We start from the raw sequence: 109,679 nt of genomic DNA, 5'->3' as shown, positions 1-109,679 counted from the left end.
CCTGCCAAAAGGGAGCTCTCGCTTGCCCTCGTTCTGATCCGCCGCATGGCGATGAAGGGGCCGGAGGATTCGCGCGCGGCCATGCTCGCGCTCGACGTCTCAGGCCGGGGCTTCCGCCGACTTCTTGCCCTGGTGCGCTGCTTCATGGTCGAGCTCGCCCACACGTCGCGCCGGACGATCTGCCTCGCGCCATGCTGTGCGCTCGGCATGACGCGGGACGAGGCGCTGATTATGGACCTGCTGAGCAAGGCCGATCTGGCGACCTACGCCGCCCTCACCGATGACAGCGCGTGCCACCGCGCATGCTCCGCCGCGCAGGCGCTCGGCCAGGAGCTGGCCGACCTCGCCCTGCGCAAGGGCTGGCGCAGCTAGAGCCCGGCCGCCGCCAGGGCGCGGTCGAGGTCCTCCTTCAGGTCCTCGACATCCTCAAGCCCGACATTGATCCGCAAGAGGCCCTCGGTCACGCCCATCTCGGCGCGCGCCTCTTCGCCCATATTGGCGTGGGTGGTGCTGGCCGGGTGGCACATCAGGCTGCGCGCATCGCCGATATTGTTCGATACGTCGATCAACGCGAGCGCGTCGAGGATTGCGAAGGCCGTCGCCCGGTCGCCCACATCGAAGGCGAAGATCGGGCCGGTGGCGACCATCTGCTTCGTCGCAAGATCATGCCTCGGATGGCTCGGCAGCCCGGGGTGGAGCATCTTCGGGACGCGGCTTTCGATCGCCCTGCCGAGTTCGACGGCATTTTCGCTCTGCCGCCGCGCGCGCAGGTCGAGCGTTTCCAGCCCCTTGTGCACCACCCAGGCATTGAACGGCGCGATATTGGGACCGGTGTTGCGCTGAAAGGGCAGCAGCACCTCCTCGATCCATTCCTGCGATCCGCAGACCGCGCCGGCCAGCACCCTGCCCTGCCCGTCCATCAGCTTGGTCGCGCTATAGGCGACCACGTCCGCGCCGAATTCCATCGGTTTCTGCAGCGCGCTGGTGGCAAAGGCATTGTCGACCACGCTGGTGATGCCATGCGCTCTCGCGACGCCGCAGACATGCGCCAGATCGACCACGTCCAGCGTCGGATTTGCGGGCGTCTCGAAGAAGAAAGCCTTGGTATTCGGCCGGATCGCGGCCTCCCACGCATCGTCGTCGGCACTGTCGATGACGCTGGTCTCGATCCCGAAGCGCGGCAATAGGTGGTCGAGCAGCCAGCGGCACGAGCCGAAAGCGGCGCGCGCGCCGACCACGTGATCGCCTGCGGAGAGCTGGCACAGCAGCGCGGTGGTCATCGCGGCCATCCCGCTCGCCTGAGCGCGGCACGCCTCGGCGCCTTCCATCAGCGCGATACGCTCCTCCAGCATGGCCACGGTCGGGTTCTGGAGGCGCGAATAGGTCATGCCCTGCGCTTCGCCCGCGAAACGGTCGGCCACGGTCTGCGCATCGTCATAGGTATAGCCGCTGGTGAGGAACAGTGCCTCGCTGGTCTCGCCATGCTCGCTGCGCCAGGTGCCACCCCGTACGGCCTGCGTCGCGGGGCGCCATTGCGAGGTGATCGAACGGTCCATGCCGGTGGTCTTCTTCATGGCATGCGGGATAGCATGGCGCGCTGGCGCGGCAAGCGGCTCAGCCTTCCAGCGCGGCAAGCCCCGCTTCGCCCACTTCTCCCAGGCCGATGGCGTCCATCATCAGCGCGCCCTCGACCGCCAGCGCCACCAGCCGCGCACCGGCCTTCGGATCGGGATCATCGGGCGGCAGGTGCGCCTCGAACCACGCCAGCTGGCTGTCCATCATCGCAGCCGCGCTCGCGCGGAAGGCCGCATCGCCCGTGGCCGCGCCGGCGACGATTTCCCACCACAGCCGCAGGAACGACGCGAACATGGGCGCGCGGCCGATGGCGAGCAGGCGCTGTGCGCAATCGCGGCGGGACGCCGCCGGTTCGGTGGGATAGGCCATTTCCAGCGCGCTCGCATACATGCCCGCGACATGTTCGAGCAGGGCAGTGACGAGGCCGTCCTTCGATCCGAAGTGATAGATCAGCATGCGGTCGCTGGTGCCCGCCGCCCGGGCCAACGGACGCAGGCTCGCCCCCGCCAGGCCATGTTCCAGCACATGGGCAGCGAGCCGGGGCAGCAGCGTTTCGCGCGAGAGGGGCGGATCGGCCATTGACTATCTGTAGCACTTGCTACATAGCGCGTCTGTAGCAGTCGCTACATTCCTGAAGGAGCCCGTCATGACCACGCTGGAAATCCTCTTCGCCCTTGGTGCGGTGTTCGCCTTGCCTGCCGTGCTTACTCTGGCATTGCGCGGGCGAGTGCAAGAACGCTGGTGGCTCGCAGCGCTGCTGGCCGCGGGCTTCATCGCTTTCAGCGCCTTCCCGATCGTGCAGGAGGGGTATCTCGGCTTCATCCCCAACCATACGCAGGACCTGTGGGGCACGCAGGTGTGGTACGATCTGGTGATCGTGGTCATCATCGCGCTCGTCTTCATCGTACCGCGGGCGAAAGCGGCGGGGATGATGGTGCTGCCATGGGTGCTCGCCGTCGGGCTGACCGCCTCGATCGCGCTGTTGCCGATGGTCGCGCGCCTGTTCTGGCTGGAGTCGCGCACAACTTCGTGAAGGCGCTTGTGGCGGCGGCCCACGCTGCCTAAGCCTGCGCGCGATGAGCCGCGCGCCCGAGCAGACCCAGGATCCCTTGCGCTGGTGCCTTGCGCTGGCTTTGGTCTTCTGGCTGGCGATGCTGCCGTTCCTCACCGTCGCTACCGAACCCTATTTCGACGAGGTCCACTACCTGCCCGCCGCCCGCGAGCTGCTGACGCTGGGCGAATTCACCAATCGCGAGCATCCCCTGGTGGGCAAGGAGCTGATGGCGCTCGGCATGGCGCTGTTCGGTGACAATCCCTGGGGCTGGCGCCTGCTGCCGACGATATTCGGTGCCGTGGCGCTGTTTGCCAGCATGCGCGCGCTGTGGTTCGCCTCGCAAAGCCGGTTCGCCACGCTGGCTTACGGCATCCTGCTGGCGACGGGCTTCCACCTCTTCATCCACGCGCGCATCGCCATGCTCGATGTCTTCTACCTCGCCTTCCTGAGCGTGGCGGCATGGCAGTTTGCCGCCGCGATCCGCCAGCCCGAACAGGGCCGCTGGCGGCTGGCGCTGACCGGCATTGCGCTGGGCCTGGCGATGGGCGCGAAGTGGAACGCGCTGATCATCGCCACGCTGCCCGGCCTCGCCTTCCTAATCGCACGCGCGCTGGCCGGTCGCCGCCGCCTGTTCCTCAGCCGCCGAGGCGCGCCGGTGCCGGGCATCACGCTGGCCGAGGCAGCCCTCTGGCTCGGCCTGGTCCCGCTGCTAGTCTATGCGGCCAGCTTTGCGCCTGCGTGGTTTTTCGCGGTCAATCCGATCGGCGAGGGGCTGGTGTTCCACCACCGTTTCATGCTTGCCCTGCAGACGCAGGTGCTCAATTCGCACCCCTATCAGTCGACCTGGGAAGACTGGGTGCTGAACGCGCGCTCGATCTGGTATCTCTACGAGCCGGTCGATGGGGTGCAGCGCGGGATCATGCTGATCGGCAATCCACTCACCATGCTGCTCGGCCTCGGCGGTCTCGCATGGTGCCTGTGGCATGGCCTGTTTGCGCGCAACTGGGCCGCGCTCGCCGTGGTCGTGATCTATGCTGTGACGCTCGGCTTCTGGGTGGTCGCGGCCAAGCCGGTGCAGTTCTACTATCACTATTCGCTGCCCGCGATGGCGCTGATTGCCGCGCTGGCGCTGGCCTGCGACGCGCTGTGGCAGGCCGGCTGGCGCAAGACCGCGCTCGTGCCGGTGGTCGGCAGCGCACTGGTGTTCGCAGGCTTCTACCCGATCCTTAGCGCAGCCCCCCTTCCCGCGCCCGACAGCTTTACCCTGTGGACGTGGATCGACGGCTGGGTTTGAAGGATCGGTCTGTAATTGGCTAGTATCGTCCCCAGACGAAGCGGCTCGACAGGGCGAAATTCCACACCGACCCGATGCCGATGCCGACCAGCGCCGCCAGCACCTCGTGCAGCCCGCGTTCGTAGAGTGTCGTGGCGACCGCCACATTGGCGAAGGCTCCGATCGAGCAGGCCGCGACGAAGCTGGCCCAGCCGAACAGGACCTGTCGGGCCGTCTTCAGTCGCCGGTCGCGATAGGTCAGGAAGTTGTTGAGCCAGAAGTTGAAGGTCATCGCGCCGAAGGTCGCCAGCGCCTGGCTCCAGCTGAAATTCGTGCCCGCTACGGCGAGGAACACATACAGGATCGCCATGTGCACCAGCACGCCAAGTGCGCCGACCGTGCCGAACAGGGCGAAGCGCGTGGGAATGATGCGCCCGAAGCTCTTGTCGTAGAGACCGGCCAGGAAATCGAGCGCGATGGCGCGATCGAGCTTGGATTCCCCGGCCCGGCGCGCGGCGAAATTCAACGGAAATTCCTTCACGCGCAGCGGCGCATCGGCGGTGGCGAGCAGGTCGAGCAGGATCTTGAAGCCGATGCCCGATAGCCTCGGGGCGAGCCGCCGCGCGGTGTCCGACCGCAGCAGGAAGTAACCGCTCATCGGATCGGACAGCGCCACGCCCGTCAGTTTCCGTGCCAGCGCGTTGGCAATGCCGGACAGCCGCTCGCGGTCGGGGCGGCCCCAGCCTTGCGTGCTGGCCCCTTCGGCAAAGCGGCTGGCGACGGCCACGTCTGCCTCTCCCCCCTTCACTGCGGCGAGCATGGCCACGAGCAGGCCGGGATCGTGCTGGTGATCGGCGTCCATCACCGCCACATGAGGCGCGGCGGTGGCGCAGAAGCCCTCGATCGCGGCGCCCGACAAGCCGCGGCGGCCGATGCGCTGGATCACCCTGATGCGTGGATCGGACAGGGCCAGCCGGCGCGCCTCGTCGCTGGTGCCGTCGGCGGAATCATCGTCCACCACCAGCACTTCCCAGCCGGTCGTGCCCAGCGCCTCGTCGATCCGCGCGACCAGCGGCGCGAGGTTCTCGCGCTCGTTCAGCGTCGGCAGGATGATGGCCAGCTCCAGAGGGGGTGTACCGGTGGTCATCGCAGATCGAGTCGCGTCGCTCATGCCGCCCGCAATGCCTCGCAAGGCACGCAGACCGCAAGCTCAGCTATCGAGCCGTGCGAGGATCGCCTCGCCGATGTCCGAAGTTGAGGCCGATCCTCCGAGATCGCCGCCGAAGACGCCATCGGCGAGAATGCCCTCAACCGCGCGCTCGATCCGCACGGCATCCTCTTCGCGCCCCAGCGAATGGCGCAGCAGCATGGCGAGGCTGAGCACGGCGGCGACCGGATTAGCTTTGCCCTGTCCGGCAATGTCGGGCGCGCTGCCGTGGATCGGTTCGTAGAGGCCGAAGGTACCGTAGTCCGTCTGCCGCTCCCCCAGGCTGGCGCTGGCGAGCAGGCCGATCGAGCCGACGCAGGCGCTGGCCTGGTCCGACAGGATATCGCCGAACAGATTGCCGGTGACGATCGTGTCGAACTGGCCGGGCGACTTGACGAACTGCATGGCGGCATTGTCGACATACATGTGATCGAGCGTGACGTCCGGATACTTCTTCGCTACCTCGATCACGGTCTCGCGCCAGATGCGGCTGGTTTCGAGGACATTGGCCTTGTCGACGCTGGTCAGCCGCTTGCTGCGGCCCATGGCAGCACGGAAGGCGACATGCGCGATGCGGCGCACCTCGTCCTCGTTATAGCTCATCGCGTCCCAGCCCTCGCGGCCACCGGCGCTCGTCCGTTCGCCCTTGTCACCGAAATAGACGTCGCCATTCAGTTCGCGCACCACCAGGAGGTCGATACTGCGCGCAACCTCGGGCTTGAGCGAGGAGAGGTGCTCGAGCCCGGGAAAGCCCGCTGCCGGACGCAGATTGGCGAACAGCCCCAATTCGCTGCGCAGGCCGAGGATCGCCTGTTCGGGCCGCAGCTCGCGCGGCAGGTCGTCGCAGGCGAAATCACCGACCGCGCCGAACAGCACGGCATCCGCGGCGCGCGCCATCTCCAGCGTTTCTTGCGGGAGCGGGTGGCCGTGACGGCGATAGGCGATGGCGCCGACATCGCCCTCGAACAGGGTCAGCCCCGGCAGGTCGAGCGCATCGAGCACGCGCCGCGCCTGTGCCGTGACTTCGGGTCCGATCCCGTCGCCGGGGAAAATTGCGATCTTCATTCCACCATCCGTGCCAGTCGTCGCCTCAGGAGTTGCCGCGCAGCTAGGACGTCGGCGCGGGTGTCGGCAAGCAGGTAGCGCGCGATCAGCGGCTCCTGGCGGTCGAGAATTTCCAAGGCCTGGCCAAGGTCCGCTATCGCCGGCCGATCCCCGCCATAGCCCAGCTCGCGCAGCAGCAGCGCCTCATAGACTGCGAGCGCCTCGACCCATTGCCGCGCGGTCTCCGCCGAGCAGATCGCGTCGAGCAGGCCGGTCAGCGCCGCGTAGAGCGTGGGATAGGCGTTGCGTTCGGGCAGCACCGCGGCGGTCAGCGCGGTCACCCAGGCGATGGCTGCAGCAGGCAGCGGCTCGGACAGCCATGGCCCGCGGCTGGTCACGAGTTCCAGCCGCGCGAAGGGCAATTGCGTGTCCGATTTCGCGCGCACCTCTGCCTGCACGATATTGCCGGGGATCACGACGGGCCGCAGCTGTCGCCCGCGCCCACCTGCAACATAGGCTGCGACCACGCCACTCTGCTCAGTCAGCAGACGCGCGATGACTGCCGTTTCCCCATGCGGGCGCGCGGCGAGCACGATAGCTGATGCAGTGAGATGCATTCTCGTCCCCTACCTCGTGGCAGGGGCGGTGGTCACTTGGTCTTGGCTTCCAGTGCCGCGACGCGGGCTTTCAGGTCTTCCGCTTCCTCGCGCGCCTTGCTGGCCATCATCTTGACCGCGTCGAATTCCTCGCGGCTGACGAAGTCCATACCGCCGAAGGTTTCCTTGGCCCGTTCGCGCGCTGCGTCACGCGCCTCGCGGCCCATGCCGGCCAGCGTGCCGGCCGCCGAATTGGCGAGTTTGACGAAATCGGCGATCATCGGGTTCTTGGACTGCATGCGGTGCAGATGGTTGCTGGGGGCGCGTTTGTCCAGAGTGCTTGTTGCGTACGGGAAACGCATCTGCGCTTCCCTAAGCTGTTCCATCCCGCTCCCACCAACAACCTAAATCCGCACTCGCTCTACCGCGCCGCCATCTTCCGCCGCGCCGCCGTCGGGATTGGCCTGAACGAACTGCCAGTTGAGCAACGTCGCAAACAACACCCAGGCAAGATAGGGCAGCAGCAGCAGCCCCGCCAATCGGCGCACCCGCCAGAACAGGGCGATCACCACCAACAGCGTCAGGTCGATCAGGACGATTACCACCAGCGCCGCCGTGATGGCCTGCGCGCCGAAGAACACCGGGGACCAGGCCAGATTGAGGGCGAAATGGCCGGCGAAGGCGAGCAGTGCGAGGGTGCGGCCGCGTGCGCCCCAGGCCGATGCGACCAGCGCGACGGCAAGACCGATCATCACATAGAGGATGGTCCAGACGATGCCGAACCACTTCGGATCGGGGTAGATCGCCGGCTTTTCGAGCGCCTGGAACCAGGGCGAACCCGAACTGCCGACCATGCCGCTCAGCGAGCCAAGCAGGACGATGAGCGGCACGGTGAACAGGGCCCAGCGGATGAAACTTGCGCGCAATTGCCCGCGCGAAGCCAGCATGTTCATGCAATCTCCCGATCTTGCAATTCGTGTGGGCGAATCGTTTCGGGACTTGTGGCGAGCCGTTGAAGGCAAGGCAATCCGCGGCCCCGCGTTAGTCCCGTTCCGGTGCGAAGCGTGTTGCCCGAATCCTCGTGCGGGTGTTGAAGAGGACGCATGCAACGCGTCGACTTCCTCGTCATCGGTGCCGGTATCGCGGGGCTTTCTGCCGCAGCGCGCCTGGCACGGCACGGAACGGTGACCGTGTGCGAGGCGGAAGGGGCGCCGGGCGTGCATGCCTCGGGCCGCAGCGCCGCCTTCGCGCATTACGACATGGACGCGAAGCTCGTGCGCGCGCTCACGGCGGCGAGCATGCCCCTGTTCGACGAGCCTGGCGCAAGAGTTCATCCGGCATTGTTCATCGCGCTGGTCGGGCAGGAGGCGGACCTCGAGCGGGTCGAGGCGGTCTATCGCGAATGGCAGCCAGCGGTAGAGCGGCTTTCGGGCGAAGAGGCGCGCGCGCTGGTGCCGGTGCTCCGCACCGATGCGAAGGGCGCGATCGGCGGCCTGCTCGACAGCGAGGGTCGCAAGCTCGATGCCCATGCCTTGCTGGAAACCCACCGCCGCAGCTTGCGCGACGCAGGCGGCACGATTGCCCTCGCAGCGCCGGTGACCGCGCTGCGCCGGGACGCGACGCGCTGGATCGTCGAGACGCCGGGGGCGACTTACTCCGCGGCGTTGGTCGTCAATGCGGCCGGGGCGTGGGCCGACCAAATCGCACTTCTCGCAGGCGTCGCGCCGCTCGGGATCCGCCCCCTGCGCCGCACGGTAATCACCTTCGACGTTCCGCAGGGCATGGACGTATCCGCCTGGCCCTTCACCAAGACCGTCGGACCGGGCTTCTACATCGAGCCCGAAGGCACGGGCCGCCTGCTCGCCTGCCCGATGGACGAGCACTTGTCCGATCCCTGCGACGCCCAGCCGGAGGAGGAGGACGTGGCGCTCGCCGCATGGCGCGTGGAGCAGGCGACCACCCTTGCCATCCCGCGCCTGGCGAGCAGATGGGCGGGCCTCAGGACCTTCACGCCCGACCGCCTGCCCGTCTGCGGCTTCGATGCGCATGCACCGGGGTTTTTCTGGCTCGCAGGGCAAGGCGGTTTCGGCCTGCAGACCTCACCCGCCATGGCGCTGGCGGCAGAGGCACTGGCGACGGACAGCGCGTGGCCCGAGGAATTGCGCGCTGTCGGCATCGCGGCAGAGATGCTGGGTCTCCACCGGTTCCTACCGGCGCGGGATAGCGCGCGAACCCCGGATTGCCTATAATGGCCCGGACTTCCCGCAGGGGGAAAGACTCACGACTGACGAGGAACGAGAGCGTGCAATCCGAAAAGGACGAGACGGGATCGCAGAAGGTGGCGGCGATCAAGGCCGGCGACCGGCAACCGTCCATCTCGCAGGAACTGGCCAAGCTGATCGAGCCGCTTCACGCCGAATTTCCCGATGCGGTCGAAATCAGCTTCACCTATCGCAAGAACCTGCGCCTGCACATCGACGTGAGGACGCTGGAAGAAGCGCACGCCGCCGAAACGCGCCTGCCGGCCCTGTGCGGCGGGATATTCGCAGAGATATTCTCCGGTCGCTCGCCGCACCATGCCTTCTTCCACCGGGTGAGCGCAAAAGTCGACCGGTAGCAAGCGGCCCCGCCGGGCATCAGCGCATCAGCACCAGTTCTTCCGCCATGGTCGGGTGGATCGCGGTCGTGGCGTCGAAGTCGGCCTTGGTGAGGCCCGCTTTAACCGCGATCGCGGCGGCCTGCATCATCTCGGGCGCTTCGGGCGCGATCATGTGAATGCCCACGATCTTGCCGCTGTCGCCGTCGCAGACCATCTTCATCAGGCTGCGTTCGTTGCGGCCCGCCAGCACATTCTTCATCGGGCGGAAATCGGACAGGTAGACCTTCACGCTGCCGAGCGCGTTCTTCGCCTCGCCCTCGGTCATGCCGACCGCGGCGATGGGCGGATGGCTGAACACCGCGCTGGGAATGCAGCCATGGTCCACCGCGACCGGATCGTGGCCGCCGAAGACGGTATCGGCGAACGCCTGCCCCTCGCGGATGGCCACGGGCGTCAGCTGCACCCGGTCGGTCACGTCGCCGACGGCATAGATGTGGTCGACATTGGTCTTGCTGAAGCGGTCGACCTTCACCTCGCCCCCTTCGCCCAGCTCCACCCCGGCCTTGTCGAGGCCGAGACCCTCGGTGTTGGGAATGCGGCCCACGGCAAACATGACGAGGTCGGCCTTCTCCTCTTCGCAGTCGGACAGCTTCACGAAATAGCCGCCTTCGTCGCAGGGCTTGATATATTCGAAAGTGGTGTTGAAGCGGAACTTGATCCCCTTCATCGTGCTGATCTGCAGCAGCCGGTCGCGCACCGCCTCGTCATATTGCTTGAGCAACTTGTCGCCGCGATTGACGATGTGAACATCGCAGCCGAACTCATTGAAGATCCCGGCGAATTCATTGGCGATATAGCCGCCGCCGGCAATGATGACCTTCTTCGGCAATTCGTCGAGATGGAAGGCCTCGTTGGAGCTGATCGCGTGCTCGGCGCCCTGGCATTCGGGCATGCGAGGGCGCGCGCCGGTGGCGATCAGTATGTGTTTCGCCGTGACGGTCCTGCCGCTCGCCAGCGTGATCTCGTGCAGGCCGGTGATCTCGGCCCGCTCCTTGAAGATGGTGACGTCGTGGTTCTCGAGCGTGTCGGTATAGGCACCCTCGATCCGGGCCACATCGTCGAGAACATTGTCGCGCAGCACCTTCCAGTCGAAGCTGCGTTCGCCGATTTCCCAGCCGAAGCGCTGGCAGTCTTCCAGATCCTCGGCGAAATGCGCGCCGTAGACGAGCATCTTCTTGGGCACGCAGCCGCGGATCACGCAGGTGCCGCCGATGCGATGCTCCTCCGCCACCGCGACCCTTGCACCATGCGCCGCGGAAACCCGGCTGGCCCTTACGCCGCCGGAGCCGGCGCCAATGGTGAAGAGATCGAAATCATAGTCGGTATTCTTATCGGCGGCCATGCGGCGCTCCTGTCAGCTTTGCGCGTGTCTCTCGCCAACAGGGCGCGGCTTGGCAAGTTCCGACTTATGCGTCGGCGCGCGAGCGGTTGCGGTTGCGATTCCGGTTGCGATTGCCGCCGGGCCGCCTGCCCTGCCCGCCCGGAGCGCCATCGCGCTTGGGCGCACCGGCGCGATTGGGGTGCTTGTTCTTCGGCTTGGCCTTTTTCGCCGCGCCGCCGGCGGGACGCACCTTGGGCTTGGCGAGGCGCGGCTTCTGCTCGCGCTTCGTCGGGCCGACGCCCTCCACCACGGCGCGGAAATTGTCCGGCAACGGCAGGCGCTCGAACTCCGCATCGGTCTTCTTGCGGATGTCCTTGAGATAATCGCGCTCATCCTCGGCGCAGAAGGCGATCGCCACGCCATCGCGGCCCGCACGCGCGGTGCGGCCGATGCGGTGGACATATTGCTCGGGCACGTTGGGAAGCTCGTAATTGAGCACGTGGCTGACGCCGGGAATGTCGATCCCGCGCGCGGCGACATCGGTCGCGACGAGGATCGGCGTCTTGGCGCGCTTGAACTCGTCGAGCGCGCGTTCGCGCTGCGGCTGGCTCTTATTGCCGTGGATGGCATTGGCCGGCACGCCCGCCTGGCCGAGCTTCTTCACGATGCGGTCGCACCCGTGCTTGGTACGGGCGAAGATCAGCACGCGCTCGAACTTGCCGGGCACCTCGTGGCGCTCCTTCAGGATCATCTCGAGCAGCGTCTGCTTCTCGTCCTGCTGGACCATGAAGAGATACTGATCGATCCGCTCTGCCGTGGTGCTTTCGGGCGTCACGCGGACCTTGACCGGATTGCGGCAGTATTTGCCGACCAGTTCCTGGATTTGCTTGGGCATGGTGGCACTGAAGAACAGCGTCTGGCGGTCTTCGGGCACCAGCTGGCTGATGCGGCGCAGCGCATGGATGAAGCCGAGGTCGAGCATCTGGTCGGCCTCGTCGAGGACGAGGATTTCGACCTTGTCGAGAGTGAAGGCCTTCTGGTCGATCAGGTCGAGCAGGCGGCCGGGCGTCGCGACGAGAATGTCGGTCCCGCGATGCAGCTTGTTGCGGTCCTTGTTGACCGAGGTGCCGCCGACGATGGACTGAACCTTGAGGCCCGCCATCGCGCCGTAATCCTTGGCGCTCTGGGCGATCTGGCCGGCGAGTTCGCGCGTCGGCGCGAGCACCAGCATGCGGCAGGACTTGAACGGCGTCTGGTTGTCGGCATCGCGCAAATTGTCGATGCTCGGCAGCATGAAAGCCGCGGTCTTGCCGGTGCCGGTCTGGGCAATGCCCATCAGGTCGCGGCCTTCGAGAACCGGCGGAATGGCCTGCGCCTGGATTGGCGTCGGCGTGTCGTAGCCCTTCATGTCGAGGGCCTGGAGGACGGGCTGCGACAGCCCGAGATCAGTGAATTTGGTCATGAATACTCGCATTCGATATGCGGCGCGCAGACGGACAACAGATGGAGTCCGGGCGCGGCGCGGGGGTGGTAACCGCCCGCGTGAAAAGGGAAGTCTTGGAAAAATGGACCGATGCGCGGCCGGGGCGATGGATGTCTGCCGATCGCCGCTTCACGCTGGCTAGCGCGCTTCGATGGCTGCCATGTGGATGCTGCAGCGCAAAAAGTCAATCGCGGCGCCGCCACTCCTCATTTCGGGAAGGTTCCTCGGCGCCCAGTCGCCGAGCCGTGACAAGCGTCTGCTGGACAAACATCGCGATCATGAAAGCCCCGCATGTACCGACGAAGATGTCGAAGCCGGAAATGCTGCCAAACCAGCCTGGCCCCTCGGCACCGAAAGCCATCATGGCGAGGGTAAAGCCGATCAGCAGAAATCTGAGCTCGGTCGGTCCCGCGTTCAGATAGGACAGCTTCATCTCGTTCAGCACCCGCACCCGCAGGAAAGCATGGATCGAAAGGAGTAGGTAACCCGCCAGCGCCAGCAACGCCGCCTCAAGCTCGACATAGGGCGACAGCCCGATCCCGGCGAGTACGAGCAAGGTCGCCAGCCCGTCGCAGCTATGGTCGAGGAAATAGCCGTAGCGCGGGCGTTCTATCTGGCGATAGCGGGCAAGGCTTCCGTCAGTTGAGTCGCCGAACCATTGCACGGCATATCCGGCAATGGACAGCCACAGCCAGTCCTCGTGCCAATTGCTCGCGATGTAACCGGCGAAGACCATGACCGCACCGACCATGCCCACCGCCGTCATCAGGTCCGGCACGACCCATCCCGGCAGGCGCGCGCAAATCCAGGTCAGCAGGCGTCGCTCGGATCGCGCCAGCAGGTTTTCCTGGATACGCGTGATCGGCGTCGGCGCGGTAGCGGGTACAGGTTGCGGTTTGTCGGTCATGGCAAGGCGGATGCGCCTAAACCGAGCGCTCGGCAATATGCCGAGCGATGAAATGATACCGCGACACGGCTATATCAGCCCGGCAGTGAACAGGATGAAGCCGACATAGGCCGCGACAAGTACCCCACCCTCGCGTCTGCCCAGCCGCCCGCCGGTCCAGGCAAATCCGATTGCCACGATCGAGGCGGCGAGCAGCACCCACAGGTCCATCGTCATGATGCCGCCGGGAATCGGCCCGGGTGCGACAATCCCGGTCACCCCGCCGATGAAGAAGATGTTGTAGATGTTGGAGCCCAGCACATTGCCAAGCGCAATATCGCTTTCCTTGCGAAAGGCGGCGATCGCGCTGGTTGCGAGTTCGGGGGCCGAGGTGCCGAAGGCGACGATTGTCAGCCCGATAACCTCGTCCGACACGCCAAGGCGCGCTGCAATGGCAATGGCATTGTCGACGAGGATCGTGCCGCCAGCGACGATGATTGCGATGCCCACCACGAACAGGGCGATGGCTTTCACGAGGCCCGCGGGAGAGCCGGTTTCATGGACGTGGAGGCCCGGGTCCGCATGTTCGACCGCTTCGGTGCGCTGGCTGGCCGCGGAAACCTCGCCAACGCGTTCCTGCTGGTAGGCCACGGTCAGGTAAGCGATCAGCACTGCGAGAAAGGCGAAACCGACCCACAGAGACAGCCCGACCGTGGTTCCGGCGAGCAGCATCAGACCTACTCCGGCCACGCCCACCAGACCATCGCGCCACAGCGCGCCGGCCGACGCGCTAATCGGGTAGATGATCGCCGTCAGACCGAGAATAAGAAGGATGTTCGCGATGTTCGAGCCGACGATATTGCCGATGGCGATGCCGGGCGAGCCTGCCAGCGCGGCCTGCACGCTGGCGGCGAGTTCGGGGGTGGAAGTCCCCAGTCCCACGATGACGAGGCCCACGAGCATCGGCGACAGGCCGAGCCGTTCGGCCAGCCGCGTCGCGCCGCGTACCAGCAATTCGCCGCCCAGCAGGAGCAGAGCGAAACCGAGCAGGAGCAGGAGGAGGATCGTTGCCATGGGCGGCGCTCTATGCAGGGATGGCCGCTACCGCCAGTGGCAATTCAGCTTTCGTTGAAAGGCACGGTCACTTCGCCGCCCCGACGGGCTCCAGCCTGCGTCGGCCGTCTTCGGCAAAAGGCGCGCAAGACTCTCGGCGCAGGCGTGGAAATTCTTTTCGGCATGTTTGAGGGCTTCGGCGTCCTGCGCGGTTTTCGCTTGAGCGCGCACCGCCTCGAGCCGCTCGTAGCTCTTGCGGAATTCCGCCAGCAGAAGTGCCTGGTCGGCCATGCGCGATTCGATCCCCCTCTTAGATCGCCCCGCTTTTGCCGCTACTCCCGAGATTAGTCAATCTTATCAAATGTTAATGGCGGCCTATTACGATTGCATCCCGGCTGCGGCCAGTAGCGCCTCGGTGCTCGCATCGAAGCGCTCGCCGCCCTTTTCGATCGCCTTGGCCATCTGCTTGCCCAGCTCTACGCCGAACTGGTCGAAGGGGTTGATGCCCATCAGCACGGCATTGGCGAAGGTACGATGCTCGTGAAAGGCGATCAGCGCGCCAAGCGCCGCCGCGTCGAGATCGTCGCACAGCATCGTCGCGCTCGGCCGGTCGCCGGGGTAATTGCGCGCGGGATCCGCGCCCGCCTTGCCCGCCATCAGCGCCGCGCCTTGCGCAAAGCAGTTCATCAGCAGGATGCGGTGATGCGCGGGGTCGAGATCGTCTCCAGGCGCAATACTGGCGATGAAATCCACCGGGATCAGATGCGTGCCCTGGTGGAGCAGCTGGAACACGGCATGCTGCGCATCGGTCCCCACCCCGCCCCAGGTGATCGGCGCGGTCGGCCCGTCGACGGGCTTCATGTCGGCGGTCACGCGCTTGCCATTCGATTCCATCTCCAGCTGCTGGAGATAATCAGGGAACAGCGCCAGCCGCTCGTCATAGGCGAAGACCGCGCGCGTCTGACAACCGCGCACCCGCGTATAATAGAGATCGGTAAAAGCCGCGCGGAGCACCAGATTGTCGGCCACGCCGGTATCGCGGAAATGCTCGTCCACCGCTTTCGCGCCGGCGAGCATGGCGCGGAAATCGTCCATCCCCACCGCCATGGCGATAGGAAAGCCGATGGAGGACCAGATCGAGTAGCGCCCGCCAACACTTTCCTGGAATGGCAGGATGCGGGTCTCGTCGACGCCCCACTCGACCGCGCCATCGGGGTTGGCGGTCAGCGCGATCACGCGGCCCGAGGGGTCCGACACACCGTTGTCGCGCAGCCATTTCAGCGCGCTTTCGGCGTTGGTCATGGTCTCGATAGTGGTGAAGGTCTTGCTGGCAACCGCAATCAGCGTCTTGGCCGGATCGCATTTCGCAAAGGCCGCTTCCAGCGCGACGCCATCGATGTTGGAGACGACATGGACGTCGCAATAGCTGAGGTCGCGGGAGAGCGCGTCGACGCCCAGTGCCGGGCCGAGCGCGCTGCCGCCGATGCCGATGTGGATCAGGTGCTCGATCTCGCCCAGCGCCCCCTGGTGGATCGCTTCGACCAGCATGCCCATGCGGTCGATCAGCGCTGCGGCTTCCTCCACCTTCGCCTCGTCGCCCGTCCCTCGTAGTGTCGCGTGGTCGGCAGCGCGGCCCTCGGTCGGGTTGACCACCTCGCCGCCGAACAGCTTGGCGCGCATCCCGGCAAAGTCCATCGCCTCGGCCAGTCGTTCGAACTCTGCGAGCACCGCGCGATCGAGATGGGTCTTGGACCAGTCGAACAGAATGCCGCCCTGCTCCAGCTCGATCCGGCCGGACAGCATGGCGACGCGCTCGTCCCCGCCGGGCTCGTCGGCCCCTTCGCCGCCGTCGCGGCTGGCGCTGAACAACTCGCCCAGAGTCGGGCGCGGCAGGCTTTCGAGCGAGTCCCAGATATCGGCGGCGGTCGGCATGGCGGGCAAAAATCCTTTGATGGCTGCGCGCCTGCGACTAGGGGACGAAACGATGATTGAGAAGCCCGCATGACAGACCAGGCCCCCGTCACCGCCGCGCCGGCCGATGGCGACGCAGACGCCAATCCGGAGAAGGAAAGCTGGGGCAGCTTCCTGTGGTTCTGCGCCAAGCTGGTGCTCGCCGTGCTGCTGTTTCGCACTCTGCTGTTCAGCTTCTTCACCATTCCCAGCGAAAGCATGCTGCCGGGCCTGCGCAATGGCGATTATCTGATCGCGGCGAAGTGGCCCTACGGGTATAACGAGAATTCGCTGCCGCTCGGCCTGCCGGGGCCCGAGGAGCGCATCTTTGCCAGCCCGCCCGAACGCGGCGATGTGGTCGTGTTCAAGCATCCGGTCGACCGGACCGATTACGTCAAGCGCATCATCGGCCTGCCGGGCGACAGCGTGGCGATGCGCAGCGGCCGGCTGGTGCTGAACGGCAAGCCGGTGGAGCGGCAGGACGCCCCGCCGATCCTGCTACCGCTGAGCCTCAACACCAGCTGCCACCCCCGCGCACTACAGGTCGAAGGCCCCGAGGGCCCCGCCTGCCGCTACAATCAGGCGCTCGAGGTGCTGCCCAACGGCAAACGCTATCCCATCATCGATCTCGGCCCGACCCCGCAGGACGATTTCGGCCCGGTCATCGTGCCCGCAGGCCAGCTGTTCCTGGTGGGCGACAATCGCGACAATTCGCAGGACAGCCGCTATCCCGCGCGGGCCGGTGGCGGCGTCGGCCTGGTCGATCAGCGCCTGCTTGTGGCGCGGGCCAGCATGGTGCTGTGGTCGACCGATGGCAGCGCCGAATGGCTGCTTCCCTGGACATGGTTCACCGCCGCCCGCTGGAACCGGATCGGATCGGACATATGACGCAGACGCTGGAACCGGCTGCCCGCGAATGGCTCGCCGCGAATGGCTTTACCGTGAAGGAGGAGGCGCGCTGGGTCGCCGCGCTGACCCACGGCAGCATGGGCGAGAAACGCGATTACGAGCGGCTCGAATTCCTCGGTGATCGCGTACTTGGCCTGTCGATCGCGGACTGGCTCTATGCGCAAAGCGACGCGCCCGAGGGCAAGCTCGCCCAGCGCCTGAATGCGATCGTCAGCCGCGAAATGTGCGCCCGGATCGCGCGCGGCATCGGACTCGCCGAGCATATCCGCATTTCCAAGCAGGCGCGCGCCGATGGCGGCCGCGACAGCGACAACATCCTCGGTGACGTGGTCGAAAGCCTGCTCGGCGCGCAGTTCCTCGACAATGGCTTCGAACCCGCCCGCGACCTCGTGCGCCAGCTGTTCCGACCGGCGCTGGAAAGCGGGGCCGGGGTCGCGAAACATCCCAAGAGCGCGCTGCAGGAATGGGCGGCGGGCAACCAGCGCGCCATGCCGCAATACGAGGTCGTCGAACGTGCCGGCCCCGACCACGCGCAACGCTTCACCGTGCGGGTCAGCGTGCACAAGGTGGGCGAGGCGCAAGGGTCGGCCAGCAGCAAGGGCGAAGCGGAAAAGGCCGCCGCACAGGCATTCATGGAGCAATACGGATGAGCGAGCAGGAAACCACGCGCTGCGGCGTCGTCGCCGTGCTGGGCGCGCCGAACGCGGGCAAGAGCACGCTGGTCAACCAGCTGGTCGGCCAGAAGGTCGCGATAACCAGCGCCAAGGCGCAGACCACCCGCGCGCGGATGATGGGGATCGCGCTGCACGAGAGCACGCAGATGATCCTCGTCGACACGCCCGGCATCTTCGCGCCCAAGCGCCGGCTCGACCGCGCGATGGTGAGCGCCGCGTGGGAAGGCGCGGAAGCGGCCGATGCCGTGCTGCTGCTGGTCGATCCGGTCAAGCAGCGCCGCCACGAGCTGGAACCGCTGATCGAACAGGTCGCCACGCGTCCCGAGCGCAAGATCCTCGTCCTCAACAAGGTCGATCGGGCGAAGAAGGAGCCGCTGCTTGCGCTGGCGCAGGAACTGACCGGCAAGGTCGATTTCACCGAAGTCTATTTCGTATCTGCCCTGACCGGCGACGGCGTGCCCGAGATGAAGCAGGCGCTGGCCGACATGATGCCCGAAGGCCCGTGGATGTATCCCGAGGACCAGGTGAGCGATGCCAGCGAACGCCTGCTGGCGACGGAGATCACCCGCGAACAGCTCTACCAGCAGCTGCACGAGGAACTGCCCTACGACAGCGCGGTGCGGCCGGAGAAATACATCCAGCGGCCCGACGGCAGCGTGGAAATCCACCAGCAGATCGTCGTCATGCGCGACAACCAGCGTGCTATCGTGCTCGGCAAGGGCGGCAGCCGCATCAAGTCCATCGGCGAGGCGGCGCGCAAGGAATTGAGCGAGCTACTCGGCCAGAAGGTCCATCTGTTCCTTCACGTCAAGACCGACGAACGCTGGAGCGAGGACAAGGAGATGTTCGAGGAGATGGGGCTGGACTGGGTGCGGTAAGGGGATGGTTCGCTGAACCTGCCATCCGTCTCCACAGCCCTGCCCCTGGCGGCAGCCTTCGCGGTCGGGTTGCTGATCGGCATCGAGCGGGGGTGGCGGCTGCGCGGCAAGGGTGCCGGCATGCGCGTTGCGGGTATTCGCACCTTCACCCTGCTCGGCATTGCCGCAGGTCTTGCCGGAGTGATCGGGACACGCGGCTTTCCGGCAGTGTCCGGCATTCTTTTCGCTGCGACCGCCGCAATCGTCGCGATCGGCTATTACCGGTCCGTCCTCGCCAGCGGCAAGCCCGACGCGACCAGCGCGGTCGCGGCGATGGCAACGCTCGGCCTCGGCTATCTCGCGGGTATCGGCGAAGCTGCGCTCGGCGTGGCCGGCGCGGCGCTGGTGACGTCGATCCTGGCGCTGCGAACCGAAGTCCATCGCTGGCTCGGCCGGCTGGACGAGGCCGATATCAAGGCCTTCGCCCGCTATGCCGTGATCGCCCTCGCCGTATTTCCGTTCCTGCCCGAGGGTCGCTTCGGCCCCTACGACGCCTGGGAGCCGCGGACGCTGTGGCTGGTGGTCATCATCGTCACCGGCTTCTCCTTCGCGGGCTACGTCGCCAATCGCATGTTCGGGGCGCGGCGCGGGACGATTGCCACAGCGGTGATCGGCGGGGCCTACAGCTCGACTGCCGTGACTCATTCCTTCGCCAATCGCCTGGGCGCCGGCGAGGAAGGCGGCGCGGAGAATGCCGGGATCGCTCTCGCCAGCGCAGTCATGTACCTGCGCGTCATCGTGCTGGTCGGCATCCTTGCGACCAGCCTCCTGCCGCATTTCGTGGTGATCGTGGCGCCCGCGCTCGTGACCGGCTTTGCCGTCGCCTGGTGGCTCTATCGCAAGGCACCGAGCAGTACCGGACCGGCCCCTCCGGGCAATCCGATCGCCATGCTGCCCGCCCTGACCTTCGTCGCCTTCGTCGCCGCGGCCGCCGTCGCCGCGCGCTGGGCGCAGGACGAGTTCGGCGAGCAGGGCATCGCCATCCTGCTGCTGGTGATGGGCAGCATGGATGTGGATGCGGCCATCGTGACCGCGGGCGGGCTCGAACCCGGCACGATCGCACCCAGCCTCGCGGCGCTCGCCATCGCCGGGACAATCCTTGCCAATATGGGCGTGAAACTGGGCGTTACGCTGGTTTACGGCAAGCGCGAGGCACGGCCTGCGGCAATCGCACTGGGAGCCAGCATGGTCGCGCTCGCGGCAAGTCTCGCGGTGGGCTACGCTACGCTCTAGTTCAGCGTTTCTTCGCCACCTTGATCTTGTTCTTCTTGGCGAAATCCTTGGTCGATTCCTCGCTGCGGCCCAGCGCCTTGGCGATCTGCTTCAGGCCCTGCCCCTTGGCGGCGAGGGTGCGCAGCTGCCCTGCCTCCTCGCCGGTCCAGGGCTGCTTGTGGCGCTCGAAATGCTCCTTGCCCATCAGTCCGCCTTCTTCTTCGCAGCGGGCTTCTTCTTGGGCGCCGCCTTCTTCTTTGCCGGAGCCTTCTTCTTTGCCGGAGTCTTCTTCTTCGCCTTCTTTTTGGCCGGGCCCTTGGCGGCGCGTGCGTCGATCAGTTCGATGGCCTGCGCCTCGGTGACGTCCTCGGGCTTCATGTCCTTGGGGATCGTCGCATTGGTCGTGCCGTCGGTGACGTAGGGGCCATAGCGTCCCGGCATGACCTTCATCTCGCCGCCGCTGGTCGGGTGTTCGCCCAGCGTCTTGATCGGCTCCGCCTTGCCGCGCCCACCACCCTTGCGGTCGGCTGCCTGGGCGAGGATGTCGACCGCGCGGTTCATGCCCACCTCGAAAACTTCGCGCGTATTCTGCAGCTTGCCGTACTTGCCGTCGTGACGGAGGTACGGCCCGTAACGCCCGATGGCGGCCTCGATCTCCTTGCCGGTTTCGGGATGCGCACCGACTATGCGCGGCAGGTCGAGCAGCTTGATCGCCCATTCGAGATCGAAATCGTCGAGGTCCTTGGGGATGCTCGCCCGCTTGGCCTCCTTGCCCTCGCCCATCTGCACATAGGGGCCGAAGCGGCCGCTCTTGCGCTCGATCGGCAGGCCGGTTTCGGGGTGTTCGCCCATCACGCCGTCATCCGCGCCGTCATCGGCATCCTGACCGCCGGGTTTGGCGAACTGGCGGGTGTATTTGCACTCGGGGTAATTGGCGCAGGCGACGAAGGCGCCGTAACGACCACCGCGCAGCGCCAGTCGGCCACCTTCGCGACCCTCGGTCTCGCAGAGCGGGCAATGCCGCGGATCCTTGCCGTCGGCGCGTTCGGGGAAGAGGTAGTCGGCGAGGAAATCGTCGAGGACCTCGGTTACTTCCGAGGGCTTCTTCTCCATCACCTCTTCGGTCTTTGGCTTGAAGTCGCGCCAGAAGGCCTCGAGCAGCTTCTTCCAGTCCTCGCGCCCGTCGCTGACCGTGTCGAGCTCGTCCTCGAGACCGGCCGTGTAGTCGAAGGCCACATATTGCGGGAAGAACCGCTCGAGGAAGGCGGTCAGCAGGCGGCCGGATTCTTCCGCGAAGAAGCGGTTCTTCTCCATGCGGACGTAATTGCGATCACGCAGGGTCTGGATAGTGCTGGCGTAGGTCGAGGGGCGGCCGATGCCGAGCTCCTCCAGCCGCTTGACCAGGCTCGCTTCGGAGAAACGCGGCTGCGGCTGGGTGAAGTGCTGGTTCGCCTCGACGCCCTTTTTCAGCGGGCTGTCGCCCTTGGCGATCGCGGGGAGCAGACCATCCTCGTCATCGTCGCCCGCATCGTCGCGGCCTTCCTGATAGACGGCGAGGAAGCCCGGGTATTTCACCACCTGCCCGGTCGCGCGCAGCTCGTGCTGCCCGGTGGGATCCCGCAGGGTCACGCTGGTGCGTTCGAGCTGGGCGGCGGCCATCTGGCTCGCCATCGCGCGCTTGTAGATCAAATCGTAGAGCTTGCCCTCGTCGCCCGAACCGGCACGGTCGCGGTTGAATTCGGTCGGCCGGATCGCCTCGTGCGCTTCCTGCGCGTTTTTGGCCTTCGTCTTGTACATGCGCGGGCTGTCGGGGAGCGCATGGCCGCCGTAGCGATCGGCCACGGCCTTGCGGCAGGCGGCAATTGCGCTGCCGTCCATGCTCACGCCATCGGTCCGCATGTAGGTGATCGCACCCGCCTCGTAGAGCGACTGGGCGAGGCGCATGGTGTGGCTGGCGGAGAAGCCCAGCTTGCGCGCGGCTTCCTGTTGCAGGGTGGAGGTGGTGAACGGCGGGGAGGGATTGCGCTTGAACGGCTTGGTCTCGACCTCCTCGACCGTGAAGTTCGCAGCCTCCACCGCTTTCTTCGCAGCCGTCGCGCTGCCTTCGTCGCCGAGCGTCAGCTTTTCGAGCTTCTTGCCGTCGAACTTCACCAGCCGCGCGTCGAATTCGCTGCCGTCCTGCTGCAGCTTCGCGATGACCGACCAGTATTCGTCGGGCCGGAAATGCTCGATTTCGATTTCGCGGTCGACGATCAGGCGTAGCGCGACCGACTGCACGCGGCCTGCGCTCTTCGCGCCCGGCAGGCGGCGCCACAGTACGGGCGACAGGGTGAAGCCATAGAGGTAGTCCAGCGCGCGGCGGGCCAGATAGGCGTCGATCAGCGGCTGGTCGAGCTCGCGCGGGGATTTCATCGCATCGGTAACCGCCTGCTTGGTGATGGCGTTGAAGGTGACGCGGTCGACTTCCTTGGGCAGCGTCTTGCGCTTGGCCAGCAGCTCGCGAACATGCCAGCTGATCGCCTCGCCCTCGCGATCGGGGTCGGTGGCGAGGACCAGCCGGTCGGCATTCTTGGCCGCATCGCTGATTTCCTTGAAGCGCTTCTGCTTGTCGCGATAAAGCTCCCAGTCCATCTCGAAGCCTTCGTCCGGGCGCACGCTGCCATCCTTGGGCGGCAGGTCGCGGACATGGCCGTAGGAGGCGAGAACCTTGAAATCCTTGCCGAGGTATTTCTCGATGGTTTTCGCCTTCGCGGGCGATTCTACGATGACCAGTTGCATGGGGTGAATTGCTGTCCCTTACGTGTGCGTATGCGTATACGCGCGAAAATGGGACCGGCTCCGAAAGGGCGTCAAGCGGGATTGATGCGCTTGGCGAATTCTTCGATCGGCGGGTCATTGTGGAACGGGCCGCCGGCACAGGAGGTACCGGGGCGGCCCGTCGCAGGTGCGCCGGGGGGTAGGCGCTCCCGCTATTGAAACACGATGTTGGGCGACCGCGGCGCGGCGATCCATGCCGCGCCCGAACGTCTTTCCTAGCAGAACGCGCCCGAGTCGGCTTGCACAAACGCGTCACTTGCGCAGGGTTCAGCCGGCGAGCGAGACCCTGCCACCTGCATGACGCTCCAGCCGGCCGGCAATCTCGAGCTCGAGCAAGCCGAGCTGGACCGCCGCCGCGGCGCTACCCGACTGGCGGATCAGCTCATCGATGCCGACCGGCGCGGTGGTCAGCAGCGCGGCGATGTCCGCCGGTTCCGCCTCTGCCAGTTCGGATGGTTCAAAATCGAACTGCTCGACCGGTTCGCGGAAGGTGCTGCGTGGCTGCCCGTCGAAACCGCTCAGGAGTTCGACCACATCCTCGGGCGATTGCACCAGCACCGCGCCTTCGCGGATAAGGTGGTTGCAGCCGTGGCTGCGCGCTTCGAGCGGGCTGCCGGGGATCGCCATGACCTCGCGCCCCGCCTCGCCCGCCAGCCGCGCGGTGATGAGGCTGCCGGACTTGACCGCCGCCTCCACCACCAGCGTGCCGCCCGCGAGCCCGGCGATGATGCGGTTGCGGCTGGGAAAGTGGCTGCCGCGCGGTTCGGTGCCCGGCGGCTGTTCGGCGATCAGCAGCCCCTCGCTTGCAATCCGCTCCTGCAATTCGGCGTGCTGCGGCGGGTAGGCGATGTCGATCCCGCTGGCGATCACGCCGATGGTGCGCGGGAACGCGCCCTCATGCGCGGCGCCGTCGATCCCGCGAGCGAGGCCCGAAACGACGGTGAACCCCGCCTCGGCAAGACCCATCGCAAAGTCGCGCGCCAGCTTCACCGCCGCAGCGCTGGCGTTGCGCGCGCCGACGATGGCGACACAGGGTGCGCTGGCGAGTGCCAGGTCGCCGCGATAGGTGATGATCGGCGGCGCGCCGTCGATGGCGCCCAGGAGCGCGGGATAGTCCGGCTGGTCGTGGAACAGGTATTTCGCCCCCGAGCGGCGGACGGCTTCCACCTCCCGCTCGATCGTGTCGGCGGGTGCGGCGCGATAGGGCCTTCCGCCCCTGGTGCCGAGATCGGGCAGCGCCTCCACCGCCTCTGCCGCCGAGCCGAAGCGCGCCAGCAACTGCGCATAGCTGACCGGCCCGATATTGGGCGAGCGCAGCAGGCGGATGCGGGCGAAGGCCTCGCCCTGCGTAAGCCCCTCGCTCACCCCTTGGCGCCCACCTTCGGCTCGGTTCCGTCGAGCAGCCGCCGGATATTGGCGCGGTGGAGGAAGATGATCAGCACGGCGATCACGCCCAGCACCATGGCGAAGGTCTCGACGCCGGCGAACCAGGCGGCGAGCGCGGTGACGACCACCGCAGCCATGCCCGCGACCGAACTGATGCGGGTCACTGCCAGCACGCCGAGCCAGGCAATCGCATAGACCACGCCCAGCGGCCACATCAGCCCGAAGGCGACGCCGGCATTGGTCGCCACGCCCTTGCCCCCCTTGAAGCCAAGCCAGACGGGGAAGCAATGCCCGATGACCGCGAACAGCGCGGCCCAGCCCATGTCCTGCCAGAACCACAACCCGGCGAGATAGACCGGCACGAAGCCCTTGAGCAGATCGAGCAACAGGGTCGCGGCGGCCAGCCCCTTGCTGCCGGTGCGCAACACGTTGGTCGCCCCGATATTGCCGCTGCCCTGCTGGCGGATATCGCCCTTGCCCGCGAGTTTCGCGAGGATCAGGCCGAACGGGATCGAGCCAAAGCCATAGCCGAGCAGCGCGGCATAGAGAGTCGTGATGGTGAAACCGCTTCCGAAATCCATGCCCCGTCCCCTAACCATTCGCCCCGCGCTTGTCGAAGGGCCGTAGTTCTAATAGGCGCTGGGCAAAAGAAAAGCGGCCGCTGGACAGGGTCAGGAAAGACGCAACGATTTTGGACGTACCTCCTTCATCTCCCATCCTCCTGTTCGATTCCGGCGTCGGCGGGCTGACCGTGCTGGCCGAGATGCGCAAGCTGTTGCCAGATGCGCCGGTCATCTATGCGGCCGACATGGCGGGCCTGCCCTATGGCACCAAGTCCGAGGCGGAGGTCGCCGCGCGGGTCGCCGGGCTCCTCGGACGCATGGCCGAACGCTGGCACCCGCGCCTGATCTGCATTGCCTGCAACACCGCCAGCACGATCGCGCTGGGCATGGTGCGCGAGGTGCTGGAAACGCCGATCGTCGGCACGGTCCCCGCGATCAAGCCGGCGGCAGAGCTCACCAGGACCGGTACGATCGGCCTGCTCGGCACCGATTCGACCGTGCGCCAGCGCTATGTCGACGATCTCGAGCGCGAATTCGCGCAGGGCAAGAAACTGCTGCGCTACGGGGCGAGCGGGCTGGTCGCGCTGGGCGAGGCAAAGCTGCGGGGCGAGGAAATCTGCGTCGATGAAGTGACCAAGGCGGCATCCGGCCTGGTGCTGCAGCCCGGCGGGGAAAGCCTCGACACTGTGGTCCTTGCCTGCACGCATTTCCCCCTGCTCGAGCCCGAATTGCGCGAGGCATTCGGCGACGATGTCACCTTCGTCCACGGCGCGCAGGGTATCGGCCGGCGCATCGCGCATCTGGTCGCCGGGCAGGAGTTCGAACGGACCATGCCCGATTTCGCGGTCACGACCGGCCCGCTCGACGATTTCGAACGGCTGGCGGATGCCTTTGCCGATCATGGACTCACGGGCCTCGCCCACCTCTGAAAACTGCGAACGATTCGCAAAGATCGCGGTGGAATTTCGCCGGTTTTGACCCTATGTCGCGCTCGAACACCGCCGCTGGATCGCGGCGCCGCAAACGGGCAATCCCGCGTGAATTACGACCAGATCTTCGACGAAGCGATCGACCGCCTCCATGCCGAGGGGCGCTATCGCGTCTTCATCGACATCCTGCGCAACAAGGGCGCCTTTCCCAATGCGCGCTGCTTTGCGGGCCACAATGGTCCCAAGCCGGTCACTGTCTGGTGCTCCAACGACTACCTCGCCATGGGCCAGCACCCCAAGGTGATCGAGGCGATGGAAGAAGCACTGCACGACGTCGGCGCAGGGTCTGGCGGCACGCGCAATATCGGCGGCAATACGCACTACCACATCCAGCTGGAGCGCGAATTGGCCGACCTTCACGGTAAGGACGGTGCGCTGCTGTTCACCAGCGGCTATGTGTCGAATGACGCAACGCTCTCCACGCTCGCCAAGCTGCTCCCGGGCTGCGTGTTCTTCTCCGACGAACTGAACCACGCCAGCATGATCGCGGGGATCCGCAATTCGGGCTGCGAGAAGCGCGTCTTCCGCCACAACGACCTCGATCATCTGGAAGAACTGCTGGCGTCCGAGGACGAGGCTACGCCCAAGCTGATCGCCTTCGAAAGCGTCTATTCGATGGACGGCGACATCGCCCCGATCCACGCGATCTGCGATCTGGCCGAGAAGTACAATGCGCTCACCTATGTGGACGAGGTCCACGCGGTCGGCATGTATGGCAAGCGCGGCGGTGGCATTACCGAGCGCGACGAGGCCGCGCACCGCATCGACATCATCGAAGGCACGCTGGGGAAGGCGTTCGGCGTGATGGGCGGCTACATTGCGGCCGACACGCGGATCATCGATTGTATCCGCAGCTATGCGCCGGGCTTCATCTTCACCACATCGCTAAGCCCCGTACTGGTCGCGGGTGTGCTGGCTGCTGTGCGCCATCTCAAGTCGAGTAGCGAAGAGCGCGACGGCCAGCAGGCTGCCGCTGCCCTGCTCAAGCAGAAGATGCGCGATGCGGGTCTGCCGGTAATGGACAGCGTGACGCATATTGTCCCTCTGATGGTCGGCGATCCGGTGCGCGCGAAGAAGATCAGCGATATCCTGCTCGCCGAATATGGCGTCTATGTGCAGCCGATCAATTTCCCGACCGTGCCGCGCGGGACGGAGCGCCTGCGCTTTACCCCCGGTCCTGCCCACACTCCGGCGATGATGGACGGCCTGGTCGATGCGCTGGTCGAAATCTGGGACCGGCTGGAAATGGACCTGCGGAAAGCGGCCTGACCATGGCTGCGCCGGCGGATCCCGATTTTCGCCACGCGACGCCGCCTGAAATCGAAACCTTGCTCGCAGCCGATCCTCAGCTTGCCGAACGCTGGGCCGCGCTGACCCCGCTCGCGCGCAACGAATGGATCTGCTGGACCATTTCGGCCAAGCAGGAGGCGACGCGGCAGAAGCGGCGCACCCGCCTGGTCGAGGAGGTGGTCGATGGCAAGAAGCGACCCTGTTGCTGGCCAGGCTGCCCGCACCGGCGCGATTCCGCGCGAAAATGGGTCGATGCCTGACGCAAGGCCGGGCGCCATGCCCCTGTTCAGCCTGGCATTTCGCGCTACATTGCCGTGATGGACGACCCCAAGGCGCCCTGGCTGCGTGACAATGCGCCGCTTGTCGGTGTGCTTGCGATCGTCGTGCTCGCCTTTGTCGTGATGGCTCTTCTCAGGGCGGCACAGGGGCCCGCGCCTGCCCCCTCCCCTTCGGGCCGGGCCATCGTCCCGCCGGTCGAGGCGCTGCCGGCCACGGCGGAAGAGGATGGAACCGTCGCTTCGGTCCTCGCGCCCGATGATGCAAGATCGCGCAATGCGGCCGTGCCGATCGATCCGGCAGCCCTGTCTCCGGCGCGCGCTTTCGCCTTCAATGGCCGGTCCGCCGACCGGGTGCGCGCACGCGACTGTCTGGCGCTGGCTGCCATGGCTGAGGCAGGCGGCGGCGATCCCGACCAGCGTGCGGTAATGCAGGTCGTGCTCAACCGGGTGCGCCATCCCGCTTTCGCCAACACCGTGTGCGGCGTGGTGTTCGAAGGATCGGAACGGCCCACCGGTTGTCAGTTCACCTTCACCTGCGACGGCTCGCTGGCCCGCAGCTATTCACCCGCCATGTGGCGCGCCGCCCGCACCCGGGCAGAGGAAGCCCTGGGCGGCTATGTCGAAAAGCGCGTCGGCACGGCGACGCATTATCACGCGGATTACGTCTATCCCTATTGGTCGCCCTCGCTCGACAAGGTCGCGGCAATCGGGCCGCACCTGTTCTTCCGCTGGCGCGGGTGGTGGGGGACGCGTGGCGCCTTCGCTGCCCGCTATGGCGGGAACGAGCCCGATCCGATGGCTTTGCGCAGCCGAGCGCAATCGGTCGACCGCGAGGACGGCGACCTCACCCCTGCCTCGCTCGCCGAAACCGGCGAGGCGATCCGCTCGATCACCGCCGGGGCCGATGGCGATGCGGTGGATGGAAGCCCCGACGTCGCTGCCGCGCCGGCAATCGCGCCGCTGCCGCTGACGCCGAGCGGATCGCCCAAGGCAGGCGTCCATTTCGTACTGGTTTCGGCCAGCGATGATCCGACGACGCTGGTCGGCCGTTCGCGCGCGCTATGCCCGGGCGAGGCCTTCTGCCAGATCTATGGCTGGTCCGATGCGGGGGCCATGCCCACCAAGCTTCCGCTGGACCGCACCCAACGCGCTTCGCTGGCCTTCGCCTTCCTCGCAGCGCGCGCCGGCAATCCCGAAGTGATCTTCTTCGACTGCCGCCTGTTCCCCTCGCCCGCCGCGGGCCGGTGCCTGCCGCGCGCGCGGCCGTAGCGGATTTTGCCTCGCGGCCGCGCCGCGCTAAGGGCATCGCAAGAGGCAATCAGGAGAGAGCGATGAGCGGCAAGCCGGACATGACACATGAAGAAGTGGTGATGGGGCGACGCTCCATCCGCGGCTATCTCGACAAACCGGTCCCGCGCGCGCTGATCGAGGAAATTCTCGCCATGGCGATGCGCTCGCCTTCGTCCATGAATACGCAGCCCTATCATTTCCATGTCATCACCGGCGAACCGCTTGATCGCATTCGCAAGGGCAATACGGAAAACATCCTCGCCGGTGTGCCCGACAGCCGCGAGTTCCGACGCGGCGAGCCCTTCGCCGGAGTCCATCGCGAACGCCAGATCGGCTGCGCGGTCCAGCTGTTCGAGGCAATGGGGATCGAGCGCGACGACAAGGACGCGCGGCAGGACTGGGTGCTGCGCGGATTCCGCCAGTTCGACGCGCCGGTCTGCGTCATCGTGACCTACGACAAGGAACTTGCCGGCAGCGACGATACCGCTTTCGATTGCGGCGCGGTCACCACGGCGCTGGTCAATGCCGCATGGAGCCGGGGGCTGGGCTGCGTCATCAACTCGCAAGGGATCATGCAATCGCCCGTCGTGCGCGAGCACGCCGATATCCCCGACGACCAGGTCATCATGAAGGCCGTCGCGATGGGCTGGCCCGACCCGGACTTCCCCACCAATCCGGTGAAGATCACCCGCCGCGAGGTAGACGAAGCGGCGCGCTTCGTGGGGTTCGACGAATAGGAGGCCTCGGGCCCGACCCTTCAGATCGCGGAGAATGCCTCGATATCCGCAATCCGCCCTGACACGACAAGTTCGTCGTCGGGGAAAATGATCGTGTCGGGAACGGCGTGGATGAAATCCTCCCCGTCCCGCTTCACGCCCACCACCGTCACGTGATGCTTCTGACGGCAGGCGCTGGTGACCAGCGGGATGCCGACGATAGGTTCGGGTGCCTTCAGGCGCGCGATCGCGAACTCGTCGCCGAAGGAGATGAAATCGAGCAGGCGTTCGTTGAGAAGGTGGGCCACGCGCTCGCCCATGCGCTGTTCGGGGAAGACCACATGCGTGGCCCCGGTGCGCTCGAGAATGCGGGCATGCTTGTCGTTGGTGGCCTTGGCCCAGATGTTCGTCATGCCGAGGTCCGAGAGGGCCAGGACGGTCAGCACGCTCGCCTCGATATCGGTGCCGATCGCGACCACGGCGGCTTCGAAATCGCCCACGCCCAGTTGCTCCAGCGTGCGGACGTCGGTGCAGTCCGCCTCGACCGTCCGGGTCAGATCGCGGGTGAATTCCTGCACCAGACGGGCGTCGCAATCGACGCCGAGCACCTCGTGCCCCATGCGTTCCAGCGTCATGCCCACCGCTGCGCCGAACCGTCCCAATCCGATCACGAGGACCGGTTTACGCCTGTTAGCCGACAATGGGGGTCTCCTCTGGATAACGGAACGCGCGCTCACGCGTACCGAGGGCAAGCGCGGTGGCCACGGTGATGGTTCCGACGCGTCCGACGAACATCAGCACGCAGAGCACGATCTGCGCACTCGGCGGCAGGTCGGCGGTGATGCCGGTCGACAGGCCGACCGTCGAAAAGGCGGAGATGCATTCGAACAGGATATCGTCGAGCGGCAGGCTGCTGACGCTCGCGATGTAGACGGTCGCGACGAAGACCAGCATTGCGGCAAGCACCGTTACGGCCAGCGCCTGGCGCTCGACACGATGGCCGAAGCGCCGCTGGAACGCCTCCGCATCCCGCCGTTGTAGGATTTCCGACACGACGATGGCGATGAGCACGAAGAAGGTGGTGACCTTGATGCCCCCGGCAGTGCCAGCGCTGCCGCCCCCGATGAACATCAGGAAGTAGTTCGTCATGATGGTCTCGTCATGGAAAGCACCGACGTTGAGACTGTTGAAGCCGGCAGTGCGCGGCATCACCGAATGGAAGAAGGCATTGAGTATCTTGCTGCCGATGCCCATCGGGCCGAGCGTATCGGGATTGGCCCACTCCATCGCCAGGATCGCGACGAAGCCGAAGGCGAGCAGCAGGCCGGTACCGGCCACAGTAATGCGTGTGTGCAACGTCCAGTGGCGCCACCGCAGGCGGTTGGCCCGCAAGTCCTGCATGACGGGAAAGCCGAGCGCCGTCACGATCACCGACAGGGCGATGGGCAGCAGGACGATCGCGTCGGTCTGGAAACCCATGACGCTGTCCGAGAAGGAGGAGAAGCCGGCGTTGTTGAAGGCGCTGACCGAATGGAACAGCCCGTGCCACGATGCTTGTGGCAAGGACATTCCGTAACCGCCGGCGAAGCGCAGCGTCAGGATGACCGCGACCACTGCCTCCATGGTCAGCGTGATCACGAGGATCATTTTCAGGACCGAGGCGGCATCACCGGTTTCCAGCCGATTGCGTTCGACCTGCGTGGCCATGCGATCGCTCAGGCGAATGCCGCGTCCGGCCATCAGGCCCAGCAGCGTTGCAGCCGTCATGATGCCGAAGCCGCCGATCTGGAACAGGGCCAGCACGACGGCCTGGCCGAAGCCGGACCAGAAGACTGGCGTGTCGACCACGATCAGCCCGGTCACCGACACGGCGGAGGTGGCGGTGAAGAACGCTGCCAGCAAGGGCGCGCGGGAACCGTCGGCGGTTGCTATCGGCAGGCTGAGCAAGGCCGTCCCGATCGCGATCAGTCCGACGAAAACCGTCGGCACGAGTCGGATCGGGTCACGCAGTGCGTTCATTGCCGGCTTGTCCTGAGGTGCGTTGGCAGCGCAGACCCGCCCCCGGACACGTCAGCGCAGGCTCACCACATTGTCGGCCTGCGGGCGCGAACGGCTGCCGTCGTAAAGGCTCGCCATCGGCTCGTCTTGCACGATGATGCGTTCCGCCGCGCCGAAGCCGTTGAAGTCGGTCTTCATCGCCGCACCGTATGCGCCGAGCATGCCGATCTCGATGTAATCGCCCGCCTGGATGTCCTCCGGCAGGGCGAAGGGGCCGGGCATGTAGTCGGCATCGTCGCAGGTGGGGCCGTAGAAGGCGAAATCCATCTCGGGCTTGATGAGGTCGTCTTCCAGCGCGCGGACCGGGAATTTCCAGTCCACATGCGCGGCATCGAACAGCGCGCCATAGGCGCCGTCGTTGATGTAGAGTTCCTCGCCGCGGCGCTTTTCGACTTTCACCACGAGGCTGGAATACTCCGCGCACAGTGCACGGCCCGGCTCGCACCACAGCTCAGCGTTATAGGCGATCGGCAGGGCGTAGAAGTGCTGATGGATGATCTTGAAGTAATCTTCCAGCGGCGGCGGTTCCATGCCGGGATAGACGCTGGGAAAGCCGCCGCCGACGTCGATCATGTCGATCACGACAGATGCTTCGGCGATGGCCGCGCGTACGCGGTCGATCGCCTGGACATAAGCGAAGGGGCTCATCGCCTGGCTGCCGACGTGGAAGCACACGCCCAGCCAGTCGCAATGCTGGCGGGTCTGCTGGAGCAGCGCGGGCGCTTCGGTGAGGTCGCAGCCGAATTTGGCGGCGAGGCTGAGCGCGGCATGCTCGCTAGATACGCGCAGGCGAATGCAAAGGCGCAGGTCGGTCGCGGCATTGCCTTCTTCGTCGCGGCAGGCCTCGACGATCTTCTCAAGCTCCTCGACGCTATCGAGGCTGAAGGTCTTCACGCCGTGCTGGAAATAGGCTTCGCGGATCGCCCCGGGCGACTTGACCGGATGCATGAAACACAGCGTGGCGTCCGGCAGGGTCGCGCGCACGAGGCGCACCTCGGCGATCGAGGCGACGTCGTAATGCGTCACGCCATTGTCCCACAGGATCTGCAGCAGATCGGGCGAGGGATTGGCCTTCACCGCATAGAGCGACTTGCCCGGGAACTTCTCGACGAAGAATCGGGCGGCGCGCTCGGCGGCGTGCGGGCGGTTGAGGATGACGGGTTCGTCCGGGCGAAGGGCGCGGACTACGGACTTGGCGTCAGGGAAATGCTGCAACTCAAGGGACCCCCTAAACGGTCCTTGCGGACCATGAAACGACAAGCTGCCTTGCGGTTAGGAAGGGTCCTTGGGGCAGCGGGAGCGCGGCGTATAGTTTGTGGGTCATGAAACGCAAGTGAATACACGGCGAAAATGTGCAAGCCCGCCGCGGGGTGCGGCGGGCCTGTGTTGCGATGGATCGCTCCCAATAGCGCTACTGGAAGCTGATCGACGGCACCTGATCCACGGTGCCCTTCTCGCTGTCGTCGAGCCGGTGGAAATCGGCCTCCTTGAAGCCGAGCAGTCCCGCAAAGAGTACGGCCGGGAAGCTCTCGCGCGCGGTGTTGTAGCGCGACACGGCGGCGTTGAGGGCGCGCCGTGCCGCAGCCAGCTTGTCCTCCACATGCGAAAGCTCGCGCTGCAACTCCTGGAAATTGGCCGAAGCCTTGAGGTCGGGATAGGCTTCCCCCAGCGCCAACAGGCGGTCGAGCGCAACGCGCAGGCCCTGTTCGTCGGCCGAGGTAATCGGGCCATTGGCCGCCTGGTTGCGCGCCGAAATCACCGCATCGAGCGTGTCTTTCTCGTGCCCGGCATAGCCTTTGACCGTTTCGACCAGATTGGGAATGAGATCGTGCCGCTGGCGCAATTGCGCATCGATATCGGCCACGCCCTGCTTCACGTTCTGTCGCTGGGCAACCAGCCTGTTGTAGATCACGATCAGCAGGATCACGAGGCCCGCCCCCAGGAACAGGGCGACGGACGTCCAGAATGCGCTGGCGACTTCGAACACGGTGAAACCCCCCTTTTACGTTTCGGACCCTATGATAGAACCAACTGGTTAACGAAGGGAAGTGGGGCGTGATCGAGTATCCCGACGCGGACCGGCTGATGGCGGGCGAGCTTGGCGCTTGGCTGGAAGGTCAGGCGCAGGTGCGCGCCGATGCGGTGGCGCAGTCGTGGGACCGGGTGTGGAAGGCAGGCATGGTGCTGCTGCCGCTGGCCGCCTTCTTCTTCATCCTCGTACCGATCGATTTCACACCGAAGCTGTGGCTGTCGGGCCTTGCTTTTGCGGGCGCCTGGGCGTGGTCGCAAATGCCGAAGCAAAAGGCGAAGAAAGAGGTCAAGACCGGCGTCAACGAGGCCATCGCGGGCGCGCTCGGCCTCACCTACTGCCACGATTGCGAGGCGACCGATGCCTTCGAGACAGCGCGCGAGTTCCAGCTGCTGCCAAAGCACCAGAAACGCGATTTCGAGGACCTTTGGGAAGGCGAGACCGCGGGCCACGATTTCACCCTGCACGAGGCGCACCTGCAGGAACGGCGCGGGTCCGGCAAGAATCGGCGCTGGGTCACGGTATTTCGCGGTGCGATCGTGTCCATCGCGTTCGAGCGGCCGTTCCACGGCACCACGCTGCTGGCAAAGGACGGGCAGTTCAGGAAGCTGTTCGGCGGGGCGAAGGACAGCGTGAAGCTCGACGGGCAGGTGCTGCAACTCGCCGACATGGTCAGCCCCGAATTCGAGGATCGGTTCGATGTCTACACCACCGACCAGACCGAGGCGCGCTGGCTTATCAATCCGGAGTATATCGAGCGGCTGCTCAATCTCGAGCGGCTGTTTCAGGGCAAAGGCAGCGCGGTCGTGTTCACCGGCGGTAACATGGTGCTGGCGCTGGAGGGCGGAAATCTGTTTGAAAGCGGATCGCTCGACCCCTCGGCTGACCGCGCGATGGTGGCACAGACGATTCGCCAGTTCGCCGGGATCGCGGACCTGGCGCTGACCATGAACCGCATCCGCCCCGCGGATCCGGCGCATCGCTACGGCTGATCAACTCAGCCGGTCGCGGAAAGCTTCATAGCCGAACTCGCGGATCAGCTCGAGCTGGTCGGTCTCGCTGTCCCACAGCCAGATGCTGGGCAGCTGCACGCCGTTGAAGGTGTTGGTCTTGACCATCGAATAATGCGCCTGGTCGAGGAAAGCGAAGCGCTTGCCGACCTCCGCCCCGCCGGGAATGCGATAGTCGCCGATGACGTCACCGGCGAGGCACGACGGGCCGCCGATGCGCACCTCGGGCACATCGTGATCGGCCGCTTCGCCGAGCATCGCGGGGCGATAGGGTGCCTCGATAACATCGGGCATGTGGCAGGTGGCGGAGATGTCCGCGACGGCAACCGGCACGCCGTTGAAGCCCGTATCGAGGATCGTGCCCACGAGGATCCCCGCATCGAGCGCCACCGCCTCGCCCGGCTCGAGATAGATTTCCGCGCCGGTATCGTCCTTCGCATCGCGCAGGAATTCGACCAATTCCTCGCGCTGGTAATCGGCGCGGGTGATGTGGTGGCCGCCGCCCATGTTGATCCACTTGAGCTGGCCGAACCACGGCTCGATCGCGTCGAACACCTTGTCCCAGGTGGCGTGGAGCGGCTCGAAATCCTGCTCGCAGAGGTTGTGGAAGTGGATGCCCTCGACACCCTCCATGATCTCCGGCGTCAGCTGGTCGATGGGAAAGCCAAGGCGGCTGCCTGGGCTGGACGGATCGTAACGCGGCACCTCGCCTGTCGGATGCATCGGATTGATCCGCAGGCCGACGTCGAAATCCTGCCCCGCCGCGCGTGCCGCCTCGAGGATCAGCGCCGCACGCTCCATCTGGCCCGGTGAATTGAAGATGACATGATCGGACAGGCGGCAGACCTCTTCCAGCTCGTCCGGCTTGTAGGCCGCAGAATAGGTGGCGATTTCGCCGTCGTAGAACTCGCTTGCGAGGCGCGCTTCCCACAGGCCCGAAGTGCAGACGCCGTCGAGATACTCGCCGATGATCGGCGCAGTCGCCCACATGCTGAACGCCTTGAGCGCGGCCAGCACCTTGATCTCCGCCGCGTCGCGGATCTCGGCCAGCACCTGGCAATTGGCGCGCAGCTTCGCTGCATCCACCACGAAGGCGGGGCTGTCGACGCGGTTGAGGTCGAAATGCCGGAAGGCCCCGGGATCGCCCGCTTTGGTTTCCATTATTCGCTCGGTTCCTGTGCTGGCGAAAGTTCGAAGCGGACCACACGGTCGCCATGGACATCGGCAACATAGGCCATGCCGTCGCGACCGATCGCAATATCGTGCCCGAGGCTGACCTCCGCGTCCTCGCTGCTCACATCGAGAGAGCGTTCCACCGCGCCCTCGGGCGTATAGACGCGCACGATGGCGCCAAACCGGTCCGCCCGGTCCCTGCCCTCGACCGAGACCAGCCAGCCGCCGCCGAGAGTCGCGAGGCCGTAGGGATGACCGCCGGTCGGCGTTGCACGACTTTCCAGCAGCTCGCCCGCGTGGTCGAATATCTGGATCCGGGCGTTCTCGCGATCGGCGACGTAGATGCGCTCTTCATCGACCGCAATCGCGTGCGCGATGCTGAAATCGCCCCAGTCGCGCAGGAATGCCCCGCTGCGGTCGAATTCGGCGATGCGCGTGTTCACATAGCCATCGGCGACGAGCGCCCGGTTGCCGATGAAAGCGGTATCGGCCGGCCTGCCGAAATGCCCTTCGTCCTGCGCGGTGACGCCGCGTTCGCCGAGGACCAGTTGCTCATCGCCGTCATGGCTGAAACGCAATACCTGCTCGCGCGCGACATCGGTGATCCAGATGTTGTCGCCCGCGTCGACCGAAAGGCCGTGCGGCATGATGAAGTCGCCGGCGCCCCACTTCGCCAGCAAAGCTCCGCCGGGTGCGAACATGAACACGGTCGGCTCGGCGATCGGATCGCTTGGAAAGGGTTCTTCCCACGGGCGGCCTGCGCGGTGGAGCACGAAGATGTGACCGTGGCTGTCGGCCGCAACCGCGCTGACCTGCCCGAAGACGGCATCGTCGGGGATGGATGGCCAGTCACTGTCGATCGCTGCGCGCGGCACCTCCTCGCGCGCGGCTCCGCCGCAGGCGGCGAGCAGGACAGCACCAAGCAATATCGGAAGACCCCTCATGCCACGGAGGATTAGCCGCGCTCTCGAAAGCTGCAAGCCCCACGCATGCAAAAAGGGCGGGAGCGGCCGAAGCCGTCCCCGCCCTTCCTGATCAGGTCGGAGCCTTACCTGGCGTCGTCGGCCCGGTAGACCAGCGCGCGCACCATCCCTTCGTAGGAGAAGCCGCGCGACATCATCGCCTCGTGGCCGCTACGCCAGTTTGACGCACCGAAACCGGTGTAGATGGTGGCGGTCGAAGTGCCCGCCACAATCGTGTCGTGGCTCTGCCCGATGGGTTCGGGATCGACCGTCACCAGTGCATAGCGCTCGTTTGCCTGCGGCACGAACTGCACCGATAGCAGGCCCGGGCGGAACATGTACTGTTCGCGCGAAAAGGAGCGGGTTTCCGCGCCTTGTGCGTCGAGCAGCACGACCCGCGGCGAAAGCACGCGCGCCAGTTCCAGTCCTGCGCCCAGCTCCACCATCTTCGCCTTGCCTTCTTCCGGCAAGGAAAAGACCATGTAAGGAGCCGAAACCCCGTTGCGATCGAGGCAGGGCCCGGACGCGGAGAGCTGGCTATCGAGCATCCAGATCTTCTTGTCCTTGTCCGGCGTCAGGCTGACCGCCGTGACCGTTTCCGGCACGGTCGCGCAATCGGCCCGCTCGAACGCCAGTGTCGCCGGATAGGTCGGCACCGTGGTGGCGCAACCTGCCAGCAGGACCGAAAGGCCCGCCAGCCCAAACAGCTTGGTCCGCATCGCGGCCTCCCTTACTTCAGCAGGCGGACAGCGGCCTCGGCAACCTGCTTGAGCGCATCGTCGATGCCCTCCGCAAGACGCTCAGGCTGCGAGATCATGTCCTCGCGGTTCTGGAACACATAGGCCGGGTTGGGCGCCAGCGTTACGATACCGGCCTGCGCATCGATCGGGTTGAGGATGATGCGGTTTTCCATCAGCGGCTTGCCCGTTACGGCATCGACCATCTTCACGTCTGCCGAAACGGTGGGACGCCACAACTGGTTACCCGCATTTGCATAACCGTAGGAAGTGACGTTGAAGTCGATCAGCGCCTGAGCACCCGACGGGGCCGCCGGATATTTCTCGAGGAACCTGCGCTTTTCGCGGTCCGGGCCTTCGAGCATGGCACCCGTGATGCCTTCCTCGGCCAGCGCGGCGATCAGAAAGGCTTCGAAATTGGCTTCGGGCGTGTACTCCACGCTGTCGAGCGCTTCATTGACGCGATCCTTGCGCGATCCCTGTACGCCGGCATCGATCAGCGCGCCGAGCAGGCCGAAGTTGCCCATGGTCGACGCCGCTTCGAATGCGACCGCATTCTCGGGCAGCGTATCGTCGACGATGGCGACCGAAGTGACCGGAACGGCGGGCGCGGTGTACGGCGTGCCGACATAAGGTGACGCGCAGGCGCCAAGGCTCAGCAGCCCCAGGGCTGCAATCGATTTTTTCATGGACTATTACCCCTGTTAACCCGAGCGGAAGAATACCGGCCGGGGCGTCCCTGAAAGACCTGCGAAGATATATATACTTGCAAATCTCGGTCAATCGGCCCGGAGGGGGCCATGAACGCGAACTAGCCAGCGTGGCCTATTGGCAACGCTGGCTAGTATTGCATGGGGTTTCTCTTGGTTTTTCTAGAAATCGACCGGACCGTCCATTTCCTTCACCTGCCACGGCAAGCCATGCTCGTTCAGCATCTCCATGAAGGGATCGGGGTCCATCTGCTCCATGTTGAACACGCCGTCGCCCGACCATTTGCCGGTTACCATCATCGCCGAACCGATCATCGCCGGCACGCCGGTGGTATAGGAAACCGCTTGGTTGCCGGTTTCCTCGTAAGCGGCCTCGTGGCTGCAGATATTGTTGATGTAAAAGGTCTTCTCGCCCGACCCGTCCAGTGCCTCGCCGGTGGCGATCACGCCGATATTGGTATTGCCCTTGGTCGTCTCGCCCAGCGTTTCGGGCTTGGGCAGCACGGCGGCGAGGAATTGGAGCGGGATGATGTCCTTGCCCTGGTAGCGGACCGGGTCGATCCGCGTCATCCCGACATTCTGCAGCACGGTGAGGTGCTTGATGTATTCATCGCCGAAGGTCATCCAGAAGCGCGCACGTTCCAGTTCCGGGTTGAACTTGGCGAGGCTTTCCAGCTCCTCGTGGTACATCATGTACATGTTCTTGGGGCCGACGCCCTCGAAGTCGAACTCCACCTTCTTACCCATTGCCGGGGTCTCGACGAACCCGCCATTCTCCCAGTGGCGCGCAGGTGCAGTCACCTCGCGGATGTTGATTTCGGGATTGAAGTTGGTCGCGAACGCCTGACCGTGATCGCCGCCGTTGCAGTCGAGGATGTCGAGCTGGCGGATGGTCTTCAGCTTGTGCTTCTTCAGCCACATGGTGAAGACGCTGGTGACGCCCGGGTCGAAGCCCGACCCCAGCAGCGCCATCAACCCCGCTTCCTTGAAGCGGTCGTGATAGGCCCACTGCCAGTGATATTCGAACTTTGCCTCGTCCTTGGGCTCGTAGTTCGCGGTATCGAGATAGCTCACACCCGCTTCGAGACAGGCGTCCATGATCGGCAGGTCCTGATACGGCAGGGCGAGATTGACGACGAGGCTGGGCTGCACCTTCCTGATGAGATTGACCATCGCGGGCACTTCTTCCGCGTCGATCTCGTAGGTGCTGACGGCCACGCCGGTGCGCTCTTTCACGCTTGCGGCGATGCTGTCGCACTTGCTCTTGGTACGGCTGGCGAGGTGGATATCGGTGAAGATATCCTTGTTCATCGCCATCTTGTGGACGCACACCGAGCTGACGCCGCCGGCACCGATCACGAGGACTGTCGACATGTATGTATTCTCCGAATTCGAATCTTGTCGCCCCCCTAGCGAAATGCGCTAAGCCCGCCAAATGATCCGCGACGCAAACCGCCAACCGACTGCCGAGGGCGTGCGCGAGGCCGCGCGATCAATTGCCGCCATTCTTCCGCCGACGCCGCTCCTGCCGGTGACGATCGGCGGAGTGCACTGCTGGGCGAAAGCGGAAAGCCTGCAACCGGTCGGCGCTTTCAAGATCCGTGGCGGGTGGTGGCGCCTGTCGAGTATGACGCCCGAGGAAAGGGCGCATGGCGTCGTGGCGGTCTCGTCCGGCAATCATGCGCAGGGCGTCGCGTGGGCGGCAAAGCGGCTGGGCATTCGGGCGACGATTGTGATGCCCCGTAATGCCCCGCAGGTGAAGCTCGACGCGACGCGCGCGCTGGGCGCCGAAATCGTCCTTTACGAGCGCCCGGGCGAGGACCGCGACGAGGTCGCCGCGCGCCTCATCGAGGAACGCGGCGGGACGCTGGTCCACGCGTTCGGGGACCCGTGGGTGATCGAAGGCCAGGGATCGGCGGGTATCGAGGCCGAGGCGCAGCTGGGCCAAACCCCCTCGCGCTTCATCGTGTGCTGCGGAGGCGGCGGGCTGGCGGCAGGTCTCGCCCTCGCCTGCCCCGAGGCAGCGATCCATGTGGTCGAACCGGACGGCTGGGACATGGTCGGCCAGGCTATTGCCACAGGTGACATCGTGCGCGTCGCTGACGATCCGCCCTCCACTATCTGCGATGCGTTGCAGCCCGACGCGACCAAGCCGGTCAATCTCGCCGTCCTGAAGGATCGCGCGGCGCCGGGCGTGACTGTCACCGACGAGGACGTTCGCAACGCCCAGCGCTTCGCCTATTCCGACCTTCGCCTGGTGCTCGAACCCGGCGGCGCAGCAGCGCTCGCGGCGGCGCTGGCGGGCAAGGTGCCGGTGGACGAAGGCACGGTGATCATGCTGACCGGCGGCAATGCCGATCCGGCGCGCTTCGCCCGAACCATCGCGCCCTGACAGGCCGTTTGACTTTCGCTTTCGCCAGACGCAGGAACGGCAAAACGGGTTCCAGAAGGGGGAAATTCGATGCAGGCGCAAATGCTGGCACCGGCGGCGGTACTCGTCGCCTGGTCACTCGTGATGCTGTTCTGGATGGCGTTCACGCGCTTTCCGGCCATGAACAGGCTGGGCCGCGATGTCGGCTCGTCCAAGCCGGGTGGTCGCGGGCAGGACCTCGAGGGGGTGATCCCCGACAAGGTCAACTGGAAAGCGCATAATTACGCCCATCTGATGGAACAGCCGACGATCTTCTATCCGGCGGTCGTCATCCTTGCGATCATGGGCGCCGGCGCGCTCGATGTGCTGCTGGCGTGGATTTACGTCGTGCTGCGCATCATTCACTCGGTCTATCAGGCGACGGTCAATGTCGTGAAGGTCCGCTTCCTGATCTTCCTCTTGTCCACGCTGGCTCTCACTGCACTCGCGGTCCGGGCGGTGATCGCCACGCTGTTTTTCGACCCCGGCCTGCCGCCGGCCTGAAGGAGCCTGCCATGATCCAGTCGGAAATCCTGCAACCCGTCGTCCTGCTGCTGGCATGGACCATGGTCATGTGGTTGTGGATGTATGCCGTGCGCATCCCCGCCATGAGCAAGGCGGGCATCGCGCCGAACGATGCGCGCAAAACCGGTACGCTTGACGATACGCTGCCCGCCGAGGTCCAGTGGAAGGCGCATAATTACAACCATCTCCACGAACAGCCGACGGTGTTTTACGCGACCTGCCTGGTCCTCGCCATGGTCGGTTGGGGCGATGGGCTGAACGCGCTGCTGGCCTGGATCTACGTCGGCCTGCGTATCCTGCATTCGCTGATGCAGGCGACGGCCAATGTGGTGATGGTGCGCTTCGTCTTGTTCGCGCTGTCGAGCCTCGTGCTGATCGCGCTGATCCTGCATGCGGCGATCAACGTGTTCGACATACACATGTGATGCGGCGGGGCCTGGCGCCCCGCTCAAAGGCCTATTCCGCCGCTTCCTTCTCGGCAGCGTGAGCATGGCCGTCCGCCCCGATCTCGAGATTGGCGAGGAAGCGTTCCGCGTCGAGCGCAGCCATGCAGCCCATGCCCGCCGCCGTCACCGCCTGGCGATAGACGTGGTCGGTCACGTCGCCCGCGGCAAACACGCCGGGCACATCGGTCTTGGGCGAGCCCGGCTCGGTCAGCAGGTAGCCGCCATCGTCCATCGGCAGCTTGCCCTTGAACAGTTCGGTCGCGGGCGCATGGCCGATAGCGACAAAGGCCCCGTCAGTCGCGAATTCGCTTGTCTCGCCGGACTGCGTATCCTTGAGGTTGAGATGGCCCAGCGCGCCGGTGGGCCCGGCCTCGAAGCTCTCCACGGTCTTGTTCCACAGCACCGAAATCTTCGGGTGGTTGAGCAGCCGTTCCTGCAGGATTTTCTCCGCACGCAGTTCATCGCGGCGGTGGATCAGCGTCACGTCGTCGGAATGGTTGGTGAGATAGAGCGCTTCCTCGACCGCGGTATTGCCGCCGCCGATCACTGCGACCTTCTTGCCGCGATAGAAGAAGCCATCGCAGGTGGCGCAGGCCGAAACACCCTTGCCGCCCAGCTCCATCTCGCCCGGAACGCCCAGCCACTTGGCCTGCGCGCCGGTGCAGATCACCAGCACGTCGGCGACATACTCGTCCCCGCTGTCGCCCTTGGCGGTGAAGGGAGAGCCGCCGGCGATGTCGACATCGACGATCGTGTCCCACATCATGCGCGTGCCGACATGTTCGGCCTGCTTCTGCATCTGGTCCATCAGCCAGGGGCCCTGGATGACGTCGGCGAAGCCGGGATAGTTCTCCACATCGGTGGTGATCGTCAGCTGGCCGCCGGGCTGGAGGCCCTGCACCACGATCGGTTCCATCATGGCGCGCGCGGCATAGATGGCAGCGGAATAGCCCGCCGGGCCGGAGCCGATGATGAGCATCTTGGTGCGATGGGTAGCCATGGTGGTATCGTCCGTCAGTCTGGAATTCGTGTTTGGCCGCTATATGGGATGCGGGCGCGAAGAGTCACGCCACGAAGCGTGCGATCAGGCGTTCGCGCATGGCCTCGTCCACACCTAAATGTCCGTCGAGAAAAGTGTCGAGCGAGCCGTATTCGCTCTCGACCTCGTGCCACCAGCGGATCAGATATTCCTCGCGCACGCCGAGCAGCGCCATGACCGCGTCGTCGTCCAGCTTGCGGCCCAGCCGTTCCTCGATCCCCGGCACCGATTGTTCGCGCAGGACGGCCAGCGTGGGCGCATCGTTGGTCCGCAGGAACTCCGCCATCTGCCGGTCACGATCGACGCCGAGCACGTGCAACACCAGCATGGCGGCGACGCCAGTGCGATCCTTGCCGGCGAAGCAATGCACCAGGCTCGCGCCCTCGCGCTCGTCCAGCGCGCGGAAATAGCGGCCGAACATCGCGATCATCGCCGGGTTGCGCGGCATTCGGGTATAGACCGCCAGCATCCGCTCGCGGGCAAAATTCTCGGTCGTGACGCTTTCGTCGATATCCATGTGCGGCGGGCTGGAGGACGTTTCCCCGTCGTGGAACAACACCTCGGCCTCGAAGGCGTCGCTGCGGCGGCAGGGATTGCGCTCCCGCTCGCTCGTCCCGCGCAGGTCCACAACCGTGCGAATTCCCAGCGCATCCATCGCGGCAAGGTCCGCATCGCTAGCGCCCACATGCTGGCCGGACCGCCACAAGAGACCGGTCTTTACCCGCCCGCCGTCCACCGTCTCCCACCCGCCGAAATCGCGGAAATTGTGAATGCCGGTGGTCTCAAGGAAGGGATTGCGAATCATGGCCGCCTTGGTGGCAGGCCGGTGTCGCCTGCGCAATCATACGTAATCGCTCGGATAGGCTGCAGCCATACTTGCAGGGTACGCCGCTTGCGAACCGACCCGCGACGGGAGCCCGCATGGCCCATATCCTGATTGCCGACGACGACGAATTGATAGCCGAAATGGCGGCCGACGCGCTGCTCGCGGCGGGCCATGCCTGCGGCTGGGTGACCGACGGTACGAAAGTGCTCGACCTGCTCCGCTGGCGACGCCCCGACCTGCTGCTGCTCGATCAGGACATGCCCGGCCTCACCGGAAAGCAAGTGCTGCGCGAATTGCGGGGATCGGAACAGCATTACGACCTGCCCGTGGTCATGTTCACCGCGATCACCGGCGCCTATGACGAACAAAGCGCGCTTTATGGCGGGGCGCAGGGCTACATCCGCAAACCCTTTCTCGACAAGTTCCTGGTGCGCACGGTCGAACTCGTTCTCGCCGCGCGCGAGGGGCGGCCCGGCCATCGCGACCTGCGCGAGGCACTTGGCTACGGGGTCAGGGAGACCAATGCCGTGCGGCGGACGATCTAGCGCGCCTGGCCGGCGAGATCGCGCAGGAAGTCGGCGGTCCAGGCCTGCACGTTCTCCTCGCGCACGCTTTTTACCATCTTCTCGTAGCGCGCCTTGCGCTCGGCGAGCGGCATGTCGAGCGCGGTCTTGATCGCATGGGCGATGTCATCCGGGCTGTGCGGGTTGACGAGCACCGCATCCTGCAGCTGCAGGGCGGCACCGGCAAAGCTCGACAGGATCAGCACGCCCGGGTCCTCGGGGTCCTGCGCGGCGACATATTCCTTCGCCACCAGGTTCATCCCGTCGCGCAGCGGTGTGACCAGGCCGATCTTGGAGGCGCGGAAGAAGCCGAACAGCTCCTCATGGCTGTAGCCGCGATTGACATAGCGGATGGGCACCATGTCCACTTCGCTGCGCGCGCCGTTGATCTGGCCGCACTTCTGCTCCAGCTCCTCGCGGATTTCCTGATAGCTCTGCACATCCTCGCGGCTCGGCGGGGCAATCTGGACGAATACCAGGTCGCGAATTCGCTCCGGCTCACGGTCGAGAAATCGCCCGATGCCGTCGATCCGCTCGGGTATGCCCTTGGAATAGTCGAGCCGGTCGACTCCGATCATTGCGGTGCGGCGGCGGGTCGAGGCCATCATCCGCTGCTGCGCATTGCGCGCCTCGCCCGTTTCGCCAAGCTTGCTGAAGTGATCCCAGTCGATGCCGATGGGATAGGCACGGACCAGCGTGGTTCGCCCGTCGAGCGTGATGCTGCCGCTGTCCTCGTCGACATCGGCCTTCAGCTCGGTGCGGCAATAGTGGAGGAAGCTCTGCCGCCACTCGTCCGTCTGGAAGCCGATCAGGTCGTAGTGCAGCATCGTTCGCACCAGCCGCTCGTGATAGGGCAGCGAGACGAACAGCCGCGTGGCGGGCCAGGGGATGTGGAGGAAAAACCCGATCCGGTTCTTCACCCCGCGCGACCGGAGGCGCTCGCCGAGCGGGATGAGATGGTAGTCGTGAACCCAGACGAGGTCATCGTCCTCGATCAGCGGCGAAGCGAGTTCGGCGAAGCGCTCGTTGACGCGCTCGTACCCCTTGGCCGTTTCGCGTTCGTATTTGGCGAGGTCGAGGCGATAGTGGAACAACGGCCACAAGGTCGAGTTGGCATAACCGTTGTAATATTCGTCAATATCGCGCTGCGACAGGTCGATCGTCGCGGTGGTCACGCCATCGTTGGTCTGCGTGTCGATATTACCGGTGCGCCCGCTGTCGCTTTCCTCTCCCGACCAGCCGAACCACAGGCCCTCCCGGTCTTTCAGCGCCGCGTGCAGTGCGCCGGCAAGCCCGCCTTGCGCCCCCGCCGCGCCGCGTGCCTTGGGCACGGCGACGCGATTGGAAATGACGACAAGGCGCTTGCTGTCTGTCAGCGGACTTCGCTCCAGGGTTTGCTCAAGAGACCGGCACAATTGATTATACCTACCAGCGAGTAGGTCTGGGGGAAGTTCCCCCACAGCTCCCCGGTGTCATAGTCGAGATCTTCGCTCAGCAGTCCGGAACGGGTGGTGTGGCTGAGCATGCTCTCGAAGATCTCGCGGGCTTCCGCGCGGCGTCCGACCAGCCCCAGGGCTTCGATCAGCCAGAAGGTGCAGACGTTGAAGGCGGTTTCCGGCGCGCCGAAATCGTCTTCCGCGGCATAGCGCAGCATGTGGTCGCCACGGCGCAGGTCACGCTCGATGGCGGCGAAGGTCTTGAGGAAGCGTTCGTCGTCGGGCTTGAGATAGCGCAGCTCGACCATCTGCAGCAGGCTGGCATCGAGATAGCCGTTCTCGAAGCTGGCGCCGTAATGCTCGCCGTCCTCGCGCCAGGCCTTTTCCTCTATCGTCGCGCGAATCTTCTCCGCCCGCTGCTTCCAGAAAACCACGCGGTCGCCCTTGCCTAGCGTGGCGGCGACATTGGCCAGCCGGTCGCAGGCGGCCCAGCACATGACGGCCGAATAGGTGTGAACCTCCTGCCGCGTGCGGAACTCCCACAGGCCCGCATCGGGCTTGTCGTGCTTCGCCCAGGCCGCTTCGCCGACCTCCTCCAGATGCGCGAAATCTGTCTCGTCCGCCATGCGCAGCAGGCGCTGGTCGAAAAAGGCCTGCGCTGTCGGCATGACGATTTGGCCATAGCAGTCGTATTGCACCTGCTTGTAAGCCGCATTGCCTACGCGCACGGGCCCCATGCCGCGATAGCCGGCCAGGTGCTCGGCCTCGAATTCGTCGAGTTCCTCTGCGCCCATCACGGAATAGAGCGGCTGGATCTGCCCGCCGCGCGCCTGGTCGACGATGTTGCGCAGATAGGCGAGATATTTCTCCAGCACGTCGAGCGCGCCGAGGCGATTCAGCGCCTGTACCGTATAATAGCTGTCGCGGATCCAGCAGTAGCGATAGTCCCAGTTGCGCTGGCTGTTGGCGGCTTCCGGGATGGAAGTAGTCAGCGCGGCGACAATCGCGCCCGTTTCCTCGTGCTGGCAGAGCTTCAATGCGATCGCCGCGCGGATCGTCTCCTCCTGCCATTCGAGCGGGATATGCAGGCCGCGCACCCAGTGCTGCCAGTATTTGGCGGTATTCGCCTCCATCCGGCGCACCTCGCTGCGGATATTGCCGCTGAAGGGCTCGTCCGGACCAAGGAAAAAATGCTGGTCGCTCTCGACCCGGTAGCTGCGCTGTTCGAGAATATACCCGACCGGCGCATCGGTGGAGAGACGCAAGGCCTGCGGACCCACCAGATAGCGGATGTGATTGGTGCCGTTGGTGGTGCTGGCGAGTGCCTCGCCGTAATTCTTCATCGGCGTCAGGATCGCACGGATGCGCGGCGCGCCGCTTACGGGGCGCACGATGCGGCTATAGGCGACCGGACGGTACATGCGCCCGGACGTTTCGAACCGCGGCGCGAAATCGCTGATCTCGACCGCGCTGCCATCTTCCGCCTCCAGCCGCGTGACGAGGATCGCGGTATTGCGTTCATAGCGCTGCGAACTGCGTACCTGCCCTTCCAGCTCGAAACGCCAGACACCCTTCTCGCGCTCGTCGCCATTGAGGAGAGAGCAGAACACCGGATCGCCATCGACCCGCGGAACACAACTCCAGACGAACCCCGCTTCCTCGTCGACCAGCGCGCTGACCTGGCAATTGCCGATCGGAGACAATTCGAGATTCGCGGTCATGCAAGCTCCAGCCAGTGATGTACGTCGGATACGGTTTTCAGGCCGTAACGTGCCTTTTCGCTGATGCGGTCCCCGACCGCCACCCCGTAGCCCCCGAATTCGATTGCACCGGCAAAGCCATCCTCGTCGGTCACGTCATCCCCGAGGAAGACGGGGGTCGCGCCGGCGAAAGGCGCAACTTGCATGAATGCCTCGACCGCGCCCTGCTTGCTTGCGCCCGGTCGCACGAGTTCGGCGACCCCCTTGCCGCTGGTGACGCAGAGGTCGTGCCGGGTGGCGAAGCTGCGCGCGAAATCGAGCGTCGCCTCGCGCTTTTCGGGTTGCCCGCGAAAATGGAGCGCGCCGCCATGGGTCTTGGCCTCGAAATAGAGGTCCTGCGCGGCTGCATACTCGCGCAATTCGTCGACCGATTGCGGCGTCAGGCCGCGCGGCTCATCGCCCAGGCGCGTGCCATCCGCATGGAGGCGCGAGGCCCCGTGCGAGCCAGCGCGCGCGACGTCGATATCGCCGATATGCGTCGCCAGATCGTCGAGGGCGCGCCCGCTCACCAGAGCAAGACGGCCGTCCAGCCGGTCGCGCAGCTCGTGCAGCCGCCGGTTCAGCCAGCCGGGCACGTCGATCGCGCCGGGACGCGGAGCGATTTCTACCAGAGTCCCGTCGAAGTCGAGGAACAGCGCGATCGGCCCTGCGCCGATCAGCTCGGCCAGCGGCGGCGGGGTCGGGAGCGAAGGGGTGGTCGTCAGGGGGCTAGCCATCGGCGCGGGTCTAGCGCCTCGCAGGCCAAGGTAAAGCCCCTACTCGACGATGGCGTCGGCCTGCTTGGGCACCAGGATCAGCGTGCCATCCTTGACCCTCCATTCGTCGAGCCGGGCGAGCACGTTCATTCCGATCACGTTGAAGTCGCCGAAGCTTTCGGCCACTGCGGCATCGGTGCCGGTCGCGCGGATATTGCCGAGCTCGAGGCTGTCGATGGTCGCGACATGCGCCTGAACCGTGCCGTTCGCCGTGCCCAGCATGATCGGGATTCCGCCCCGGCGCGGGGTCAGGCCAGCCTGCTCGGCCAGCGGCGCGGAGATCGCGGTAAGCGTTGCGCCCGTGTCGATCATGAAGTTGCCCGGCACGCCATTGACGCTGGCGCGCACCCAGAAATGGCCGTCCGGCGAAAGCGGAATGCGTGTCTCCCCGCCGCTCACCACCTGTTCTGGCAAGCCTATCTGCGGCACGGCGACGTCGAAGCGCGGGTCGAAGCGCGACAGCTGCAGGACGACTGTGAGTAGCACCACGCCCAGCACGATCGAACTTGCCATGCGGATCAGGCCGCCCAGTGCCGAGCGGCGGGCCACAATCGCGCCGATCCACCCGAGCACCATGGCGGCGACCGCGACCATCAGCAGCTCCGAACGCGGAATGGCCCTCAGCGTGTCGGCAATCGCGGAAAAAGTGGCGGCCAGGTCCATGCGATCAATATAGGGTGCGGACCTCGACGCTCAATGAACGTCGATCGAATCGAGCATGGTTTCGGCAAGCCTGGTGCCCGACACCCACGCCGATTCGACACGCGGCGCGATCAGCCAGTCTCCGCACACACCCAGTTTTCGCGTCGCATCCCATAAGGCCGGAGGCCCATCGACCGGATCGGCCATGGCATAGCGCCAGCGGTGCGCCGCCATGTGGACCGGGGCCCGCGCGCCTGCGCCCGACTGGTGCAGAAAGGCGTCGAGCAGCCGTGCCGCGACGCTTGCGGCATCATCTTCCAGATGGGCTTCGGACCATTCCGGCGAGGCGTGGACGACCCAGCTTTCCGATCCATCGCGCCCCGGCTTGGCCCCGTTGCGTGCGGCCCAGGAAACGGCCTCTCCGTCGTCGCCGCGCAGCGTATCGAGGCATTCGAGGCGGTCGGGAAAGACCGCCATCAGCGCCCAGCACGGCCTTGAAGCCGTGCGCCGCGCACGGTCGGCAAAATCGTCGTGCAAGCCCGCCAGCAGCTCGGCAGCCTGTTCGGCCGGAATGGCGAGCACGATGCTGTCTGAGAATCGCTCCGCGCCATCGTCCAGCGACACCAGCCAGCCCTCGTCGCGCGACTGTATCCCGGCCACGCGCGTACCCCACGAAACATCGAGCGGCTCGGCAGCCGCGCGGATCGGCGCGTTCATGGCGGGCGTGCCGACCCATGCCTCCTCGCCCGCCGCCTGCCAGCGAGCCACCACGCCCGCCCGCTGCCATTCCTCGACCCGGGCGCGGAAACCGTCATCGCGCGCAGTGAAAAATTGCGCCCCGTGATCGAAGCGGTGCGTCTTGCCCTCCACTTCCGCGCGTCGTGTCGCCATGCGTCCGCCGGGGCCGCGACCCTTGTCGAACAAGCTCACCTGCTGGCCCGCGGCCGCAAGCCGCGTGGCACAGGCGAGGCCCGCCATGCCAGCACCGACGACAATAATCGTTCCCGCCATCAGGGCGCGTCGCGGTGCTCGGTCGCCTGCGCGAGGATCAGCGAGAAACGCCCCTCGCCGTCGGTCCAGCGATGCAACGGCGTCCATCCGCCGGCCAGCAGCAACGTATTGGAGCTGCGGCGGGTGAACTTGTGACTGTTCTCGGTGTGGATCGTGTCGCCCGCCGCCATGGTGAAGCGCTTGCCTGCGACCTCGAAATCGAAGGATTCGCGCGCCTTGAGATGCATCTCGATCCGCGCGAAGTCGTCGTTCCAGATGGCGACGTGCTCGAGTTTCTCGACCGGTATGGTTCCGCCAAGCTCGCGATTGATCCGGTGCGCGAGATTGAGGTTGAAACGGGCGGTAACCCCGTCGCCATCGGCATAGGCCGCCTCAAGCACTTTGCGATCCTTGACGAGGTCCATGCCGATCAGGAGGAGCGGCAGTTCGCCCTCGTCCGCACCCATGGTCGAGCGCATCGAGCGCAACAGGTCGACCGCCGTGCGCGGGACCATGTTGCCGATGGTCGAACCCGGGAAGAAGCCCAGCTTGCGCAGGTGATGGACATCGTCGGGAAGCGCGACCTTGCGCATGAAATCGGCCTCGACCGGGAATACCGGCAATCGGGGAAACTTTTCGCTCAGCGCCGCTGCGGACTGGCGCAGGAAGTCGCCCGAAATATCGAGCGGGACATAGGCGGCCGGATCGATCGCTTCGAGCAGCAGCGGTGTCTTGACCGAACTGCCGGACCCGAATTCGACCACCGCCCGGTCCGGTCCGATCAGCTCGGCGAACTCGCCGCCGCGTTCGCGCAGGATCTCGGTCTCCGCGCGCGTGGGATAGTATTCGTCGAGCTTGGTGATGTCTTCGAACAGGCGCGATCCGCGCTCGTCGTAGAACCAGCGCGCGGGGATCGCCTTCTGCCGCTGGGCGAGGCCTGTCAGCACATCGGAGCGGAAGGCGCGGTCGACCCCCTCCTCATCCAGATCGACGATCGCAAGACCGGTTTGGGATTTCATCAGACGTCCTTTGCGAGCCGCAGGCCGGTGAACTGCCAGCGCTGGTGGGGGTAGAAGAAATTGCGATAGGAGGCACGCGAGTGGCCGCGCGCCGTGGCGCAGCTCGCGCCCTTCAGCACGAACTGCCCGCTCATGAACTTGCCGTTGTATTCGCCGACCGCACCTTCGGCCGGCTGGAAACGGGGATAGGGCAGATAGGCGGAACGGGTGAACTGCCAGCAGTCGCCGAACAGGCTCTCGCTCCCGAGAGGCAGTGGGGGGGCCGCTTCGTCGAGCTGGTTGCCGCCGGCCGGATCATGGGCCGCATCCTGCCCCTCCTGCCCACGCGCGATCGCTTCCCACTCGAATTCGGTCGGCAGCCGGTATCCGGCCCAGCTGGCGAAGGCATCGGCCTCGTAATAGGAGATATGGGTGACGGGCGCATGCGGATCGCGCGCCTGCCAGCCACCATGCGTGAAATGCTCGTCCTCGTGCCAGTAGAGCGGCGCGCGGATCGCATTCTCATTGACCCAAGCCCAGCCGTCCGACAGCCAGAGCGAGGCGGTTTCATAACCGCCATCGGCGATGAAGTCGGCCCATTCGCCATTGGTGACAAGCCGATCGGCGAGGGCGAAGGGTTCGAGCAGCACCCGATGGACCGGCCCTTCATTGTCGAAGGCGAAGCCTCCATCCTGATGGCCGATCCGCGCCACTCCGCCGGGGTGCGCATGCCAGCCGCGAGTCCGCGCCTCAGCCTGACCGGGCGTGGTTTCCCACATCGCCGGGCCGAGCGGATTCTGGAACAGAGCGTGCTTGATGTCCGTCAGCAGCAATTCCTGATGCTGCTGCTCGTGCGCAAAGCCGAGCTCGACCAGCGGAGCCAGCTCCTCGCGCTCCAGCAAAGGCTGCATCGCCTCGTCGACATGGGCTCGCCAGGCAAGAATATCGGCAACCGTCGGGCGGGAGAGCATCCCGCGCGAAAAACGCGCGATCCGCTCGCCCTCGGCCTCGTAATAGGAATTGAAGACGAAGGGCCAGCGCTCGTCATATAGGCGATACCCATCGAGGTGATCGCGCAGCAGGAACGTCTCCCAGAACCAGGTGACATGCGCGAGATGCCATTTGGCGGGCGAGGCGTCTTCCATCGACTGGAGGGTCGCATCGGCTTCCGAAAGCGGCGCGGCGAGCGCTTCGGTAAGACGGCGCACGGCATGATAGCGCGCCGGTCGTGCCGGATCGGCTTCCCGTGCAAGCAAAGTCTGGCGGGGCATTTGGGGCTCCCCTCTTCGGCGGCGCCAGAATGCGGCAACCGCGATCCATCATGGCGCAAACAGGTGACGGTTGAAAGACTTAGCTTGCCGCTGACAGCTAAGTTGGCGTCATGCCGCCAGTTTCACCCGATTCCTGCCGGCGCGCTTGGCAGCATAGAGCGCCTCGTCCGCGCGCGAGAACAGTTGCAGGCTCGTCTCTCCCGGGCGCAAGGCGGCATGGCCCACGCTGACCGTCACGGCGGGAACGTCCGCGGTCTGAGTCCCTTGGTGGATCGCCTGACGCAGGCGCTCGGCCACCTCCGCCGCCACCCCGGCATCGGCGTCAGGACAGACGAGAAGAAATTCCTCGCCCCCGATCCTGGCTGCGCATTGCCCCTCGCGCAAATTGCGCAGCACGATGGCGGCAATTTCGGTGAGGACGCGGTCGCCCACCGCATGGCCATGCGTGTCATTGATCGATTTGAAGAAATCGACATCGAACAGCAACGCGGCGAGATGCACCTCATTCTGTCTTGCCCGCACGATCTCCCGGTCGAGCGCGGCCATCGCGCTGCGTCGATTGGGGAGACCGGTCAGCGGATCGGTGTTCGCCAGCCGACGCGCTTCCTCGGCCTGCTGCAATGCGGCCTGGGTGGCACGATGCATGCGGGCGGCCTGCGAATATTCCTCCGTCGCATCGCGCACGACCATCAGGACATGCTCGACCTGTCCTTCTGGCGAGAAGACGTTGCGCGCGCGGGCCCGCAGGAGCCGCGTGCCCAGGGTCTGGTTCTCGATCTCGAATTCGATGGGATAGGTCCCGCGGTCGTGCCGATGCGCCAGGAAAGCGACCTCCATCTGCCGCGTCCCCTCCGGCAAGAGTGCGCGCAGCGTTTCGGCATCTGGCGGGGTTGTCAGGGGCAGGCCGGCAATCCTGCAAAACTCACGCGACCAGCGATGCCCGCCCGTCAGCAGATCGACACTCCAACGGCCGATGCCGGCAAGTTCGTCGGCGAGGCTGGTTTCGGGCGGCGGAGGCGGCGTCGCGATAACCGCCGCGGTCGGTGGGCGGCGCATGAAGCACAGAGCGAGCAGTGTCAGCGGCAGGAGCGCGGCAAGCAACAAGCCCTGCAGGAATGCGCCATCCGGGGGCCAAGAGCCGAGCATGATTGCCAGCGCTATCATCACCCACGCCAGCGCCAGGCACACCATTTCTATCGCAGGACGCGCCACGCCATCTCCTTTCTTGCCCGTCGATAGTCGGAACGGAGGAAAGGTTTGGCGAATTGCGGCTTAGGTGATTGCCCCTAGGTCAGGCCGCGTCGGCGCGCCGCATGCCCTGCTCTTCATTGAGCATCTCGGCGATGAGGAAGGCCAGTTCCAGCGACTGCGCGGCATTGAGGCGCGGGTCGCAATGGGTGTGATAGCGATCCTTGAGGGCCTCATCGGTGATGGCCACTGCGCCACCGACGCATTCGGTCACGTCCTGCCCCGTCATTTCGACATGGATGCCGCCGGGGTGCGTGCCCTCGTCGCGGTGGACCGCGAAGAAGCCTTTAACCTCGGTCAGGATGCGGTCGAAGGGGCGCGTCTTGTAGCCGCTCTCCGACTTCACCACATTGCCGTGCATCGGGTCGCAGCTCCATACGACCGGGTGGCCTTCCGCCTTTACTGCGCGCACGAGGCGCGGCAGGCCGTCTTCCACCTTGTCGTGGCCGAACCGGCTGATCAGCGTGATGCGCCCCGGCTCGCGGGCGGGATTGAGCGTGTCGAGCAGGCGCAGCATCGCGTCGGTCTCGAGGCTCGGCCCGCATTTCATGCCGAGCGGATTGCCGATGCCGCGCGCGAATTCGACATGCGCGCTGCCATCGAAACGGGTGCGGTCGCCGATCCAGACCATATGCGCGCTGGTATCGTACCAGTCGCCGGTCAGGCTGTCGCGGCGGGTCAGCGCCTGCTCGTAGGGCAGCAGCAACGCCTCGTGGCTCGTGTAGAAGCTGGTGCCGCGCAATTGCGGCAGGGTTTCGGGCGTGATCCCGCAGGCTTCCATGAAATCGAGGGCTTCGCCGATGCGGTCGGCCACATCCTTGAACTTGTCTGCCCAAGGGCTGCGGCCCATGAAATCGAGCGTCCACTGGTGGACCTGGCGCAGGTTCGCATAGCCGCCGCCGGCAAAGGCACGCAGCAGGTTGAGCGTGGCGGCGGCCTGCGAATAGGCGCGCACCATGCGCTGCGGATCGTTGGTTCGGCTGGCCTCGTCGAAATCGATACCGTTGATGTTGTCGCCGAAATAGCTCGGCAGAGTGATGCCGTCCTGCGTTTCGGTATTCGAACTGCGCGGCTTGGCGAACTGGCCCGCCATGCGTCCAACCTTCACCACCGGCTTCTTACTGGCGAAGGTCATGACGACCGCCATCTGCAGCAGCACGCGGAAGGTGTCGCGGATATTGTTCGGGTGGAATTCGGCGAAGCTTTCGGCGCAATCGCCGCCCTGCAGCAGGAACGCCTTGCCCTCCGCCACTTCGGCGAGATCGGCCTTGAGCGCCCGCGCCTCGCCCGCAAAGACCAGCGGCGGGTGCGTTTCCAGCGCAGTAGTCGCGGCGTCGAGTGCGGCCGGGTCGAGATATTCGGGCAAATGCCTTGCCTCGAAACTCTTCCAGCTATCCGGTGCCCAGTTCGTCGCCATTGTCACTTCCATTCGCAGCGCGGAATTGCGCCGTTTGTACCCGCCCATCGCAGACGAGCACAGCTCATGCCGCAAGCAGCTTTTGCTTGGCCAGCTTAAAAAGCCGATTGCTGCAACCGGCTAGCGAGCGGCCTCGGCCGGGGCCGTCGTCACGCGCGTGGCCAGCTCCTGTCCTTCGGGGATGACAGCCATGCGCCAACCTCGCGTGTCGCCGAAATACTTCTGCGCCAGCAGTTGCATCCGTTCAGGCGTGGTCTGCGTCAGATCGTTCAGCAGCGAGCGCAGCAGGCCGATCCGCGCCGGGTCCTGCGTCGAACCTTCCAGCTGGAACAGCCAGAACAGATTGCCGGTCGAGACGCGGTTCACGTATTGCAGCAACGGTTCGGTAACGCGCTGCAATTCGTCGGCACTGGGCGGCTGGGTGGCAAGGTCGCTGGCGATCTGGTCGGCCGCAGCGAAGAAGGCCGGAACGTCCTCGGGCCGCAACTGCGCGAAGGCGGTGATACGTCCACCGCTCTCGACATCGGTCGGCCACTGGCTGTTGATCACCGGCGCGTAGCTAGCGCCTGCCCGCTCGCGCATCGCATCCATCAGCCGGTTGTTGAACACCTGCGTGAGGATTTCGAGCTGGCGCGATTCAGGCAGACCGTCGACGCCCGCCCCGCTCGGCCAGGCGATAACCGCGGCAGCCTGGTTGGCATCGCCGCGATGATAGCGCACGACCGTTTCGCCCGGCTCGGGGAAGGTGAAGCCAGAGGCCGCGACATCGGCCGGCAGGGGATCGCGCGGTTCGAGTGCGCCAAAGGTTTTGGCCAGCGCCTCGATGCCCTGCTGCCGGTCGAAATCTCCAAATACCAGCACCTCGACCGGGCCTTGCTTCAGCAGCGGCTCCCACACCTGGCGAAAGCCCTCGGGCGTGGTCGCATCAATGGCGGCCGGGTCGGCAATCTCGAACCGCCCGTCGCGTCCGCGGAGCAGATATTCGAGATCGCGATTGATCACGCCGGCAGGATTGGCACCGTAGCTTTCATAAGCAAGCCGGGCGGCAGCCTGCGCGCGCAGCACCGGGTTCGGGTCCCAGCGCGGCATGGCGAGCTTGGCGGCGAAGAGGTAGAGCTGGTCGGCGAGGTCCTGCCCGCGGGTCTGTGCGAACAGGGTGAAGGCGCCATCGGCAATGTCGAAGTCGAAGCCCATCCGCCGACCGGTCGAAATCCGGTCGAGTTCTTCCTGGCCGAGTTCGCCGAGGCCCGAGCCGACCAGTGCCATGCGGCCGAGCATGGCATAGGCGCCATCCTCTTCCTCGATGGCGCGCCAGCCGCCGCCGAAGCGGACCTTGACCGCCACGCGGCCGGGTTCGGCATCGTTCGCCCACAGGATCGCCTTCACGCCATTGGCAAAGTCAACCCGCTCGATATCGAGCACGCCGAGGGGCCCCTGCCGCTCGATCGTGCCGGGCTCGCCGATGGCGGGCAGATCGGCAAAGGAGATGTCCTGCGCCGCGATCCGCGCATCGGCCGCCGCTTCCACTGGGGCAAGCATGGCCGTGCGAATCTCCGCATCGCTCGCTTCGCCGGTTTGGGGCGTCACATAGGCTGCGCGGATCACCGCCCCGTCGAACAGCTTGCGGGTCTGCTCCAGCATCTGCTCGGGCGTGACCTTCTCGCGCATGGAATTGAAGACCATGAGCACGGTTTCAGGCGCCGCGACCGTCTCGCGAATGTCGACGGCATTGACGATGTCGTCGGCCAGCCGGGCCCCCGCCATCACGCGGCGCTGTTCGACCGAGCTGGCGAAAATGGATTCGAATTCGGCCAGCTCGCGATCGATTTCTTCCTGCGTCGGCGGGTTGGCCAGCGCATCGGCGATCACCGCGCGCACATCGGCCAACGCCCCCTCCCAATCGTCCGACAGCGGCGCGAAGGACACGAAGGTCGCATCGGTGGAGCGGCTGACATCGTCCTGCTGCACCTGGGCGTAGAGGTACTTGCCTCCGGCTCGTGCGCGCGCCTCCAGCCGCCGGTTGATCAGCGCCTGCGCCAGGCTGTCGCGCAGCAGGCCCTCGTTATAGACGATCGTGTCCTGTACCGGCCGCCAGGGGCGCATCACGGCATAGGTAAAGCTGCGCTGCAGGCCGGGCGCGACGATCGCCGACACTTCGCCGACCGGATTGTCCGCATCGGCACCGGCGGGGGCGACAGGGTCGCCGAAATCGGGCGCGGCCACGCTTGCCCCCTCGCCCTGCCAGTCACCGAACCATTTCTCGATTTCCGCGGCGAGTTGCATCGGGTCGAGATCGCCGACGGCGACGATCACGGTGTTCTCGGGCCGGTACCAGCGATCGTAGAAGGCGCTGACCGAAGTGCCGGTGGCGGCATTGAGCGTTGCCTCGGTCCCGATCGGTAGCCGGTTGGCCAGCTTCTGCCCGGCAAACAATGTTTCGCGGGTCTGCTCGGCGGCGCGCTGCTGCGGCCCGCCGCGCTCGCGCTTCTCTGCGAGCACGATGGGAACCTCCGCCTGCACATTGGCATCGCTTAGGACCGGCGCGCGGACCATGCCGGAGAGAATCTTCATGCTCTCGGCCAGCTTCGCTTCGTTCACGTTGGGCAGGTCGAGCTTGTAGACCGTGTGTGTCGGGCTGGTTTCGGCATTGGTGTCGCTGCCGAAGGTCGCCCCCAGGCGCTGCCACGTCGGGATCGCCATGGCCGGGCCGAGATACTGGCTTTCGCGGAACAGCAGGTGTTCGAGCAGGTGGGCATAGCCCTGTTCGCTGTCTTCCTCATGCAGCGAACCGGCATCGATGCGCACCCGGATCGAGACCTGGTCGGGCGGCACCCCGTTCTTGCGCACCGCATAGCGCAGGCCGTTGGGCAGCTCGCCGAAGGTCCATTCCTCGTCGCGCGGGACATCGCTGCCCTCGTAGATCCAGGGGGTCTCGCCCTCTTCGGTGAGGTGCTTCGGAGTGGGTTCGGCAGGCGCCTGCGCAAGCAGGGGCTGCTGGGCCACGAACGCGAGAGGAAGGACGAGCGCAAGACGCCGGACGGCGCGCGAAAGAATAGCCATGGCGGGGATATAGGGAGCCTTGGTGTGAAGGGACAGTGAACATTGGCAAAAAGCATCTTTGCTTGTGGCGCGTTCCCGCGCTCCCTAGATAGGCGGAATGTTCATCGAGACCGAAACCACGCCCAATCCCTCCAGCCTCAAGTTCCTGCCCGGCAAGCCGGTGATGGGATCGGGAACCCGCGAATTCGCGACGCCCGAAGCGGCCGAGGCAAGCCCGCTGGCGCAGGCGCTGTTCGATCTCGGCGATGTGACGAATGTCTTCTTCGGCGCCGATTTCGTGACCGTCACCGCGGCACCGGGCGTCAGCTGGACCGATCTGAAGCCGCAGGTCGTTGCGATCCTGCTCGATCATTTCGTCTCCGAGGCGCCGCTCTTCGCTGCCGGGACCGCCGGCGGCATCGCCGTTCCGCCGGAAGACGAGGCGATGCTGGTCGAAGAGCGCGACGAAGATGCCGACATCATCGCGCAGATCAACGAGCTGCTCGAGACGCGCGTGCGCCCGGCCGTCGCGGGCGACGGCGGCGATATCCAGTATCGCGGCTACCGCGACGGTGTGGTGCATTTGCAGATGCAGGGGGCCTGCTCGGGCTGCCCGTCATCCACTGCCACGCTCAAGCACGGCATCGAAGGTCTGTTGAAACATTATGTCCCGGAGGTCGTTGAAGTCCGCGCAGCCTGATTTGCCAGACCAAGAGGACTTGATGACCCAGCAATTTCACGACCAAAAGCTTTCCGGCGACGCGCTCGACCAGATCTTCCGCGAAGCGCGCAGCTATAATGGCTGGCATAATAAGGCGGTGAGCGAGGAACAGATCCACGCGATCTACGAATTGCTCAAGATGGGTCCGACCTCGGCCAACATGCAGCCGGGCCGGTTCGTCTGGTGCATGTCGCAGGAATCACGCGACAAGCTGGCCGAATGCGCGAGCGAGGGGAACCAGGAGAAGATCAAGACTGCGCCGGTCGTAGTCATCATCGGCTATGACATCGACTTCCACGAGGAACTGCCCTGGCTGTTCCCGCATACCGACGCTAAGAGCTGGTTCGAAGGCGACGAAGACGGCCGCAAGGACGGCGCAAAGCGCAACTCCGCCCTGCAGGGCGCATATCTTATGATTGCAGCGCGCGCACAGGGCCTCGATTGCGGGCCGATGTCGGGAGTCGACCTCGACAAAGTGACCGAGGCGTTCTTCGCCGACCAGCCACGGCATCGCGCCGACTGGGTCTGCGCGATCGGCTATGGCGACGAGACGACGATCTTCGATCGCAGTCCGCGTCCCGATTTCGACAAGTTCAACCGCATCGTCTGACTTGAAGCGCAGCCGCGCCTGAGGCAGGGCGCGGCTGATGCGGATTCTCGTAATAGAAACGGCGACCGAGGCCTGTTCGGTAGCGCTCTTCGACGGCGGCGAACTTCTCGACGCGCGTCACGAAGTGCTTGGCCGCGGCCATGCCGAGCGCCTGGTGCCGATGATCGCGCAATTGCCCGGCAAGGGGCAGGCCGACTCCGTTCGCGTCTCGCTCGGGCCCGGTAGCTTCACCGGAATCCGCATCGGCCTCGCCGTGGCGCAGGCTCTCGGAATCGCTTGGCAGGCCAAAGTGCAAGGCTATCCGACCCTTGCCCTGCTCGCCGCGATGGCTCGGCAAGATGGCGGCGAGCATGTCGGGGATGCGGTTACGGTGTGCACAAACGGCGGCCATGGCGAATGGTTCGTCCAGAATTTCGACAGCAGCGGTCATCCCGAAACAGAACCCATCTCGCTTCCGCCGCAAACGGCGCAGACGCGCGACAACCATTGCGTCGTCATCGGTGGCAAGGCCGCCGAGCTGGCCGCGGGACGCGCCGGCTTTTCGGTCCTCGATTGCCTCCCCGACGCTCGTCACGGTCTCGCCCTGCCGTCTGCTGTTCTGAGCGACACTCTGGCCCCCCTGTATGGCCGCGAGCCCGATGCGAAGCCGGCCAGCCCATGACCGATATCGATCAGCTGATGGAGGTGATGGAAAGCGCATTTGACCCTTACTGGCGCGAGTCCTGGAGTCGCACGCAGGTCGAGGGCTCTCTCGCCCTTCCCCATACTCATGCCATCATGTGCGATGCCGAACTCGCGCCGTTGACCAGCGGAAGCGAAGCGGCAGGCTTCGTGCTGGCGCGACGCGCGCCGGGCGAGGAGGAGTTGCTCCTTGTCGCGGTCCGTCCAGAACAGCGGGGCAAGGGGATCGGCCGGCACCTTCTGGACCTGTTCATCGAAAGCGCGCGCGCCAATGGCGCTGACAACGTGTTCCTCGAAATGCGCGAGAACAATCCGGCGGAGAGCTTATACCGCGCCGCGGGCTTCGCTCCGATCGGGCGGCGCGTCGCCTATTATCGGACGGCGTCGGGAGAGCCGCTCGATGCCATAACTTTCGGGCGGAAATTGTAATATTGCGACAGTCCGCTTGTATATTTGCGTCAAAGTAAAGATATGTCGTGAAAAATTTGCGTTCTCTTGTCGTTTCTTTACAATGCATCCCACAAGCCGGGTCGCGCCAAATAAGCCGGGGCAACAGGAGCCTGTCCGAATGGATGCTATCGAAACCGATATGACCGAAACCTTGATTACGTTGACGTCAGACATTGTCGCGGCGCATGTCAGCAACAACAATGTCGAAGTGGGCGATGTGCCCACACTCATTACCAATGTGTATTCAGCGCTTTCCGGCCTTGGTGACGCAGCGACTGCGGCGCAGGCCATTCCGGATCCGGCCGTTTCAATCCGCTCTTCGGTGAAGAAGGATCATCTTGTCTGCCTCGACTGCGGCAAGAAGATGAAAATGCTCAAGCGACATATTTCGACCGAGCATGATCTTACTCCGGACGAGTATCGCACACGCTGGGGACTTTCCGCCGATTATCCGATGGTCGCGCCAGATTATGCGGCGACGCGCCGCGATCTTGCCGTGAAGATCGGTCTGGGCCGTAAACCGGGCCAGAAACGAGGTCGCAAGAAGAAGGGCGCGTAAAGCCTTTCGGTTCGCCTTGAGGAAGACGCCCCGGCCCGATAAGGGTACGGGGCGTTTTTCAATCGGGAAGCCCAATTGCACCAGAAAATCGATCTTGAGCAGCTTTGCGCCGACAAGGGATTGCGCATCACCGAACAGCGGCGCGTGATTGCGCGCGTGCTGTCGGAGAGCGACGACCATCCCGATGTCGAGCTGCTCCACGAACGCGCCAACAAGATCGATTCCGGGATCTCGATTGCCACGGTCTATCGCACGGTCCGTTTGTTCGAGGAGGCCGGCATTCTCGACCGGCACGATTTCGGCGATGGGAGAGCGCGCTATGAAGCCGCTCCCGAAGCGCATCACGACCATCTGATCGACGTCGAGAGCGGCAAGGTCATCGAATTCGTCGATCCCGAGATCGAAGCTCTGCAGAAGCAGATCGCAGAAAAGCTGGGCTACCGGCTCGTCGATCACCGGCTGGAGCTGTATGGCGTCCGCCTCGACCGCGAAAGCTGAGCGGCGCCTCGCGCGTTATACTGAGCGCCGGCTGGCTGCCGCGCGCGGCGAAAACGTGCCTCTCTCGCCGATGGGATGGGTCCGCTTCGTCATGCGCGCGATCGGCATCCTCGTTCTGCTGCTGATATTCGTGCCGCTGCACTATCTCTACCGCGTCTTCGCCTATGGTTCCCCCTTCCCCATGCTGTTCCTGCGCTTCACCGCGCGGGTCGTCGGGGCCCGCGTGAAGATCATCGGGACGCCTCTGCGGCGCGACGTGTTCTTCATCGCCAACCACCTTTCCTGGATCGACATCCTGTCGCTCGCCGGTGCCACGGGAACCGCGTTCGTCGCCAAGCAGGAACTGGCTGAGGTCCCGGTCATCGGCTGGCTTTGCCGTCTCAATCGCACGGTTTTCGTCAAGCGCGAGAACCGGTTGGGCGTGGCCGAGCAGATCAATGCGCTGCGCGAGGCGCTGGAGGACAATTGGTCGGTGACGGTCTTTCCCGAAGGCACGGTCACCGATGGTCAGTCGCTGCTGCCCTTCAAGTCCTCCATGCTGTCGGTCCTCGAACCGCCGCCACCGGGAGTGCTCGTCCAGCCGGTCATGCTCGACTATGGCGATAATGCCGAGGAAATCGGCTGGGTCGGCGATGAAAGCGGCCTGCACAATGCCATGCGGATCATGGCGCGCAGCGGAACCTTTCGCCTTCGCATAACCTATCTCGAGCCTTTCAGTCCCGAAGACCATCGCGGTCGCAAGGCCATAGCGGCCAAGGCGCGCGAGGAGATAGAGGCCGCACTGGTCGCGGCACTGGGCAGGCCCCTGCGCGATTTCCAGCATGTGGTCGATGCAGTGCGCTATCGCCCGAAAGACGCGCCGGGCAGCGACAGCCCGGCCTAGAGCTCGGCGCCCACCAGCCAATCGTGGAACAGCCGCACCGGCCGTTCTTCCAGCGCGGTCGGCTTGCAGACGAACCAGTAACTATAGGGGCTCTCGACCTCGACGTCATAGACCTTGGCAAGGCGGTTGTCGCTCGCGCGGCGCATGTGATCATCATGCATGATGGCGATGCCCAGGCCCTGCGCAGCGGCCTCCAGCATGATCTGGCCGCTGTCGAAATGGTCGATCGCGGCAGGCTCGAGATCGGGCATGCCAATTTCCTGGCGCCAGGCGACGAAGCTTTCGGGCAATTCGTTGTGGATCAGGAACGTCTGCTTGCCCAGCGCTTCCATACCGGGTTCGTCGCCCAGCTTCTCCTTCATCTCGCGGCTGCAGATCGCATGGACCTTGTTGTAGTCCAGCCGCACTGCATGCAGCCCCCGCTCCGGCCCGCGCGACAGGATAATCGCCGCATCGAGCAGGTCGCCGACACGGTCCTCGAGATGCGGGCCGGTATCGATGTCGATGTGCAGCAGCGGGTGCCGCGCACGCAATTCGCCGAGCTTGGGGAACAGGCGTTGCGTGCCGAACAGCGGCAGGACGCCGAGGTGGAGGCGCAGCAGCGAGAGGTTTTCCGACTGGCTTTCCACTGCCCGGGCCAACGCCTCAAGCTGAGGATTGACCGCCTCGTAGAAGGCATGCCCGTCATCGGTAAGCTGCATCGACTGGCGCGCGCGGGTGAAGAGCTTCTTGCCGACGAAGTCTTCCAGATTGCCGATCCGGCGCGACAGGGCCGATGGGCTGAGGCCCAGTTCCTCCGCCGCAGCGCGGGCCGAACCGAGCCGGACGGTCCGCACGAAGGCTTCGAGCGCGCGAAGGGGAGGAAGCCGACGGGTGACCATTGCGAGTGTTAGCTATGGTCGCCGATGACCGATGTCGAGGGCGAATGTTCGAATTCGCGCAACAATGCGATCAGTCGCCGGGTTCTTCCGCCGGCGGTTCGTGCAGGCGCAGGCGCTTGACGTGCGTTTCGTCGCCATCGGTCACCTCGATCCGCCAGCCGCTGGGATGTTCCACCACCGTTCCGATCTGCGGAACCTGTTCGGCAAGGACGAAGGCGAGCCCGCCCAGCGTATCGACCGATTCCTCGACCTCCGCGAGCGCGGGATCGACCTTCTCTGCCACATCGTCCAGTTCGGCGCGCGCGTCGCAATCCCACATCCCCGCGCCGATCGGCACGATCCATTCCTCGGGCGCGTCGTCATGCTCGTCCTCGATCTCGCCGACGATTTCCTCGACCAGATCCTCGATAGTGATAATCCCGTCTGTGCCGGAAAACTCATCGACCACGACGGCGAGGTGCATCCGCTGGGCGCGCATGTCGGCCAGCACGTCGAGCGCATTGCGCGTTTGCGGCACATAGAGCGGCTGGCGCATCAGCACGGTCCAGTCCTTGGGAGGCGGCTTGCCCCGCGCGAGGAAGGGAAACACGTCCTTCAGGTGGATCATGCCGATGACGTCATCGAGCTGATCGCGATAGACCGGCATGCGCGAATGGCCATGCTCGGCGAAAGTCTCGACCAGCTCGTCCCACGGGGCTTCGGCGTTCATCGCGATGATTTCGCCGCGCGGCACGGCGACATCGTCGGCATCGTGTTCGGAAAAATGCAACAGATTGCGCAGCATCTGCCGCTCGACCGAGGACAGGTCGCCGGTTCCGCTGTTGTCCGGCGTTTCCTCGCCGTTCTCGTCCTCGTGCTCGTCGATAGCTTCTTCGAGCTGCGCGCGCAGAGAACGCTCGCCATGGGCGGGATCGAACAATTTCCGGATGGCGAGCCACAGCCCGCTGCTACTCTCCGCGTCTCCCGCGGGTGATGACGAATCGGGCATGGCCCCTCAAACGCACTCCATTCAGTTGCGATCCCCATATGGGTCGGCGATGCCCAGTTTTGCAAGCGCCGCGATTTCGAGCGCTTCCATCGCCTCGGCCTGCGCGTCGGAATCGACATGATCGTGCCCTGCCAGGTGGAGCAGGCCGTGGACGATCAGGTGGGCAGCGTGGTGTTCGAGCGCGATGCCCTTCTCCGCCGCTTCGCGCTGGCAGGTCTCGAGCGCCAGGGCAATGTCGCCGAGCAGCTCGGGCGGGCCGTCGGGCGCGAGCGCGAGCAACTCGACGCGCTCCAGCATCGGGAAGCTGAGCACATTGGTCGGCTTGTCCTTTCCGCGCCACTCGCGGTTGAGGGCGTGCACCTGCTCGTCAGTGGTGAAGAGTAACGAGGCGGATAGCCGCTCGCTCGCCAATACCGGCTCCACTCCGGCTGCCGCTACGACCGCGCGCTCGGCAAGGCCTTCCCAATCGAACGCCTCGGGCCACCCGTCGATTGCGATATCGAGGTCCATCAGCCAGCTGCATTCCGAGACATGGACCGCATGTTACACTGTCCAAGGCGGAAAAACCCGCCCTCCATTCGCGAGGTGCGAAATGGCGTGAGCATGCAGGTAAAATCATAGGCCATCCGCGCCATCTAGCCGAGCATCCGACGGTAGGAAAGCGGTGGTTGGCGGCGTCGGGTAAGGGGGATTTGCGACGCGGAAGTTTTGCTAAACGCAGGCTGCCCCAAACATGGCCTACCAAGATGCTGAAAGCCGTGGGAAGCAACCCTGCTGCATGTATTCAGTTCACCTTGCGTGCGATAGATTACCCGCTCAGGTTGAGATTAGCGGGCTGAGATGCTAATAGATCATCATGAGTGATCACGATGAAAAGAAGAATCCAGGTGGCGATGCCGCCCTAATTGTCGTTGGCATGTTAATGGCAGCCTTAGCAACGACCGTAGAACTTGCTGTAGCTCAACTTCTATTAGGTGTTGCTGCAGCCGTTTTGCTTCTTTGGGTGCTAATAAGGGCAGCGCGCAAGCAGAGTTGACCAGCGCAATCAAACATAGGGCAGGTGAGTCCGCTCACCACCGATACAAAATCAGCCCGTCCCGTTCCGAACTACCCGCATCCCTTCTGGCGAAGGTATCCGCCATTCGATTACGGGCCGTTTGCGGTTAGCACGGTCAGCATCGCGATTGACCGATAGTGGGCGCATAACCGGTCCTTCGCTGTTCTACTCGCCCTTCCCCTCATACGCCTCCACGATCCGCCCTACGATCGGGTGGCGCACAACATCCGCCGCCGTAAACCGGATCGTGCCGAAACCCTCCACGCCCTCCAGCTTGCCCACGGCGTCCGCCAGCCCGCTCATGCCGCCGCCGCCGGGAATGTCGACCTGGTTCGGGTCGCCGCAGATGACCATGCGGCTGTTCTGGCCGAAGCGGGTGAGGAACATCTTCATCTGCTCGCGCGTGGTGTTCTGCGCCTCGTCGAGGATCACGAACGCATCGGCCAGCGTGCGCCCGCGCATGAAGGCGATCGGCGCGATCTCGATCTCGCCCGAGGCCAGCCGCCGCTCGACCTGTTCGGGCGGCATGCAATCGTAGAGCGCGTCGTAGAGCGGGCGCAGGTAGGGATCGACCTTTTCCTTCATGTCACCGGGCAGGAAACCGAGCTTCTCGCCTGCCTCCACCGCCGGACGGCTGAGGATCAGCCGCTGAACGCTGCCGGTGATCAGCTGCGCCACTGCCTGCGCCACGGCGAGATAGGTCTTGCCGGTCCCTGCGGGGCCGAGCGCGAAGATGATGTCGTCTCGCACGAGGCTGCGCATGTAGGTCGCCTGCATCGCACTGCGCGGCACGATGGTCTTGCGCCGGGTGCGGATCATGATCGGCGGGGCGTTCTTGCCCTTGCCGGGTTCGGCATCGACGATCCCGTCGAGCGTGGGCTCGTCCGACATGGCGATCAGCGCCTCGATCGTGCCGCCGTCGAGCTCCTGCCCGATGGCCAGCCGGTCGTACATCGCCTTCAATACGTCGCGCGCGCGGGCGACGCTGTCTTCGGGGCCTTCGATATGGAGCTGGTTGCCGCGGGCCGAGATGAATACGCCGAGCCGGTTTTCTACCTGCACCAGGTTCGCATCGAACTGACCGAACAGCGCGCCGAGCAGGCTCTGGTTGTCGAAGCTGAGATCGACCTGCGCGCGGCGAACCTCACGCTGCGGACTGGGCGGCGGGGTGAAGGACCTGGCGTCTTTCGGTGCGGGTTTACGGGCCATGCGCTCCTTTCGTGTGCGAGTCGGAAATGTAGGCGTCCCTGCACGCCGCGCAAGCTGGCGGGCGCGACATGACGGTGGAAAGTCACGGACTTGCAACCTTCCTTCGAGCCGCGCACACTGACGCAGTTGCTGTGTCCGACGGAGATCGTGAATGCGCCTCTTGCCCATAACGCTGGCCCTGTTGACTCTTGCCGCCTGCACCGAAGTCGCTGCGCCCGAGGCCGAGGCGACCATGACCGCTGCGGAGGCCGACACCGTCTCTCCCGCCCCGGCGGATGCGGAAGAGGATATCCGCCGCTACCTGCTGCAAACCTATCCCGAAGCGGGTGCAATGCGCTACGCGCTCGCCTGGCACGATCTCGATGACGACGGGGCCGAGGAGGCCATTGTCTATCTCGCCGCGCCCTATTTCTGCGGCACGGGCGGCTGCCCTACGCTGGTGCTCACCCCGGCAGGGCCGATGTGGCGCGAGGTCGCCAATATCAGCGTTTCGCGGACACCGGTAACCGTCCTCGATAGCGTCACCAATGGCTGTCAGGACATCACGGTCGCCGTATCAGGCGGCGGCGCGGAAGGAGGCACTGCGCTGCTCAGATTCGATGGCGAGAGCTATCCCTCCAATCCAACCGTCGCTCCGGCGGAAATGACCGATGAAACGGGGACGGAACTGATCGCGGAGATGCCTGAGTTTGTCGAGCTCGAAGGCGAACCCTCAGGCAGCTGACAGGGCCGTTTCGCGCAGCCGCGCAGCGAGCGAGTTGGGCCCGGCTTCGAGCAGTTCCACCTGCACAAGGTCGCCGATTGCCACACTGGCGTCGAACCACGCGCTTTGCAGCCAGGGTGTCTTGCCGAGCCACTGGCCGGGCAGCTTGCCCTTGCGCTCGACGAGGACTTCGCAGGTTCGCCCGACGCTCGCCTCGTTGAAGGCCAGCTGGTCGCGGTTGAGCGTGGCCTGGAGGCGCTGGAGGCGATCGTCCATGACCTCCTTCGCCACCTGTCCGTCCATCGTGGCAGCGGGGGTGCCGGGGCGCGGGCTGTATTTGAAGCTGAAGGCCTGCGCGTATGCGACCTCATTCACCAGCGCGAGGGTTTCCTCGAATTCGGCCTCGGTCTCGCCGGGAAAGCCGACGATGAAATCGCCCGACAGCGCAAGGTCGGGCCGCGCAGCACGGAAGCGGTCTAGCAGCTTGAGGTAGCTTTCCGCCGTGTGGCTACGGTTCATGGCCTTCAGGACACGGTCGCTGCCTGCCTGCACCGGCAGGTGGAGGAAAGGCATCAGCTTGTCGATCTCGCCATGCGCCGCGATCAGGTCGTCGTCCATGTCGGCGGGGTGGCTGGTGGTGTAGCGAATGCGCGCGAGGCCATCGACCTTGGCTAGGTCGCGGATCAGGCCCGCGAGGCCGACAGTGTGGCCCTTCTCGTCCTCGCCCGACCATGCGCTGACGTTCTGGCCGAGCAGCGTGATTTCCTTCGCGCCCGCGTCGACCAGCTTTTTCGCTTCGGTGACGAGGTCGGCATAAGGCCGGCTGATTTCCGCGCCGCGCGTATAGGGCACCACGCAATAGGTGCAGAACTTGTCGCAGCCTTCCTGCACGGTGAGGAAGCTCGCCGGATTGGTGCGGCGGCGTTCGGGAAGAGCTGCGAACTTGGCGATGGCCGGCATGTCGGTGTCGGTCGCCCGTTCGCCCTTTACGGCCTTGTCCAGCATTTCGGGCAAGCGGTGATAGGCCTGCGGGCCGACGACCATGCTGACCGCCGGAGAGCGCTTCATGATCTCCTCGCCCTCGGCCTGCGCGACGCAGCCCGCGACCGCGATCAGCGGCTCTTTGCCCGCCGCACGGCCAGCCTTGGTCAGGCGGCCGATGTCCGAATAGACCTTCTCCGCCGCCTTCTCGCGAATGTGGCAGGTGTTCAGCACGACGAGGTCGGCCTCCTCCCCCTCGGGCGCAGGCACGATGCCCCGCTCGCCCAGCATCTCGGCCATGCGCTCGCCATCATAGACGTTCATCTGGCAGCCGAAGCTCTTGACCCTGTAGGTCTTGGGGGAATTGGTCGGTTTCATGGGTTGCGCGCCCTTACCGCAAGGGATTGGCCCTTTCAATGAAAAGGGCGGCACTTGGCCGCCCTTCCCTCGTCGATTTCAGCGAAGTTTAGCCTACAGTCGCCTTCACGATCTTGCCCGGGTTTGCCGGCGGCTCGCCCTTGGGCAGCGCGTCGACGTGTTCCATGCCGCTCTCGACCTGGCCCCAGACGGTGTACTGGCCGTCGAGGAATTCGGCGTCGTCGAAGCAGATGAAGAACTGGCTGTTGGCGCTGTCGGGCACCTGGGTGCGGGCCATCGAGCAGGTGCCGCGGGTGTGCGGTTCGCTGTTGAATTCGGCCTTGAGGTCGGGCTTATCGCTGCCGCCCATGCCGGTTCCGGTCGGATCGCCGCCCTGCGCCATGAAGCCGGGGATCACGCGGTGGAAGACCACGCCGTCGTAGAAGCCTTCGTTGGCCAGCGTCGTGATGCGCTCGACATGGCCGGGTGCGAGGTCGGGGCGCAGCTTGATCACCACGTCCTTGTTGTCGCCATCGCCGGTGTCGAGGGTGAAGGTCAGTGTGTCGGCCATTGTTCGTCTCCTGTATTTCGGTTGGCGCCTCCCTAGCAAACGCAGCGCCTGTGTCACGGCTTGCTTTTCGTGCCCCCCTGCCTAGAGCGGGCGCATGAGCGAGAGCGACCGCCCCCTCGACGAGAACGGTTTCCTGCTGGCGCGCGAGCCGGAGGAAGAGGCGCGCCCCGACGACCGCATCGACGACGAGCGGATGGACGAGGAGAACACGCTCAAGAAGGAATATGTCGAGAGCGTCGAGGACGCGCTGGAGGAAGGCGACACCTCGCGCGTCTACGACCTCGTCGAACCGCTCCACCCCGCCGACATCGCCGACCTGCTCGAACTGTTCGAGCGCGAGGAACGCCACCAGCTGGCCGAAGCGATTACCGATTTGATGACGTCGGACGTGGTCGCCGAGCTCAACGACTACGTCCGCGAGGACATGATGGAAGCGCTGCCGCCCGAAGCGGTGGCGCAGATCGTCGACCAGCTGGAGACCGATGACGCCGTCCAGCTCATCGAGGATCTGGACGAGGCCGACCAGCGCGCCATCCTGGCCGCGGTGGAGCTGGAAGACCGGATCGCGATCCAGTCCGCCCTTTCCTATCCCGAGGAAACCGCCGGCCGCCTGATGAGCCGCGACCTCGTGGCAGTGCCCGAGCACCTCACCGTCGGCGATCTGATCGACTATTTGCGCGACGGGCGCGAGTTGCCGGACGAATTCTACGAAATCTTCGTGGTGGACGAGAAGCACCACCCCGTCGGCACCTGTGCGCTCAGCTGGGTGCTGCGCGCGCCGCGGGCCATCGCGCTGGCCGATGTGATGAAGCGCGACCAGACGCTGATCCCCGTCATGCTCGACCAGGAAGAAGTCGGGCTGATGTTCCAGAAATACAACCTCATCAGCGCCGCCGTGGTGGACGATGACGGGCGGCTGGTCGGCCAGATGACGGTGGACGACGTGGTCCACATCATCTCCGAAGAGGCGGGCGAGGACGCCCTGCTGATGAGCGGTGCGGGCGAAGGCGACATTAACGAGCCGATCCGCGAGGCCTATTCAGCGCGCGTGCGCTGGCTGGTCGCCAATCTCGGCACGGCGCTGGTGGCCAGCTTCATCATCGCACTGTTCGGCGCGGCGATCGAGCAATTGGTCGCGCTCGCCGTGCTCATGCCGATCGTCGCCAGCATCGGCGGCAATGCGGGTACGCAGACCATGGCGGTGACCGTGCGTGCCATTGCCACCAACCAGCTGACCCGCAGCAATACCCGGCGTATCCTGTGGCGCGAGATGCGCGTCGCCCTGCTCAACGGCGTGACCATCGCGGTGCTGATCGGCGCGGCGACAGCGGCGATCTTCACGCCACTGCTGGGCGTGGTGATCGCGCTGGCGATGGTGGTGAACGTGGCCGTGGCGGGCCTTGCCGGCGTGCTGGTCCCGGTGGCGTTCGACCGGCTCGACCAGGACCCGGCGGTTGCAAGCAGCGTGTTCGTGACCATGATCACTGATTCGATGGGCTTCTTCGCCTTCCTCGGCCTGGCGGTAGCGCTCGGGGTGGTTTGACAAGGGGCCGTGGTTTGACTCGGGGGCCGCACCCCCTACATCCATCCCATGCCGCTCAACCTGACCAAGATCGCTTTCGGCGCGCAGAGCTATGACGACATCGAAAGCTGGTACGCGCAGCGGCGCAGCCCGAACCTGACCACCCGCTATCGCCCGACCAAGTGGGAACAGTGCATCGGCGGCTCGCTCTACTGGATCCACCAGCACAGCATCGTCGCGCGCAGCGAAATCCTCGGGTTCAGCGAGACCAAGACCGGACGCTGGTCGATCGACCTCAAGCCCGAACTGGTCCGCGTTTACCCGCGCCCAAAGCGCGCCCATCAGGGCTGGCGCTATCTCAAGGGCGAACCGCCGCGCGATCTGGAAGAGGGCGAGGACATTGGCGACGCACTGCCGGGCAAACTCGCGGGAAAACTCGAACGGCTTGGCCTGATATAGGTCAGTTTGCGGAACGCGCGCCGCCCCTTGCCCGTTGGTCGGGTAAAGGAGAGCATATCATGCCAGAACGCCAATCCCGCCATCCCGACAATGACCTGATCGATGAAATGACCGAAACGCCCACGCCCAGCCATCAGGGTTCGGCTGGCGGTGGAGTGAACCGCACGGTCGGCAGTCGCGCCGACGAGCACCGCGCGAAAGACCCCGACAATCGCGAACCGGAGGTCGGCTCCGACAATCCGGAACAGGACGCGAGGAAGGGCGAAAAAACGATGCACGCCATCAAGAAGGGCAATGCCAATTAGTCTTCTCGGTTCTTTGAATTGAACATTTTGACCGCGTTTATCCGCCCGTCCGTGTGCGGATTTACGCGGTCGTTTTGTATGCGGGGCGAGCGCCAGCTTTTGCGCCGGGCCCATCATAGGCTATCCTGCCGGCTTCAGGGTCGAAACAGGAGATATCGCCATGACGTCACCGGAAGACCAGCTCGCCACCATGATCGCGAACTTGCCGGAGAAAACCGGAAAATCCCTGCCTGAATGGCAGGCGGTCGTGGCCCAGTCGGGCCTCGACAAGCATGGCAAGATCGTCGCGATGCTGAAATCGGACCACGGCGTGACGCACGGCTTTGCCAATCTCATTGCCAGCAAATCCCTTGAAGGCGACGCGCCTGGTGACCTGGTGGAAGACCAGTATGCGGGTCCGAAGGCGGGGCTGAAGCCGATCTACGACGACATCGTCGACTTTGCGAAATCGCTTGGTGCGGATGTCGAAATTGCGCCGAAAAAGACCAGCGTGAGTCTGCGGCGCGCCAAGCAGTTCGCCCTGATCACGCCGGCCACGAAATCGCGCATCGATCTCGGCCTCGCGCTCAAGGGCGAAGAAGTGAATGACCGGCTCGAAACCTACAACGCGATGTGCAGCCACCGCGTCCGGCTGGAAACGCGCGAGCAATTCGACGTCGAAGTCAAAGGCTGGATGAAGACCGCCTATGATCGCGCGGGCTAGACGGGCACCTTCTCAGCCACGCGCCGCAATGCATCGGCATAGGCTTCGGGCGGCTGTGCTCCGGGGATCATGAACTTGTTCTCGACGATCATGGCGGGCACGCCGGTGATGTTGAGATCCCATGCCGCGCGTTCTTCGGCACGGGTCTTGTGAGCCACTTCCTCGCTGGCGAGCGCGGTCTCGGCGGCATCCCGATCGATGCCGGTGCTTTCGGCGATGTCGAGCAGGACGGATTCCTTGCCGATATTGCGGCGTTCGTTGAAATGCGCCTTGAACAGCGCGAGTTTCAACTCGGTCTGCTTTTCGGGGCCCTGCTGCTCGCCCACCCAGGTCAGCAGCCTGTGCGCAGCGAAAGTGTTCCACATCATCGCCTCGGGCGCAGGCTCGACCCCTTCATAATCCAGCGAAACGCCGGCCGTTTCGGCCGCCTCGCGCATCCGTCCCTGCACTGCGCGCGACTGCTCCGGCGTCGACCCGTACTTGCGCGCGATGTGCGCCGTACGCTCCTCGCCCTCGGCGGGCATGTCGGGATTGAGTTCGAAGGCGTGCCAGCGGATGTCCGCCGCGATTTCGCCATCCAGCTGCTCGAGGCCCTTTTGCAGATTGCCCCAGCCAACGAGGCACCAGGGGCACATCACATCCGACCAGATATCGATCCGCAGGGTTCTCGGCTCGCTCATTGGTTCACCCACCATTCCATCAGGTGATGGGCGATAGCATGGCGTGGCGGACAGCGGAACGGGCCGTTGCCTTTCAGTGCAGCCTCTACCTCTTCGCGCGTATAGAAATTGATCTCCGCCATCTCGGTCTCGTCGATGGTCATATCGTCGCTGTCGGCGTGGCTGTGGCAGCCGATCATCAGCTGGCTCGGGAATGGCCAGGGCTGGCTGGCGATATAGCTGACGTCGCGCACTGCGATGCCTGCCTCCTCCAGCACTTCGCGGGCGACCGCTTCCTCGATGCTCTCGCCCGGCTCGACGAAGCCCGCCAGCGCGGAAAAGCTGCCTTCGGGCCAGCCGAGCCCGCGACCGAGCATCAGCTTGCCCTCAAATTCGACCAGCATGATGGTGACGGGATCGGTGCGCGGGAAATGATTGGCGCCGCAATTCGTGCATTCGCGCTGCCAGCCGCCTTTGGCGATTTTCGTGTCGCCGCCGCATTCGGCGCAGAACCGGTGCCGCGCATGCCAGTCGGTCAGGCTGCGCGCACCGCCATAAAGCGCGAGGTCGTCCGGCGCGAGCGTCGCCATCAACGACCAAAGCTGCGGATTTGCCATGCGCGGAGAGGCATCGCCGCGCGGCGGAACTGCGGCGAAACAGGCTTTCCCGTCATCGAGCCCCAGGAAGCACAGCTCCGCATCTTCCGGGACATCCGCCAGCGTACCCCAGGCCAGCCGACCCTCGTCGTCGAGCGCGGGCATCAGCCCGTCCAGCGCGAGCAGCCGCGCCTTCCAGTTCATATAGCCTGCAAGCCGCTCCGGATCGGCACGCACATGGTCCGCACGGTCGAGGCGCGAGCCGGTGAAAGCCAGCGGTAGCGTGCTCATGCGGCCTGCCTGCTCGCCTCCATCGCGGCAAGGTCGGCCATAACGGCATTCGGGAACTCGGTGTGGATAGGATAGGCTTCGGATGGCATGTACTGGGTCATCAGCGTGCCGCGCAGGCCCGCGGCATAGTTGACGAAGCCGACGGTTCCGGCCGCCCCGCCCCAGCCATAGCTGCCGTCCGACACGCGCCCGCCTGCACCGAAGCCCTGTCCCTCAACCCATGTGTTTTCGGTCGTCGCGGTTTCTGGAAGCAGGTTGGAGGTGCCCAGCTTCACCGCCGTCTCGCTCATCACGCGCTTGCCGTCGATCGCGCCATAGCCCAGCAGCATGCGCAGGAAGCGGTCATAGTCTCGGCTGGACGATACAAGGCCGGCCCCGCCGAAGGGGAACGGCGGGCGGTCGAGATAGATCGACGCCCGGGCCGGATCGATCGGCAGCGGCGTGCCGTTGAGGATCGCATAATTTGTAGTGAAGCGATCGACCTCGCTTTCCGGCACGGTGAAATAGGTGCTGAACATGCCGGCCGGCTCGAAAATCTGTGTGCGCAGATACTCGTCGAAGGCCATGCCGCTCGCCACCTCGATCACGCGGCCCAGTAGGTCGAGCCCGACCGAATAGCTCCACTTGGTGCCCGGCTGCAGGACCAGCGGCAATTCGGCCAGCCGGTCCGCGAATTCGGCGAGGCCATCGACGGCCTTGGCGCGCCCGATGCCCGGGATCGGCATGCGGCTGACCTGGCCGGGGACAAGCCCCTGCCGCTCGTAGGCGGTCTTGATCGGCCCCTTCTGCACGATGCCATAGCCGAGGCCCGCGGTGTGGGTGAGCAGGTGGCGCACGGTAATCGGGCGCTCTGCCGGGACGGTTTCCGTCAGCAGCCCGTCATAGGTCTTCTGCACCTGCATGTTCGCATAGGCAGGCAGCAATTCGGCAATCGGCTGGTCGAGGCCCAGCCGGCCATTGTCGACCAGCATCATCGCCGCCATGCCGGTGACCGGCTTGGTCATCGAATAGATGCGATAGAGGCTGTCGGGCGTCACCCGCGCCTCCCCGCCCAGCGCCAGCGTGCCGCGCGCGATAGTCATCGGGTCCTGCTGGCCCCAGCCGAGCGTCGCGACCATGTTGGCGACCTTGCGGGAGCCGACGTATTTTTCGACCATCGCGTTCACATTGGTCCATTCGACAGCACCGGTCCGCGCGAAGGCCTGGCGGCCCATGGGCAGGCTCGCCAAGGCAGCACTTGCAGTAAACAAGGCACCGCCGCGGAGCAGCGAGCGGCGGGAAATCTGCGGGGTGTCGAATTCGCGATAGGCCATGAATTTCCTCTCCGGTGGGGTCGCAGCGCTATGTGCGGGAGCATAGCTGAACGGTCAATTGCGAATTGAAACGCTTGCCTTTCCCCACTGTGCTAACCATATAAGACACATGCTCAACCTTCTCTCTTTCCTGTTCGGAATCATCTCGCTCGTCATCGTCATTCCGGCGACCATTCCGTTTCTTGGCGCATTGAACTGGCTTGCGCTGCCGCTGATCGTGATCGGCATCATCGTGGGCCAGCTTTCGTCCAGCAACTCGGGACGGAACTTCAACCTGATCGTGCTGCTGATCGCTGCGATCCGGCTGACCCTGGGTGGCGGGATCTTCTAGGCGAGCGCTAGCCGCGCAGCCTTGGCGAACAGTGTCGGCAGGCCGGCCTCGTCCAACTGATCGAGAGCCCACCACTCCCCCTCGCCCAAGGGCGCATCATGGCGCAGGACTGAGAGTTCCAGGTCGAAATGCGTGAAGCCATGGCGCACCAGGCCAAGCGGCTCGCCATCGGGCCCGCCCTGCCCGTTGCCGCGCGCGCTCCAGCCATCATCGGGTAAGGCGCGCATCCCGCTCAGCATTCCGGTGCCCTCGCGCCGCACCAGCCACACCGATCCCTCTTGCTCGATCCACCATGCCCGGCCCTGGCGCAGCGGCTTGGCTTTTTTCGGCGCCTTGACCGGCAGCCGGGCGGGGTCGTCCGTCTTTCGACCTGCACACTGTTCGGCCAGCGGGCAGAGCAGGCATTTCGGATCGCGCGCCGTGCAGATCGACGATCCCAGGTCCATCATCGCCTGCGCGAAATCGCCTGCGCGCTCGTCGGGCGTGATCGCATCGGTTTTCGCCCGGATCGCCTTGCGCGCGGCGGGCAGCGGCTCCTCGATCGCAAACAGCCGTGCGACCACCCGCTCGACATTCGCGTCGACGACGACAGCGCGTCGGCCAAAGGCGATCGCGGCGACTGCGGCGGCGGTGTAATCGCCGAGCCCGGGAAGCTGGCGCAACGCTTTCTCGGACTGCGGGAAGCCGCCCATCTCTGCCACCACGCGCGCACATTTGACCAGATTGCGGGCGCGCGAATAATAGCCCAGCCCCGCCCATGCCGCCATGACGTCTTCTTCCGGCGCAGCAGCCAGCGCCTCGACCGTTGGCCAGCGCGCTGTGAAAGCGGCGAAATAGGGCTTTACCGCAGCGACGGTGGTCTGCTGCAACATGACCTCCGACAGCCAGACGCGATACGGCTCGGGCGCTCGCGTTCCTGGCGGCGCACGCCACGGCAAATCGCGTGCATGGCGATCGTACCAGTCGAGCAAAGTTGCGGAGATAGTGGCGGCCACGGCGCGCCTATGGCATGGCGCTCGGCGCAATGGAACGGGACGACAGCAAAGCAGGCTCGAAAAAGCCGGGCGCCTCAGGCAGCGGGGCGTCAGGCCGAAAGACGACGAAAGCGTGGACACGCCCGCGTGGCGGCGGCGCCAAGCCGATCAGCGACCTCATGCCGCAGGTCGGGCGCAGCGCGTTTCGCCGGTTTGGCTTCGTGCAAAGCTCGGTAGTCAGTCGCTGGCCGGAGATCGTCGGCGAAACGCATTCCAAGGTCTGTACGCCGGAAATGATCCGCTTCCCGCCGGGCGAGAAATCGGACGGCATCATGCATCTCGTCGTCCTTCCGGCACATGCGCCGCTCATTCAGCAGATCCTGCCCGACATTATCGAGCGGGTTAATCGCTTCTTCGGCTACCGCGCTGTCGCCCGTATCAAGCTGCGGCAAGGTGCGGTTCAGGCGCCTCCTGCAAAACACAAACTCAAAGCGCCACCCTCGTTGAAGCCGATTCCGATGGAACTGGGCGAGAGTCTGCGCGATATTGGCGATCCCGAACTGCGCACGGTACTCGAATCGCTCGCGCGCAGCCTTGGGTCGCAGGACGAGGGACAGGACGACACGTGATCAGGAAAACCGGCATTCTCGCAGGCTTGCTTGCTGCTGCGACAGGGACTTTCGCGCTCGGTGCGAGTGCGCAGGACCGCGCGATCGAGAAAGGCGGCAACTGGGGCTCGATGGTCACTGCCACCAATGGCGGTCACCTGCTCGGCAACCCGGAGGCCAGGACGCGGCTCGTCGAATTCATGAGCTATACCTGTTCGCATTGCGCCACCTTTACGCGCGAAGGCGATGCGGCGCTGAAGATGCTCTACGTACCGCGCGGCAAGATGAGCTTCGAAATCAGGCATCTGGTCCGCGACCCGGTCGACATGACGGCGGTGCTGCTGACCCATTGCGGCGCGGCGCAGAAATTCCCGGGCAATCACGAAGCGATCATGTCGCGGCACAATGAATGGATGGAAAAGGCGCGCAGCACCACACAGGCCCAGCGCGCGCGCTGGCAGTTCGGCAGCATGGGCGCGCGCTTCCAGGCAATTGCGAGCGATCTCGACTTCTACGAAATCATGGAAACGCGCGGCTATTCGCGGATCGAGGCCGACAAGTGCCTGACCGACGAGGCCAAGGCCGAGGCGCTGGCCGAACAGTCGCGCGCCGACATCGAGGCGCACGAGCTGCGCGGCACGCCAAGTTTCCTGCTGAATGGCGAGCTTCTCGACGGCACGCATGGCTGGAAAGCGCTCCAGCCGCAGCTTGACGAGGCGCTCTGACCGTCTGTCGAAGGCGGATTTCCGGGGAAAGCCCTGTGGATACACCGAAGGCCGCCTTCCCACGGCGCATTCGCCTGATTTAGCCTCCCAGTTCCCGAAAAGAGGATTTTCATGACCAAGACGCTTCGTTTCGCTCTCGCTGCCCCACTCGCCCTCGTTCTGGCCGCCTGTGGTTCGGAAAGCAGTGAAACCGGTGAGATCGAGGGTGAGGCCGTTGATGCCGTGCCGGCACCCGATGGCCAGAGCTGGGCCGATACGGTGACCGTGACCGACATGGACGGCTACATGATCGGCAATCCTGATGCGCCGATCAAGCTGGTCGAATATGCCTCGCTAACCTGCCCCACCTGTGCGCGCTTCGCCGCGGAAGGGATGGAGCCGCTCGTCAGCGAATACGTCAATTCCGGCCGCGTCAGCTTCGAATTGCGCAACCAGATCCACGGTCCGCACGACCTTGCGCTGGCCACGCTGGTGCGCTGCGCCGCGGACGAGGCATTCATTCCCCTGTCGGATCAGGTGTTCGCCAACCAGCAGCAGGTGCTGACCCCGATCTTCGAGAACCAGGGCGCAATCGAGCAGTCGCTCAACCTGCCGCCCGAACAGCGGCTGGTTCGGCTGGCCGAAGTCGGCGGCTTCTACGATTTCTTCGCCGCCCGCGGCCTGAGCGAGGATCAGGCGCGCCAGTGCCTGGCCGACGAGCAGGCCTACACCACGATTGCCGACAACTCGACGAGGCAGTCGGACGAGCTCAACATTCAGGGCACCCCGACCTTCCTGATCAACGGTCAGCAGGTCGACGCCAACAGCTGGGCCGCGCTCGAACCCATCCTCCAGCGCGCCGGCGCCAGGTAAGCGCCGGCGGGGGAGAAGGACGGGCGATGGAAATTGCGAAGCTCAGGCTGAGTGGTTTCAAGAGCTTCGTCGAACCCGCCACGCTGCATATCGAGCCCGGCCTGACCGGCGTCGTCGGCCCGAACGGCTGCGGCAAGTCCAACCTGCTCGAAGCGATCCGCTGGGTCATGGGCGAGAACTCGCCCAAGTCCATGCGCTCGGGCGGGATGGAGGACGTGATCTTTGCCGGCACGCAGAGCCGTCCGCCGCGCGACTTCGCCGAAGTCGTCCTTCAGGGCCGCGACGACGAAGGCGACGACATGGAGGTCGTCCGCCGGATCGAACGCGGCGCGGGCTCCGCCTATCGCCTCAACGGCAGTGACGTCCGTGCCAAGGACATCGCGCTGATTTTTGCCGATGCCGCGACCGGCGCGCACAGCCCTGCCCTCGTCAGTCAGGGGAAGATCGCGCAGGTCATCGCCGCCAAGCCCACCGAACGCCGCCAGATGCTGGAGGAGGCGGCAGGGATCGCTGGCCTGCACGTCCGTCGACGCGACGCGGAAAGCAAGCTGCGGCAGACCGAGACCAATCTCGAGCGCCTCGAGGACATCATGGCCGGGCTCGACAGCCAGATCGCCTCGCTGCGGCGGCAGGCGAAGCAAGCCGAACGTTACAAGAAGCTCTCCGATCAGATCCGGACCGCCGAGGCGCGGCTCGTGTTCGCGCGCTGGCGCGATGCGGCGGCAGCAGCCGAAGAGGCGAAGAAGGCCGCACGCGAAGCGGAACAGCGCGTCGCCGAGGCTCAGGACGCTGCCAACGACGCGCAGAAGGCGCAGCGCGCGGCTGCCGAGGCGCTTGCCGAAGCGCGCGAGGAACAGGCGGATCGGCGTGACGATGCCAGCGCGCACGGACACCGGATGGCGGCGCTCACGACCCAGCTCGAAGCCGCGGAGCAGCGCCTTGCCGACCTCGACCGCCAGAAGGCACGGCTGGAAGCCGATCGCGGCGAGGCGGACCGGCTCACGAAAGACGCTGCCGAGGCCCTGTCGCGGCTGGAGCGTGATCTTGCGGTTGTCGAGAAAACTTTGGCCGAGGACGAAGCGCGCCGCCCGGCCCTCGAGCGCGCCGCGGAGCAGGCAGAACGCGACAGCCGCGCGGCCGAGCTCGCGCTGGCCAAGGCCACTGCCGACAATGCCGGGGTAGAGGCTGAATGGCGCGTCGCCGAGGCCGAGATCGCCCAGGCGCGCACGCGTCTGGACAGGGTCGAGGCCGAAGCGCGCCGGATGGCGCAGCAGCGCGAGGCACTGGCGGGCGAGAATCCCGGCGCCGATGTCGATGCAGCCAAAGCGGCGCTTGCGGCGGCGGAAAAAGAACTGGCAGAACGCCGCGAAGCAATCGAGACGATGCAGGCGCGCAAGGCCGACTTGCAGGCCGAACGGGACGAGGCAGCGTCGGCCCTGTCGGAGGCGAAGGCCGAACTGTCCGGCGTGCAACGCGAATTCGACGCCCTGCAGCGCGACCGCGAGGCCCGCCAGCGCGCGGCGCAGAAGCGCGAGGGCCGCCAACAGGCGATCGATGGCGTGCGCGCAGCCAAGGGCTACGAGCGCGCAGTGGCCGCAGCCTTGGGGCGCGACGGCAAGGCGCTGCTCGGCGCGCCCGATGGCGATGCCGAGGGCCGCTACTGGACCGGCGCCGATGCCCCGCCAGCCGTCGCGGATTCGCTGTCCGACCATGTCGAGGCGTGCCCTGCGGAATTGCGCGCGCGGCTGGCGCTGGTGCATGTGGCGGAGGCCGATGACGGGCGCCCGCTTGCCCCCGGCCACGCGATCGTCACGCTGACAGGCGCATTACGCCGCTGGGACGGTCTGGTGGTCCGCGGCGAAGGTTCTGCCGAAGCGGCGCGGCTCGAAGCGGAAAACCGGTTCGCTGAACTGGAAGATCGCCTTCCTGACCTGCGCCGGGCAGCCGAGCATGCGCAATCGTCGCTCGACAGGGCAGGCGGCGAATTGAGCCAGCTCCAACGCGATCTAGTGGCCGCGGAACGCGAACTGGCGGGCGCGGCCGACGCCGAGCGACAGGCTCTGCGCGCTCTTGATCAGGCGGAGGCGGCACGCGAACGGCTGGCCGCGCGGCTTGAGGAACTGGCGCGCAGCGAGGCCGAGCATGACGAGCAGCTTCGCTCCGCGCAGGCCGACCTCGCCACCGCCGAAGAAAAGCGCGAGGCCCTGCCTGATCCGCAGGCCGGGCGTGCCGCACTGGAAGCGTCGCGCGCGAAGAATGAAATGGCCCGGTCTACCCTCCAGGCACGCGCTGCCGAACTCGCCGCCCACGATCAGTCGCTGGCGGTCGCGCGAGAGCGTGCCGCGGCACAGCGCAGCGACATGGCGAACTGGCAAGCCCGGAGCGGCGATGCCGCCCGCCGCTTGTCCGACATGGAAATCCGCGCGGAGGAGATCGAGCAGGAACGTGCTGTCACCGCGGCAAAGCCCGAAGGCCTGATGCGTGAAATCGAACAGGGCGACCAGCTGCGCGAGCGCCTCGGTGCGGAGCTTGCCGAGGCGGAAAAGGCCGTCGCTGCGGCAAGCGAGGTCGCGCAGGAAGCCGAACGCACTTTCACGCAAGCCAACGAGGCTCTTGCCGAAGCGCGCGAGAACCGCGCTGGCCTGTCCGCCCACGCCGAGAACCAGGATGGCCGGCGTATCGAAATGGCGCGCATTTCCGGCGAGCGCTTCCAGTGCCCGCCTCCGCTATTGCCCGAGCGCTTCGCTTTCGATGAAAATGCCGTCGCCAATGCCGAAGCCGAGAGCGAGGAGATGGACCGCCTCACTGCCAGCCGCGAGCGCATCGGTCCGGTCAACCTCGTCGCCGCCGATGAGCTAGAGCGGATCGAAAGCGAACATGGTGCCAATTCCGCCGAGCAGGAGGAATTGCGCGAAGCCGTCAGCCGGTTGCGCGGCTCCATCGGCAGCCTCAACCGCGAGGGTCGCGAGCGGCTGCGCATTGCCTTCGAGCAGGTCAACGACCACTTTCAGCGCCTCTTCACCCGCCTGTTCGAGGGCGGCGAGGCCCATCTGGCGCTGATCGACAGCGACGATCCGCTGGAGGCCGGACTCGAGATTTTCGCGCAGCCGCCTGGCAAGCGCCTGCAATCGCTCACACTGCTGTCGGGCGGCGAGCAGGCGCTGACCGCGACCGCGCTGATCTTCGCGCTGTTCCTGACCAATCCGGCGCCGATCTGCGTGCTCGACGAGGTCGACGCGCCGCTCGACGACGCGAATATCGACCGCTTTTGCGACCTGCTCGACGCGATGACGCGCGAGACGAATACGCGCTATCTGATCGTGACGCACAACGCCGTGACCATGAGCCGCATGCACCGCCTGTTCGGCGTGACCATGATCGAGAAGGGCGTCAGCCGCCTGGTCAGCGTGGACCTGGGTGCGGCGGAAGAACTGCTGGCGGCAGAATGACCGCATCAAAGGGAAGCAACCGATGAACTCACGTCTTGTGCTGGCTGCGGCGAGCCTGTTGCTCGCTTCACCCGGTCTTGCCGCCCCACCCACTATCCCGCTGAGCGACACGGAACAGGCCGCGCCGGACATGCCGCCGATCCTGCCCATGCGCGAGCGAGCCGAGGTCATCGACCGCATCCTTGCCGAGCGCCTCGAGACGATCGTACCGGCGATCATGCGCGAGCAGGGTATCGACATGTGGGTGCTGATGGCGCGCGAATATTTCGAGGAGCCGGTGGTCGCCAGCATGCTCGATGCGACCAGCATGAGCGCGCGGCGGCGCACGATCCTGGTGTTCCACGATCCTGGCGACGGCCAGCCGTTCGAGCGGCTCACCGTGAGTCGCTACGGTCTCGCCGACCTGTTCCAGCCAAGCTGGGAGCCCGAGGACGAACCCGACCAATGGCAGGCGGTGGCGGACATCATCGCCGAGCGCGATCCGGCGAGGATCGCGATCAACTTTTCCGACCTGCGCGCATTCGGCGATGGGATGACGCTCAGCCAGTATCGCCTGATGATGGCCGCCCTGCCGGAGACCTATCGCGACCGCATCGTATCGGGCGAAACGCTCTCCTTGCGGTGGCTCGAAAGCCGCACGCCTGCCGAGCTCGAAATCTATCCCGGCATCGTGCGCGTCGCCCACGCACTGATCGCGCAAGCCTTCTCGCGCGAGGTCATCACGCCGGGGGAGACGACAGCCGCCGATGTCCAATGGTGGTATCGCGAGCGGCTCGCCTCGCTAGGCCTGACGCCATGGTTCCATCCCTCGGTCGGCATCCAGCGTGAGGGGATCGACGGCATGCTGAGGGATGATACGGTGATCCAGCCGGGGGATCTGTTGTGGACCGATTTCGGCATAACCTACCTGCGGCTCAACACCGATACGCAGCACCTCGCCTATGTCCTGAAGCCCGGCGAAACCGAAGCGCCGGAAGGCCTGAACGCAGGGCTGGCAGCAACCAACCGGGTGCAGGACCACCTGCTGGCCGCGTTCGAGGCGGGGCTGACCGGGAATGAGATTCTCGCCCGCGCCCGCGCCGCCGCGATCGCGGACGGGCTCAATCCCTCGATCTATTCGCACCCCATCGGCCTCCACGGCCATGGTGCGGGCACGGCGATCGGTTTCTGGGACAATCAGGGCGCGGACCCCCGGAGCGAATACCGGCTGCGCGCAAACACGGCCTGGTCGATCGAGCTCACCAGCTACAATGAAGTGCCCGAATGGGGCGGTCAGATCGTCGAGTTCCGCAGCGAGGAAGACGCCTGGTTCGACGGCAAGTCGGTTCGCTTTCTCGATGGCCGCCAGACCGAACTGACGCTGATACCGTCGGACTGAGGATCAGGCCGCGAGCGCCCGGTGCAGGGCCGTGCGAATGGCTTTCAGCTTCCCGATCAGCTCCTCGTTCGAGGACACCGACGGCGTGCCCGCCTGGGCCGCCGCCTGCTGGTCAGGCACACCCTTCAGCGCCGCCTTGGCGCCCTTCAACGTGTAGCCCTGCTGGTTCACCAGACGGTCGATCTTTTCGACCAGCTCGACATCTTCGGACCGGTAGTACCGCCGCCCTCCGCTGCGGGTGAGAGGCTTGAGCATCGGGAACTGGTCTTCCCAATAGCGCAGGACGTGCGCCTTTATGCCCGTCGCCTTGGCTACTTCGCCGATCGTGCGCAGGGCGCCTTCGTCCTTGCCATCGTCGAATTTCGCCATGCGTTCGCGCTCCCGAGAATTCAGCCGTTTGCGATCCGGTCTTTCAATAGCTGGCTGGCCCGGAAAGTCATTACCCGGCGTGGGGTTATCGGCACTTCGACGCCGGTTTTCGGATTGCGGCCGATCCGTTCCTTCTTGTCGCGCAGCACGAAACTGCCGAAGCCCGAGATCTTCACATTCTCGCCATTGGCCAGCGCTTCGCACATCTTTTCGAGGATCGCCTCGACCATTTCGAGCGACTCCGCCCGCGACAGGCCGAGCTTGCGGTTGATCGTTTCTGCCAGATCGGCGCGGGTCAACGTGCCTACAGAGCGCATCATATCCATCGTGTCCTTCCCCTCAGATGCGACCCTGAGTGGTGGTGCGAACCCAAACTGTGAATTCTGCCGCTTTCGTCAAACAATATAAACATTTGACATAAAACTGCAATTGCAAGGCGAGGATTATCCGACCAGCTGTTACATGCGCGCGAGCGACGCACCCCAGGTGAAACCGCCCCCCATGGCCTCGAACATCACCAGATCGCCAGCTTTGATCCGGCCATCGCGCATGGCCACGTCCAGCGCGAGCGGCACCGAGGCGGCCGACGTATTGGCGTGGCGGTCGACCGTGACAATGACCTTTTCGGGCGGGAGATCGAGCTTGCGCGCCGTGGCGTCGAGAATTCGGGCATTGGCCTGATGCGGGACGACCCAGTCGATATCGCTGGCAGCCAGTCCGGTGTCGTCCAGCACTTCCTTCAGCACATCCGCGAGGTTCACGACCGCGTGGCGAAACACTTCGCGGCCGCGCATGCGCAAGTGACCCACGGTTCCGGTGGTCGATGGGCCGCCGTCGACATAGAGCATGTCCTTGTGCGCGCCTTCCGCATGCAGGCGGCTGGCGAGGATACCGGGACCGTCCTCGGCGACATCCCGCGCCTCCAGCACGACTGCGCCCGCCCCGTCACCGAACAGGACGCAGGTGGTGCGATCCTCCCAGTCGAGAATGCGGCTGAAGGTTTCCGCACCGATTACCAGCGCCTTTTGCGCCATGCCGGTGCGTAGCAGCGAATCCGCGGTCGCCAGCGCGTAGAGAAAGCCCGAGCAGACCGCCTGCACGTCGAATGCAACCCCTCCGCCACACCCAAGGGCGGCCTGGACCTGAGTCGCCGTTGCGGGAAAAGTGTGATCGGGCGTGGCAGTGGCGAGAACGATCAGCCCGATTTCGGCCGCGTCGATGCTCGCCGCCTCCAGCGCGGCGCGCGCCGCTTCGGTTGCCAGAGTCGAGGTATATTCGCCCTCGCCGGCGATATAGCGCTGGCGGATGCCAGTGCGATCGACGATCCAGTCGTCGGAGGTTTCCACGCGCTCGGCAAGTTCGGCATTGGTGACGCATTTCGCGGGAAGCGCCGATCCCGTTCCGGTGATGACCGAGCGGATCACTTGGCCACCAGCGCGTCGGTCCCGACTTCGCCGAGGTCGTGCCTGATGCGGTTGAGAATATCGTCTTCCAACAGGCGGGCAGCTACTTCGACCGCATTGGCCACGCCCTTGGCATTGGCGCTGCCGTGGCTTTTCACCACGACGCCATTGAGGCCGAGGAAAACCGCGCCGTTGTGATTGTTGGGATCGAGGTGATGTTTCAGCAATTCGGTCGCCGGGCGCGAGACGAGGAAGCCGATCTTGGACCGCAGCGAGCTGGTGAAGGCGCTCCGCAGCAAGTCGGTGACGAAGCGTGCGGTGCCCTCGATCGCCTTCAGCGCGATATTGCCGGAAAAGCCGTCGCAGACCACCACGTCGCATTCGCCACGGTTGATCTTGTCGGCTTCGACATAGCCTTCGAACTGCATTTCGAGCGAAGTCGCGGCGCGCAGGATTTCAGCGGCCTGCTGGATGTCTTCAGTGCCCTTGGTCTCTTCGGTACCGATGTTCAGCAAGCGGGTGCGCGGGCGCGCGTTGCCGGTAACGATGCGCGAATAGGCCGCGCCCATAATGGCGAACTGGACGAGGTTGCGCGCATCGCATTCGCGATTGGCGCCGAGGTCGAGCATGATGACGTCATTGTCGCCCAGCGTCGGCAGAAGCGCCGCAAGTGCCGGGCGGTCGAGGCCGGGCATGGTGCGCAGAGCGAGCTTACTGATCGCCATCAGCGCGCCGGTATTGCCGGCAGAGACGGCGGCGCCTGCCTCGCCGCGCTTCACCGCATCGACGGCGAGGCCCATGCTGGTGGATTTGGCACGGCGCAGCGCGCGCGAAGGCTTTTCGTCGCCTTCGATCACATCCTCGCAATGCAGAATTTCGGACGCACCGCTCATTCCCGGGTGCGTTTCGAGAGCCGCCTTGATGCGCGGCTCGTCGCCGACCAGCAGGAACTTGAACTTGTCGTGGCGACGACGAGCGAGCGCCGCGCCTTCGACCATCACGCGCACGCCCTCATCGCCGCCCATCGCATCGACAGCGATACGCGGCAGGCTCATGAGCGTCTCCGGTTGTTGCAAGCGGTCTTAGAGACCGACGGCGATGATTTCGCGTCCGTTGTAGTGGCCGCAGTGCGGGCACAGATTGTGCGGACGCTTCAGTTCGCCGCAGTTCGAGCATTCGTGATGCGCTTCGACCTTGAGCGAATCATGCGCACGACGGTTGCCGCGGCGGTGGGGCGATACTTTCCTCTTGGGGACGGCCATGGCGGCACCTTTTCCTCAAACAAATTCAATCAATTTCGGTGGCCGCCCTAGGGGAAGGTCCGGCATCGCACAAGTGTGCGTGAACCCGAAACATCCCGACAGGTGCGGTGAAGGCGCGCGCTATAGCGAAATTCCCGAGCGATGCAAGCGGTGTGGAGGGGCAGATTGCTTGTGAAGTACGCCTTCGACATCCGTCGAAGGCTTGCGGCACGCATTAAGACAACGCGTAATCGCTCACGAAAGCGTTGGTCTTGCGCTCCTGACCGAAGGTGCTGGTCGGGCCGTGGCCGGGAATGAATGTCACGTCATCGCCCAGCGGCCAGAGCTTCTGAGTGATCGCATCGATCAGATCCTGGTGGTTGCCCATAGGAAAATCGGTGCGTCCGATACTGCCCTGGAAAAGGACATCGCCGACGATGGCGAACTTGCTCGGTCGGTGGAAGAACACGACGTGGCCGGGCGTGTGGCCCGGACAGTGGATGACCTCCAGCGTCAGCTCGCCAACGGTCACCGTATCGCCATCGACCAGCCAGCGATCAGGCTCGAACACTTCGGCATTCATGCCGTAGCGCGCGCCATCCTCGTCCAGCCGCGCGATCCAGAAGCGGTCCGCCTCGTGCGGCCCCTCGATCGGCAGGCCCAGCTCCTTCGCCAAAACACCCGCCTCGCCGCAGTGGTCCATGTGACCATGGGTGATGAGGATCTTCTCCAGCTCCACGCCGGAGTTCGCCACCGCTGCCTTCAGCTTGTCGAGATCCCCCCCGGGATCGATCAGCGCACCCTTGTTCGTGGCGGTGCACCAGATCAGCGAGCAATTCTGCTGCAGCGGCGTGACCGGGACGATGCCGGCCTTCATCGGCGGTTTGGCGGGTGTCTGAGCGGTGTCTTCCATACGGCAGAAATGGTCGGCTTCTTGATCGAAAACAAGGTTTGGAGGCACATCCATGCTAGGGTTCGTGGAAAAGGAGCGGACGGATGAAGACACTGGGACCACTCGTGATTGCGGTTGCTACGCTTGCCGCCTGCCAATCCTATGGAGCGACGCCAGCCGCGCGGGAACCGGTGACGCTGACCGCCGCTTCCGTCGATGAGGTCCCGGACTTCGTGAGCGGGGTCTGCGGCGAATGCCACGCCGTCAGGGCGAACGAGGTCTCCCCCAATCCGCAGGCCCCCGGCTTCGCCGATATCGCCAACAGCCCCGGCGTCACGCGCGCAACGCTGGAGACCTTCCTGTCCGACGCGCACAATTACCCGATGCAGATGGACGTCGACCTGGTGGAAGAGGATATCGATGTGATCGCAGATTATTTGATGACGCTGCAATCGGACGACTACTTCAAGCGGCCCAGCTGAGTCGGCGGCAATTCACACCCTGCCCCCTTTCCACACGACCCGCCCTATCACCTCGACTTCGTCGCGGGCGAGCTCGATCGGGGCATAGGCGTCGTTGGCGCTGATCAGCTTGATGCGGCCGGGGGCGCTGGCCTGCACCTGCTTCACGTGCAGCGCGTCGCCGATCCGCACGACATGGATCCCCTCGCCGGCACGCTTGTTCCGATCGACGAAAATCTCGTCGCCGCTGCGCAGGGTCGGCTCCATGCTGTCGCCCTCGACGCGGATCGCGGAAAGGTCGGCGCCCTCGAGACCCACCTCGCGCAGCCAGCGGCGGCTGAAACGGAACGAATCGAAGGAAATTTCCTCTGCACTGAAGGCGCCCGGCCCGGCGGATGCATCCAGCGGAAGGCGCGGCACCTCGACCCACTCGCCGACGCCGCCCGGCGACCTTTCGGCCATCGCCACGCGGCGCTGGGTGGGCGCATCATACCGCGTATCGTCGAACCGGCGAGTCTCGATAACGCGGGGCGAAATTCCAAGAAATTCAGCGATCTTCCGCAGGTCCGGCTCGTCGAGATGGCGTGGGCTCCCGCGCGCGACATATTGCTGCAAATAGGCCGGATTGCGTCCGATCAGGCGCGACAGGCCCGCAAGGCTGGCCCCGTGTTTGCGCGCCATATCCTGCAGCCTTCCACGCGCGTGCCGTTCGTCTCGTGAGATATCTTCCATGAAATTTCCTATAGCATAGGATTTTTCCTAGACAAGTAGGATTCCAGTTGGAACGTATAGGGAACACGGCGAATGATTCGCCAGAGAGTTCAGCCAATTGGGAGTCGCGAAATGCTGATCCGATCCGTCGAGAAGTTCCTCCGCCAACACGAAATGGCCGCCACCAAATTCGGGCGCCTTGCCGCGCACGATCCGCGATTCGTACTCGACCTGCGCATGGGCCGCGAACCGCGCGATCGCACCGAGCAGCGCATCCGTGGCTTCATGGCCGGTTTCGAAGCTGCGCGCGATTCGGGAAGCAAGGAGGCCATCCATGTCGGTTGAGACCGAAATCAAGCGCCGCACACGCACGCGCCGCTCGACCGGAGACAGGCTGCGCGAGGCACTCGTCGCGCTCTCAGGCCATCACGCGCAGGTGATCACGCATTCGGAAAAGGCCTGGGCCAGCATTACCTTTGCCGGCACGCGCCATTCCTTCGCGCTGCTCTTTGCCGGCGCGCAAGCGGTCGAGGCGGGCGAGCAGTTCATTGCCGAACTTGACGAGCACGAGTTCGCTCTCCCCGGCCAGCTGGTCGCGGACGCCAGCGTGATCGAGGTGGAGCACCGCGTGGTCCCCGATCCGCGCATCGTGGTGCAGTGCGAATTGCTGCTGCTGGAGGATGGCTAGCTGCGCCGGATCACCATGTTCCGGATTTCGGTCATGTCCTCCATCGAGAAACGGATACCCTCGCGGCCAAGGCCTGAATTCTTGACCCCGCCATAAGGCATGGAATCGACGCGGTAGCTGGGAATGTCGTTGACCATCAGCCCACCGACTTCCAGCCGATCCCACGCGTCGAGCACTTTGAACAGGTCGCGCGTGAAGATGCCCGCCTGCAGGCCGAATTCGCTGCGGTTGACCTCGAACAGGGCCTCGTCCCAGTCGCTGAATTTCATCAGCACTGCGACGGGGCCGAAGACCTCTTCGTTGACCACCTTGGCAGCCTTATCGACGTTTTCGAGGAGTGTCGCCTCGACGATGCGCCCCTCCCGCGTGCCCCCGCACAGGACCTTCGCGCCATGGTCGACGGCCTCGGCGATCCAGGCCTCGACCCGCTCGGCCTCGCCATCGTCGATCATCGGGCCGATGAAGGTTTCGCGGTCCTTGGGATCGCCGCTCTTGAGGTCCTTGGCCTTGGCGACCAGCTTGTCGCGGAAGGCATCGTAGACAGTCTCGTGGATCACGATCCGCTGCACGCTGATGCAGCTCTGGCCGGACTGGTAAAAGGCTCCCTTGATGACGCGCTCCACCGCATCGTCGAGATCGGCGTCGTGGTCGATGACGCAAGCCGCATTGCCGCCGAGTTCGAGCACGACCTTCTTCTTGCCCGCTCGCGCTTTGAGCGCCCAACCGACCTCGTCCGATCCGGTGAAACTGAGCAGCTTGAGGCGCTCGTCCACGGTAAACAGGTCTGCGCCGTCGCGGCTCGCGGGCAAAATGGAGAACGCGCCTTCTGGCAGGTCGGTCTCCGCCAGCACTTCCCCGATGATAATCGCGCCGAGCGGAGTCTTGCTGGCGGGCTTCAGGACAAAGGGGCAACCGACCGCGATGGCGGGCGCAATCTTGTGCGCGGCGAGGTTGAGCGGGAAATTGAATGGCGAGATAAAACTGCACGGCCCGATCGGGTAACGCTTCCAGATCGCCTGGTAGCCCGCCGCGCGTTCGGAAATATCGAGCGGCATGACTTCGCCATACATGCGCACCGATTCCTCGGCAGCGATGCGGAAAGTGTCGATCAGGCGCGTGACCTCTCCCTCGCTGTCGCCGATCGGCTTGCCCGCTTCGACGCAAAGCGAATAGGCGAGCTCGTCGAACCGTTCCTCGAAGCGCGATACGCAGTGGTCGAGCACTGCCTTGCGCTCGTAGCTGGCGAGCTTCGCCATCGGCTCGGTTGCGCGCACAGCACCCGCGATCGCCTCGTCGATGATTTCGGGACTGGCGAGCGCGGTGCGAAAGGCGACTTCGCCGGTATATTTGTCCGTCACCGCAAGATCGGTGTTCGGCTGCGCGGCCTTGTTGTTGAGGTAGAGCGGGTAAGTGTCCTTGAGGCTGGGCATGGCGTCTCCTGTTCACGAAGACGAACGGTCCGTTGCCGCAAGGCGTTCCGTCAGTAACCCGCGTCGAGATCCATCTGCGGCTCGACCGGCTCGCCCTTCTCCCAGCGATGCAGGTTTTCGATGAACCGGTCGGCGCTGCGCTGGAACATCTTCGACTGCGCGCGGCCCGACAGGTGCATGGTGACCTGCGCGTTCTCGAGCTCCCACAGCGGATGATCTTCGGGCAGCGGTTCAGGGTCGGTCACGTCGAGCAAGGCGCCTTCGATGGTCTTGTCCTGCAGAGCCTCGACCAGCGCCTCCTGATCGACCACATCGCCGCGTGCGATATTCACCAGCACGGCATTCGGGCGCATCGCGGCGAGCTCGATCTTGCCGATCATGCCCTTGGTCTCCTCGGTCGACGGAACCGCGAGCACGACCCAGTCGAATTCGCCTAGCTTCTGCCGCCATTCGCCGGGCTTGAGCGCGCCCTCACCGCCCGAGCGGCGCACCGGCACGACGGTCATGTCGAACGCCTCGAGCCGGGTCTTCACCAGTCCACCGATCGCGCCAAGGCCGAGCAGCAGCACCCGCTCGCCGGCGAGTTCGCGCTTGCCGGGACTGTCGAGCAGCCACTCCTTGCGGTCCTGCGCCCGCACAACGTCGCGATAGCCCTTGGCATGGGCCAGCATCAGCATGACGACATATTCGGCGATGGTCAGCGCATTGATGCCAACGCCGTTGGTGACGACAACGCCGCGCTCTTTCAGCAAGTCGAGCGGCATGAAATCCAGCCCGGCATAGATCGAGTTCAGCCATTTCAGCCTGGTCGCCGCCTTGGCGATCTCGATCATCGGCTCCTTCTCGTTGAGGTCGAACCAGCCGATCTCTGCCTCGGGTGCCATTTCCAGCGCCTGTTCCTTGCTGGCGAACCATTGCGGCTCGACCCAGCCGGGCAGGCGCGGTTCGACAAGCGGGCGGATGAGAGCGGAGAGGACGGCCTTGGTCATGCTGCGCGCTCAGTCCGCAAACCTGTCCCGGCGAGGCTCTGCGATGTCGAGGATGGCGTCCGCCACTTCGGAGGCGTTCTGCTTCACGTGACTGGGCGGCACCTGCATGATGTCGACGCGGTTCAGCTCCTGCCAGGCATCGCGCAATTCGTGGCGCGCGGTCTTGAAGGGATCGTCCTCGATCTCGACCGCAAGGTGGGCTTCGCGGCAATAGAACGGCAGGGTGAAACCGTCGCCGCCGAAATCGCGCACGAATTTCAATCCCCGTGGCGCGTCCTTCAGATGTTCCCAGAGAAGCGCCTGCGGGTCTGCCATCGTCAAAGCCTCCATTCCCATCCCAGCGGGTCGCCGTCCATCACCTCGACGCCCTTGTCCGCCAAACTGTTACGGATCGCGTCCGAAGTTGCAAAATCTTTTGCCGCGCGCGCTTCCTTGCGGCGGAGGAGTTCGGCTTCGATCTCGGCTTCGGTGATCTGAGCGTCCGCCGGGCGGATGCGGAGGTCGGTTCGGGAAAGCGTGAACAGGCGAAGTCCGAGGACGGCGTCCATATCCTCGATTACGGCGCGCTTCACGCCGCCGTCGATTTTCTTGACCGCCAGCGCTTCCTCCAAGGCGACAAGAGCCACAGCCGTGTTGAGATCATCGGATATCGCCGAGGCGAATTTTTCGCGCATGGGCGCAAGCTTGGGGTGGGAAGGATTGCCAGCGGCCTCGTCCTTCAGTCGCTCCACGGCCATCACCATGCGCTTCAGCCGCGTCAGCGCCGCCTGCAGCCCTTCCCAGCTGAATTCCAGCTCGCTGCGGTAATGCGCCTGCAGGCACATCAGGCGATAGGCGAGCGGGTGGTAGCCCTTGTCGACCAGCAATTGCAGGCGCAGGAATTCGCCCGCGCTCTTGCTCATCTTGCCGCTCCGCTCGACGAGGAAGTTGTTGTGCATCCAGATGCGCGCGCCCGAATTGCGCGCATCGTCCAGCCCATTGGTGCAGCAATAGGCCTGGTTCTGCGCGATCTCGTTCGGGTGGTGGATCTCGCGGTGGTCGATGCCGCCCGTGTGGATGTCGAAGGGGAAGCCGAGCAGCGCCTCGCCCATGACCGAGCATTCGAGGTGCCAGCCGGGCGCGCCCCTGCCCCAGGGCGAATTCCATTCCATCTGCCGCGTCTCGCCCGCAGGCGTCTTGCGCCAGATCGCAAAGTCGGCCGCGTTGCGCTTGCCCTCGACCGTGTCGATCCGGCCCTCCCCATCGTCGGTAACCGCGCGCGCCAGCCGGCCGTAATCGTCCACGGTCGACACATCGAAATAGAGGCCGCTGTCGAGTTCGTAGCAGTGCTTGTCGGCGATCCTTTCGCCCCAAGCGATCATCGCCTCGACATACTCGGTCGCGCGCGGGTGTTGCTTGGGCTGCACGTTCAGCCGCGCAAGGTCGCGCTCGAAATCCTCCTGGTAGAACTTGGCAATGTCCCACGCACTCTTGTTCTCGCGCGCGGCCATCTTCTCCATCTTGTCCTCGCCCTCGTCCGCATCCGAGGTAAGGTGGCCGACATCGGTGATATTGATGATGTGGGTGAGCTTGTAGCCCTTCCACTGCAGCACCCGTCCCAACGTATCGGCGAAGACATAGGCGCGCATGTTGCCGATGTGCTGGTAATTGTAGACCGTCGGCCCGCAGGAATAGACGCGCGCTTCGCCGGGGTGGACCGGAACGAACTCCTCCAGCTGGCGGTTCAAACTGTTGAATAGCCTGAGCGGCTTATCGTTCGCAGCGTCGGTCATCGGCGCGGCTGATGGGGCAAAGCGCCGCTTTTCGCAATAGCAGGGGAACAGCATGAGCACCGATAGCGGCACCAATACGCCGTCGCGCCTGATGGGCGGTCTCACCATCGCCGGATGCCTTGTCGCGATCGTCGCCGATTTCACCACTGCCGCCCTCTCCGGCCGCTTCAACGCAATGGAGAACACGATCAGCAATCTCGCCGCCGGCCGGTACGACTGGCTGGCGGACGCAGGCATCTACGCATTCGTCATCGCCGTCCTGTCGGCGACCATCGGGCTGTGGCGCTGGCGCATCGACCGGCTGGACTGGCGGATCGGGACCATCGCGCTGATCGCGCTTGCCGGGTGCATCACGCTGATCGGGGCTTACGAGGCCTACAGCACCGGCGACGGCCCGGTGATCCACTATCGCCTCGTCTATGCGATCGGCGCCCTGTTTCCCGCCGCCGCCCTGCTGACAGCCGGACAATTCCATACGATGAACAAGGCGGTGGGGATCGGACTGTACGCGCTGGGCGGCCTGTTCCTGGTGCTCGGTCCGGGCCTGTTCATCGTGCCCACCGATATCGATGGCGGCTTCGAGCGGGTGCTTGCCGTGCTGATGCTAGGCTGGTTCCTGATCGTCGGGATCTACATCTGGCGCGATCCGGACGTGGCCCGCGAGGTTGACGACGACCAGCAGCACTGACGCGAAGGCGCTACCACCCCTCCCAACGTACGCTCTCGTCGATGTCGGCGCGCCGGACTTCGAAATTGTTCACCGCCGCATCTTCGTCGCGATAGCCGATGGCGACGCCGCAGAAGAAGATGTGGTCCTCGGGAATATCGACCATCTCGCGGATTTGCGGGGAATAGACTGCCCACGCCTCCTGGAAGCAGGTGTCGAGGCCCTCTTCGCGGCAGAGCAGGCCGATGGTCTGGAGCCACATACCGATATCGCTCCACTGCGGCGGGCCCATGTATTTGGGCGTGTGGACCAGCATCAGAACCGGCGCACCGAAGGCGCGGAAGTTGTTGGCGAACCACATCAGGCGCTTGCCCTTGTCCTCGCGGCTTATTTCCAGCGCGCCATACATGTCTTCGCCCACCCCGCGACGGCGCTGTTCATAGGCGCCGTCGAGTTCGGGGGGATAGACGTGATATTCGGGTGCATGCGCCGCACGGCCCTTGGGAAACTCCTTGGCAATCCGGTCGAACAGCCTCTGCATCGGTTCGCCGGTAAGGACGATGCCGTGCCACGGCTGGGTGTTGCCGCCGGAGGGAGAACGCTGCGCCTTTTCGAGAATGCGGGTGAGCGTCTCGCGCTCGACCGGCTCGTCGGTAAAGGCGCGAACGGAGCGGCGGGTCTGGACGGCATCGGATACGTTCATGCCGCGTGCCTACCAGCCACGCGGCAATAGGCAATATTCGAGGTGTATTGCGCAGACAGAACAGCCGGTCTACCGTCGTTCGCTGAGGAGAGAGCCGATGTCCGAACTCAGCGTCTTGTTGCAAGTCCATATCGGTGCGGCTTTGGCGGCGATCCTGACCGGCGCGATCGTTTTCGTGTTGCCTAAAGGCGGCGTGCGCCACAGGCGATGGGCATACGTCTATGTAACCGCCATGTTGGCAACTACGGGCGTCGTAGTCTTCGTGCCTGCAACCGTCCTTGAATTCGGCAACAGCGGATGGGGCTTTTTCCATCTTTTCATCGTTGTCGGCGGAGTCAGCTCGCTGGTTGGCGTCTTCGCTCTTTGGAAGTGGAATCGCACGCGCGATCCGGCGTGGCTTCGCAATCACCAGATGCGTTTTGCCTTTTCCTATGCCGGTCTTTTGATGGCTGGCTTCAGCCAAATAGCCACCAATCCCCGGTTTGGCGTGGTAGGAGTTCTCGATCCGAAAAGCTTCTGGATGATCTTCATCGCCATCAACGTGGCCATTCTCGCCATCGCAATGGTAATGGTGAACAGGTATCTCGCCAAAGGCGATCCCCGGCGGCGGTATGCCTTGAAGCCCTAGTTTTCGATCTCGAACAAGTCAGCCAGCTGCTCGATGATCGTGCCACCCAGCTGCTCGACATCCATGATCGTCACCGAGCGGCGGTAGTAGCGCGTCACGTCATGCCCGATCCCAATCGCCGCCAGTTGCACAGGCGATTGCTTCTCGATCCAGTCGATCACCTTGCGCAAATGGCTTTCGAGATAGCCCGCCTGGTTGACGCTCAGCGTGCTGTCGTCGACCGGGGCACCGTCGGAGATGACCATCAGGATGCGGCGGTCTTCGGGGCGGCGGAGCAGGCGGTCGTGCGCCCAGAGCAGCGCCTCGCCGTCGATGTTTTCCTTCAGCAGCCCTTCGCGCATCATCAGGCCGAGGTTGCGGCGCGCGCGGCGCCAGGGTTCGTCGGCCTGCTTGTAGAGGATGTGGCGCAGATCGTTGAGGCGGCCGGGATTGGCGGGGCGGCCGTCGGCGAGCCACGCCTCGCGTGATTGCCCGCCCTTCCACGCGCGGGTGGTGAAGCCGAGGATCTCGGTCTTCACGCCGCATCGCTCCAGCGTGCGCGCAAGGATATCGGCGCTGATCGCGGCGATGCTGATCGGGCGGCCGCGCATCGAGCCCGAATTGTCGATAAGCAGCGTGACCACCGTGTCCTTGAACTCGGTATCGCGTTCGATCTTGTAGGAGAGCGCATGGCCGGGGCTGACGACCACGCGGGTGAGCCGCGCGGCATCGAGCATGCCCTCTTCCTGGTCGAAGTCCCAGCTGCGGTTCTGCTGCGCCATCAGGCGGCGCTGGAGGCGGTTGGCGAGTCGGGTGACGACGCCTTGCAGGCCCGCCAGCTGGCTGTCGAGATACTGCCGCAGCCGGTCGAGTTCCTCGTTGTCGCACAGCTCGGGCGCCTCGACGACCTCGTCGAATGTGTCGGTATAGGGCTTGTAGTCGAAGCCTTCGGGGATCTCGGTCCACGGGCGGTTCGGGCGCACGGGCTGCATGCCCTCGCCCTCCTCGTCCGAGGGATCGCCGTCGGTCATTTCCTGCTCGCCCTCGACCTCCTGGTCGGCGTCGCCCTCGGCCTCGCCGTCGGTCACGTCGGAGCGCATGTCGCTGGCCTGCGGTTCGGCGCCGCCCTCGTCTTCCTCGTCGGTATCCTCGTCCTGCTCGGGGCTTTCGCCATCGTCCTCGTCGCCGTCCTCGCTATCGGTCGGCTCGGGATTTTCGGGGAGCGTCAGGTCGAGATGCCGCAGCATGTCGAGCGTCAGGTCCTGGAAGGCGGTCTGGTCGTCGAGCACGCCCGCCAGATCGTCCATGTCGGTCCCGATCTTGGCGAGAATATCCTCGCGCACCATGTCCACCGCGCTGCGCGCGCGCTCGGGAATCGCCTCGCCGGTGAGCGCCTCGCGCAGCATCAGCGACAGCGCGGTCGGCAGCGGAACTTCGTTTGCCTCGTCGGCGCGGACGATGGGATCGGCATTGGTCCGCATCTCGACTGCCGAGCCGAGATTGTCGCGTATGCCGGCATAGCGATTGGTGCCGATCGCCTCGTAGCGGACCTGCTCGATGGCATCGTAACAGGCGCGCGCGATCGGCTCGGAGGGCGCGCCCCTGGTGTGCAAAGCTTCGTTGTGATGGCGCAGCTTGAGCGCGAAGCTGTCCGCGAAGCCGCGCGCCTCGGTCGCCTGTTCGCGCGGGAGCGTGCGGCCCGGCAACGGCACGCGGAAGTTCTTGCCCGCCTGCGCCGGGGCGTCCGCGCTCCATGCGACTTCGACCTCCGGCTCGTTCGCCAGCGCACGGCTGGCACCGGTCAGCGCCTGCTTGAAACGATCGAGGGGGGTCTGGTCTGCCACGCGGCCTATTTAGGACGTCGGAATGGTCTGGCCAGTCTTTTCCCAGTCCTTCGTGAAGCCCTCGATGCCCTTGTCGGTCAGGACGTGCTTGAACAGCCCCTTGATGACGGCGGGCGGCATCGTCGCGACATCGGCACCGATGCGCGCGCTTTCGAGCACATGGACCGGATTGCGGATGCTGGCGACGAGGATCTCGGTCGTGAAGCCGGGATAGTTGTCGTAGATCGTGCGGATGTCGCGGATCAGCGCCATGCCGTCGAAGCCGTTGTCGTCATGCCGGCCGACGAAGGGCGAGACGAAGGTCGCGCCGGCCTTCGCCGCGAGCAGCGCCTGGTTGGCTGAGAAGCAAAGCGTGACGTTCACCATGGTGCCGTCGCCGGTCAGCTTCTTGCAGGTCTTCAGCCCGTCGATCGTCAGCGGCACCTTGATGCAGACATTGTCCGCGATCCGGCGCAGCGTCTCGGCCTCTTTCATCATCATGTCGTGATCGAGCGCGACGACTTCCGCGCTGACCGGGCCATCGACGAGGTCGCAGATTTCCTTGGTCACTTCCATGAAATCGCGGCCCGACTTGGCGATCAGCGAGGGGTTGGTGGTGACCCCGTCGAGCAGGCCGGTGTCGGCCATTTCCTTGATGTCGGCGATGTCGGCGGTGTCGACGAAAAATTTCATGTGCGGCTGGCTCCCGGGGGATTGCGATTCCCGGGCAGCCTTAGCGATGCGTCGGGCGCGCGGCTAGTACCCCGAGCCGGCCCCGAACACGCCGATGATCAACGGGTCGCGCGTGGCGCCCGGATCGCGGCGGATCGCGGCTTCCTCGTTGCCGATCTCGCGCCAGATGGTGTTGTCGATATTGTCGGCGAAACGCGTAGTCGCGCCCGACAGGTCGACGCCGGTGAGGCCGTTGATCAGCTCGCCGACCAACGGATCGCTGGCGACGCGCATCGCGGTGCCGAGTTCAGGCACCATCGCCTCGATCAGCGTGCGGCCCATCGACTGCCGCAGGAAGGCGGTGGCCGCGGTCGGACCGCCACGCACGAGGTCGATGGCGTTCTGGATGCCGATGGTGCGGACGGCATCGGTCACCAGCGGCGCGGCGCGCTCCGCGCCCTCGTAGGCGATGTCCCCAAAGGCATTTTCGAGCCGGTTCTTGAACAGCGCGGAGGTCAGGATCCGGCTGAGCACATCGCCCCGCGTCCCCAGAAGGTTGCCCAGGCCCAGCTGGGCCACCTGGTCGTCCCAGAAACCGTTCGCCTGCAGCATTCGCGCAAAGGCGCGCTCGCTCGACAGGAACAGGATGCGCTGGACCGCATCGACCATGCCGAATCCGCCGAGGCTTGCACAGCCGGGCAGCGCCAATGCCGCACCACCAAGGGAAATGCCGCCCAGGAATGCGCGACGTCCGGTGGGTCTCACAAGAATATCGGTCATTTTTTCAGTCCTCATGTTCCCCACCCTTGTTTCGCCCCTGTCGCGCCGCCCATATTACGGCGCCATGAACCGTGTTCGCTGCCTCGTCCTCAATGCCGCCCTGGGTCCGCTGGACTACAAGGTGCCCGAAGGGCTGCATGTCGAAGCCGGGTCGGTCGTCGAATGCCCGCTGGGTCCGCGCACGATAATCGGCATCGTCTGGGAGGCTGAACGGCTTCCCGGAACCGAGGTTCCTGCGGAGAAGCTGCGCAATTTGAGAGGGATATTGCCGGTACCGCCGCTGTCGGCGCCGCTCCGGCGGCTTATCGAGTGGACGGCGGACTATTACGTCGCCTCGCTGTCGAGCGTGGCGCGGATGGCGCTGTCTTCGGGCGGCGCGCTCAAGGGTCCGGCGACGATGACCGAATATCGCCTGACCGGCGGCATGCCCGAACGCATGACGCCGCAACGCCACGCCGCAATGAAGGCGCTGGAGGGCGAGCAGGCGAACATTCGCGAGCTGTCCGGCATCGCCGGCGTCAGCGAAGGCGTGCTGCGCGGGCTGGTCAACCAGGGCGTGCTGGAACCGGTCGAGGTCGATTGCGACCGCCCCTATCCCGATGCCCGCCCCGACTTCGCCCATGTCGAGCTGAGTGCTGAACAGGCCGAGGCGTCTGGCGTGTTCGCCGAGGCCGTGCGCAAGGCCGAGTTCGCCCCCTTCCTGCTCGATGGCGTGACCGGGTCGGGCAAGACCGAAACTTATTTCGAACCGATCGCCGAAGCGCTGCGAATGGGGCGGCAGGTGCTCGTCCTGCTGCCCGAGATCGCGCTGACCGAAAACTTTCTTCATCGGTTCGAAGAGCGGTTCGGGGCGGCTCCGGTGCTTTGGCACTCGTCGCTCAAGTCGACCGAGCGGCGGCGCGCCTACCGAGCAGTGGCGCAGGGTACGGCGCAGGTCGTGGTCGGCGCGCGCTCGGCCCTGTTCCTGCCCTTCGCCAACCTCGGCCTGATCGTTGTCGACGAGGCGCATGAGATCAGTTTCAAGCAGGAAGACGGCGTGCGATACAATGCGCGCGATGTCGCCGTGATGCGCGCGCATTTCGAGCAGGTGCCGGTGATCCTCGCAAGCGCCACGCCCGCGCTCGAAAGCCTGCAGATGGCCGAAAGCGGGATCTACTCCAAGATCGACCTGCCGAGCCGCTTCGGCGGGGCGGAACTGCCGAGCATCGACACGATCGACCTGACCGAGGAAAAGCCGCCGACCGGAATGTGGCTGGCGCAGCGGCTGGTCGACGGGATCGAAGACCGGCTGGCCAAGGGCGAGCAATCGCTCCTGTTCCTCAACCGCCGCGGCTATGCGCCGCTGACGCTGTGCCGCAATTGCGGCTTCCGCTACCAGTGCCCCAATTGCAGCGCCTGGCTGGTCGAGCATCGCTTCAGCCGCCGCCTCGCCTGCCACCATTGCGGCCACGAGACGCCGAGCCCGCAGGCCTGCACCGAATGCGGAGAGCCCGATTGCCTCGTCGCCTGCGGCCCCGGCGTGGAGCGGATCGCCGACGAGGTGGCCGAGCGCCTGCCCGAAGCGCGCGTGTTCGTGGCCACCTCGGACACGCTCAACTCGCCGGGCAAAGCAGCGGAATTCATCGCCGCGGTCGAGGCGCGCGAGGTGGACGTGATCGTCGGCACGCAATTGGTAACCAAGGGGTTCCATTTCCCCGAACTCACGCTGGTAGGCGTGGTCGATGCCGATCTCGGGCTCGAAGGCGGCGATCTGCGCGCGGGCGAGCGGACCTATCAGCAGGTCGCGCAGGTGGCAGGCCGCGCGGGGCGCGGGACCAAGCCGGGCGAGGTGCTGATACAGACCCGCCATCCCGAAGCCAGCGTCATTGCCGCGCTGGCCGACGGCGACCGCGATGCCTTCTATGAAGCCGAAACCGAAGCGCGCCGCCATGCCGGTGCCCCACCCTTCGGTCGCTGGGCTGCCATCATCATCTCCAGCGAGGACGATGCCGAAGCGCGCGAAGCCGCCAATCGCCTCGGCGCGTTTCGCCCGCAAGTGGATGACTGCATGATCCTCGGCCCCGCACCAGCACCGATGGCTTTGCTCCGCAATCGCTACCGCTACCGCTTCCTCATCAACGCGCGCCGCAGCGTGCAATTGCAGGACGTCATCCGCGGCTGGCTGCGGCAGGTCGATCATCCGCCCGGCGTGCGCGTGGCGGTGGATATCGATCCCTACAGTTTCGTCTGAGGCACCGGCAGCCTGCCTACGCGTTCACCCGCCATGGCAGACACCTCCGACGGCCCCGTCCTCGTCCCCATCCTCGGCGACCAGCTGACCCGCGACATCGCCTCGATCAGGGGCCGGACCAAGGACGATACCGTCATCCTGATGATGGAGGTCTGGGACGAGGCCACTTACGTCAAGCATCACAAGCAGAAGATCGCCCTGATCTTTTCCGCCATGCGCCACTTTGCAGCCGAGCTCGAAGATGCCGGCTGGACGGTCGACTATGTCGAGCTGACCGACGAGGACAATGCCGGCAGCTTCACCGGCGAGGTCGCCCGCGCGGTGGAGCGGCACGATCCGCGCGCGATCCATGTGGTCGAGGCCGGCGAATGGCGGGTCCAGCAGGCCATCGAGGAGTGGCCCGACAAATTCGCCTGCGAAGTCGAAATCCTTCCGGACGATCGCTACATCTGCCCGCTCGCCGATTTCAACGAATGGGCCGAGGATCGCGACACGCTCCGCATGGAAAATTTCTACCGCGAGATGCGCAAGCGCACCGGCATCCTGATGGACAATGACGGCAAGCCCAAGGGCGGCGAGTGGAATTACGACGAGGACAATCGCGCTTCGCCCAAGGACGAGATGAACCCGCCCGAGCGACCGCTGTTCGAGCCCGACGAGATCACGCGGGAATGCATCGAGCTCGTCGAGGACAAGTTCGGCGACCACTTCGGCAATCTCGACAATTTCGGCTGGCCGGTCACGCGGGACGAGGCGGAAAAGGCCGCCGATGCCTTTTTCAAGGAGCGGATCGAGAAGTTCGGGAAGTATCAGGACGCGATGGTCCACGGGCAGGACGATCTGTGGCATTCGATGCTGTCGACCAGCATCAACCTCGGCCTGCTCGACCCGCTCGAACTCTGCAAACGCGCGGAGCAGTGCTACGAAGATGGCACCGCGCCGATCAATTCGGTGGAGGGCTTCATCCGCCAGCTGATCGGGTGGCGCGAATATGTGCGCGGTTTCTACTGGCGCTTCATGCCGGATCTCGAGAGCAACAATGCTCTCAACGCCCAGCGCGGCCTGCCAGAATTCTACTGGACCGGCGAGACGGACATGCGCTGCCTTGCTGACAGTATCCGCTCCACCCGCGACAATGCGCATGCCCATCACATCCAGCGGCTGATGGTGCTTGGCAATTTCTGCCTGCTGGCCGGGATCAATCCGCGCGAAGTGCAGGACTGGTACCTGGTGGTCTATGCTGATGCCTATCAATGGGTCGAATTGCCCAATGTCGCGGCGATGATCCTGTATGCCGATGGCGGCAAGCTCGCGTCCAAACCCTATTCGGCGAGCGGGAATTACATCAACAAGATGAGCAATTACTGCTCCGACTGCAAATACTCGGTCAACAAGAAGGTCGAGGAGGACGCCTGTCCCTTCAACTCGCTCTACTGGTATTTCATGGACCGCCACCGCGACCGGTTCGAGAAGAACCCGCGTATCGGGCGCATCTATTCCAACTGGGACCGGATGGATGGCGACAAGCGGCAGGCCTATCTCGACCGGGCGGAACAGTTCCTCGACACGCTGATACCGGCCGACAGCAGCTGGGCGCACGCGGAATAGGCGGGGAACGGGGCACCGCACTCGGCCATTGATGGGGCAAACGCCAAACCGAAAGAGGCCCCATGTCCAGCATCACCACCGTCAATCCCGCCACCGGCGAAGACATCGAAACCTATCAGCAGCTCTCGAAAGACGAAGCCTTTGCCAAGGTCGAGGCCTGTCACAAGGCCTTTACCGAGTGGAAGCAGCGCAGCCTCGAAGACCGGGCCGAAGTCATCAAAGGCCTCGGCAAGGGCCTGCGCGACACCAAGGAAGAGCTCGCCCAGCTGATGACGCGGGAGGTCGGCAAGCTGATCGGCGACAGCCGCGACGAGGTCGAGCTATGTGCGGCCATCTGCGATTACACCGCGGCCAACGGGCCATCCGAACTCGCCGACGAACAGCGCGACCCGAACAATGCGGCGCGCGGCATCGTCACCTATTCGCCCATTGGTGTGGTCTATGGCATCCAGCCGTGGAACTTCCCGGCCTATCAAGTGATCCGCTACGCCATCGCCAGCCTGATGGTCGGCAATGGCGTGCTGCTGAAGCACTCCTCGCTATGCACCGGCAGCGGGCTGATGATCGAGACAATCTTCAAGGATGCAGGCCTACCGGAAAACCTTTTCACCGTTCTGGTGATCGATCACGACACGTCCGATGCGATCATCGAGCATGACAAGGTGCGCGGCGTCACGCTCACCGGTTCGGACGGGGCGGGCCGCCATGTCGGCGAAAAAGCGGGTAAGGCAATCAAGCCGACCGTGCTCGAGCTCGGCTCGAACGACGCCTATATGGTGCTGGAGGACGCAGATCTCGACAAGGCGGCAAAAGTCTGCGCGCGGGCCCGGCTCTACAACAACGGCCAGACCTGCATCAACGGCAAGCGCTTCATCGTGACCGATAAGGTCTACGACGCTTTCCTCGAGAAGTTCGTCGCCCATTTCGAGGGCGTGAAACTGGGCGACCCGACCGACGAGGACAGCGACATGGGACCGATGTCCTCCGCCGACCTGCGCGACGATCTGCAAGAGCAGGTGGACGAGTCGGTCAAGAAGGGCGCAAAGATCGCCTGCGGTGGGAGCATTCCCGACCGGAAGGGCGCTTGGTATCCTGCCACCGTCCTGACCGATGTCGCGCCCGGCCAGCCCGCCTATGACGACGAGTTGTTTGGCCCGGTCGCAAGCGTTATCCGCGCGAAGGACGACGAGGACGCCATGCGGCTCGCCAACGACAGCCGCTATGGCCTGGGCGGCGGAATCCTGTGCGGCGACATCGATCGCGCGATCGAAATGGCGAGCAAGCACTTCGACACCGGCATGGTCTTCATCAACACCTATGGCGTGGCCGATCCGTCCATGCCTTTCGGCGGGGTCAAGAATTCCGGATATGGCCGCGAACACGGCGGTTTCGGCATCAAGGAATTCGCCAACGCCAAAGCAATCTTCGTCGGCGCCGACTAACTGCGCCTATGAAAACGCGGCCGCGGCTGCCGCTTCGACCTGCGCGATGGCATCGCGCCATGGCGCAGGTCCGTAGCTGATCCGTGCCACGCCAAGCGCGGACAGGTCGTGATTGGAAATCATGGACGGCAGCCGCATGACATTCACCGGCAATGCGACCTCACGGCAGAGCCGCTCGATCAGCTCCGGTTCCGACAGGCCCGGAGCGAAAAAGCAACCGGCCCTCGCCGCACCATACGCCGCCGCCCGTTCGATCGCGGCGTCGACAAGATCCGCACGGTTCGGGTCTTCGCCCGCCATCAGCGGCGCGAGGAACAGGTCGGTCCGCGCGTTCACGAACAAGCCGGCCGATGCTGCGGCTTCGATGCGCTCGCACTGTTCGGACACATAGCGCAAGCCTTCGCCGGCAATCAGGCGATCCTCCAGATTGCAGCCGACGGCCCCAGCCTCGCGCAGTTTTGCAAGGTTGGCTCCTACGCCCGCCGCGCTCTCCGCATACCCGGTTTCGACATCCACGCTGACCGGCAGGGCGCAAGCGGGTGTGATCTGCCGCACCGTCGCCAGCAAGGCGTCGAACGGTAGCGCCTCGCCATCATCGAAGCCTTGCGCTCCGGCAAGCGACAGGGACCCGGTCGCGATCGCCCGCGCGCCGGCGCGAGCCACGGCTGCGGCGCTGCCCGCATCCCAGATGTTGAACAGCACGAGGGGTTCGGCGCTGGTATGCAGCGCCGCGAAATCGTCGATTCTCATGGGATTATTCCTTCTCGCGTCTCAGCAGTTCGGACTTGATTTCGGTGCCGTAGGCGTAGCCGCCGATCGAACCATCCGCCTGGACGACCCGGTGGCAGGGAATGAGCACGGCGATATTGTTGGCGCCGTTCGCGCCGCCCACTGCACGGCTTGCCTTAGGATTGCCGAGCGCAGCAGCCAGTTCGCCATAGCTGCGGGTTTCGCCCGGGGGGATGTCGCGCAAGGCCTGCCACACTCGCTGCTGGAAGGCGGTGCCCTTCACGTCAAGGGGAATGGCCGACACGTCGCTCCCTGGTCGCTCCACCGCTTTGACAACCTTGTCGAACAGGGCTTCGAAATCTTCGCTTCCCTCGACCAGTTCGGCCTTGGGGAAGCGGGCACACAATTCGGCCTCGCCTTCCCCGAACGAGAGGCAGCACACGCCTTCCTCGGTCGCAGCAATCAACATTTGGCCAAGGCTGGTCTCGACGACCGACCACCTGATCGTTCGGCCCTTCCCGCCGTCGCGCCAGTCGCTTGCCGTCATCCCCAGCCGTCCTTTCATGTCCTCGTAGAAGCGCGAGGCGGAGCCATAGCCCGCCTCGTAGATCGCGTCGGTCACGCTCTCACCCGCGCTCAGCGCGTCGCGTGCGCGCTCTTCCCGCAAGGCGCGGGCATAGGCAGCGGGCGAAAGGCCGGTGGCGCGCTTGAACACCCGCTGGAAATGGGTGGGCGAGTAGCCCGCGATCTGCGCCAGCGCGATGAGCGAGGGTGCGTCCTCCGCCTGTCGGATTTCGTCGATCGCCGACAGAACCGCAGCCTCGTCGCGTGCGACATCGTCGGGCAGGCAGCGCTTACAGGCGCGTAGGCCCGCCGCACGCGCCTCGGCCCCGCTAGTGAAGAATCGCACGTTTTCCCGCAGGGGATGACGCGCAGCGCAGGACGGGCGGCAGTAGATCCCGGTGCTCAGCACACCCGTGACGAAACGCCCGTCATAGTAACGGTCGCGCCGCTTTACCGCCATCCAGGCTTCGTTCTCGCCAATGCTCATCACCATCTCCATAGCCGATCGCACGGCCCTTTTGACCAGTCTTGCGCACACCGTGCATCCCGCCGCTTGCGATCAAAGCGATTGCCGGCCAAAAGCTGCCGCGGATGGGACGATTTCTGACATGTCTTGCGGCCGCACTGGCCTTGCTCGCACCGGCGATGCTCCATGCCGAGCCAGCCGACATCGATGCCGCGGCGCGTGGCGTGGTGCGGGTGCTCATCATCGGTGACGATGATGGCGAACTGTTTCCCGTCAGCCACGGCACCGGATTTGCCGTATCGGGCGACATGGTCGTCACCAATGCCCATGTGGTCGAGGATGCGATCCGCGACGAGGACTTGCAGATCGGCATCATTCCGAGCGGCGGCGGCGAAGCGACTTATGCGCGGCTGGTGGCCCGTTCGAGTAGGAACGACCTTGCACTGCTTCAGCTGACCGGATCGCTGCGCCTGCCGCGCCTCGCGCTGGCGGGCGGCCCGGCTCCCGATAGCGGCGAAGTAACGAGCGTCGGCTATCCCATGAACGTCGACCGCGCGCAGGGGCTGGAGATCGGCGACATTTTCCGCAGCCAGCCGCCGGTCAAGAGCCGCGGCTTCATCTCCGGCGCGCGGCCGAGCCGCCAGTTCGACACCATCCTTCACACCGCCCCGATCGCACGCGGCAATTCGGGCGGGCCGCTTCTCGATAGCTGTGGCCGCGTGCTGGGGGTCAACAGCTTCGGCGCCGACAATGAGGGCGGCGATGCCGAGTTCTTCTTCGCCGTCTCCATGCGCGAATTGCTCCCCTTCCTGCGCGCCAATGGCGTGACGCCGCGCGTCAACGAGCAACCCTGCATTTCAATGGCCGAACTGAATGCCGCCGAACGCGAGCGGATCGAGCAGGAGCAGGATGCCGCGCGCGCCGATCTCGCACAGCGCAGCGAACAGACGCGGCTGAAACGGGAGCGCGCCCAATTCGAGGCCGAACAATCGGTCATGACAGAACGCGAGGATCGGGTGTTCCTGGCCTTCGTGCTGCTACTGGTGGCTTTCGCGCTCGGCCAGTGGACCATCGCGCTCTACAATGCCGAGCCGCGCGACGAGAAACGCCTGCGTATTGTTGCGGGGATAACGATCGTCATCGTGCTGGCCGCGCTGGCGGCCTATCTCACGCGCCCGGGCCTCGACGAGATCGACCGACGGGTCGCCGCCGCCATGCAGGAAGGCGAGGACGCTGATAACGATACGCCCACGGCCTCTTCCAATGGCGACCTCGCCCTGCAGTGCACGCTGCTGCCCGAGCGCAGCCGAATCACCAGCGCCGAGGCGCAGGACCTGACGTTCGACTGGCAGTCGAGCGGCTGCGTCAACGAGCGTACGCAATATGGCTTTGCCGGCGGCACCTGGAGCCGCGTCTTCGTGCCCAATTCGGAAGACGCTGTCTCGGTCAACAGCTTCGACCCCGACCGCCGCATTTATCGCGTCGAACGCTACCTGCTGCCGCGCAGCGAGATGAGCGCTGCGCGCGAGGCGCGTGCCCGCTATACCGCCCCCAAGTGCGGCGCAGGCGATGCCGCCAGCAGGCTCGGCGATCTGCAGACCGAGGTTCTCGGGCAGTTGCCGCAGCAGCCGAACGAACGGCTGGTCTACGAATGCGCGCCGCGAAACTAGCGCTGCCGGCCTAGGCGGCCAGCGCTTGTCCGCTCAGCGTAATGCGATGCATTTCGCGCGCGTGACCCTGATAGTCGTTCAGCGCATTGTGCCACGTCGTCCGATTGTCCCAGATCGCGACCGCTCCCGGCTCCCATTGGACGCGGCAGGTGTTGTCCGCCGCCAGCGCCTCGGCATAGAGCCGCTGGAGCAGCGGCAGGCTCTCCTCGCGCGTCCGGCCGACGATGTTCACCGTGAAGGCCCGATTGACATAGAGCAGCTTGCGACCCGTCACCGGGTGGCGGATCACCACCGGATGGGTCGCGCCGGTCTTGAGGTCCTGCCCGCGCAGGTCGCTGCCCATGTCGGTCTTCGCATAGAGACCATCCGACTTGTAGATATGATCGGCGCAATGGAATGCCTCCAGCCCCTCGATCTCCTCCTTCAGGTCGTCGGGCAGCGCGTCATAGGCCTCGCCCATATGAGCGAATAGCGTGTCGCCCCCATTGGGCGGCAGCGTGCGGGCAACCAGGATCGAACCCATCGCGGGTATCTGGTCGTAGGAATGGTCGGTGTGCCAGTCCCCGCCGATATTCATGATCTGGTCGGCCTTCTTCCGCACGACCGCGATCTCGCGATGCTCGTCGGTCAGCGGGAAGTAATTGTTGATGTCGATCCCGCCCCACCGCTTGGCGAAGGCGATATGCGCTTGCGGGGTAAAATCATCCTGCCCGCGAAACAGCGCCACACCGTGTTCGTAGATCGCGCTACGGATCGCATCGAGCGTCTCGCCCCCGGCCTCGCTCAACCGGACCCCTTTGATCTCGACCCCGCACTTGCGGGCCAGCGGCACCATCTCCATCGCGTCTCTCCCACGCTATGGGCAGCATTCTACGCCAGCGGCGCACGGAGTCCAGATTCCAGCGGGGAGTCGGCTTGCCTTTGGCAGGGGCCTTTGCTAGGCGCGCGCCGACCCTGCCGGGGCGATGGTATCCGTCGCCCGCATCCGGCATGGACACACAAAGTTTTCTCCGGACCCAAGAGGACCTCAAGCGCGTGGATATTTCCGCCGGTATTCAGGCTAGCCTGGCAGGCCGTTACGCCTCGGCCCTGTTCGATCTCGCAAGCGAGGCCGGCACGGTCACCGCCGTCGAATCGGACCTCGAAAAGCTCGAAGCCGGGCTGAACGAATCGGACGAGCTGCGCATGCTCACCACCAACCCCAAGGTCTCGCGCGGTGCCGCGGAAAAGGCGCTGTGGGGCGTTTCGGCGATCATGGGCCTGTCCGATCTGACGCAGAACTTCCTCGGCGTGCTGGCGCAGAACCGTCGCCTGTCGCAACTGCCGCAGGTCATCCGCGCCTTCCGCGCGATCGCCGCCGCACAGCGCGGCGAAGTGACTGCCGAAGTCACCAGCGCGCACGCCCTCACCGATGCGCAGCTAGCCGATCTCAAGACCAAGCTGACGGCCCGCGAAGGCCGCACGGTCAAGCTTTCCACGAAGGTCGACCCCGAGCTTCTCGGCGGCCTCGTCGTCACCATCGGATCGAAGCGCATCGACGGCTCGATCCGCACCCGTCTCAATTCGCTTTCCCAGGCCATGAAGGCTTAAAGGACACACATCATGGATATCCGCGCCGCAGAAATCTCCAAGGTCATCAAGGACCAGATCGCCAATTTCGGGACCGAAGCCGAAGTCAGCGAGGTCGGTTCCGTGCTGAGCGTGGGTGACGGTATTGCCCGCATCCACGGCCTCGACAACGTCCAGGCCGGCGAAATGATCGAATTCGCCAACGGCGTTCAGGGCATGGCGCTGAACCTCGAAGCCGACAACGTCGGCGCGGTGATCTTCGGTGCCGACACGGATATCGCCGAAGGCGACAGCGTGAAGCGCACCGGCACCATCGTGGACGTTCCCGTCGGCAAGGGCCTGCTCGGCCGCGTGGTCGACGCGCTCGGCAACCCGATCGACGGCAAGGGCCCGATCGAATCGAGCGAACGCCGCCGCGTCGAAGTAAAGGCGCCGGGCATCATCCCGCGCGAGTCGGTCAGTGAGCCGGTGCAGTCGGGCCTCAAGGCTATCGACGCGCTCGTTCCCGTCGGCCGCGGCCAGCGCGAACTGATCATCGGCGACCGCCAGACAGGCAAGTCGGCCGTCGCGATCGATACCTTCATCAACCAGAAGGGCCTCAACGCGGGCGACGACGAGGGCAAGAAGCTTTACTGCGTCTATGTCGCCGTCGGCCAGAAGCGTTCGACCGTTGCGCAGATCGTACGCCAGCTCGAAGAAAACGGCGCGATGGAATATTCGATCGTCGTCGCCGCGACCGCTTCGGAGCCCGCCCCGCTGCAGTATCTCGCGCCCTACACCGGCTGCGCTATGGGCGAATTCTTCCGCGACAACGGCATGCACGCCGTGATCGTTTATGACGACCTCTCGAAGCAGGCTGTGGCCTATCGCCAGATGTCGCTCCTGCTGCGCCGTCCGCCGGGCCGCGAAGCCTATCCGGGCGACGTGTTCTACCTCCACAGCCGCCTGCTCGAGCGCGCGGCGAAGATGAACAAGGCGGAAGGCGGCGGTTCGCTCACCGCACTGCCGATCATCGAAACGCAGGCGGGCGACGTGTCGGCCTACATCCCGACCAACGTGATCTCGATCACCGACGGCCAGATCTTTCTCGAGACCGACCTGTTCTATCAGGGCATCCGTCCGGCGATTAACGTCGGCCTGTCGGTCAGCCGCGTTGGCGGTGCCGCCCAGACCAAGGCGATGAAGAAGGTCTCGGGCTCGATGAAGCTTGACCTCGCCCAGTATCGCGAAATGGCTGCCTTCGCGCAGTTCGGTTCCGACCTTGACGCCGCGACGCAGAAGCTGCTTAACCGCGGTGCGCGCCTGACCGAGCTGCTCAAGCAGCCGCAGTTCTCGCCGATGCCGGTTGAAGAACAGGTTGTGTCGATCTTCGCGGGCACCAACGGCTATCTCGACGATGTCGCCGTGGACCGCGTGACCGACTACGAAGCGCAGATGCTCAGCTACATGCGCAGCGAGCATGCCGATGTGCTCGCCGAAATTCGCGACACCGGCAAGTTCGAGGACGACACCAAGAACAAGGTCGTCGACGCGCTCAAGACCTTCGCCAAGCAGTTCGCCTAAGCCCGCGCGAGAACACGAGATAGGGAGCCGAAATGGCTAGCCTCAAGGAACTCAAGGGCCGGATCAACTCGGTCAAGTCGACCCAGAAGATCACCAAGGCCAAGCAGATGGTCGCGGCGGCCAAGCTGCG

116 protein-coding genes (2 of these 116 running past the window's edge) are annotated in these 109,679 nt (G+C 65.1%); 50 read left to right on the top strand and 66 right to left on the bottom strand.

Annotation, left to right across the window (positions count from 1 at the left end; all coding sequences use genetic code 11):
- On the top strand, window positions 1-372 hold the 3' portion of the coding sequence (locus P8Q88_RS03090) for a DUF6628 family protein (RefSeq protein ID WP_278322357.1). The gene continues 42 nt to the left of window position 1, outside the view; the window shows 372 of its 414 coding nt (coding positions 43-414); its start codon lies off the left edge, out of view; its stop codon occupies window positions 370-372.
- On the opposite strand, the gene P8Q88_RS03085 is transcribed toward P8Q88_RS03090, so the two are convergent.
- Complete coding sequence (locus tag P8Q88_RS03085) at window positions 369-1,574, bottom strand: trans-sulfuration enzyme family protein (RefSeq protein WP_278322356.1); 1,206 nt, start codon at window positions 1,572-1,574, stop codon at window positions 369-371. The two genes, P8Q88_RS03090 and P8Q88_RS03085, sit on opposite strands and share 4 nt — an antisense overlap.
- Before the next feature lie 40 nt (window positions 1,575-1,614).
- On the bottom strand, window positions 1,615-2,154 hold the full coding sequence (locus tag P8Q88_RS03080; RefSeq protein WP_278322355.1) for a TetR/AcrR family transcriptional regulator: 540 nt from the start codon (window positions 2,152-2,154) through the stop codon (window positions 1,615-1,617).
- Window positions 2,155-2,221: 67 nt separating this feature from the next.
- Here P8Q88_RS03080 and P8Q88_RS03075 point away from each other — a divergent pair, with 67 nt between their 5' ends.
- Together P8Q88_RS03075 and P8Q88_RS03070 are read left to right on the top strand one after the other, a co-directional pair.
- Window positions 2,222-2,608 carry a hypothetical protein gene (locus P8Q88_RS03075; RefSeq protein ID WP_278322354.1) on the top strand — a complete coding sequence of 129 codons (387 nt, stop codon included), beginning with the start codon at window positions 2,222-2,224 and terminating at the stop codon, window positions 2,606-2,608.
- Window positions 2,609-2,651: 43 nt separating this feature from the next.
- Entirely contained in the window at window positions 2,652-3,923 is a 1,272-nt protein-coding gene (locus tag P8Q88_RS03070; RefSeq protein ID WP_278322353.1) for a phospholipid carrier-dependent glycosyltransferase, read from the top strand.
- A gap of 19 nt (window positions 3,924-3,942) precedes the next feature.
- On the opposite strand, the gene P8Q88_RS03065 is transcribed toward P8Q88_RS03070, so the two are convergent.
- From P8Q88_RS03065 to P8Q88_RS03045, 5 genes are all read right to left on the bottom strand, one after another.
- On the bottom strand, window positions 3,943-5,073 hold the full coding sequence (locus P8Q88_RS03065; protein WP_278322352.1) for a glycosyltransferase family 2 protein: 1,131 nt from the start codon (window positions 5,071-5,073) through the stop codon (window positions 3,943-3,945).
- Between the two features lie 39 nt (window positions 5,074-5,112).
- On the bottom strand, window positions 5,113-6,174 hold the full coding sequence (gene leuB / locus P8Q88_RS03060; RefSeq protein WP_278322351.1) for a 3-isopropylmalate dehydrogenase: 1,062 nt from the start codon (window positions 6,172-6,174) through the stop codon (window positions 5,113-5,115).
- Entirely contained in the window at window positions 6,171-6,770 is a 600-nt protein-coding gene (gene recO / locus P8Q88_RS03055; RefSeq protein WP_278322350.1) for a DNA repair protein RecO, read from the bottom strand. The genes leuB and recO overlap by 4 nt, the downstream gene beginning before the upstream one ends.
- 32 nt (window positions 6,771-6,802) lie before the next feature.
- Window positions 6,803-7,048 (bottom strand): accessory factor UbiK family protein, encoded by a 246-nt coding sequence (locus P8Q88_RS03050; protein WP_278322762.1) that lies wholly within the window; start codon window positions 7,046-7,048, stop codon window positions 6,803-6,805.
- Window positions 7,049-7,153: 105 nt separating this feature from the next.
- Entirely contained in the window at window positions 7,154-7,702 is a 549-nt protein-coding gene (locus P8Q88_RS03045; RefSeq protein ID WP_278322349.1) for a TspO/MBR family protein, read from the bottom strand.
- 150 nt (window positions 7,703-7,852) lie between these two features.
- On the opposite strand from P8Q88_RS03045, the gene P8Q88_RS03040 reads away from it, so the two are divergent.
- Both P8Q88_RS03040 and P8Q88_RS03035 read left to right on the top strand, forming a co-directional pair.
- On the top strand, window positions 7,853-8,998 hold the full coding sequence (locus tag P8Q88_RS03040) for an NAD(P)/FAD-dependent oxidoreductase (protein ID WP_278322348.1): 1,146 nt from the start codon (window positions 7,853-7,855) through the stop codon (window positions 8,996-8,998).
- 53 nt (window positions 8,999-9,051) lie between these two features.
- On the top strand, window positions 9,052-9,366 hold the full coding sequence (locus P8Q88_RS03035) for a hypothetical protein (RefSeq protein ID WP_278322347.1): 315 nt from the start codon (window positions 9,052-9,054) through the stop codon (window positions 9,364-9,366).
- 19 nt (window positions 9,367-9,385) lie between these two features.
- On the opposite strand, the gene gorA is transcribed toward P8Q88_RS03035, so the two are convergent.
- The 6 genes from gorA to pgi form a co-directional block, all read right to left on the bottom strand.
- The gene (gene gorA / locus P8Q88_RS03030; RefSeq protein ID WP_278322346.1) at window positions 9,386-10,750 is read right to left on the bottom strand and encodes a glutathione-disulfide reductase; all 1,365 of its coding nucleotides are present in this window, start codon (window positions 10,748-10,750) and stop codon (window positions 9,386-9,388) included.
- Between the two features lie 64 nt (window positions 10,751-10,814).
- On the bottom strand, window positions 10,815-12,191 hold the full coding sequence (locus tag P8Q88_RS03025; protein ID WP_278322345.1) for a DEAD/DEAH box helicase: 1,377 nt from the start codon (window positions 12,189-12,191) through the stop codon (window positions 10,815-10,817).
- A gap of 205 nt (window positions 12,192-12,396) precedes the next feature.
- Window positions 12,397-13,119, bottom strand: coding sequence for a CDP-alcohol phosphatidyltransferase family protein (locus P8Q88_RS03020; RefSeq protein ID WP_278322344.1), 723 nt, complete (start codon window positions 13,117-13,119; stop codon window positions 12,397-12,399).
- Window positions 13,120-13,188: 69 nt separating this feature from the next.
- On the bottom strand, window positions 13,189-14,172 hold the full coding sequence (locus P8Q88_RS03015; RefSeq protein ID WP_278322343.1) for a calcium/sodium antiporter: 984 nt from the start codon (window positions 14,170-14,172) through the stop codon (window positions 13,189-13,191).
- 27 nt (window positions 14,173-14,199) lie between these two features.
- Window positions 14,200-14,442 carry a hypothetical protein gene (locus tag P8Q88_RS03010; protein ID WP_278322342.1) on the bottom strand — a complete coding sequence of 81 codons (243 nt, stop codon included), beginning with the start codon at window positions 14,440-14,442 and terminating at the stop codon, window positions 14,200-14,202.
- An 87-nt stretch (window positions 14,443-14,529) separates the two neighbouring features.
- On the bottom strand, window positions 14,530-16,083 hold the full coding sequence (pgi, locus tag P8Q88_RS03005) for a glucose-6-phosphate isomerase (protein ID WP_278322341.1): 1,554 nt from the start codon (window positions 16,081-16,083) through the stop codon (window positions 14,530-14,532).
- 69 nt (window positions 16,084-16,152) lie between these two features.
- Here pgi and lepB point away from each other — a divergent pair, with 69 nt between their 5' ends.
- From lepB to P8Q88_RS02985, 4 genes are read left to right on the top strand one after another with little or no spacing between them, the layout of a single operon-like run.
- Window positions 16,153-16,989, top strand: a complete 837-nt coding sequence (lepB, locus tag P8Q88_RS03000) for a signal peptidase I (RefSeq protein ID WP_278322340.1) — start codon at window positions 16,153-16,155, stop codon at window positions 16,987-16,989.
- Window positions 16,986-17,660 (top strand): ribonuclease III, encoded by a 675-nt coding sequence (gene rnc, locus P8Q88_RS02995; protein WP_278322339.1) that lies wholly within the window; start codon window positions 16,986-16,988, stop codon window positions 17,658-17,660. Before lepB ends, rnc begins: the two co-directional genes overlap by 4 nt.
- A complete protein-coding gene (gene era / locus P8Q88_RS02990) occupies window positions 17,657-18,562 on the top strand; it encodes a GTPase Era (RefSeq protein ID WP_278322338.1) in 906 nt (301 codons plus the stop codon). Before rnc ends, era begins: the two co-directional genes overlap by 4 nt.
- A gap of 12 nt (window positions 18,563-18,574) precedes the next feature.
- A complete protein-coding gene (locus P8Q88_RS02985) occupies window positions 18,575-19,834 on the top strand; it encodes an MgtC/SapB family protein (RefSeq protein ID WP_347569005.1) in 1,260 nt (419 codons plus the stop codon).
- Between the two features lies 1 nt (window position 19,835).
- Here P8Q88_RS02985 and P8Q88_RS02980 read toward each other — a convergent pair whose 3' ends face one another.
- From P8Q88_RS02980 to plsY, 4 genes are all read right to left on the bottom strand, one after another.
- Entirely contained in the window at window positions 19,836-20,018 is a 183-nt protein-coding gene (locus tag P8Q88_RS02980) for a hypothetical protein (protein WP_278322337.1), read from the bottom strand.
- Complete coding sequence (gene topA / locus P8Q88_RS02975; RefSeq protein ID WP_278322336.1) at window positions 20,018-22,591, bottom strand: type I DNA topoisomerase; 2,574 nt, start codon at window positions 22,589-22,591, stop codon at window positions 20,018-20,020. Before topA ends, P8Q88_RS02980 begins: the two co-directional genes overlap by 1 nt.
- A 306-nt stretch (window positions 22,592-22,897) precedes the next feature.
- A complete protein-coding gene (dprA, locus tag P8Q88_RS02970) occupies window positions 22,898-23,995 on the bottom strand; it encodes a DNA-processing protein DprA (RefSeq protein WP_278322335.1) in 1,098 nt (365 codons plus the stop codon).
- Window positions 23,992-24,597 carry a glycerol-3-phosphate 1-O-acyltransferase PlsY gene (gene plsY / locus P8Q88_RS02965; RefSeq protein ID WP_278322334.1) on the bottom strand — a complete coding sequence of 202 codons (606 nt, stop codon included), beginning with the start codon at window positions 24,595-24,597 and terminating at the stop codon, window positions 23,992-23,994. The genes dprA and plsY overlap by 4 nt, the downstream gene beginning before the upstream one ends.
- Before the next feature lie 110 nt (window positions 24,598-24,707).
- Between plsY and murI the strand changes: the two genes are divergently transcribed.
- The 5 genes from murI to P8Q88_RS02940 all read left to right on the top strand — a co-directional run bounded on the left by murI (window position 24,708) and on the right by P8Q88_RS02940 (window position 29,163).
- The gene (gene murI, locus P8Q88_RS02960) at window positions 24,708-25,508 is read left to right on the top strand and encodes a glutamate racemase (protein ID WP_278322333.1); all 801 of its coding nucleotides are present in this window, start codon (window positions 24,708-24,710) and stop codon (window positions 25,506-25,508) included.
- Window positions 25,509-25,616: 108 nt separating this feature from the next.
- Window positions 25,617-26,837, top strand: coding sequence for a 5-aminolevulinate synthase (hemA, locus tag P8Q88_RS02955; RefSeq protein ID WP_278322332.1), 1,221 nt, complete (start codon window positions 25,617-25,619; stop codon window positions 26,835-26,837).
- Between the two features lie 2 nt (window positions 26,838-26,839).
- Window positions 26,840-27,118 (top strand): YdeI/OmpD-associated family protein, encoded by a 279-nt coding sequence (locus P8Q88_RS02950; protein ID WP_278322331.1) that lies wholly within the window; start codon window positions 26,840-26,842, stop codon window positions 27,116-27,118.
- Between the two features lie 57 nt (window positions 27,119-27,175).
- Window positions 27,176-28,405 (top strand): cell wall hydrolase, encoded by a 1,230-nt coding sequence (locus tag P8Q88_RS02945; RefSeq protein WP_278322330.1) that lies wholly within the window; start codon window positions 27,176-27,178, stop codon window positions 28,403-28,405.
- 62 nt (window positions 28,406-28,467) lie between these two features.
- Window positions 28,468-29,163: a nitroreductase gene (locus tag P8Q88_RS02940; RefSeq protein WP_278322329.1), complete on the top strand. Its 696-nt coding sequence runs from the start codon at window positions 28,468-28,470 to the stop codon at window positions 29,161-29,163.
- A 20-nt stretch (window positions 29,164-29,183) separates the two neighbouring features.
- Here P8Q88_RS02940 and P8Q88_RS02935 read toward each other — a convergent pair whose 3' ends face one another.
- The 4 genes from P8Q88_RS02935 to P8Q88_RS02920 form a co-directional block, all read right to left on the bottom strand.
- On the bottom strand, window positions 29,184-29,843 hold the full coding sequence (locus P8Q88_RS02935) for a potassium channel family protein (RefSeq protein WP_278322328.1): 660 nt from the start codon (window positions 29,841-29,843) through the stop codon (window positions 29,184-29,186).
- Window positions 29,833-31,161, bottom strand: coding sequence for a TrkH family potassium uptake protein (locus P8Q88_RS02930; protein ID WP_278322327.1), 1,329 nt, complete (start codon window positions 31,159-31,161; stop codon window positions 29,833-29,835). The genes P8Q88_RS02935 and P8Q88_RS02930 overlap by 11 nt, the downstream gene beginning before the upstream one ends.
- A 51-nt stretch (window positions 31,162-31,212) precedes the next feature.
- Window positions 31,213-32,415 carry a type III PLP-dependent enzyme gene (locus tag P8Q88_RS02925; RefSeq protein ID WP_278322326.1) on the bottom strand — a complete coding sequence of 401 codons (1,203 nt, stop codon included), beginning with the start codon at window positions 32,413-32,415 and terminating at the stop codon, window positions 31,213-31,215.
- Window positions 32,416-32,611: 196 nt separating this feature from the next.
- Window positions 32,612-33,187 carry a LemA family protein gene (locus P8Q88_RS02920; RefSeq protein WP_278322325.1) on the bottom strand — a complete coding sequence of 192 codons (576 nt, stop codon included), beginning with the start codon at window positions 33,185-33,187 and terminating at the stop codon, window positions 32,612-32,614.
- Between the two features lie 68 nt (window positions 33,188-33,255).
- Between P8Q88_RS02920 and P8Q88_RS02915 the strand changes: the two genes are divergently transcribed.
- Window positions 33,256-34,221, top strand: coding sequence for a DUF3137 domain-containing protein (locus P8Q88_RS02915; RefSeq protein WP_278322324.1), 966 nt, complete (start codon window positions 33,256-33,258; stop codon window positions 34,219-34,221).
- Here P8Q88_RS02915 and P8Q88_RS02910 read toward each other — a convergent pair whose 3' ends face one another.
- From P8Q88_RS02910 to P8Q88_RS02890, 5 genes are all read right to left on the bottom strand, one after another.
- Entirely contained in the window at window positions 34,222-35,400 is a 1,179-nt protein-coding gene (locus P8Q88_RS02910; protein ID WP_278322323.1) for a carboxynorspermidine decarboxylase, read from the bottom strand.
- Window positions 35,400-36,338, bottom strand: a complete 939-nt coding sequence (locus P8Q88_RS02905) for a peptidyl-alpha-hydroxyglycine alpha-amidating lyase family protein (protein ID WP_278322322.1) — start codon at window positions 36,336-36,338, stop codon at window positions 35,400-35,402. The genes P8Q88_RS02910 and P8Q88_RS02905 overlap by 1 nt, the downstream gene beginning before the upstream one ends.
- A 122-nt stretch (window positions 36,339-36,460) precedes the next feature.
- Window positions 36,461-37,093 (bottom strand): hypothetical protein, encoded by a 633-nt coding sequence (locus P8Q88_RS02900; protein ID WP_278322321.1) that lies wholly within the window; start codon window positions 37,091-37,093, stop codon window positions 36,461-36,463.
- Between the two features lie 11 nt (window positions 37,094-37,104).
- The gene (locus P8Q88_RS02895) at window positions 37,105-37,800 is read right to left on the bottom strand and encodes a hypothetical protein (RefSeq protein ID WP_278322320.1); all 696 of its coding nucleotides are present in this window, start codon (window positions 37,798-37,800) and stop codon (window positions 37,105-37,107) included.
- Window positions 37,801-37,983: 183 nt separating this feature from the next.
- Window positions 37,984-39,195 carry a saccharopine dehydrogenase family protein gene (locus P8Q88_RS02890; protein ID WP_278322319.1) on the bottom strand — a complete coding sequence of 404 codons (1,212 nt, stop codon included), beginning with the start codon at window positions 39,193-39,195 and terminating at the stop codon, window positions 37,984-37,986.
- Window positions 39,196-39,256: 61 nt separating this feature from the next.
- On the opposite strand from P8Q88_RS02890, the gene P8Q88_RS02885 reads away from it, so the two are divergent.
- The 3 genes from P8Q88_RS02885 (at window position 39,257) to P8Q88_RS02875 (ending at window position 41,181) form a co-directional block, all read left to right on the top strand.
- Window positions 39,257-40,213 carry a threonine ammonia-lyase gene (locus tag P8Q88_RS02885; protein ID WP_278322318.1) on the top strand — a complete coding sequence of 319 codons (957 nt, stop codon included), beginning with the start codon at window positions 39,257-39,259 and terminating at the stop codon, window positions 40,211-40,213.
- Between the two features lie 69 nt (window positions 40,214-40,282).
- Window positions 40,283-40,735 (top strand): MAPEG family protein, encoded by a 453-nt coding sequence (locus tag P8Q88_RS02880; protein WP_278322317.1) that lies wholly within the window; start codon window positions 40,283-40,285, stop codon window positions 40,733-40,735.
- A gap of 11 nt (window positions 40,736-40,746) precedes the next feature.
- Window positions 40,747-41,181, top strand: a complete 435-nt coding sequence (locus tag P8Q88_RS02875) for an MAPEG family protein (RefSeq protein WP_278322316.1) — start codon at window positions 40,747-40,749, stop codon at window positions 41,179-41,181.
- Window positions 41,182-41,212: 31 nt separating this feature from the next.
- On the opposite strand, the gene trxB is transcribed toward P8Q88_RS02875, so the two are convergent.
- Window positions 41,213-42,202 carry a thioredoxin-disulfide reductase gene (gene trxB, locus P8Q88_RS02870; RefSeq protein WP_278322315.1) on the bottom strand — a complete coding sequence of 330 codons (990 nt, stop codon included), beginning with the start codon at window positions 42,200-42,202 and terminating at the stop codon, window positions 41,213-41,215.
- Between the two features lie 64 nt (window positions 42,203-42,266).
- Window positions 42,267-43,046, bottom strand: coding sequence for a tyrosine-protein phosphatase (locus tag P8Q88_RS02865; protein WP_278322314.1), 780 nt, complete (start codon window positions 43,044-43,046; stop codon window positions 42,267-42,269).
- Between the two features lie 116 nt (window positions 43,047-43,162).
- Here P8Q88_RS02865 and P8Q88_RS02860 point away from each other — a divergent pair, with 116 nt between their 5' ends.
- Complete coding sequence (locus P8Q88_RS02860; RefSeq protein ID WP_278322313.1) at window positions 43,163-43,612, top strand: response regulator; 450 nt, start codon at window positions 43,163-43,165, stop codon at window positions 43,610-43,612.
- On the opposite strand, the gene otsA is transcribed toward P8Q88_RS02860, so the two are convergent.
- The 10 genes from otsA to P8Q88_RS02810 form a co-directional block, all read right to left on the bottom strand.
- Entirely contained in the window at window positions 43,609-45,006 is a 1,398-nt protein-coding gene (otsA, locus tag P8Q88_RS02855; protein WP_278322760.1) for an alpha,alpha-trehalose-phosphate synthase (UDP-forming), read from the bottom strand. The genes P8Q88_RS02860 and otsA overlap by 4 nt on opposite strands.
- The gene (locus P8Q88_RS02850) at window positions 45,003-46,787 is read right to left on the bottom strand and encodes a glycoside hydrolase family 15 protein (protein WP_278322312.1); all 1,785 of its coding nucleotides are present in this window, start codon (window positions 46,785-46,787) and stop codon (window positions 45,003-45,005) included. The genes otsA and P8Q88_RS02850 overlap by 4 nt, the downstream gene beginning before the upstream one ends.
- Complete coding sequence (gene otsB / locus P8Q88_RS02845) at window positions 46,784-47,542, bottom strand: trehalose-phosphatase (RefSeq protein WP_278322311.1); 759 nt, start codon at window positions 47,540-47,542, stop codon at window positions 46,784-46,786. The genes P8Q88_RS02850 and otsB overlap by 4 nt, the downstream gene beginning before the upstream one ends.
- Window positions 47,543-47,581: 39 nt before the next feature.
- Complete coding sequence (locus tag P8Q88_RS02840; RefSeq protein WP_278322310.1) at window positions 47,582-48,244, bottom strand: retropepsin-like aspartic protease family protein; 663 nt, start codon at window positions 48,242-48,244, stop codon at window positions 47,582-47,584.
- A 30-nt stretch (window positions 48,245-48,274) separates the two neighbouring features.
- Complete coding sequence (locus P8Q88_RS02835) at window positions 48,275-49,234, bottom strand: NAD(P)/FAD-dependent oxidoreductase (protein WP_278322309.1); 960 nt, start codon at window positions 49,232-49,234, stop codon at window positions 48,275-48,277.
- Window positions 49,234-50,232 (bottom strand): L-histidine N(alpha)-methyltransferase, encoded by a 999-nt coding sequence (gene egtD, locus P8Q88_RS02830; protein ID WP_278322308.1) that lies wholly within the window; start codon window positions 50,230-50,232, stop codon window positions 49,234-49,236. The genes P8Q88_RS02835 and egtD overlap by 1 nt, the downstream gene beginning before the upstream one ends.
- On the bottom strand, window positions 50,232-51,482 hold the full coding sequence (egtB, locus tag P8Q88_RS02825) for an ergothioneine biosynthesis protein EgtB (RefSeq protein WP_278322307.1): 1,251 nt from the start codon (window positions 51,480-51,482) through the stop codon (window positions 50,232-50,234). Before egtB ends, egtD begins: the two co-directional genes overlap by 1 nt.
- Before the next feature lie 108 nt (window positions 51,483-51,590).
- Window positions 51,591-52,694, bottom strand: a complete 1,104-nt coding sequence (locus P8Q88_RS02820) for a sensor domain-containing diguanylate cyclase (RefSeq protein ID WP_278322306.1) — start codon at window positions 52,692-52,694, stop codon at window positions 51,591-51,593.
- Between the two features lie 79 nt (window positions 52,695-52,773).
- Window positions 52,774-54,147: a class II 3-deoxy-7-phosphoheptulonate synthase gene (locus P8Q88_RS02815; protein WP_278322305.1), complete on the bottom strand. Its 1,374-nt coding sequence runs from the start codon at window positions 54,145-54,147 to the stop codon at window positions 52,774-52,776.
- 120 nt (window positions 54,148-54,267) lie between these two features.
- Window positions 54,268-57,207: a M16 family metallopeptidase gene (locus P8Q88_RS02810; protein WP_278322304.1), complete on the bottom strand. Its 2,940-nt coding sequence runs from the start codon at window positions 57,205-57,207 to the stop codon at window positions 54,268-54,270.
- Between the two features lie 97 nt (window positions 57,208-57,304).
- Between P8Q88_RS02810 and P8Q88_RS02805 the strand changes: the two genes are divergently transcribed.
- The 7 genes from P8Q88_RS02805 to P8Q88_RS02775 all read left to right on the top strand — a co-directional run bounded on the left by P8Q88_RS02805 (window position 57,305) and on the right by P8Q88_RS02775 (window position 61,588).
- Window positions 57,305-57,886 (top strand): NifU family protein, encoded by a 582-nt coding sequence (locus P8Q88_RS02805; protein ID WP_278322303.1) that lies wholly within the window; start codon window positions 57,305-57,307, stop codon window positions 57,884-57,886.
- Between the two features lie 22 nt (window positions 57,887-57,908).
- Complete coding sequence (locus P8Q88_RS02800) at window positions 57,909-58,517, top strand: malonic semialdehyde reductase (RefSeq protein ID WP_278322302.1); 609 nt, start codon at window positions 57,909-57,911, stop codon at window positions 58,515-58,517.
- Between the two features lie 37 nt (window positions 58,518-58,554).
- The gene (gene tsaB / locus P8Q88_RS02795) at window positions 58,555-59,178 is read left to right on the top strand and encodes a tRNA (adenosine(37)-N6)-threonylcarbamoyltransferase complex dimerization subunit type 1 TsaB (protein ID WP_278322301.1); all 624 of its coding nucleotides are present in this window, start codon (window positions 58,555-58,557) and stop codon (window positions 59,176-59,178) included.
- Window positions 59,175-59,627 (top strand): GNAT family N-acetyltransferase, encoded by a 453-nt coding sequence (locus tag P8Q88_RS02790; RefSeq protein ID WP_278322300.1) that lies wholly within the window; start codon window positions 59,175-59,177, stop codon window positions 59,625-59,627. Before tsaB ends, P8Q88_RS02790 begins: the two co-directional genes overlap by 4 nt.
- A 139-nt stretch (window positions 59,628-59,766) precedes the next feature.
- Window positions 59,767-60,207 carry a Ros/MucR family transcriptional regulator gene (locus tag P8Q88_RS02785; RefSeq protein WP_278322299.1) on the top strand — a complete coding sequence of 147 codons (441 nt, stop codon included), beginning with the start codon at window positions 59,767-59,769 and terminating at the stop codon, window positions 60,205-60,207.
- Window positions 60,208-60,282: 75 nt separating this feature from the next.
- The gene (locus P8Q88_RS02780) at window positions 60,283-60,705 is read left to right on the top strand and encodes a Fur family transcriptional regulator (protein ID WP_278322298.1); all 423 of its coding nucleotides are present in this window, start codon (window positions 60,283-60,285) and stop codon (window positions 60,703-60,705) included.
- On the top strand, window positions 60,677-61,588 hold the full coding sequence (locus P8Q88_RS02775) for a lysophospholipid acyltransferase family protein (RefSeq protein ID WP_278322297.1): 912 nt from the start codon (window positions 60,677-60,679) through the stop codon (window positions 61,586-61,588). The genes P8Q88_RS02780 and P8Q88_RS02775 overlap by 29 nt, the downstream gene beginning before the upstream one ends.
- Here P8Q88_RS02775 and P8Q88_RS02770 read toward each other — a convergent pair.
- From P8Q88_RS02770 to ybeY, 3 genes are all read right to left on the bottom strand, one after another.
- Window positions 61,585-62,469: a LysR family transcriptional regulator gene (locus P8Q88_RS02770; protein ID WP_278322296.1), complete on the bottom strand. Its 885-nt coding sequence runs from the start codon at window positions 62,467-62,469 to the stop codon at window positions 61,585-61,587. The two genes, P8Q88_RS02775 and P8Q88_RS02770, sit on opposite strands and share 4 nt — an antisense overlap.
- A gap of 70 nt (window positions 62,470-62,539) precedes the next feature.
- Window positions 62,540-63,457 carry a hemolysin family protein gene (locus tag P8Q88_RS02765; RefSeq protein WP_278322295.1) on the bottom strand — a complete coding sequence of 306 codons (918 nt, stop codon included), beginning with the start codon at window positions 63,455-63,457 and terminating at the stop codon, window positions 62,540-62,542.
- Between the two features lie 21 nt (window positions 63,458-63,478).
- Entirely contained in the window at window positions 63,479-63,967 is a 489-nt protein-coding gene (gene ybeY / locus P8Q88_RS02760) for an rRNA maturation RNase YbeY (RefSeq protein WP_278322294.1), read from the bottom strand.
- A 346-nt stretch (window positions 63,968-64,313) separates the two neighbouring features.
- Here ybeY and P8Q88_RS02755 point away from each other — a divergent pair, with 346 nt between their 5' ends.
- Window positions 64,314-64,493 (top strand): hypothetical protein, encoded by a 180-nt coding sequence (locus P8Q88_RS02755; protein WP_278322293.1) that lies wholly within the window; start codon window positions 64,314-64,316, stop codon window positions 64,491-64,493.
- 186 nt (window positions 64,494-64,679) lie between these two features.
- Here P8Q88_RS02755 and P8Q88_RS02750 read toward each other — a convergent pair whose 3' ends face one another.
- A complete protein-coding gene (locus P8Q88_RS02750) occupies window positions 64,680-65,723 on the bottom strand; it encodes a PhoH family protein (protein ID WP_278322292.1) in 1,044 nt (347 codons plus the stop codon).
- A gap of 151 nt (window positions 65,724-65,874) precedes the next feature.
- Here P8Q88_RS02750 and P8Q88_RS02745 point away from each other — a divergent pair, with 151 nt between their 5' ends.
- Entirely contained in the window at window positions 65,875-66,447 is a 573-nt protein-coding gene (locus tag P8Q88_RS02745; protein WP_278322291.1) for a COG3650 family protein, read from the top strand.
- Here the strand turns inward: P8Q88_RS02745 and miaB are convergent.
- Window positions 66,436-67,785 carry a tRNA (N6-isopentenyl adenosine(37)-C2)-methylthiotransferase MiaB gene (gene miaB / locus P8Q88_RS02740; protein ID WP_278322290.1) on the bottom strand — a complete coding sequence of 450 codons (1,350 nt, stop codon included), beginning with the start codon at window positions 67,783-67,785 and terminating at the stop codon, window positions 66,436-66,438. The genes P8Q88_RS02745 and miaB overlap by 12 nt on opposite strands.
- 88 nt (window positions 67,786-67,873) lie before the next feature.
- Window positions 67,874-68,335, bottom strand: a complete 462-nt coding sequence (locus tag P8Q88_RS02735; protein WP_278322289.1) for a peptidylprolyl isomerase — start codon at window positions 68,333-68,335, stop codon at window positions 67,874-67,876.
- Between the two features lie 94 nt (window positions 68,336-68,429).
- Here P8Q88_RS02735 and mgtE point away from each other — a divergent pair, with 94 nt between their 5' ends.
- The 4 genes from mgtE (at window position 68,430) to P8Q88_RS02715 (ending at window position 71,324) form a co-directional block, all read left to right on the top strand.
- A complete protein-coding gene (mgtE, locus tag P8Q88_RS02730; RefSeq protein ID WP_278322288.1) occupies window positions 68,430-69,878 on the top strand; it encodes a magnesium transporter in 1,449 nt (482 codons plus the stop codon).
- Window positions 69,879-69,926: 48 nt separating this feature from the next.
- A complete protein-coding gene (locus tag P8Q88_RS02725) occupies window positions 69,927-70,316 on the top strand; it encodes a DUF1489 family protein (RefSeq protein WP_278322287.1) in 390 nt (129 codons plus the stop codon).
- Between the two features lie 59 nt (window positions 70,317-70,375).
- Window positions 70,376-70,621, top strand: coding sequence for a hypothetical protein (locus P8Q88_RS02720; RefSeq protein WP_278322286.1), 246 nt, complete (start codon window positions 70,376-70,378; stop codon window positions 70,619-70,621).
- A 160-nt stretch (window positions 70,622-70,781) separates the two neighbouring features.
- Complete coding sequence (locus tag P8Q88_RS02715; protein WP_278322285.1) at window positions 70,782-71,324, top strand: DUF4287 domain-containing protein; 543 nt, start codon at window positions 70,782-70,784, stop codon at window positions 71,322-71,324.
- On the opposite strand, the gene P8Q88_RS02710 is transcribed toward P8Q88_RS02715, so the two are convergent.
- Genes P8Q88_RS02710 through P8Q88_RS02700 form a run of 3 tightly spaced genes read right to left on the bottom strand, consistent with a single transcriptional unit; the run spans window position 71,321 to window position 74,183 of the window.
- Window positions 71,321-72,004: a DsbA family oxidoreductase gene (locus P8Q88_RS02710; protein ID WP_278322284.1), complete on the bottom strand. Its 684-nt coding sequence runs from the start codon at window positions 72,002-72,004 to the stop codon at window positions 71,321-71,323. The genes P8Q88_RS02715 and P8Q88_RS02710 overlap by 4 nt on opposite strands.
- Window positions 72,001-72,870, bottom strand: a complete 870-nt coding sequence (gene nudC, locus P8Q88_RS02705) for an NAD(+) diphosphatase (protein ID WP_278322283.1) — start codon at window positions 72,868-72,870, stop codon at window positions 72,001-72,003. The genes P8Q88_RS02710 and nudC overlap by 4 nt, the downstream gene beginning before the upstream one ends.
- Window positions 72,867-74,183: a serine hydrolase domain-containing protein gene (locus tag P8Q88_RS02700; protein ID WP_278322282.1), complete on the bottom strand. Its 1,317-nt coding sequence runs from the start codon at window positions 74,181-74,183 to the stop codon at window positions 72,867-72,869. Before P8Q88_RS02700 ends, nudC begins: the two co-directional genes overlap by 4 nt.
- 109 nt (window positions 74,184-74,292) lie before the next feature.
- Here P8Q88_RS02700 and P8Q88_RS02695 point away from each other — a divergent pair, with 109 nt between their 5' ends.
- Window positions 74,293-74,514 carry a hypothetical protein gene (locus P8Q88_RS02695; RefSeq protein ID WP_278322281.1) on the top strand — a complete coding sequence of 74 codons (222 nt, stop codon included), beginning with the start codon at window positions 74,293-74,295 and terminating at the stop codon, window positions 74,512-74,514.
- Here the strand turns inward: P8Q88_RS02695 and P8Q88_RS02690 are convergent.
- Window positions 74,511-75,509, bottom strand: a complete 999-nt coding sequence (locus P8Q88_RS02690) for an A/G-specific adenine glycosylase (protein WP_278322280.1) — start codon at window positions 75,507-75,509, stop codon at window positions 74,511-74,513. The genes P8Q88_RS02695 and P8Q88_RS02690 overlap by 4 nt on opposite strands.
- A 14-nt stretch (window positions 75,510-75,523) precedes the next feature.
- Here P8Q88_RS02690 and P8Q88_RS02685 point away from each other — a divergent pair, with 14 nt between their 5' ends.
- From P8Q88_RS02685 to P8Q88_RS02665, 5 genes are all read left to right on the top strand, one after another.
- Window positions 75,524-76,117, top strand: a complete 594-nt coding sequence (locus tag P8Q88_RS02685; protein WP_278322279.1) for a DUF721 domain-containing protein — start codon at window positions 75,524-75,526, stop codon at window positions 76,115-76,117.
- Entirely contained in the window at window positions 76,114-76,821 is a 708-nt protein-coding gene (locus P8Q88_RS02680) for a DsbA family protein (protein ID WP_278322278.1), read from the top strand. The genes P8Q88_RS02685 and P8Q88_RS02680 overlap by 4 nt, the downstream gene beginning before the upstream one ends.
- A gap of 111 nt (window positions 76,822-76,932) precedes the next feature.
- Window positions 76,933-77,673 (top strand): thioredoxin domain-containing protein, encoded by a 741-nt coding sequence (locus P8Q88_RS02675; RefSeq protein ID WP_278322277.1) that lies wholly within the window; start codon window positions 76,933-76,935, stop codon window positions 77,671-77,673.
- 26 nt (window positions 77,674-77,699) lie between these two features.
- On the top strand, window positions 77,700-81,122 hold the full coding sequence (smc, locus tag P8Q88_RS02670) for a chromosome segregation protein SMC (RefSeq protein ID WP_278322276.1): 3,423 nt from the start codon (window positions 77,700-77,702) through the stop codon (window positions 81,120-81,122).
- Window positions 81,123-81,144: 22 nt separating this feature from the next.
- Window positions 81,145-82,500 (top strand): M24 family metallopeptidase, encoded by a 1,356-nt coding sequence (locus tag P8Q88_RS02665; RefSeq protein WP_278322275.1) that lies wholly within the window; start codon window positions 81,145-81,147, stop codon window positions 82,498-82,500.
- A gap of 3 nt (window positions 82,501-82,503) precedes the next feature.
- On the opposite strand, the gene P8Q88_RS02660 is transcribed toward P8Q88_RS02665, so the two are convergent.
- The 6 genes from P8Q88_RS02660 to P8Q88_RS02635 all read right to left on the bottom strand — a co-directional run bounded on the left by P8Q88_RS02660 (window position 82,504) and on the right by P8Q88_RS02635 (window position 86,390).
- Complete coding sequence (locus P8Q88_RS02660; protein ID WP_278322274.1) at window positions 82,504-82,869, bottom strand: MerR family transcriptional regulator; 366 nt, start codon at window positions 82,867-82,869, stop codon at window positions 82,504-82,506.
- A 20-nt stretch (window positions 82,870-82,889) separates the two neighbouring features.
- Window positions 82,890-83,189: an integration host factor subunit alpha gene (locus P8Q88_RS02655; RefSeq protein ID WP_278322273.1), complete on the bottom strand. Its 300-nt coding sequence runs from the start codon at window positions 83,187-83,189 to the stop codon at window positions 82,890-82,892.
- A gap of 138 nt (window positions 83,190-83,327) precedes the next feature.
- Complete coding sequence (locus tag P8Q88_RS02650) at window positions 83,328-84,293, bottom strand: beta-ketoacyl-ACP synthase III (RefSeq protein WP_278322272.1); 966 nt, start codon at window positions 84,291-84,293, stop codon at window positions 83,328-83,330.
- The gene (plsX, locus tag P8Q88_RS02645) at window positions 84,290-85,327 is read right to left on the bottom strand and encodes a phosphate acyltransferase PlsX (protein ID WP_278322271.1); all 1,038 of its coding nucleotides are present in this window, start codon (window positions 85,325-85,327) and stop codon (window positions 84,290-84,292) included. The genes P8Q88_RS02650 and plsX overlap by 4 nt, the downstream gene beginning before the upstream one ends.
- Window positions 85,328-85,354: 27 nt before the next feature.
- Window positions 85,355-85,534, bottom strand: coding sequence for a 50S ribosomal protein L32 (rpmF, locus tag P8Q88_RS02640; protein ID WP_200980932.1), 180 nt, complete (start codon window positions 85,532-85,534; stop codon window positions 85,355-85,357).
- 214 nt (window positions 85,535-85,748) lie between these two features.
- Complete coding sequence (locus P8Q88_RS02635; protein WP_278322759.1) at window positions 85,749-86,390, bottom strand: MBL fold metallo-hydrolase; 642 nt, start codon at window positions 86,388-86,390, stop codon at window positions 85,749-85,751.
- A gap of 119 nt (window positions 86,391-86,509) precedes the next feature.
- Between P8Q88_RS02635 and P8Q88_RS02630 the strand changes: the two genes are divergently transcribed.
- Complete coding sequence (locus tag P8Q88_RS02630; protein WP_278322270.1) at window positions 86,510-86,887, top strand: cytochrome c; 378 nt, start codon at window positions 86,510-86,512, stop codon at window positions 86,885-86,887.
- A gap of 12 nt (window positions 86,888-86,899) precedes the next feature.
- Here P8Q88_RS02630 and P8Q88_RS02625 read toward each other — a convergent pair whose 3' ends face one another.
- Window positions 86,900-87,598 carry a LexA family transcriptional regulator gene (locus tag P8Q88_RS02625; RefSeq protein WP_278322269.1) on the bottom strand — a complete coding sequence of 233 codons (699 nt, stop codon included), beginning with the start codon at window positions 87,596-87,598 and terminating at the stop codon, window positions 86,900-86,902.
- A gap of 111 nt (window positions 87,599-87,709) precedes the next feature.
- Here P8Q88_RS02625 and P8Q88_RS02620 point away from each other — a divergent pair, with 111 nt between their 5' ends.
- The gene (locus tag P8Q88_RS02620; protein ID WP_278322268.1) at window positions 87,710-87,922 is read left to right on the top strand and encodes a hypothetical protein; all 213 of its coding nucleotides are present in this window, start codon (window positions 87,710-87,712) and stop codon (window positions 87,920-87,922) included.
- Complete coding sequence (locus tag P8Q88_RS02615; RefSeq protein WP_278322267.1) at window positions 87,912-88,265, top strand: hypothetical protein; 354 nt, start codon at window positions 87,912-87,914, stop codon at window positions 88,263-88,265. The genes P8Q88_RS02620 and P8Q88_RS02615 overlap by 11 nt, the downstream gene beginning before the upstream one ends.
- Here P8Q88_RS02615 and P8Q88_RS02610 read toward each other — a convergent pair.
- The 4 genes from P8Q88_RS02610 to cysS are packed head-to-tail and all read right to left on the bottom strand — an operon-like array spanning window position 88,262 to window position 92,456.
- Window positions 88,262-89,695: an aldehyde dehydrogenase family protein gene (locus P8Q88_RS02610; RefSeq protein WP_278322266.1), complete on the bottom strand. Its 1,434-nt coding sequence runs from the start codon at window positions 89,693-89,695 to the stop codon at window positions 88,262-88,264. The two genes, P8Q88_RS02615 and P8Q88_RS02610, sit on opposite strands and share 4 nt — an antisense overlap.
- A gap of 50 nt (window positions 89,696-89,745) precedes the next feature.
- The gene (locus P8Q88_RS02605; protein WP_278322265.1) at window positions 89,746-90,684 is read right to left on the bottom strand and encodes a D-2-hydroxyacid dehydrogenase; all 939 of its coding nucleotides are present in this window, start codon (window positions 90,682-90,684) and stop codon (window positions 89,746-89,748) included.
- Between the two features lie 9 nt (window positions 90,685-90,693).
- Window positions 90,694-90,999 carry a DUF559 domain-containing protein gene (locus P8Q88_RS02600; protein ID WP_278322264.1) on the bottom strand — a complete coding sequence of 102 codons (306 nt, stop codon included), beginning with the start codon at window positions 90,997-90,999 and terminating at the stop codon, window positions 90,694-90,696.
- Window positions 91,000-91,001: 2 nt separating this feature from the next.
- Window positions 91,002-92,456 carry a cysteine--tRNA ligase gene (cysS, locus tag P8Q88_RS02595; RefSeq protein ID WP_278322263.1) on the bottom strand — a complete coding sequence of 485 codons (1,455 nt, stop codon included), beginning with the start codon at window positions 92,454-92,456 and terminating at the stop codon, window positions 91,002-91,004.
- 52 nt (window positions 92,457-92,508) lie between these two features.
- Between cysS and P8Q88_RS02590 the strand changes: the two genes are divergently transcribed.
- Window positions 92,509-93,144 carry a DUF998 domain-containing protein gene (locus P8Q88_RS02590; RefSeq protein WP_278322262.1) on the top strand — a complete coding sequence of 212 codons (636 nt, stop codon included), beginning with the start codon at window positions 92,509-92,511 and terminating at the stop codon, window positions 93,142-93,144.
- A gap of 10 nt (window positions 93,145-93,154) precedes the next feature.
- Here the strand turns inward: P8Q88_RS02590 and P8Q88_RS02585 are convergent, their stop codons facing one another.
- Window positions 93,155-93,826 carry a nitroreductase gene (locus P8Q88_RS02585; RefSeq protein WP_278322261.1) on the bottom strand — a complete coding sequence of 224 codons (672 nt, stop codon included), beginning with the start codon at window positions 93,824-93,826 and terminating at the stop codon, window positions 93,155-93,157.
- A 97-nt stretch (window positions 93,827-93,923) separates the two neighbouring features.
- Between P8Q88_RS02585 and P8Q88_RS02580 the strand changes: the two genes are divergently transcribed.
- Window positions 93,924-94,454 carry a DUF2306 domain-containing protein gene (locus tag P8Q88_RS02580; RefSeq protein WP_278322260.1) on the top strand — a complete coding sequence of 177 codons (531 nt, stop codon included), beginning with the start codon at window positions 93,924-93,926 and terminating at the stop codon, window positions 94,452-94,454.
- On the opposite strand, the gene cobT is transcribed toward P8Q88_RS02580, so the two are convergent.
- The 3 genes from cobT to P8Q88_RS02565 form a co-directional block, all read right to left on the bottom strand.
- Window positions 94,451-96,277 (bottom strand): cobaltochelatase subunit CobT, encoded by a 1,827-nt coding sequence (gene cobT / locus P8Q88_RS02575; protein WP_278322259.1) that lies wholly within the window; start codon window positions 96,275-96,277, stop codon window positions 94,451-94,453. The genes P8Q88_RS02580 and cobT overlap by 4 nt on opposite strands.
- A 9-nt stretch (window positions 96,278-96,286) precedes the next feature.
- Window positions 96,287-96,949: a fructose-6-phosphate aldolase gene (gene fsa, locus P8Q88_RS02570; protein ID WP_278322258.1), complete on the bottom strand. Its 663-nt coding sequence runs from the start codon at window positions 96,947-96,949 to the stop codon at window positions 96,287-96,289.
- A gap of 63 nt (window positions 96,950-97,012) precedes the next feature.
- Window positions 97,013-97,708 carry a DUF4197 domain-containing protein gene (locus P8Q88_RS02565; protein WP_278322257.1) on the bottom strand — a complete coding sequence of 232 codons (696 nt, stop codon included), beginning with the start codon at window positions 97,706-97,708 and terminating at the stop codon, window positions 97,013-97,015.
- A 64-nt stretch (window positions 97,709-97,772) separates the two neighbouring features.
- Here P8Q88_RS02565 and P8Q88_RS02560 point away from each other — a divergent pair, with 64 nt between their 5' ends.
- The 3 genes from P8Q88_RS02560 to P8Q88_RS02550 all read left to right on the top strand — a co-directional run bounded on the left by P8Q88_RS02560 (window position 97,773) and on the right by P8Q88_RS02550 (window position 102,988).
- A complete protein-coding gene (locus P8Q88_RS02560; RefSeq protein ID WP_278322256.1) occupies window positions 97,773-99,938 on the top strand; it encodes a primosomal protein N' in 2,166 nt (721 codons plus the stop codon).
- A 33-nt stretch (window positions 99,939-99,971) separates the two neighbouring features.
- A complete protein-coding gene (locus P8Q88_RS02555; protein ID WP_278322255.1) occupies window positions 99,972-101,546 on the top strand; it encodes a cryptochrome/photolyase family protein in 1,575 nt (524 codons plus the stop codon).
- Between the two features lie 62 nt (window positions 101,547-101,608).
- The gene (locus tag P8Q88_RS02550; protein ID WP_278322254.1) at window positions 101,609-102,988 is read left to right on the top strand and encodes an NAD-dependent succinate-semialdehyde dehydrogenase; all 1,380 of its coding nucleotides are present in this window, start codon (window positions 101,609-101,611) and stop codon (window positions 102,986-102,988) included.
- A 6-nt stretch (window positions 102,989-102,994) separates the two neighbouring features.
- Here P8Q88_RS02550 and P8Q88_RS02545 read toward each other — a convergent pair whose 3' ends face one another.
- Both P8Q88_RS02545 and ada read right to left on the bottom strand, forming a co-directional pair.
- Entirely contained in the window at window positions 102,995-103,738 is a 744-nt protein-coding gene (locus P8Q88_RS02545; protein WP_278322253.1) for an isocitrate lyase/PEP mutase family protein, read from the bottom strand.
- 4 nt (window positions 103,739-103,742) lie between these two features.
- Complete coding sequence (ada, locus tag P8Q88_RS02540; protein ID WP_446532526.1) at window positions 103,743-104,768, bottom strand: bifunctional DNA-binding transcriptional regulator/O6-methylguanine-DNA methyltransferase Ada; 1,026 nt, start codon at window positions 104,766-104,768, stop codon at window positions 103,743-103,745.
- Window positions 104,769-104,872: 104 nt separating this feature from the next.
- On the opposite strand from ada, the gene P8Q88_RS02535 reads away from it, so the two are divergent.
- On the top strand, window positions 104,873-106,417 hold the full coding sequence (locus P8Q88_RS02535) for a S1 family peptidase (protein ID WP_278322251.1): 1,545 nt from the start codon (window positions 104,873-104,875) through the stop codon (window positions 106,415-106,417).
- 10 nt (window positions 106,418-106,427) lie between these two features.
- Here P8Q88_RS02535 and P8Q88_RS02530 read toward each other — a convergent pair whose 3' ends face one another.
- Window positions 106,428-107,258 (bottom strand): TauD/TfdA dioxygenase family protein, encoded by an 831-nt coding sequence (locus P8Q88_RS02530; RefSeq protein WP_278322250.1) that lies wholly within the window; start codon window positions 107,256-107,258, stop codon window positions 106,428-106,430.
- 194 nt (window positions 107,259-107,452) lie between these two features.
- On the opposite strand from P8Q88_RS02530, the gene P8Q88_RS02525 reads away from it, so the two are divergent.
- The 3 genes in view from P8Q88_RS02525 to P8Q88_RS02515 are tightly spaced (at most 32 nt apart) and all read left to right on the top strand, a layout consistent with a single transcriptional unit that may run on beyond the window.
- On the top strand, window positions 107,453-108,007 hold the full coding sequence (locus P8Q88_RS02525) for a F0F1 ATP synthase subunit delta (RefSeq protein WP_278322249.1): 555 nt from the start codon (window positions 107,453-107,455) through the stop codon (window positions 108,005-108,007).
- A 12-nt stretch (window positions 108,008-108,019) separates the two neighbouring features.
- Window positions 108,020-109,549: a F0F1 ATP synthase subunit alpha gene (gene atpA, locus P8Q88_RS02520; protein ID WP_278322248.1), complete on the top strand. Its 1,530-nt coding sequence runs from the start codon at window positions 108,020-108,022 to the stop codon at window positions 109,547-109,549.
- Between the two features lie 32 nt (window positions 109,550-109,581).
- Window positions 109,582-109,679, top strand: the start of a protein-coding gene (locus tag P8Q88_RS02515; RefSeq protein ID WP_278322247.1) for a F0F1 ATP synthase subunit gamma. The gene runs 778 nt beyond the window's last position; 98 of the gene's 876 nt are visible here — the first part of the coding sequence; the start codon lies at window positions 109,582-109,584; the stop codon falls past the right edge of the window.

It is taken from the genome of Qipengyuania marincola, assembly GCF_029688625.1.
Classification (GTDB): Bacteria; Pseudomonadota; Alphaproteobacteria; order Sphingomonadales; family Sphingomonadaceae; genus Qipengyuania.
Note: the sequence above shows the minus strand (reverse complement) of the source record. Positions and strands in the feature narration are given on the sequence as shown.

Bases quoted from the DNA above. Each gene is read 5' to 3' on its own strand.
- P8Q88_RS02715 (WP_278322285.1), top strand. From the start codon at position 70,782: ATGACGTCACCGGAAGACCAGCTCGCCACCATGATCGCGAACTTGCCG.
- P8Q88_RS02860 (WP_278322313.1), top strand. From the start codon at position 43,163: ATGGCCCATATCCTGATTGCCGACGACGACGAATTGATAGCCGAAATG.
- P8Q88_RS03085 (WP_278322356.1), bottom strand. From the start codon at position 1,574: ATGAAGAAGACCACCGGCATGGACCGTTCGATCACCTCGCAATGGCGC.
- smc (WP_278322276.1), top strand. From the start codon at position 77,700: ATGGAAATTGCGAAGCTCAGGCTGAGTGGTTTCAAGAGCTTCGTCGAA.
- tsaB (WP_278322301.1), top strand. From the start codon at position 58,555: ATGCGGATTCTCGTAATAGAAACGGCGACCGAGGCCTGTTCGGTAGCG.
- P8Q88_RS02770 (WP_278322296.1), bottom strand. From the start codon at position 62,469: ATGGTCACCCGTCGGCTTCCTCCCCTTCGCGCGCTCGAAGCCTTCGTG.
- P8Q88_RS02895 (WP_278322320.1), bottom strand. From the start codon at position 37,800: ATGAAAAAATCGATTGCAGCCCTGGGGCTGCTGAGCCTTGGCGCCTGC.
- leuB (WP_278322351.1), bottom strand. From the start codon at position 6,174: ATGAAGATCGCAATTTTCCCCGGCGACGGGATCGGACCCGAAGTCACG.
- plsY (WP_278322334.1), bottom strand. From the start codon at position 24,597: ATGGATTTCGGAAGCGGTTTCACCATCACGACTCTCTATGCCGCGCTG.
- era (WP_278322338.1), top strand. From the start codon at position 17,657: ATGAGCGAGCAGGAAACCACGCGCTGCGGCGTCGTCGCCGTGCTGGGC.
- ada (WP_446532526.1), bottom strand. From the start codon at position 104,768: ATGAGCATTGGCGAGAACGAAGCCTGGATGGCGGTAAAGCGGCGCGAC.
- P8Q88_RS02810 (WP_278322304.1), bottom strand. From the start codon at position 57,207: ATGGCTATTCTTTCGCGCGCCGTCCGGCGTCTTGCGCTCGTCCTTCCT.
- P8Q88_RS03025 (WP_278322345.1), bottom strand. From the start codon at position 12,191: ATGACCAAATTCACTGATCTCGGGCTGTCGCAGCCCGTCCTCCAGGCC.
- egtD (WP_278322308.1), bottom strand. From the start codon at position 50,232: ATGAAATCCCAAACCGGTCTTGCGATCGTCGATCTGGATGAGGAGGGG.
- P8Q88_RS02700 (WP_278322282.1), bottom strand. From the start codon at position 74,183: ATGGCCTATCGCGAATTCGACACCCCGCAGATTTCCCGCCGCTCGCTG.
- miaB (WP_278322290.1), bottom strand. From the start codon at position 67,785: ATGAAACCGACCAATTCCCCCAAGACCTACAGGGTCAAGAGCTTCGGC.
- P8Q88_RS02725 (WP_278322287.1), top strand. From the start codon at position 69,927: ATGCCGCTCAACCTGACCAAGATCGCTTTCGGCGCGCAGAGCTATGAC.
- P8Q88_RS02605 (WP_278322265.1), bottom strand. From the start codon at position 90,684: ATGACCAAGGCCGTCCTCTCCGCTCTCATCCGCCCGCTTGTCGAACCG.
- P8Q88_RS02890 (WP_278322319.1), bottom strand. From the start codon at position 39,195: ATGTCGACAGTCCTCGTGATCGGTGCCGGCGGCGTCAGCTCGGTGTGC.
- P8Q88_RS03015 (WP_278322343.1), bottom strand. From the start codon at position 14,172: ATGGCAACGATCCTCCTCCTGCTCCTGCTCGGTTTCGCTCTGCTCCTG.
- P8Q88_RS03020 (WP_278322344.1), bottom strand. From the start codon at position 13,119: ATGACCGACAAACCGCAACCTGTACCCGCTACCGCGCCGACGCCGATC.
- P8Q88_RS02735 (WP_278322289.1), bottom strand. From the start codon at position 68,335: ATGGCCGACACACTGACCTTCACCCTCGACACCGGCGATGGCGACAAC.
- P8Q88_RS02800 (WP_278322302.1), top strand. From the start codon at position 57,909: ATGACCCAGCAATTTCACGACCAAAAGCTTTCCGGCGACGCGCTCGAC.
- P8Q88_RS02950 (WP_278322331.1), top strand. From the start codon at position 26,840: ATGGCTGCGCCGGCGGATCCCGATTTTCGCCACGCGACGCCGCCTGAA.
- P8Q88_RS02900 (WP_278322321.1), bottom strand. From the start codon at position 37,093: ATGCGGACCAAGCTGTTTGGGCTGGCGGGCCTTTCGGTCCTGCTGGCA.
- P8Q88_RS02765 (WP_278322295.1), bottom strand. From the start codon at position 63,457: ATGCCCGATTCGTCATCACCCGCGGGAGACGCGGAGAGTAGCAGCGGG.
- P8Q88_RS02675 (WP_278322277.1), top strand. From the start codon at position 76,933: ATGACCAAGACGCTTCGTTTCGCTCTCGCTGCCCCACTCGCCCTCGTT.
- P8Q88_RS02630 (WP_278322270.1), top strand. From the start codon at position 86,510: ATGAAGACACTGGGACCACTCGTGATTGCGGTTGCTACGCTTGCCGCC.
- P8Q88_RS02840 (WP_278322310.1), bottom strand. From the start codon at position 48,244: ATGGACCTGGCCGCCACTTTTTCCGCGATTGCCGACACGCTGAGGGCC.
- rnc (WP_278322339.1), top strand. From the start codon at position 16,986: ATGACGCAGACGCTGGAACCGGCTGCCCGCGAATGGCTCGCCGCGAAT.
- P8Q88_RS02880 (WP_278322317.1), top strand. From the start codon at position 40,283: ATGCAGGCGCAAATGCTGGCACCGGCGGCGGTACTCGTCGCCTGGTCA.
- P8Q88_RS03045 (WP_278322349.1), bottom strand. From the start codon at position 7,702: ATGAACATGCTGGCTTCGCGCGGGCAATTGCGCGCAAGTTTCATCCGC.
- fsa (WP_278322258.1), bottom strand. From the start codon at position 96,949: ATGAAATTTTTCGTCGACACCGCCGACATCGCCGACATCAAGGAAATG.
- recO (WP_278322350.1), bottom strand. From the start codon at position 6,770: ATGCATCTCACTGCATCAGCTATCGTGCTCGCCGCGCGCCCGCATGGG.
- P8Q88_RS03070 (WP_278322353.1), top strand. From the start codon at position 2,652: ATGAGCCGCGCGCCCGAGCAGACCCAGGATCCCTTGCGCTGGTGCCTT.
- P8Q88_RS02585 (WP_278322261.1), bottom strand. From the start codon at position 93,826: ATGAACGTATCCGATGCCGTCCAGACCCGCCGCTCCGTTCGCGCCTTT.
- pgi (WP_278322341.1), bottom strand. From the start codon at position 16,083: ATGCCGACCGCCGCCGATATCTGGGACTCGCTCGAAAGCCTGCCGCGC.
- P8Q88_RS02565 (WP_278322257.1), bottom strand. From the start codon at position 97,708: ATGACCGATATTCTTGTGAGACCCACCGGACGTCGCGCATTCCTGGGC.
- P8Q88_RS02535 (WP_278322251.1), top strand. From the start codon at position 104,873: ATGGGACGATTTCTGACATGTCTTGCGGCCGCACTGGCCTTGCTCGCA.
- P8Q88_RS02775 (WP_278322297.1), top strand. From the start codon at position 60,677: ATGGCGTCCGCCTCGACCGCGAAAGCTGAGCGGCGCCTCGCGCGTTAT.
- P8Q88_RS02910 (WP_278322323.1), bottom strand. From the start codon at position 35,400: ATGGAAACCAAAGCGGGCGATCCCGGGGCCTTCCGGCATTTCGACCTC.
- P8Q88_RS03050 (WP_278322762.1), bottom strand. From the start codon at position 7,048: ATGCAGTCCAAGAACCCGATGATCGCCGATTTCGTCAAACTCGCCAAT.
- atpA (WP_278322248.1), top strand. From the start codon at position 108,020: ATGGATATCCGCGCCGCAGAAATCTCCAAGGTCATCAAGGACCAGATC.
- P8Q88_RS03010 (WP_278322342.1), bottom strand. From the start codon at position 14,442: ATGGCCGACCAGGCACTTCTGCTGGCGGAATTCCGCAAGAGCTACGAG.
- nudC (WP_278322283.1), bottom strand. From the start codon at position 72,870: ATGAGCACGCTACCGCTGGCTTTCACCGGCTCGCGCCTCGACCGTGCG.
- P8Q88_RS02750 (WP_278322292.1), bottom strand. From the start codon at position 65,723: ATGGCCCGTAAACCCGCACCGAAAGACGCCAGGTCCTTCACCCCGCCG.
- P8Q88_RS02545 (WP_278322253.1), bottom strand. From the start codon at position 103,738: ATGAGAATCGACGATTTCGCGGCGCTGCATACCAGCGCCGAACCCCTC.
- P8Q88_RS02785 (WP_278322299.1), top strand. From the start codon at position 59,767: ATGGATGCTATCGAAACCGATATGACCGAAACCTTGATTACGTTGACG.
- P8Q88_RS03075 (WP_278322354.1), top strand. From the start codon at position 2,222: ATGACCACGCTGGAAATCCTCTTCGCCCTTGGTGCGGTGTTCGCCTTG.
- P8Q88_RS02835 (WP_278322309.1), bottom strand. From the start codon at position 49,234: ATGGCGGGAACGATTATTGTCGTCGGTGCTGGCATGGCGGGCCTCGCC.
- P8Q88_RS02685 (WP_278322279.1), top strand. From the start codon at position 75,524: ATGGCGCTCGGCGCAATGGAACGGGACGACAGCAAAGCAGGCTCGAAA.
- P8Q88_RS03040 (WP_278322348.1), top strand. From the start codon at position 7,853: ATGCAACGCGTCGACTTCCTCGTCATCGGTGCCGGTATCGCGGGGCTT.
- P8Q88_RS02875 (WP_278322316.1), top strand. From the start codon at position 40,747: ATGATCCAGTCGGAAATCCTGCAACCCGTCGTCCTGCTGCTGGCATGG.
- P8Q88_RS02930 (WP_278322327.1), bottom strand. From the start codon at position 31,161: ATGAACGCACTGCGTGACCCGATCCGACTCGTGCCGACGGTTTTCGTC.
- topA (WP_278322336.1), bottom strand. From the start codon at position 22,591: ATGCAACTGGTCATCGTAGAATCGCCCGCGAAGGCGAAAACCATCGAG.
- otsB (WP_278322311.1), bottom strand. From the start codon at position 47,542: ATGGCTAGCCCCCTGACGACCACCCCTTCGCTCCCGACCCCGCCGCCG.
- P8Q88_RS02590 (WP_278322262.1), top strand. From the start codon at position 92,509: ATGAGCACCGATAGCGGCACCAATACGCCGTCGCGCCTGATGGGCGGT.
- P8Q88_RS02625 (WP_278322269.1), bottom strand. From the start codon at position 87,598: ATGGAAGATATCTCACGAGACGAACGGCACGCGCGTGGAAGGCTGCAG.
- P8Q88_RS02815 (WP_278322305.1), bottom strand. From the start codon at position 54,147: ATGGCGACGAACTGGGCACCGGATAGCTGGAAGAGTTTCGAGGCAAGG.
- P8Q88_RS02865 (WP_278322314.1), bottom strand. From the start codon at position 43,046: ATGATTCGCAATCCCTTCCTTGAGACCACCGGCATTCACAATTTCCGC.
- P8Q88_RS02940 (WP_278322329.1), top strand. From the start codon at position 28,468: ATGAGCGGCAAGCCGGACATGACACATGAAGAAGTGGTGATGGGGCGA.
- P8Q88_RS02945 (WP_278322330.1), top strand. From the start codon at position 27,176: ATGGACGACCCCAAGGCGCCCTGGCTGCGTGACAATGCGCCGCTTGTC.
- gorA (WP_278322346.1), bottom strand. From the start codon at position 10,750: ATGGCCGCCGATAAGAATACCGACTATGATTTCGATCTCTTCACCATT.
- P8Q88_RS02580 (WP_278322260.1), top strand. From the start codon at position 93,924: ATGTCCGAACTCAGCGTCTTGTTGCAAGTCCATATCGGTGCGGCTTTG.
- P8Q88_RS02850 (WP_278322312.1), bottom strand. From the start codon at position 46,787: ATGACCGCGAATCTCGAATTGTCTCCGATCGGCAATTGCCAGGTCAGC.
- P8Q88_RS02600 (WP_278322264.1), bottom strand. From the start codon at position 90,999: ATGGCAGACCCGCAGGCGCTTCTCTGGGAACATCTGAAGGACGCGCCA.
- P8Q88_RS02620 (WP_278322268.1), top strand. From the start codon at position 87,710: ATGCTGATCCGATCCGTCGAGAAGTTCCTCCGCCAACACGAAATGGCC.
- P8Q88_RS03065 (WP_278322352.1), bottom strand. From the start codon at position 5,073: ATGAGCGACGCGACTCGATCTGCGATGACCACCGGTACACCCCCTCTG.
- plsX (WP_278322271.1), bottom strand. From the start codon at position 85,327: ATGAGCCTGCCGCGTATCGCTGTCGATGCGATGGGCGGCGATGAGGGC.
- P8Q88_RS02720 (WP_278322286.1), top strand. From the start codon at position 70,376: ATGCCAGAACGCCAATCCCGCCATCCCGACAATGACCTGATCGATGAA.
- P8Q88_RS02695 (WP_278322281.1), top strand. From the start codon at position 74,293: ATGCTCAACCTTCTCTCTTTCCTGTTCGGAATCATCTCGCTCGTCATC.
- P8Q88_RS02885 (WP_278322318.1), top strand. From the start codon at position 39,257: ATGATCCGCGACGCAAACCGCCAACCGACTGCCGAGGGCGTGCGCGAG.
- trxB (WP_278322315.1), bottom strand. From the start codon at position 42,202: ATGGCTACCCATCGCACCAAGATGCTCATCATCGGCTCCGGCCCGGCG.
- mgtE (WP_278322288.1), top strand. From the start codon at position 68,430: ATGAGCGAGAGCGACCGCCCCCTCGACGAGAACGGTTTCCTGCTGGCG.
- P8Q88_RS03080 (WP_278322355.1), bottom strand. From the start codon at position 2,154: ATGGCCGATCCGCCCCTCTCGCGCGAAACGCTGCTGCCCCGGCTCGCT.
- P8Q88_RS02660 (WP_278322274.1), bottom strand. From the start codon at position 82,869: ATGGCGAAATTCGACGATGGCAAGGACGAAGGCGCCCTGCGCACGATC.
- rpmF (WP_200980932.1), bottom strand. From the start codon at position 85,534: ATGGCCGTCCCCAAGAGGAAAGTATCGCCCCACCGCCGCGGCAACCGT.
- P8Q88_RS02610 (WP_278322266.1), bottom strand. From the start codon at position 89,695: ATGCCCAGCCTCAAGGACACTTACCCGCTCTACCTCAACAACAAGGCC.
- P8Q88_RS02560 (WP_278322256.1), top strand. From the start codon at position 97,773: ATGAACCGTGTTCGCTGCCTCGTCCTCAATGCCGCCCTGGGTCCGCTG.
- P8Q88_RS02980 (WP_278322337.1), bottom strand. From the start codon at position 20,018: ATGGGCAAGGAGCATTTCGAGCGCCACAAGCAGCCCTGGACCGGCGAG.
- ybeY (WP_278322294.1), bottom strand. From the start codon at position 63,967: ATGGACCTCGATATCGCAATCGACGGGTGGCCCGAGGCGTTCGATTGG.
- P8Q88_RS02710 (WP_278322284.1), bottom strand. From the start codon at position 72,004: ATGAGCGAGCCGAGAACCCTGCGGATCGATATCTGGTCGGATGTGATG.
- egtB (WP_278322307.1), bottom strand. From the start codon at position 51,482: ATGCCCCGCCAGACTTTGCTTGCACGGGAAGCCGATCCGGCACGACCG.
- P8Q88_RS02530 (WP_278322250.1), bottom strand. From the start codon at position 107,258: ATGGAGATGGTGCCGCTGGCCCGCAAGTGCGGGGTCGAGATCAAAGGG.
- P8Q88_RS02805 (WP_278322303.1), top strand. From the start codon at position 57,305: ATGTTCATCGAGACCGAAACCACGCCCAATCCCTCCAGCCTCAAGTTC.
- P8Q88_RS02635 (WP_278322759.1), bottom strand. From the start codon at position 86,390: ATGAAGGCCGGCATCGTCCCGGTCACGCCGCTGCAGCAGAATTGCTCG.
- P8Q88_RS02755 (WP_278322293.1), top strand. From the start codon at position 64,314: ATGAGTGATCACGATGAAAAGAAGAATCCAGGTGGCGATGCCGCCCTA.
- P8Q88_RS02615 (WP_278322267.1), top strand. From the start codon at position 87,912: ATGTCGGTTGAGACCGAAATCAAGCGCCGCACACGCACGCGCCGCTCG.
- P8Q88_RS02790 (WP_278322300.1), top strand. From the start codon at position 59,175: ATGACCGATATCGATCAGCTGATGGAGGTGATGGAAAGCGCATTTGAC.
- cysS (WP_278322263.1), bottom strand. From the start codon at position 92,456: ATGACCGACGCTGCGAACGATAAGCCGCTCAGGCTATTCAACAGTTTG.
- lepB (WP_278322340.1), top strand. From the start codon at position 16,153: ATGACAGACCAGGCCCCCGTCACCGCCGCGCCGGCCGATGGCGACGCA.
- P8Q88_RS02555 (WP_278322255.1), top strand. From the start codon at position 99,972: ATGGCAGACACCTCCGACGGCCCCGTCCTCGTCCCCATCCTCGGCGAC.
- P8Q88_RS02655 (WP_278322273.1), bottom strand. From the start codon at position 83,189: ATGATGCGCTCTGTAGGCACGTTGACCCGCGCCGATCTGGCAGAAACG.
- P8Q88_RS02550 (WP_278322254.1), top strand. From the start codon at position 101,609: ATGTCCAGCATCACCACCGTCAATCCCGCCACCGGCGAAGACATCGAA.
- P8Q88_RS02745 (WP_278322291.1), top strand. From the start codon at position 65,875: ATGCGCCTCTTGCCCATAACGCTGGCCCTGTTGACTCTTGCCGCCTGC.
- P8Q88_RS02665 (WP_278322275.1), top strand. From the start codon at position 81,145: ATGAACTCACGTCTTGTGCTGGCTGCGGCGAGCCTGTTGCTCGCTTCA.